General features: G+C 56.1%; 112 protein-coding genes and 1 tRNA gene (1 of these 113 running past the window's edge). 90 read left to right on the top strand and 23 right to left on the bottom strand.

The annotated features are described in order from the left end of the window. On the top strand, positions 1-309 hold a 309-nt coding region (locus tag JN12_RS07080), incomplete at its 5' end, for an acyl-CoA dehydrogenase family protein (protein ID WP_281287719.1). Positions 310-395: 86 nt separating this feature from the next. Further along, positions 396-2,066: a class I adenylate-forming enzyme family protein gene (locus tag JN12_RS07085; RefSeq protein ID WP_145020333.1), complete on the top strand. Its 1,671-nt coding sequence runs from the start codon at positions 396-398 to the stop codon at positions 2,064-2,066. A gap of 111 nt (positions 2,067-2,177) precedes the next feature. On the opposite strand, the gene JN12_RS07090 is transcribed toward JN12_RS07085, so the two are convergent. The 3 genes from JN12_RS07090 to JN12_RS07100 form a co-directional block, all read right to left on the bottom strand. Beyond that, entirely contained in the window at positions 2,178-3,623 is a 1,446-nt protein-coding gene (locus JN12_RS07090; protein ID WP_145020336.1) for a sigma-54-dependent transcriptional regulator, read from the bottom strand. 108 nt (positions 3,624-3,731) lie between these two features. Further along, positions 3,732-3,995: a hypothetical protein gene (locus JN12_RS07095; RefSeq protein WP_145020339.1), complete on the bottom strand. Its 264-nt coding sequence runs from the start codon at positions 3,993-3,995 to the stop codon at positions 3,732-3,734. 14 nt (positions 3,996-4,009) lie between these two features. Continuing rightward, positions 4,010-4,948: a class 1 fructose-bisphosphatase gene (locus JN12_RS07100; protein ID WP_145020342.1), complete on the bottom strand. Its 939-nt coding sequence runs from the start codon at positions 4,946-4,948 to the stop codon at positions 4,010-4,012. A gap of 169 nt (positions 4,949-5,117) precedes the next feature. On the opposite strand from JN12_RS07100, the gene JN12_RS07105 reads away from it, so the two are divergent. The 4 genes from JN12_RS07105 to JN12_RS07120 all read left to right on the top strand — a co-directional run bounded on the left by JN12_RS07105 (position 5,118) and on the right by JN12_RS07120 (position 8,030). Continuing rightward, a complete protein-coding gene (locus JN12_RS07105; protein ID WP_145020345.1) occupies positions 5,118-5,537 on the top strand; it encodes a QcrA and Rieske domain-containing protein in 420 nt (139 codons plus the stop codon). Positions 5,538-5,561: 24 nt separating this feature from the next. After that, positions 5,562-6,665, top strand: coding sequence for a cytochrome b (locus JN12_RS07110; protein WP_145020349.1), 1,104 nt, complete (start codon positions 5,562-5,564; stop codon positions 6,663-6,665). Further along, positions 6,662-7,477 carry a multiheme c-type cytochrome gene (locus JN12_RS07115; RefSeq protein ID WP_145020353.1) on the top strand — a complete coding sequence of 272 codons (816 nt, stop codon included), beginning with the start codon at positions 6,662-6,664 and terminating at the stop codon, positions 7,475-7,477. Before JN12_RS07110 ends, JN12_RS07115 begins: the two co-directional genes overlap by 4 nt. A gap of 199 nt (positions 7,478-7,676) precedes the next feature. Next, a complete protein-coding gene (locus JN12_RS07120) occupies positions 7,677-8,030 on the top strand; it encodes a hypothetical protein (RefSeq protein WP_145020357.1) in 354 nt (117 codons plus the stop codon). Here JN12_RS07120 and rlmD read toward each other — a convergent pair. Further along, complete coding sequence (gene rlmD / locus JN12_RS07125; RefSeq protein WP_145020360.1) at positions 8,027-9,436, bottom strand: 23S rRNA (uracil(1939)-C(5))-methyltransferase RlmD; 1,410 nt, start codon at positions 9,434-9,436, stop codon at positions 8,027-8,029. The two genes, JN12_RS07120 and rlmD, sit on opposite strands and share 4 nt — an antisense overlap. Before the next feature lie 287 nt (positions 9,437-9,723). Here rlmD and gdhA point away from each other — a divergent pair, with 287 nt between their 5' ends. The 5 genes from gdhA (at position 9,724) to rlmB (ending at position 15,529) form a co-directional block, all read left to right on the top strand. Then, positions 9,724-11,073, top strand: a complete 1,350-nt coding sequence (gene gdhA, locus JN12_RS07130) for an NADP-specific glutamate dehydrogenase (protein ID WP_145020363.1) — start codon at positions 9,724-9,726, stop codon at positions 11,071-11,073. 108 nt (positions 11,074-11,181) lie between these two features. Then, positions 11,182-12,255 carry a flavodoxin-dependent (E)-4-hydroxy-3-methylbut-2-enyl-diphosphate synthase gene (gene ispG, locus JN12_RS07135; RefSeq protein ID WP_145020366.1) on the top strand — a complete coding sequence of 358 codons (1,074 nt, stop codon included), beginning with the start codon at positions 11,182-11,184 and terminating at the stop codon, positions 12,253-12,255. A gap of 39 nt (positions 12,256-12,294) precedes the next feature. Then, positions 12,295-14,019, top strand: a complete 1,725-nt coding sequence (locus JN12_RS07140) for a proline--tRNA ligase (protein ID WP_145020369.1) — start codon at positions 12,295-12,297, stop codon at positions 14,017-14,019. An 11-nt stretch (positions 14,020-14,030) separates the two neighbouring features. Continuing rightward, entirely contained in the window at positions 14,031-14,759 is a 729-nt protein-coding gene (gene pyrF / locus JN12_RS07145; RefSeq protein ID WP_145020372.1) for an orotidine-5'-phosphate decarboxylase, read from the top strand. Positions 14,760-14,767: 8 nt separating this feature from the next. Beyond that, positions 14,768-15,529 (top strand): 23S rRNA (guanosine(2251)-2'-O)-methyltransferase RlmB, encoded by a 762-nt coding sequence (gene rlmB, locus JN12_RS07150; RefSeq protein ID WP_145020375.1) that lies wholly within the window; start codon positions 14,768-14,770, stop codon positions 15,527-15,529. Positions 15,530-15,572: 43 nt separating this feature from the next. On the opposite strand, the gene JN12_RS07155 is transcribed toward rlmB, so the two are convergent. Next, positions 15,573-16,469, bottom strand: coding sequence for an SDR family oxidoreductase (locus JN12_RS07155; RefSeq protein WP_145020378.1), 897 nt, complete (start codon positions 16,467-16,469; stop codon positions 15,573-15,575). A gap of 134 nt (positions 16,470-16,603) precedes the next feature. Beyond that, a complete protein-coding gene (locus JN12_RS07160) occupies positions 16,604-16,792 on the bottom strand; it encodes a hypothetical protein (protein ID WP_145020381.1) in 189 nt (62 codons plus the stop codon). Between the two features lie 158 nt (positions 16,793-16,950). Between JN12_RS07160 and JN12_RS07165 the strand changes: the two genes are divergently transcribed. The 13 genes from JN12_RS07165 to glyA all read left to right on the top strand — a co-directional run bounded on the left by JN12_RS07165 (position 16,951) and on the right by glyA (position 28,408). Further along, entirely contained in the window at positions 16,951-18,801 is a 1,851-nt protein-coding gene (locus tag JN12_RS07165; protein WP_145020384.1) for an HD domain-containing phosphohydrolase, read from the top strand. Between the two features lie 104 nt (positions 18,802-18,905). After that, positions 18,906-19,277: a 6-carboxytetrahydropterin synthase QueD gene (queD, locus tag JN12_RS07170; protein WP_145020387.1), complete on the top strand. Its 372-nt coding sequence runs from the start codon at positions 18,906-18,908 to the stop codon at positions 19,275-19,277. A 52-nt stretch (positions 19,278-19,329) separates the two neighbouring features. Continuing rightward, positions 19,330-20,025, top strand: coding sequence for a 7-carboxy-7-deazaguanine synthase QueE (locus tag JN12_RS07175; protein WP_145020390.1), 696 nt, complete (start codon positions 19,330-19,332; stop codon positions 20,023-20,025). Positions 20,026-20,291: 266 nt separating this feature from the next. Further along, positions 20,292-20,837 (top strand): YceD family protein, encoded by a 546-nt coding sequence (locus JN12_RS07180; RefSeq protein WP_145020393.1) that lies wholly within the window; start codon positions 20,292-20,294, stop codon positions 20,835-20,837. Between the two features lie 2 nt (positions 20,838-20,839). Then, positions 20,840-21,022: a 50S ribosomal protein L32 gene (gene rpmF, locus JN12_RS07185; RefSeq protein ID WP_145020396.1), complete on the top strand. Its 183-nt coding sequence runs from the start codon at positions 20,840-20,842 to the stop codon at positions 21,020-21,022. A gap of 39 nt (positions 21,023-21,061) precedes the next feature. Next, positions 21,062-22,102, top strand: a complete 1,041-nt coding sequence (plsX, locus tag JN12_RS07190) for a phosphate acyltransferase PlsX (protein ID WP_145020399.1) — start codon at positions 21,062-21,064, stop codon at positions 22,100-22,102. A gap of 85 nt (positions 22,103-22,187) precedes the next feature. Next, positions 22,188-23,192: a beta-ketoacyl-ACP synthase III gene (locus JN12_RS07195; protein WP_145020402.1), complete on the top strand. Its 1,005-nt coding sequence runs from the start codon at positions 22,188-22,190 to the stop codon at positions 23,190-23,192. 32 nt (positions 23,193-23,224) lie between these two features. Further along, positions 23,225-24,154: an ACP S-malonyltransferase gene (gene fabD, locus JN12_RS07200; protein WP_145020404.1), complete on the top strand. Its 930-nt coding sequence runs from the start codon at positions 23,225-23,227 to the stop codon at positions 24,152-24,154. 3 nt (positions 24,155-24,157) lie between these two features. Next, positions 24,158-24,898, top strand: a complete 741-nt coding sequence (fabG, locus tag JN12_RS07205) for a 3-oxoacyl-[acyl-carrier-protein] reductase (protein ID WP_145020407.1) — start codon at positions 24,158-24,160, stop codon at positions 24,896-24,898. Between the two features lie 155 nt (positions 24,899-25,053). Next, positions 25,054-25,290, top strand: a complete 237-nt coding sequence (gene acpP / locus JN12_RS07210) for an acyl carrier protein (protein ID WP_145020410.1) — start codon at positions 25,054-25,056, stop codon at positions 25,288-25,290. Positions 25,291-25,365: 75 nt separating this feature from the next. After that, a complete protein-coding gene (gene fabF / locus JN12_RS07215; protein WP_145020413.1) occupies positions 25,366-26,598 on the top strand; it encodes a beta-ketoacyl-ACP synthase II in 1,233 nt (410 codons plus the stop codon). 13 nt (positions 26,599-26,611) lie between these two features. Continuing rightward, positions 26,612-27,061: a ribose 5-phosphate isomerase B gene (gene rpiB, locus JN12_RS07220; protein WP_145020417.1), complete on the top strand. Its 450-nt coding sequence runs from the start codon at positions 26,612-26,614 to the stop codon at positions 27,059-27,061. A gap of 99 nt (positions 27,062-27,160) precedes the next feature. Further along, complete coding sequence (gene glyA, locus JN12_RS07225) at positions 27,161-28,408, top strand: serine hydroxymethyltransferase (RefSeq protein WP_145020419.1); 1,248 nt, start codon at positions 27,161-27,163, stop codon at positions 28,406-28,408. A gap of 113 nt (positions 28,409-28,521) precedes the next feature. Here the strand turns inward: glyA and JN12_RS07230 are convergent, their stop codons facing one another. Next, on the bottom strand, positions 28,522-29,487 hold the full coding sequence (locus tag JN12_RS07230) for a chemotaxis protein (protein WP_145020422.1): 966 nt from the start codon (positions 29,485-29,487) through the stop codon (positions 28,522-28,524). 147 nt (positions 29,488-29,634) lie between these two features. On the opposite strand from JN12_RS07230, the gene JN12_RS07235 reads away from it, so the two are divergent. Continuing rightward, positions 29,635-31,119 (top strand): TolC family protein, encoded by a 1,485-nt coding sequence (locus JN12_RS07235; RefSeq protein ID WP_145020425.1) that lies wholly within the window; start codon positions 29,635-29,637, stop codon positions 31,117-31,119. A gap of 36 nt (positions 31,120-31,155) precedes the next feature. Here the strand turns inward: JN12_RS07235 and JN12_RS07240 are convergent, their stop codons facing one another. Then, complete coding sequence (locus JN12_RS07240) at positions 31,156-31,722, bottom strand: NnrU family protein (protein ID WP_170241868.1); 567 nt, start codon at positions 31,720-31,722, stop codon at positions 31,156-31,158. Between the two features lie 97 nt (positions 31,723-31,819). Between JN12_RS07240 and JN12_RS07245 the strand changes: the two genes are divergently transcribed. After that, entirely contained in the window at positions 31,820-32,641 is an 822-nt protein-coding gene (locus JN12_RS07245) for a cytidylate kinase family protein (RefSeq protein ID WP_145020431.1), read from the top strand. Between the two features lie 5 nt (positions 32,642-32,646). On the opposite strand, the gene JN12_RS07250 is transcribed toward JN12_RS07245, so the two are convergent. Continuing rightward, on the bottom strand, positions 32,647-33,507 hold the full coding sequence (locus tag JN12_RS07250) for a PHP domain-containing protein (RefSeq protein WP_145020434.1): 861 nt from the start codon (positions 33,505-33,507) through the stop codon (positions 32,647-32,649). A gap of 120 nt (positions 33,508-33,627) precedes the next feature. Between JN12_RS07250 and JN12_RS07255 the strand changes: the two genes are divergently transcribed. The 5 genes from JN12_RS07255 (at position 33,628) to JN12_RS07275 (ending at position 39,685) form a co-directional block, all read left to right on the top strand. After that, positions 33,628-34,284, top strand: coding sequence for an endonuclease III domain-containing protein (locus JN12_RS07255; protein ID WP_145020437.1), 657 nt, complete (start codon positions 33,628-33,630; stop codon positions 34,282-34,284). A gap of 94 nt (positions 34,285-34,378) precedes the next feature. Continuing rightward, the gene (locus JN12_RS07260) at positions 34,379-35,245 is read left to right on the top strand and encodes an NAD(P)-dependent oxidoreductase (protein WP_145020440.1); all 867 of its coding nucleotides are present in this window, start codon (positions 34,379-34,381) and stop codon (positions 35,243-35,245) included. Positions 35,246-35,353: 108 nt separating this feature from the next. Continuing rightward, the gene (gene ettA / locus JN12_RS07265) at positions 35,354-37,039 is read left to right on the top strand and encodes an energy-dependent translational throttle protein EttA (RefSeq protein WP_145020443.1); all 1,686 of its coding nucleotides are present in this window, start codon (positions 35,354-35,356) and stop codon (positions 37,037-37,039) included. Positions 37,040-37,193: 154 nt separating this feature from the next. After that, entirely contained in the window at positions 37,194-38,570 is a 1,377-nt protein-coding gene (locus JN12_RS07270) for a cohesin domain-containing protein (RefSeq protein WP_145020446.1), read from the top strand. Positions 38,571-38,737: 167 nt separating this feature from the next. Continuing rightward, on the top strand, positions 38,738-39,685 hold the full coding sequence (locus JN12_RS07275; protein ID WP_211360513.1) for a divergent polysaccharide deacetylase family protein: 948 nt from the start codon (positions 38,738-38,740) through the stop codon (positions 39,683-39,685). On the opposite strand, the gene JN12_RS07280 is transcribed toward JN12_RS07275, so the two are convergent. Beyond that, positions 39,678-41,072: a ParA family protein gene (locus tag JN12_RS07280; RefSeq protein ID WP_407925377.1), complete on the bottom strand. Its 1,395-nt coding sequence runs from the start codon at positions 41,070-41,072 to the stop codon at positions 39,678-39,680. The genes JN12_RS07275 and JN12_RS07280 overlap by 8 nt on opposite strands. 128 nt (positions 41,073-41,200) lie before the next feature. On the opposite strand from JN12_RS07280, the gene xseA reads away from it, so the two are divergent. The 8 genes from xseA to JN12_RS07320 all read left to right on the top strand — a co-directional run bounded on the left by xseA (position 41,201) and on the right by JN12_RS07320 (position 48,910). Further along, the gene (gene xseA, locus JN12_RS07285) at positions 41,201-42,541 is read left to right on the top strand and encodes an exodeoxyribonuclease VII large subunit (RefSeq protein WP_145020452.1); all 1,341 of its coding nucleotides are present in this window, start codon (positions 41,201-41,203) and stop codon (positions 42,539-42,541) included. Positions 42,542-42,599: 58 nt separating this feature from the next. Next, complete coding sequence (locus JN12_RS07290; protein ID WP_145020455.1) at positions 42,600-42,842, top strand: type II toxin-antitoxin system Phd/YefM family antitoxin; 243 nt, start codon at positions 42,600-42,602, stop codon at positions 42,840-42,842. Then, positions 42,839-43,285, top strand: a complete 447-nt coding sequence (locus JN12_RS07295) for a PIN domain-containing protein (RefSeq protein WP_145020458.1) — start codon at positions 42,839-42,841, stop codon at positions 43,283-43,285. Before JN12_RS07290 ends, JN12_RS07295 begins: the two co-directional genes overlap by 4 nt. A gap of 174 nt (positions 43,286-43,459) precedes the next feature. Beyond that, positions 43,460-43,687 (top strand): exodeoxyribonuclease VII small subunit, encoded by a 228-nt coding sequence (locus JN12_RS07300; protein WP_145020461.1) that lies wholly within the window; start codon positions 43,460-43,462, stop codon positions 43,685-43,687. A 16-nt stretch (positions 43,688-43,703) separates the two neighbouring features. Then, on the top strand, positions 43,704-44,597 hold the full coding sequence (locus tag JN12_RS07305) for a polyprenyl synthetase family protein (protein ID WP_145020464.1): 894 nt from the start codon (positions 43,704-43,706) through the stop codon (positions 44,595-44,597). 61 nt (positions 44,598-44,658) lie between these two features. Next, positions 44,659-46,536, top strand: coding sequence for a 1-deoxy-D-xylulose-5-phosphate synthase (gene dxs, locus JN12_RS07310; RefSeq protein ID WP_145020467.1), 1,878 nt, complete (start codon positions 44,659-44,661; stop codon positions 46,534-46,536). A gap of 48 nt (positions 46,537-46,584) precedes the next feature. Then, positions 46,585-47,856, top strand: coding sequence for a peptidase MA family metallohydrolase (locus JN12_RS07315; protein WP_145020470.1), 1,272 nt, complete (start codon positions 46,585-46,587; stop codon positions 47,854-47,856). Between the two features lie 13 nt (positions 47,857-47,869). Beyond that, the gene (locus JN12_RS07320; RefSeq protein ID WP_145020817.1) at positions 47,870-48,910 is read left to right on the top strand and encodes a KamA family radical SAM protein; all 1,041 of its coding nucleotides are present in this window, start codon (positions 47,870-47,872) and stop codon (positions 48,908-48,910) included. Between the two features lie 289 nt (positions 48,911-49,199). Here the strand turns inward: JN12_RS07320 and epmA are convergent, their stop codons facing one another. The 3 genes from epmA to infA form a co-directional block, all read right to left on the bottom strand. After that, entirely contained in the window at positions 49,200-50,135 is a 936-nt protein-coding gene (gene epmA / locus JN12_RS07325) for an EF-P lysine aminoacylase EpmA (RefSeq protein WP_145020473.1), read from the bottom strand. A 62-nt stretch (positions 50,136-50,197) separates the two neighbouring features. Further along, positions 50,198-50,761, bottom strand: coding sequence for an elongation factor P (gene efp / locus JN12_RS07330; protein WP_145020476.1), 564 nt, complete (start codon positions 50,759-50,761; stop codon positions 50,198-50,200). 88 nt (positions 50,762-50,849) lie between these two features. Beyond that, complete coding sequence (gene infA / locus JN12_RS07335; protein WP_145020479.1) at positions 50,850-51,068, bottom strand: translation initiation factor IF-1; 219 nt, start codon at positions 51,066-51,068, stop codon at positions 50,850-50,852. A gap of 235 nt (positions 51,069-51,303) precedes the next feature. On the opposite strand from infA, the gene rimP reads away from it, so the two are divergent. The 19 genes from rimP to JN12_RS07430 all read left to right on the top strand — a co-directional run bounded on the left by rimP (position 51,304) and on the right by JN12_RS07430 (position 69,928). Then, positions 51,304-51,783 carry a ribosome maturation factor RimP gene (rimP, locus tag JN12_RS07340; protein WP_145020482.1) on the top strand — a complete coding sequence of 160 codons (480 nt, stop codon included), beginning with the start codon at positions 51,304-51,306 and terminating at the stop codon, positions 51,781-51,783. 57 nt (positions 51,784-51,840) lie between these two features. Further along, positions 51,841-52,995 carry a transcription termination factor NusA gene (gene nusA / locus JN12_RS07345; RefSeq protein ID WP_145020485.1) on the top strand — a complete coding sequence of 385 codons (1,155 nt, stop codon included), beginning with the start codon at positions 51,841-51,843 and terminating at the stop codon, positions 52,993-52,995. Continuing rightward, the gene (locus tag JN12_RS07350; RefSeq protein WP_145020488.1) at positions 52,995-53,591 is read left to right on the top strand and encodes a DUF448 domain-containing protein; all 597 of its coding nucleotides are present in this window, start codon (positions 52,995-52,997) and stop codon (positions 53,589-53,591) included. Before nusA ends, JN12_RS07350 begins: the two co-directional genes overlap by 1 nt. A 2-nt stretch (positions 53,592-53,593) precedes the next feature. Next, positions 53,594-56,299, top strand: a complete 2,706-nt coding sequence (infB, locus tag JN12_RS07355) for a translation initiation factor IF-2 (RefSeq protein WP_145020491.1) — start codon at positions 53,594-53,596, stop codon at positions 56,297-56,299. Positions 56,300-56,386: 87 nt separating this feature from the next. Beyond that, a complete protein-coding gene (locus tag JN12_RS07360) occupies positions 56,387-56,746 on the top strand; it encodes a ribosome-binding factor A (RefSeq protein WP_145020493.1) in 360 nt (119 codons plus the stop codon). Beyond that, positions 56,736-57,692, top strand: a complete 957-nt coding sequence (locus tag JN12_RS07365) for a DHH family phosphoesterase (RefSeq protein ID WP_145020496.1) — start codon at positions 56,736-56,738, stop codon at positions 57,690-57,692. Before JN12_RS07360 ends, JN12_RS07365 begins: the two co-directional genes overlap by 11 nt. Then, positions 57,693-58,616, top strand: coding sequence for a tRNA pseudouridine(55) synthase TruB (truB, locus tag JN12_RS07370; protein WP_145020500.1), 924 nt, complete (start codon positions 57,693-57,695; stop codon positions 58,614-58,616). Between the two features lie 88 nt (positions 58,617-58,704). Beyond that, a complete protein-coding gene (rpsO, locus tag JN12_RS07375) occupies positions 58,705-58,971 on the top strand; it encodes a 30S ribosomal protein S15 (RefSeq protein ID WP_145020503.1) in 267 nt (88 codons plus the stop codon). A gap of 240 nt (positions 58,972-59,211) precedes the next feature. Next, positions 59,212-61,308, top strand: coding sequence for a polyribonucleotide nucleotidyltransferase (gene pnp, locus JN12_RS07380; protein ID WP_145020508.1), 2,097 nt, complete (start codon positions 59,212-59,214; stop codon positions 61,306-61,308). A gap of 119 nt (positions 61,309-61,427) precedes the next feature. Then, the gene (locus JN12_RS07385; protein WP_145020511.1) at positions 61,428-62,684 is read left to right on the top strand and encodes a M16 family metallopeptidase; all 1,257 of its coding nucleotides are present in this window, start codon (positions 61,428-61,430) and stop codon (positions 62,682-62,684) included. Positions 62,685-62,688: 4 nt separating this feature from the next. Further along, entirely contained in the window at positions 62,689-63,138 is a 450-nt protein-coding gene (gene dut / locus JN12_RS07390) for a dUTP diphosphatase (RefSeq protein WP_145020514.1), read from the top strand. 111 nt (positions 63,139-63,249) lie between these two features. Next, on the top strand, positions 63,250-64,359 hold the full coding sequence (locus tag JN12_RS07395) for an aminopeptidase (RefSeq protein ID WP_145020517.1): 1,110 nt from the start codon (positions 63,250-63,252) through the stop codon (positions 64,357-64,359). Next, positions 64,356-64,967 (top strand): L-threonylcarbamoyladenylate synthase, encoded by a 612-nt coding sequence (locus tag JN12_RS07400; protein ID WP_145020520.1) that lies wholly within the window; start codon positions 64,356-64,358, stop codon positions 64,965-64,967. The genes JN12_RS07395 and JN12_RS07400 overlap by 4 nt, the downstream gene beginning before the upstream one ends. Positions 64,968-64,974: 7 nt before the next feature. After that, on the top strand, positions 64,975-65,328 hold the full coding sequence (locus JN12_RS07405; RefSeq protein WP_145020523.1) for a hypothetical protein: 354 nt from the start codon (positions 64,975-64,977) through the stop codon (positions 65,326-65,328). A 17-nt stretch (positions 65,329-65,345) separates the two neighbouring features. Further along, entirely contained in the window at positions 65,346-66,902 is a 1,557-nt protein-coding gene (locus JN12_RS07410) for an NERD domain-containing protein (RefSeq protein ID WP_145020526.1), read from the top strand. 106 nt (positions 66,903-67,008) lie between these two features. Beyond that, the gene (locus tag JN12_RS07415; protein WP_145020529.1) at positions 67,009-67,179 is read left to right on the top strand and encodes a DNA gyrase inhibitor YacG; all 171 of its coding nucleotides are present in this window, start codon (positions 67,009-67,011) and stop codon (positions 67,177-67,179) included. 116 nt (positions 67,180-67,295) lie between these two features. Then, on the top strand, positions 67,296-68,699 hold the full coding sequence (gene gltX / locus JN12_RS07420; RefSeq protein ID WP_145020532.1) for a glutamate--tRNA ligase: 1,404 nt from the start codon (positions 67,296-67,298) through the stop codon (positions 68,697-68,699). A 66-nt stretch (positions 68,700-68,765) separates the two neighbouring features. Beyond that, a tRNA-Gly gene (locus JN12_RS07425) sits at positions 68,766-68,840 on the top strand. A 422-nt stretch (positions 68,841-69,262) separates the two neighbouring features. Then, positions 69,263-69,928 carry a Bax inhibitor-1/YccA family protein gene (locus tag JN12_RS07430; RefSeq protein ID WP_145020535.1) on the top strand — a complete coding sequence of 222 codons (666 nt, stop codon included), beginning with the start codon at positions 69,263-69,265 and terminating at the stop codon, positions 69,926-69,928. 92 nt (positions 69,929-70,020) lie between these two features. On the opposite strand, the gene JN12_RS07435 is transcribed toward JN12_RS07430, so the two are convergent. The 8 genes from JN12_RS07435 to JN12_RS07475 all read right to left on the bottom strand — a co-directional run bounded on the left by JN12_RS07435 (position 70,021) and on the right by JN12_RS07475 (position 77,165). Continuing rightward, positions 70,021-71,484 carry a Fic family protein gene (locus JN12_RS07435; RefSeq protein ID WP_145020538.1) on the bottom strand — a complete coding sequence of 488 codons (1,464 nt, stop codon included), beginning with the start codon at positions 71,482-71,484 and terminating at the stop codon, positions 70,021-70,023. 346 nt (positions 71,485-71,830) lie between these two features. Further along, entirely contained in the window at positions 71,831-72,187 is a 357-nt protein-coding gene (locus tag JN12_RS07440) for a helix-turn-helix domain-containing protein (protein WP_407925378.1), read from the bottom strand. A gap of 113 nt (positions 72,188-72,300) precedes the next feature. Further along, a complete protein-coding gene (locus JN12_RS07445; RefSeq protein WP_145020541.1) occupies positions 72,301-72,930 on the bottom strand; it encodes a hypothetical protein in 630 nt (209 codons plus the stop codon). Positions 72,931-73,131: 201 nt separating this feature from the next. Beyond that, a complete protein-coding gene (locus JN12_RS07450) occupies positions 73,132-73,446 on the bottom strand; it encodes a hypothetical protein (protein WP_145020544.1) in 315 nt (104 codons plus the stop codon). Positions 73,447-73,453: 7 nt separating this feature from the next. Then, positions 73,454-74,335 (bottom strand): ParM/StbA family protein, encoded by an 882-nt coding sequence (locus JN12_RS07455; protein ID WP_145020547.1) that lies wholly within the window; start codon positions 74,333-74,335, stop codon positions 73,454-73,456. A gap of 227 nt (positions 74,336-74,562) precedes the next feature. Then, the gene (locus JN12_RS07460) at positions 74,563-75,123 is read right to left on the bottom strand and encodes a sigma factor-like helix-turn-helix DNA-binding protein (RefSeq protein WP_145020550.1); all 561 of its coding nucleotides are present in this window, start codon (positions 75,121-75,123) and stop codon (positions 74,563-74,565) included. A 790-nt stretch (positions 75,124-75,913) separates the two neighbouring features. Beyond that, complete coding sequence (gene trfA / locus JN12_RS07470; RefSeq protein WP_342795409.1) at positions 75,914-76,741, bottom strand: plasmid replication initiator TrfA; 828 nt, start codon at positions 76,739-76,741, stop codon at positions 75,914-75,916. Positions 76,742-76,955: 214 nt separating this feature from the next. Then, positions 76,956-77,165: a helix-turn-helix transcriptional regulator gene (locus JN12_RS07475; protein WP_145020559.1), complete on the bottom strand. Its 210-nt coding sequence runs from the start codon at positions 77,163-77,165 to the stop codon at positions 76,956-76,958. Between the two features lie 331 nt (positions 77,166-77,496). Here JN12_RS07475 and JN12_RS07480 point away from each other — a divergent pair, with 331 nt between their 5' ends. From JN12_RS07480 to JN12_RS07575, 19 genes are all read left to right on the top strand, one after another. Beyond that, entirely contained in the window at positions 77,497-78,102 is a 606-nt protein-coding gene (locus tag JN12_RS07480; protein ID WP_145020562.1) for an OmpA family protein, read from the top strand. Next, positions 78,099-78,833 (top strand): DsbC family protein, encoded by a 735-nt coding sequence (locus JN12_RS07485; protein ID WP_145020565.1) that lies wholly within the window; start codon positions 78,099-78,101, stop codon positions 78,831-78,833. The genes JN12_RS07480 and JN12_RS07485 overlap by 4 nt, the downstream gene beginning before the upstream one ends. A gap of 71 nt (positions 78,834-78,904) precedes the next feature. After that, complete coding sequence (locus JN12_RS07490; RefSeq protein ID WP_145020568.1) at positions 78,905-79,213, top strand: hypothetical protein; 309 nt, start codon at positions 78,905-78,907, stop codon at positions 79,211-79,213. A 66-nt stretch (positions 79,214-79,279) separates the two neighbouring features. Beyond that, the gene (locus tag JN12_RS07495; protein WP_145020571.1) at positions 79,280-79,549 is read left to right on the top strand and encodes a type IV conjugative transfer system protein TraL; all 270 of its coding nucleotides are present in this window, start codon (positions 79,280-79,282) and stop codon (positions 79,547-79,549) included. A gap of 12 nt (positions 79,550-79,561) precedes the next feature. After that, on the top strand, positions 79,562-80,143 hold the full coding sequence (locus JN12_RS07500; protein WP_145020574.1) for a type IV conjugative transfer system protein TraE: 582 nt from the start codon (positions 79,562-79,564) through the stop codon (positions 80,141-80,143). Positions 80,144-80,153: 10 nt separating this feature from the next. Next, positions 80,154-81,113, top strand: a complete 960-nt coding sequence (locus JN12_RS07505) for a type-F conjugative transfer system secretin TraK (RefSeq protein ID WP_145020577.1) — start codon at positions 80,154-80,156, stop codon at positions 81,111-81,113. Further along, on the top strand, positions 81,103-82,389 hold the full coding sequence (locus JN12_RS07510; protein ID WP_145020580.1) for a TraB/VirB10 family protein: 1,287 nt from the start codon (positions 81,103-81,105) through the stop codon (positions 82,387-82,389). Before JN12_RS07505 ends, JN12_RS07510 begins: the two co-directional genes overlap by 11 nt. Beyond that, positions 82,386-82,952, top strand: a complete 567-nt coding sequence (gene traV, locus JN12_RS07515; protein ID WP_145020583.1) for a type IV conjugative transfer system lipoprotein TraV — start codon at positions 82,386-82,388, stop codon at positions 82,950-82,952. Before JN12_RS07510 ends, traV begins: the two co-directional genes overlap by 4 nt. 1 nt (position 82,953) lies before the next feature. Beyond that, positions 82,954-85,410 (top strand): TraC family protein, encoded by a 2,457-nt coding sequence (locus JN12_RS07520; protein ID WP_246125785.1) that lies wholly within the window; start codon positions 82,954-82,956, stop codon positions 85,408-85,410. Next, complete coding sequence (locus JN12_RS07525; protein WP_246125786.1) at positions 85,370-87,367, top strand: hypothetical protein; 1,998 nt, start codon at positions 85,370-85,372, stop codon at positions 87,365-87,367. The genes JN12_RS07520 and JN12_RS07525 overlap by 41 nt, the downstream gene beginning before the upstream one ends. A 16-nt stretch (positions 87,368-87,383) precedes the next feature. After that, complete coding sequence (gene traN, locus JN12_RS07530; RefSeq protein WP_145020591.1) at positions 87,384-91,967, top strand: conjugal transfer protein TraN; 4,584 nt, start codon at positions 87,384-87,386, stop codon at positions 91,965-91,967. Then, positions 91,967-92,623, top strand: coding sequence for a hypothetical protein (locus JN12_RS07535; RefSeq protein WP_145020593.1), 657 nt, complete (start codon positions 91,967-91,969; stop codon positions 92,621-92,623). Before traN ends, JN12_RS07535 begins: the two co-directional genes overlap by 1 nt. Further along, positions 92,620-94,590 (top strand): TrbC family F-type conjugative pilus assembly protein, encoded by a 1,971-nt coding sequence (locus JN12_RS21325; protein ID WP_456237311.1) that lies wholly within the window; start codon positions 92,620-92,622, stop codon positions 94,588-94,590. The genes JN12_RS07535 and JN12_RS21325 overlap by 4 nt, the downstream gene beginning before the upstream one ends. A 68-nt stretch (positions 94,591-94,658) precedes the next feature. Beyond that, positions 94,659-95,105, top strand: coding sequence for a hypothetical protein (locus tag JN12_RS07550; protein ID WP_145020599.1), 447 nt, complete (start codon positions 94,659-94,661; stop codon positions 95,103-95,105). Next, positions 95,050-95,568, top strand: a complete 519-nt coding sequence (locus JN12_RS07555; RefSeq protein WP_145020602.1) for a S26 family signal peptidase — start codon at positions 95,050-95,052, stop codon at positions 95,566-95,568. The genes JN12_RS07550 and JN12_RS07555 overlap by 56 nt, the downstream gene beginning before the upstream one ends. Positions 95,569-95,579: 11 nt before the next feature. Further along, entirely contained in the window at positions 95,580-95,828 is a 249-nt protein-coding gene (locus tag JN12_RS07560) for a hypothetical protein (RefSeq protein ID WP_145020605.1), read from the top strand. A 12-nt stretch (positions 95,829-95,840) separates the two neighbouring features. Then, complete coding sequence (locus JN12_RS07565) at positions 95,841-96,587, top strand: hypothetical protein (protein ID WP_145020608.1); 747 nt, start codon at positions 95,841-95,843, stop codon at positions 96,585-96,587. A 12-nt stretch (positions 96,588-96,599) separates the two neighbouring features. Beyond that, the gene (locus tag JN12_RS07570) at positions 96,600-100,034 is read left to right on the top strand and encodes a conjugal transfer protein TraG N-terminal domain-containing protein (RefSeq protein WP_145020611.1); all 3,435 of its coding nucleotides are present in this window, start codon (positions 96,600-96,602) and stop codon (positions 100,032-100,034) included. 17 nt (positions 100,035-100,051) lie between these two features. After that, on the top strand, positions 100,052-100,393 hold the full coding sequence (locus tag JN12_RS07575) for a hypothetical protein (RefSeq protein WP_145020614.1): 342 nt from the start codon (positions 100,052-100,054) through the stop codon (positions 100,391-100,393). A 2-nt stretch (positions 100,394-100,395) separates the two neighbouring features. On the opposite strand, the gene JN12_RS07580 is transcribed toward JN12_RS07575, so the two are convergent. After that, positions 100,396-100,668, bottom strand: a complete 273-nt coding sequence (locus JN12_RS07580; RefSeq protein WP_145020617.1) for a hypothetical protein — start codon at positions 100,666-100,668, stop codon at positions 100,396-100,398. Positions 100,669-100,918: 250 nt separating this feature from the next. Between JN12_RS07580 and JN12_RS07585 the strand changes: the two genes are divergently transcribed. From JN12_RS07585 to JN12_RS07630, 10 genes are all read left to right on the top strand, one after another. Continuing rightward, entirely contained in the window at positions 100,919-101,404 is a 486-nt protein-coding gene (locus tag JN12_RS07585) for a metal-dependent hydrolase (protein WP_145020620.1), read from the top strand. Between the two features lie 11 nt (positions 101,405-101,415). Continuing rightward, positions 101,416-102,069 (top strand): HD-GYP domain-containing protein, encoded by a 654-nt coding sequence (locus JN12_RS07590; protein ID WP_145020623.1) that lies wholly within the window; start codon positions 101,416-101,418, stop codon positions 102,067-102,069. Beyond that, a complete protein-coding gene (locus JN12_RS07595; protein WP_246125787.1) occupies positions 102,066-102,329 on the top strand; it encodes a hypothetical protein in 264 nt (87 codons plus the stop codon). Before JN12_RS07590 ends, JN12_RS07595 begins: the two co-directional genes overlap by 4 nt. A 332-nt stretch (positions 102,330-102,661) precedes the next feature. Further along, a complete protein-coding gene (locus JN12_RS07600; RefSeq protein ID WP_145020629.1) occupies positions 102,662-103,915 on the top strand; it encodes an ABC-three component system protein in 1,254 nt (417 codons plus the stop codon). Continuing rightward, positions 103,912-104,400, top strand: coding sequence for a three component ABC system middle component (locus JN12_RS07605; RefSeq protein WP_145020632.1), 489 nt, complete (start codon positions 103,912-103,914; stop codon positions 104,398-104,400). Before JN12_RS07600 ends, JN12_RS07605 begins: the two co-directional genes overlap by 4 nt. Beyond that, the gene (locus tag JN12_RS07610; RefSeq protein WP_145020635.1) at positions 104,400-106,409 is read left to right on the top strand and encodes a DUF3732 domain-containing protein; all 2,010 of its coding nucleotides are present in this window, start codon (positions 104,400-104,402) and stop codon (positions 106,407-106,409) included. The genes JN12_RS07605 and JN12_RS07610 overlap by 1 nt, the downstream gene beginning before the upstream one ends. Before the next feature lie 9 nt (positions 106,410-106,418). Beyond that, positions 106,419-107,948, top strand: a complete 1,530-nt coding sequence (locus tag JN12_RS07615) for a site-specific DNA-methyltransferase (protein ID WP_145020638.1) — start codon at positions 106,419-106,421, stop codon at positions 107,946-107,948. 2 nt (positions 107,949-107,950) lie between these two features. Beyond that, positions 107,951-110,644, top strand: a complete 2,694-nt coding sequence (locus JN12_RS07620; RefSeq protein ID WP_145020642.1) for a DEAD/DEAH box helicase — start codon at positions 107,951-107,953, stop codon at positions 110,642-110,644. Positions 110,645-110,749: 105 nt separating this feature from the next. After that, a complete protein-coding gene (locus JN12_RS07625; RefSeq protein ID WP_145020644.1) occupies positions 110,750-111,454 on the top strand; it encodes an ABC transporter ATP-binding protein in 705 nt (234 codons plus the stop codon). Position 111,455: 1 nt separating this feature from the next. Beyond that, complete coding sequence (locus JN12_RS07630) at positions 111,456-112,304, top strand: ABC transporter permease (RefSeq protein WP_145020647.1); 849 nt, start codon at positions 111,456-111,458, stop codon at positions 112,302-112,304. 94 nt (positions 112,305-112,398) lie between these two features. On the opposite strand, the gene JN12_RS07635 is transcribed toward JN12_RS07630, so the two are convergent. Further along, positions 112,399-112,677, bottom strand: a complete 279-nt coding sequence (locus JN12_RS07635) for an integration host factor subunit alpha (protein ID WP_145020823.1) — start codon at positions 112,675-112,677, stop codon at positions 112,399-112,401. Positions 112,678-113,114: 437 nt separating this feature from the next. On the opposite strand from JN12_RS07635, the gene JN12_RS07640 reads away from it, so the two are divergent. From JN12_RS07640 to JN12_RS07650, 3 genes are all read left to right on the top strand, one after another. After that, entirely contained in the window at positions 113,115-113,351 is a 237-nt protein-coding gene (locus tag JN12_RS07640; protein WP_145020650.1) for a helix-turn-helix domain-containing protein, read from the top strand. Further along, complete coding sequence (locus JN12_RS07645; protein WP_145020653.1) at positions 113,348-114,595, top strand: type II toxin-antitoxin system HipA family toxin; 1,248 nt, start codon at positions 113,348-113,350, stop codon at positions 114,593-114,595. The genes JN12_RS07640 and JN12_RS07645 overlap by 4 nt, the downstream gene beginning before the upstream one ends. Before the next feature lie 220 nt (positions 114,596-114,815). After that, positions 114,816-115,070: the 5' portion of a helix-turn-helix domain-containing protein gene (locus JN12_RS07650; protein ID WP_145020658.1), read on the top strand. It continues 90 nt past the right edge of the window; 255 of the gene's 345 nt are visible here — the first part of the coding sequence; the start codon lies at positions 114,816-114,818; its stop codon lies beyond the right edge, outside the window.

Genomic DNA, 115,070 nt, shown 5'->3' on the forward strand with positions numbered 1-115,070 from the left:
CCGATCCAGTTCATGATCGCCGACATGGCCACGGCAGTTGAGGCGTCGCGGCTGTTGACCAGAAAGGCGGCGGAACTGGTAGACGAACACGACAAAAAGGCGACCGTGTACGGCGGGATGGCCAAGACCCTGGCGAGCGACACGGCCATGCAGGTAACGACCGACGCGGTTCAGGTGCTGGGCGGGTCGGGGTACATGCGAGAGAACAGCGTGGAGCGGATGATGCGGGACGCCAAGCTGACGCAGATCTACACCGGGACCAACCAGATCACCCGCATGGTCACAGGGCGCGCTCTGCTGTTTCAGTAACGGGGAGAAAAGGGCAGGAGTTACATAGTCAATGGAGCCAGAGGTAAGTACCACGCAGTCCACAATCACGACAAAGGAGTAACGACATGTCAGAGAGCCGGCAATTTACGTACGATATTTCAATGTTCCAGGACACGTTTGAAAACGACTTTACCTATCTGAATGGCTTTCTGCGTAACACCCACCGATATGCGGACAGGACAGCCCTGACCTGTTATCTGCGGGAAAGAAAATGGACCTACCGGGAGCTTAATGAAGAGTGTAACCGCCTTGCCCATGCCCTCAAGAATGACGGCGTCGTTAAGACCGATGTTGTGATGTACCAGTTGTACAATTGCGCGGAATGGGTGTTTGTGTATCTGGCACCACAAAAACTGGGCGCCATACACTGCCCGATCAACTTCCGCCTGTCCTATGGTGAGACGGCCAGCATTATTGACGACAGTAAGCCAAAGGTCTTTTTTTACGACGCGGCAGATGCAGCCACGGCGGAACAGGCGCTGAACAGTGCTATGCATAAACCGAAAACGGTTGTCATGGTCAACACGTTCGGCACGTCGAAGCCATTCGCCGGCGCCGTGTCCTATGACGAGTACGTCCGAAACCAGCCGGTCACGGAACCGGGCATCCACCGTCCCACCCATATCTACGACGAGGTGACGCGTCTCTATACCTCCGGCACGACGGGGCGGCCCAAGGGGGTTCCGCTGAACAATATCAACGAAATCTTCAGCGCCCATGATGTCATCATGCACTTTCCGCTCTCTCCGCAGGACAAGACGATGAACATGACACCATGGTTCCACCGGGGAGGGCTGTACGCCGGTGGGCCGAATCCGACTCTCTATGTGGGCGGCGAGCTGGTTCCGCTACGTCATTTCGATGCGGCAACGGTCATGAACCTTGCCGAACAGCATGGCATTACCTTCCTCGTCGGGGCGCCGGTAACACTGGCGGCTCTTTGTGACGAGCAACTCAAGAAACAGCGCGACCTCAGCCGTTTGAAGGGGATCGTGACTATGGGAGCCCCTCTGGAACGTGCGGCATGCATCAAGTTCCAGGAAGTGCTTACCCCGAACATATTCAACGGTTATGGCAGTACCGAAGCGTTCTGGAATACGTTCCTTCGTCCGTACGACCTTCCCGACATGGCAGGGGCTGCGGGTCGCTCGTGCACCGATGACGACATGGCGGTAGTAAAGGTGTATCCGGACCGGTTGGCCGAGCCTGACGACTATGTGGAAAAAAACAACGAAGAAGTCGGCGAGGTTGTCGTACGAGCTGCCAGTAAATGTTCGTTTACCTACGTCAACAGACCCGATGATGCAAAGGCCAAATATTACAAAGGATGGCTCTACATTGGCGACCTGTGTACCTGGAACAAGGACGAATATTTGACCGTGGTCGGCAGAAAAGACGACATGTTCATATCGGGTGGCGAAAACATACACCCGGTTCAGGTTGAAGCTGTCCTGAACGAGCATCCCGTGGTGACCAACAGCCTGGTGATCGGCATGCCGGACCCGAAGTGGGGACAGGTGGTGGTTGCCTACGTCGTGAAATCCGGCGACTCGCTCACGGCAAAAGAGCTGGACGAATTCTGTGTACAGCATCCGATGCTGGCCAACTACAAGCGCCCCCGATACTACAGCTTCGTAGACAAGCTGCCCATGACGGCGACAGGAAAATTGCTGCACTACAAGGCCAGATTACAGGTACAGGAAGACTTGAAGGCCGGGTTGTTTGAAAAAGTGTGATAGTTGACTGTAATTATTACGGAAATTCGATGATAATGCTCCAGTGGGAAAGGCCTTTCAGGACAACTTCCTGAAAGGCCTTTCCCATTTCATCTCTGTGCCGGGTGGTTGCTAACTGCCGATATGATATTTCTCCAGCCGGTCGCGCAACGTATTGCGGCTGATGCCGAGGAGTTTGGCTGCCAGCACCTGGTTGTTGTTGGCCTTGGACATGGACATTTGAATCAGTGCCTTTTCCAGCCCCATGTTGACATTGTCATAGATGGACCCTTTGTTTTTCTGACAAAGACCATCAAAGATCGGCTCCAGCATGCAGGTGAATACCTGGTAGTAGTCGTCGCCGGCGGCATCCAGGTCGATCTCCTTGAAGCCTGCCCTGGCTTCCAGGAACGACTCGAAGTCGTCGGGTATCAGGAGATCGCCTTTGCATAGGACAACGGCGGAATTGATGACATTCTTCAGTTCGCGGATGTTTCCCTCCCAGGCATGGGTCGAAAGATTCTCCATTGCCTTGGGCGCGATCCCTTTGATCTGCTTGCTGTATTTACGCGAGAACCGCCGGATGAAGAGTTCAGTGAGTAGCGGAATGTCCTCGCTCCGATCGCGCAGTGGGGGGAGAAAGAAGGTGACCACCCTGAGCCGGTAGAAGAGATCGAGTCGGAAGGTCTTTTCCTTTACCGCCTGGAGGAGTGAACGGTTGGTGGCGGCAACGATCCTGACATCCACCTTGATGGTTTCGTTTCCGCCGACCCGTTCGAATTCCTGGTTTTCCAGGACCCGCAAGAGCTTTCCCTGGCTGGCCGGACTCATCTCACCTATCTCGTCGAGAAAGATGGTGCCGCCGTTACACTGTTCAAATTTGCCGATCCGCCGGGCATGGGCGTCGGTGAAGGACCCCTTTTCATGGCCGAAGAGTTCGCTTTCCAGGAGGTTCTCCGGCAGAGCGGCGCAGTTCACGGCGAGAAACGGCCGGTTCTTGCGCCTGGAGTTGTCGTAGATGGCCCTGGCCAGCAGTTCCTTGCCGGTCCCGCTCTCTCCCTGGATCAGGACCGTGGCGTCGGAGTCGGCGATCTTCCCGACCATTTTCCAGATCTCGATCATCTCCGGCGAGGAGCCGATCATGATGTCTTCATCCAGGTGCTCATCGGTCAGAAGCTCGCGGTCCCTGGTGAAGCGTACCTTCCTGTTGAGCAGGTTGCACTCGAGCGCCTTCTGGACGTTGTTTTTCAGTTTTTTCAGGTCCAGTGGCTTGGTCATGTAATCGTAGGCGCCGCGCTTCATCGCCTCGATGGCATTCTGGGTGGTCTTCTGGCCGGAGGTAATGATGATGGCCAGGGCCGAATCGACCTTTTTCGCTTCCAGGAGAAGGTCCAGGCCGGATTTCCGCGGCATGTTGATGTCGAATATCGCCACATTGGGCCGGTCCGAAACTATCCGCTGTAGAGCCGTCGTGCTGTCAGTCTCGATAGTGACGTCCATCTCTTCGCCGGCAAAAGAATTCTGGAGCATTTTCAGAATATCGAGGTCGTCGTCGACGATCAGCAGTTTAGGTTTCACGGATGGACTCCTGGTGACATTTTTCTCATGAATATCGACATGGGAAGCGGTAACTTTAGGCTGCAACGGATAAAAAAAATAACCGCCGGTAGCGGTTATTTTGAGATGTTATTCCTCGTCTTCCTCGCCGTACTCGTCAACGCCGTAGGCTTCGTCGTAGCCGAGATCATCGGCTCCTTCCACATCATCCAGTTCTTCGGCAAGGAACTGGTCGGGGCTTCTCTCCTCCTCATCGGCTATCGCCTCGAAGCGGGCAATGAGATCCCCTTTGGTGCAGTAACGACCATCCTTGTGACCACAGACATCCAGTTCGCAGAGATCGAAAAGCTGGATTTCACTGCAGAGCCTTTGTTGATTCTTTTTTTCCGTCATGACACCCTCTCAGGTTAGCCTTTCAGGAATTCAACTGCCTTGGCAACGTCTTCACTGCAACCGATGTAGATTGGTTCGCGCTGATCGAGGCTTTCCGGTTTGATGTCCAGAATCGACATGGTACCGTTGCTTGCCGCCCCGCCGGCGTTTTCCACGAGGTACGCCATGGTGTTCAGTTCGAACAGGAGCCGGAGTTTTCCTTTCGGAGCGTCCTTGAGGGCAGGGTAAAAGAAGATCCCTTTCCCTTTCAGGAGAATCTGGTTGATGTCCGGCACAAAGCCACCGGAGTAGCGAAGCTTGCTCCCCTTGGCTTCCAGATAGTTGACGAATTTTTCGTTTCCGGGCGTATATTTGTTGCGGAGACCACCGGGCGAATAGATGTCTCCGCTCGGTTTCATGGTGATGTTCTCCCGACTAAGGGTGAATTCCATGAGTTGGTTCATGGTGAATTCGTGGACACCGTTGCCGACCGAGTATACGAGCGAGACCCGCGGTCCGTAGAGGAGGTACATTGCCGCAACCTGCTTGCGGCCTTCCTGGAGGAGGTCGCAGCCGGCATAGATGGATACGATGGTGCCTACCGCCAGGTTCACATCCACCAGGGAGGAGCCGTCCAACGGGTCATAGGCGACTGAATAGAGTCCTTCGGCGCTTCCCTGTGCCTGGTAGATTTCGTCCATTTCTTCTGAGGCGATGTTGCAGACAACACCCGAATGGATCAGCCGTTTGCGTAAGATCCTATCGGACAGGACATCCAGCGCCAGCTGCTCCTCGCCGTACAGGTTGGAGGTACCCGCCACACCGAGATCGCCGGTGCGGACGGCATTTATCACGTACTTGCTGGCTTCGGCGATTTCGCAGATAAGATGTATCAGGTTGTCGCTGATATTTTGTTCGCGCAGGTGCCGGCGAAGGTCAATCTGGAATTTTGTCTTGCCTGCTTCTTTGTACATGTAGTGAAGCCTCCCAGGATCGGTATGGACGACATTAAAGTCGCGTAAGAGTAGCGAAAATGCCTGGGCAAGGCAAGCAAAAAGTACCATCAAGCCCCACCATTCTTGACTTTGTTCCCATTCATGATAAGCATGTGAAGATATTGGTCCCGGAGAATGGAGTGGGCTTATGGAATCGAATACCAGACGAACTTTTCTGCAGGGTTTCCTGGCACTGTTGACCGCCTTGGGCGCCAGTGGTGTGCTCTACCCGTTGGTCCGCTACCTTGCTCCCCGCTCTTCGGCGAACAACGGGAACCTGGTGCAAATCCCGCTGGACCGGCTCGCCGAGGGGGATGCCAAGTTTTTCGACTACGCCGGCAGGGCCGCTGTCCTGGTGAAGCTTTCGGGGGGGGCGGTGGTTGTTCGCTCGGCAGTCTGCACCCACCTGGGCTGTATCGTTCAATGGCAGAAGGAAAAGGGACAGTTTCTCTGCCCGTGCCATGCAGGTCTTTACGGGGTGGACGGCCGGGTGTTGAGTGGCCCGCCGCCAAAACCGCTCGAAGCCATACCGTTTACCATCGCGGATGGTGTGGCACGGGTGGGGTGACGGTATCTGCCGGAGGGATGATTTATGATGCTTTTGAAGCGTCTGTACAGGTGGCTTGATGTCCGGATCGGGATCGGTGAGGTCATTGAGCGCGAGTTGACCGGGTACCTGCTGCCCCGCAATATCAACTGCTGGTATTCGCTGGGGAGCGTCCTGTTGACCATTTTCGCGCTCCAGGTCGTGACCGGCATCCTGCTTTTGGTCTACTATGTGCCGTCGGCCGACAAGGCCTTTACCAGTGTTACTGCCATCATGAACGAGGTGCCCTTTGGCTGGCTGATCCGGATGGCACATGCGGTCGGCTCAAACCTGATGGTCGTCGTGCTGCTCTTCCATCTCCTGTCCGTGCTGTTCATGGGGAGTTACAAGCGGCCGCGGGAACTCAACTGGCTTTCCGGGTTCCTGCTCTTCAACCTGGTGTTGGGAATTTCCCTGACCGGGTACCTTCTCCCCTGGAGCCAGCTCTCGTTCTGGGCCACCACTGTCGCCACCAGCAGCATCGGTGCTATTCCGGTCATTGGCGGTTTTCTGATGGAGTTCGTCAGGGGGGGGGCGCTGGTCGGCCCGCCGACCCTTGGCCGCTTTTTCGTGCTCCATGTGGCGGTCATTCCTCTGGGCATTGGTGCCCTGGTTGGTGCCCACCTCTTTTTTCTGAAGCGGACCGGCGTTTCAACGCCCCCATTCGGAATCCCCGATACCACCAACTCGTGGCAGGGTGAGAGGTATCGGCATGAAGGCCACCCCGGAGGGATTCCATTTTTCCCCAACTACGTGCTGGCTGATGCAACCGCAACAGCCATCTACCTGGCCCTTTTCCTGGCGATCGTCTTCTTCAATCCGTACCTTTTTTTCCCGGCCGACGCCTTTGTGCCGGCCAACCCGCTCTTGACGCCGGCCCACATCAAACCGGAATGGTATTTCCTGCCCAACTATCAGACCCTGAAACTGTTTCCCAGCGAGTTCCTGGGGTTGGCCGTGCAGGGAGCGGCCATGACGTTTCTGGCCCTGCTTCCCTTTATCGACCGGGGCAGGGAGCGGCACCCACTGAAGCGACCGCTCTTTCTCTGTGGAGCGGTCGGTGGCATAATCGCGTATCTGGGGCTAATGATCTGGGGGCATTACTCATGATCTGTCGTATATTGTCGAGAGGCTTTTCTGCCATTGCCTTCGCCGGTATCGCCTTGATGCTGGTTGTTCAGTCCGCTGTCGCTGCCGAACCGGTAAACAAGCCCGTTTGCCTTTCCTGCCACGCCAGCCAGCAAGGGAAGGGCGGGCGACCGGTTGTGGCCTGGCAGAACAGCATTCATGCCCAGAATGGCATCTCCTGCAACCATTGTCACGGTGGGGACCCCAGCGACAGTGTCAATGCCATGAGCCCAGAACGCGGATTTCTCGGGGCACCCAAGGAAGCGGCAGTACCGGCTTTCTGCGGCCGATGCCATGTGGGCATCCGCGATGACTATCTGAACAGTGCCCATGGCCGGGCCCTGGGAAGGGGAGGGCCGACCTGCGTTACCTGTCACGGCAGCCATGATGTTCGGAAAGTTACCCTGGATCTGATCAATGAAAAGCGGTGCAGCAGTTGTCACCCGTACGCCCGGGCCGGGGCCATCAAGGAGGCAATGGCGACAAACGAAAGTCGGATCGTCCAGATGGAACGCGATCTGGCCCGCCTGCGGCAAAAGGGGGTCGACACCGCTGAACAGGAAAAGAAATTGTTCGCGCTGAAAAATCGCTATCACCGCCTGTTTCATAATGTGGATGTCAATCGGGTTGTTGGTGAAGAGGCTGCCATCGGCAAAGAGCTGGATGCGCAGCGCACCTTCCTGACTGACCGTCAAAACGAACAACATCAGCGTAAGGTATGGGGCGCCTTGGTAGTCGGATTGCTCCTCCTTGTTGCACTTGCCTGCCACTTGCTGAAGAAAACCTATGAGTGAGACGTGGTTCCTGCACAGTGTTGCGGAGTAGGGGGGTGTCTGTGCCTGCCCATGACATAGGCATTGCCGCCATGCTTCACGATATCGGAACAGAAGGAGGTTGGACCGCATCTGCTGCCCGACCACTGAAGCATGAATCACAGCTTGTTGCAGGCGCCACCTAACTACGCTAAAATTGTGCTAGAAAGGGGGTGTTAGTATGACAGGCTACGAACTGACCAAGGCTATCAGTGAGCTGAGAGACAGCGACCACTCCTTCATCAAATTCTGGCGCAAAGAAGAGGACTTCCTTGATTTCGATCTGCTGGACCGTTTTCTGGGCAACCTGAGGGACGATCAGGTGATTGACGGCTTCGAGCTGCTGAGCAGCGACGCGATGTGGGATCAGGTGCGGCGGGTGGCCGGCGAGGTCGTGACCCGCACCGTGAGGGACGGGAAAGATATCCTGCTGTGGACCGACGTGCAAGGTACGGTCACCAAGGAGCTTCCCTTCAATGAGGAGTCGTTGATCGCCATCTTCGATGCGGAGACTGACGACAGCTATGTCGACTAGGCTGGCGAGCGTTCCCGTTGCAGTAGCGCAACGTTCTCCACATGCCCGGTTTGGGGGAACATATCCACGGGCTGGACTTCCAGCGGCCGGTAGCCGTTTCTGGCGAGCCAGGCCAGGTCACGGGCCAGGGTGGCGGGTGAGCAGGACACGTAGATCACCCGTAAAGGCTTGAGTCTGGCCACTTCATTCAATACCTGTTCTTCGCACCCTTTGCGGGGCGGGTTCAGAATGAGCAAATCTATGTGTACGCCTTCTTCGCGGAGATCGGCCAGCAGTTCTCCCACGTCGCCAGCCTCAAAACTGCAATTGCGTATGCCATTCAGGCGGGCGTTCTCCCTGGCGTCCGCCACTGCTGCATCAACCACTTCCAAACCGAGCACTGACCCGGCTTCTTTGGCAACGGTCAGGGCTATGCCACCTATCCCGCAATAACAGTCAACCACGTTTTCCCTGCCGGTCAGTGCCCCCCATGATCGCACCTGCTGGTAGATCAGACTGGCACCGCCGCTGTTTACCTGGAAAAATGAACGTGGCGAGAGGTGGTAGCGTCTGCTGTCCAGCGTGGTGGTAAGGGTCTTGTCACCTGCAACCAGATGGCTCTGGTGCCCGAAGATGACGTTACCCGCAGATGCGTTCACATTTTGCCATATCGATCTGACCTCGGGTACGGCCTGCTGGACAAAGCGTCCCAGGTGGTGGATCTCGTTGAAATTCCTTTGCGAGGTAACAAATACCACCATGGCCCGCTCTTCCGCTTCTGCCACCCTGACCACCAGGTAGCGCAGCAGCCCCATCTCGCTCGCCGGGTTGTAGACCTGGACCTTCCCTTTGCTGATCCCTTCCTTGACGGCAGCGACAATACGGTTGATGAGCGGGTGATGCAGCGGGCAATCGGCCAGGTCGAGGACGTCGTGACTGTTCCGGCGGTAGATGCCAATGACGGGATTCGCGGCCTTGCCGCCCACGACCAGTTTGGCCGAGTTTCGATAAGCAAGTTGAGACGGCGAGGGGAGTATGTCCCGGATCACCACCTGGGCCAGCTCTCCATGCCGCCTGAGTTGATTGGCAACGAGCTTCTGTTTCCAGGCCAGTTGTGCCGGATACGCCTGGTGAAGTAATGAGCAGGCGTCGCATGCCGGCCAATGTTTGCACGGTATCTGGTTGATCCGGTCGGGCGAAGGGGCAAGAATCTTGGTGGCATGGCCAGTCACTGTCCGCATGCCGGCATGGTCGATGCGCGCCAGGAGACGTTCACCCGGCAACCCGCCCAATATCCTGATGCGCCGGTCTCCACACGCCCCAATGCCATATCCTTCATCGTCAAGAGAGGATAGCGCTATCTCGACGACCTCTCCTTTGCGTACTTCCGGTTTTTGCTGGGTATTCCCGCGCGGTTTAGCTTTCATGCCCTAAACCTTCGTGCATGATGCTGGAAAAGTCAATCGAATCTTGTTGAGTAAGGTGGTTACATTATGTGCAGTGGGCGTTGTATGTTATGTACTCAGCCATGTCTTTGCCAATTTGGTGAGCAGTTGCAACCCACTGAAAGTCTTGTTTTGATTATTATGTAGGCAGTATTGTGGCGAATGGTGCACGTTTTGCAGGCATATGGCCTTCCAAGTGGGCAGTTGTCGCTTGGCTGGTTATTTAATGAGCAGGCAAGGGCTACAATTTTAGACAGGAGGAGTATATCGTGACACCACTCATGGACGAAAAGATCGAGGCAATCTATCAGGAAGTGCTCCGTCGCAATCCGGGCGAGGTGGAGTTTCATCAGGCCGTAAGGGAAGTAATCGAGTCTCTCGGGATGGTGCTGGTAAAGCATCCTGAATACGCGGACCGGAAGATCATTCAGCGGATCTGTGAGCCGGAGCGCCAGATAATCTTCCGGGTGCCCTGGCAGGCCGACAATGGTGAAGTGCATATCAACCGGGGATTCAGGGTTGAGTTCAACAGCGCCCTTGGGCCTTACAAAGGGGGGCTGCGTTTTCACCCCTCGGTATATCTGGGGATCATCAAGTTCCTCGGTTTCGAGCAGATCTTCAAGAACTCCCTCACCGGCATGCCGATCGGCGGCGGCAAGGGCGGGTCAGACTTCGATCCGAAAGGCAAGTCCGACGACGAGATCATGCGTTTCTGCCAGAGCTTCATGACCGAGCTCTACCGTCACCTGGGCGAGTACACCGACGTGCCGGCCGGGGATATCGGGGTCGGCGGCCGCGAGATCGGCTACATGTTCGGTCAGTACAAGCGGATTACCAATCGTTACGAGGCCGGTGTCCTTACCGGGAAAGGGCTGCACTATGGCGGTTCGCTGGTACGGACCGAGGCGACCGGTTACGGCGCCACCTTCTTCGTGCACGAAATGCTCAAGGCCCGCAAAGATTCCTTTGCCGGCAAGACCTGTCTGGTATCCGGCTCCGGGAACGTGGCGATCTATACCATCGAAAAGATCCACCAACTGGGCGGCAAGTGCGTGGCCTGCTCCGACTCCAACGGGGTGATCTATCACGAAAAAGGGCTCGACCTGGAGTTGATCAAGCAGTTGAAAGAGGTCGAGCGGCGGCGGATTCAGGATTACGCGCAATTCCACAAGGATGCCAAGTACATTCCCAATGGCAACATCTGGGAGATCCCCTGCCAGGTTGCCATGCCTTCCGCCACCCAGAACGAGATCAACGGCAAGGATGCCGCTACCCTGGTGAAGAACGGCTGCATCGCGGTTGGCGAAGGTGCCAACATGCCGACGACACCGGAAGGGGTCAAGGTGTTCCTCGACGCCAAGCTTGCCTACGGCCCGGGCAAGGCTGCCAATGCCGGTGGTGTGGCCACGTCGGCCCTGGAAATGCAGCAGAACGCCAGCCGGGATGCCTGGTCCTTCGAGTTTACCGAGAAAAAACTGGAAGAGATCATGGTCGGTATCCACAAGAACTGCTTCGAGACTGCCGAAGAGTATGGCGCCCCCGGCAACTACGTGCTCGGGGCCAACATCGCCGGCTTTATCAAGGTGGCGGATGCCATGGTGGCCATGGGACTCGTCTGATCGCCGGTTTCACCGTATATCACTGAACAAAATAGCCCGGTTTTGTCCGGGCTGTTTTGTTTCCATAACCTTGACTTTGCCCTGCCAATCCGGCTACTATGCGCGCTTATGAAAAAGACAACCCGTCAAATCAGGATCGGTTCGGTGCCCGTCGGCGGCGGGGCACCCTGTTCGGTGCAGTCCATGTGCAACACCGACACCCGTGACGTTAGCGCCACCCTGGCACAGATCCAACGACTGGCCGCTGCCGGTTGCGAGATCGTCCGCTGCGCCGTACCGGATCAGTCGGCAGCCGAGGCCCTGGCTGCCGTCAAGGGGGCCAGCCCCATTCCGGTCATTGCCGACATCCACTTCGATTACAAGCTGGCCCTGACCGTGCTCAAGGGGGGAATCGATGGGCTCCGTCTCAACCCCGGCAACATCGGCGAGCGCTGGAAGGTGGAAGAGGTGGTCAACGCGGCCCGGGAACGGTTGGTGCCGATCCGGATCGGCGTCAATGCCGGTTCGCTGGAAAAGGAACTCCTGGAGCGGTACGGCCACCCGACGGCCGAGGCCATGGCGGAGTCGGCCATGGGGCACATCCGTATCCTTGAGGAGTTGGGGTATGACCAGATCAAGATCTCTCTCAAGGCCTCCGATGTCGTCAAGACCGTGGAGGCGTACCGGCTTCTTGCCGCCAGGGTCGATTATCCCCTCCATATCGGCATCACCGAGGCGGGAACGATCTTTTCCGGCACCATCAAGTCCTCCGTCGGTCTCGGCATCCTCCTGGCCGACGGGATCGGTGATACCCTGCGGGTGTCCCTGACCGGCGACCCCGAAGACGAGGTGCGGGTCGGATACGAGATCCTGAAGGCCCTGGGGCTTCGGCAACGGGGGATCAACTTTGTCTCCTGCCCCACCTGCGGACGATGCCAGATCGATCTGATCCGGGTTGCGCAAGAGGTCGAGAAGCGGCTGCAGAACCTGGAGGACACGTTCACCGTTGCGGTCATGGGGTGTGTGGTGAACGGCCCCGGCGAGGCCAGGGAGGCGGATTTCGGCATTGCCGGCGGTCGCGGCGAGGGGCTGTTGTTCCGCCACGGCGAGATCGTCCGCAAGGTGCCCGAGGCCGAGATGGCCGATGCCCTGGTTGAAGAGGTACTCAAGGCCGCAAAGGCAGTCGGTGGTTCCGAGCCCTGAGCCCCGTACCCCTAGCCAATAAAATATAGAGGTCTTTCAATGCGATACAGTCAATACTTCATCCCGACCGTCAAGGAAACCCCGGCCGATGCCGAGGTCATCTCCCACCAGCTGATGCTCAGGGCCGGCATGGTCCGGAAGCTTGCGGCCGGTATTTACAACTATCTTCCCCTTGGGCTTCGCTCTATCCGCAAGGTGGAACAGATCGTCCGCGAGGAGATGAACCGGGCCGGCGCCATCGAGCTGCTGATGCCGTCGGTCCAGCCTGCCGAGCTCTGGCAGGAGTCGGGCAGGTGGGCGTTCTACGGCAAGGAGCTGCTCCGTTTCAAGGATCGGAAGGACGGCGAGTTTTGTCTCGGACCGACCCACGAAGAGGTGGTGACCGACCTGGTTCGCCGCGAGGTCAAGAGCTACCGCCAGCTCCCCCTGAATCTCTATCAGATCCAGACCAAGTTCCGGGATGAGATCCGTCCGCGCTTCGGCCTGATGCGGGGTCGTGAGTTCATCATGAAGGATGCCTATTCGTTCGATGTGGACGAGCAGGCGGCCGATCTGTCGTATGACAAGATGTACCAGGCCTACCGGCGCATCTTCTCCCGTTGCGGCCTGAACTACCGTGCCGTTGAAGCGGATACCGGCACCATCGGTGGCTCCTACTCCCACGAATTCATGGTGTTGGCTGATTCCGGCGAGGATGCCATTGTCTCCTGCAGTGCCTGCGAGTACGCTGCCAACGTGGAGAAGGCGGAAGCGCGCCTTACTGCCGGACCGGCAGGGACCGGGCTGCAACCGCTTCAGAAGGTGGCAACGCCGAACATGAAGACCATTAGTGATGTGGCCGGTTTCCTCGGCCTGCCCGAGCAGGAGACCATCAAGACCCTGGTCTACACGGACGGTGAAGGTCAGGCGGCCATGGCCCTGGTCCGGGGCGATCATGAGCTGAATGAGATCAAGCTGAAGAACGCCCTTGGCTGGATCGAGATCCAGATGGCGAGCGAGGAGGATATCCTGCGCATTACCGGCTCGCCGGTCGGTTTCCTCGGGCCGATCGGTCTGAAGGTACAGGTGCCGGTACTGGCCGATCTGACCATCGAAGGGATGGTCAATACGGTCATCGGTGCCAACGAAAAGGATATGCACTTTACCGGCGTCACTCCCGGCCGCGATTTCAGTGTGACCCGCCATGCCGATATCCGCACCGTTACGGCCGGCGACCACTGCCCCCGCTGTGCGGACGGTTTGCTGGAGGTTTGGCGCGGGATCGAGGTGGGACACGTCTTCAAGCTGGGGGTAAAGTATTCCAAGGCGCTGAACGCCACCTATCTCGATGCGGACGGCAAGGAGCAGGTCATCTTCATGGGGTGCTACGGCATCGGCATCGGCCGGACCGTTGCGGCCTGCATCGAGCAGAATCACGATGCGAACGGCATCGTTTTCCCGATCCCCATTGCACCGTTCCACTGCATCGTCTCCTCGGTCAATCCCAAGGAGGATACGGTCAGGACTGCGGCCGAGGATATCTACAACAGACTCGCCGCTGTCGGGGTGGAAGTCCTGCTGGATGACCGGGATGAGAGGCCCGGTGTCAAGTTCAAGGATGCGGACCTGGTTGGCATCCCGCTACGGATTGTGGTGGGGAGCAAGAATCTGGTGGACGGCAAGGTGGAGCTGAAAGAACGGCGCAGCGGCACTGTTGAACTCCTTTCCATTGAGGATGCAGTGGCAAAGGTGCGGACGACCGTTGCTGCGGCATTGAATCCTTAGCGAGGTTGTGTGTGACCAGAGAACAGGCCAGAGAAAAGATCATCTTCGCCCTTGACGTCAACGAGTTCAGCGACGTTGAACGATGGGCCGCCCTCATAGCCGGCCGGGTCGGGATGTTCAAGGTCGGCAAGCAGCTCTTCACCTCCTGCGGCCCGGCGGCAGTCCGTCTGATCCAGAAGCACGGGGGAGAGGTGTTTCTCGACCTGAAATATCACGACATCCCCAATACCGTTGCCATGGCCTCTCTGGAGGCTGCCCGCATGGGGGTGAAGCTCCTCAATCTCCATGCCCTCGGCGGCTACGAGATGATGGCGAAGACCATGGAAACCCTTGATGGTGAGTTCAAGGGAGGAGAGCGGGCCAAGGTCCTGGCAGTGACGATCCTCACGTCGTCGACCGAGGAGACTCTGCGTGGCGTTGGCATCGAGCTGCCGGTACCGGAGATGGTGGTCCGCCTTGCCACTCTGGCCCAAAAGGCCGGCATTGACGGTGTCGTTGCATCTCCCCGGGAGGTTACGCTTATCCGCGAGGCGTGTGGCCCGGATTTCCTGATCGTCACCCCCGGCGTCAGGCCGGCCTTTGCCGCAGCGGACGATCAGAAACGGATCATGACGCCGGTTGAGGCGGTCAGGGCCGGCGCCGACTACCTGGTGATCGGTCGCCCCATCAGCGCAGCCCCTGATCCGGTTGTTGCGGCTGAGGCGATTCTGACCGAGATTGTAGAAGGTGCGGAGAGGTAGGTAGATAAATGGGCGAAGGACACAAGGACGAGATCGTTTACGGGATCAACCCGGTCAGGGAGGCCCTTCGCAGCAAGCGAAGGGCCTTTGAACTGTTTGTTGCCGAACAGGCCGGAGAGCAGCGGCTGGCCCGGATTGTCGCCCTGGCTGAAGAAGCGGGCGTGTCGGTACGCCGCCGCCAACGGCAGGACCTGACCCGTCTCTGCGGTTCCGAGCACCATCAGGGGGTAGTGCTGCGCACCGAGGCATTCCGGTATGCCGCCTTCGAGGAGATTCTGGCCACCTGCCGGGAGCATGCTGGCACGGGGCTTATCCTGCTGCTCGACGGTATTCAGGACCCGCACAACCTGGGGGCGCTGGTCAGGACCGCCGCTTGTGCCGGGGCGCAAGGAGTCATCATTCCCCGGGATCGGGCGGTAGGGGTCACTCCTGCTGCCGAAAAGGCGGCTGCCGGGGCAACCGCAACCGTACCGATAGCTCAGGTGACCAATGTCGTCCACGCCATCGACGAACTGAAAGAAGCCGGATTCTGGGTGTTCGGCGCGGCAGCAACGGCAGAGTCGTTGTTGTACGATCAGGATCTGACCGGCAACGTTGTTCTGGTCGTCGGCAGTGAAGGGGAGGGGATCAGGCCGCTGGTGCAGCAGCATTGTGATGTGCTGTATGCCATTCCGCTTCTGGGGGGGGTCGCTTCGCTGAATGCATCGGTTGCCGGTGGTATCAGCCTGTTCGAGGCTGTCCGCCAGCGGGTTTCAACTGCCCGCAGGTGACACTCTCAGTCCCGCGTGACTGAGGGACTCCGCCCATTTGTTCCTACGATTCTCCTTGCCCTCCCCCTGTTTCACTAAAGACCGATTTCAGCCCTTTGTCCAGAGTCGGATAACGGAGCGTTACCCCGAGTCGTTCCAGCATCTTCCTGTTGTCCATACGACGTGATTCGGTCATATAGGAAAACATGAGCGGAGTCATGACCCCCCTGGCCTCTACCAGCGAGACCTGCGGCGCGCGCTGGACCCCCATCATATCGGCAATGGCGTTGAAATATGCGGTCATGGTGCTCGATTCGCCATCGCTCACATTGAATATCTCTCCATGTTCTCCCCTGAGGAGGGCCGCAAGGCAGACCGTTGCCAGGTCATCGGCGTGGATTCTGTTGGTGAGAGGGGCTTCATGTTCATTGAGAAGGGGATGGCGGCCCAGGATTTTGTCCATGGGGATGCGGCCGGGACCATAGATGCCGGTGACCCGAAGTATGACGATCGCCACGCCGTGCTCGGCACCCCAGCGCAGGAAGGTCTGCTCGGCTGCCAGGCGCCTTTTTGCCCTGGCCGTTTGCGGGTTGGGTACGGTTTCTTCGGTAACCAGTGTCTTGCCACAGTCACCATAGACGCCACTGGTGCTAAGATAGACCAGTTTTAGAGGTTTTGAAGCTGCGGACAGAGCGGCACAGAAGTTTTCCGCCCGCGGATCGGTGATGCCGCCCCCGGGAGGGGGGACGCAATAGAGCGCCAGAGAACCTGACAGGTCGAGTTTGCGCAGAGACTCGGGTTCGTCCAGATTGCCCAACATCGCATGGATACCCTCGCGCGTCAGGCGTTCGGCATGGTCTGCCGAGCGAACCAGTCCGGTAGGCTCGATACCTTGCTGTTTGGCCATTCTGGCAGTTCTCAGGCCGATATCGCCGCAGCCGATCACGAACAGTTTCTGCATGCTCTTCCTCCACGTATGGTCATCTGATGCAGACGATTCTTACCCCACCCGAAAACATTTGTCCATTATCGAATGCAAAAGGCCCGATGCAGGAACACCGGGCCTTTTGGACAATGGATATAAAGCGTCATGAATCAGATTTTTTTGCCGCTATTCTTTTCGATCCCTTCCAATACCTGGGCAAATGGTGATGATTTCTTCGCACCGTTAGAAACGGGCTGAGTCGCTTTTTTTGCGTACTCCTCGCAAATCGCCCGGATGAATTGACGTTCCTCGAACGTAACCTCTTCGCTTCGATTGAATCCTGAGAAATAAGCACCCATACTGCACCTCCGTATGGGCTGTTTATCGGCGGCCAAAACGCAAACTGAAGAATAAATCTTTGTGGAATGCTGAATAAATGAAACAGCGGCTAAAGTGTGCGAAGACATTACCGATAGAGATAAAAACTTTCTAGCCGAAGAGGTAACGGTCCCCAGGCATGGCCATACCATTACACTTGCTCATAATCGAAGATTCCGAAGATGATGCCGAACTGCTGTTGCGGGAATTGCGCCGTGGCGGTTACGATGTCACGTTTTTGCGCGTCGACACTGCGTCAGACATGGAGCAAGCTCTTCGCTCCACATCGTGGGACCTGTTGATCGCTGACTATATGATGCCGCAATTCAGTGCACCACGGGCTCTTGAGTTGGTGAAATCCTTTGACATCGACCTGCCATTTATCATCGTTTCAGGTAAGGTCGGCGAGGATATTGCGGTTGACTCACTCAAGGCTGGTGCCCACGACTTCATCGTCAAAGGGAATCTTACACGGCTGATTCCGGCAATCGAGCGAGAACTGCGGGAGGCGGTTGTCCGCCGGGAGCGTAAGCTGGCTGATATCGCTCTGAAAAAGCTTTCCAGTGCCGTGGAACAGACGGCTGACACGGTTATGATAACCAATCAGGACGGCATAATCGAGTACGTGAATTCGGCCTTTGAGAACCTTGCCGGATACAGTGCGTTCGAGGCCTTGGGCAATACTCCCTCCTTCCTCAGGTCAGGCGCCCACAACGAGGCGTTCTATTCCTCGCTGTGGGGAACCATTCTTTCCGGGAAGGTGTTCAGGAACGAATTCATCAACAAGAAAAAAAATGGCGAGCTGTACTATCAGGAAGAGATCATTACACCGGTTCGGGACAGTAAGGGTTTGATTTCGCACTTTGTCTCCACCGGTAGGGATGTTACGCAAAGAAAGCGGCAGGAAGAAAAGATTACCAGGCAACTCCAGCGACTGGCGACGTTGCGAAGCATCGACCAAGCCATTACTGCCAATCTTGATCTTTCGATCACCCTGGACACTATCCTCGTTCAGGTTTCCGAACAGCTCCATACCGATGGTTCCGCCATTTTGCTCAGAAATCAGCAGACAGACAATTTCACCGTGACGGCATGCGTCGGTACTCATAATGTGCGGTTATGCTCGGAGGGATGTCCGGGTGAGATAGTTTCCCGCCAGGCAGTTGCTCGACGGGAAACGGTCGTTGTTCTGGATTTGGGGGAGATGGGTTCAGTCTGTCAGGGAGACTTCAAGAGCTGCTACGCCGTTCCCCTGATAGCCAAAGGGACCGTGACCGGCGTACTCATCGTGTTCAGCAAGTCAGCACTGCCTCATGATGAGGAATGGCTTGAGTTCCTGGAAACCCTTGCCGGACAGGCTGCAATAGCCATCGACAACTCCTCCATGTTTCACAATCTGGAGCGCTCCAATGCCGAACTGAGCCTCGCCTACGATACAACCCTGGAAGGTTGGTCAAAAGCTCTCGATCTTCGGGACCAGGAGACGGAAGGGCATGCCCAGCGCGTTACGGATCTGACCGTACGGTTGGCACAATGCCTTGCGGTGGACGATGAGGAATTGGTCCATATTCGTCGCGGAGCCCTTTTGCACGATATCGGCAAGATGGGTATTCCGGACAGTATTCTCCGCAAGCCTGGGCCCCTCGATATGGCGGAATGGGAGATCATGCGGAAGCATCCTGCCTATGCATATACCCTGTTGTCTTCCATATCGTATCTGGAGCACGCCCTCGATATTCCCTTTTGCCACCATGAAAAATGGGATGGTTCCGGTTATCCCCGCGGGTTAAGGGGAGACGAGATTCCGCTGGCTGCCCGGATATTCGCCGTGGTGGATGTCTGGGATGCTCTCCGCTCGGACCGGCCGTATCGCAAGGGATGGCCGATCGACAAGGTGCGGGAATACCTCTCGGCAGAGAGCGGTGTACAGTTTGATCCCCTAATCGTAGATGCCTTTCTCCTGATGGTGAAGGAGGAGGGTGGCAACTGACGTTGCCCTTACACTCCCGTTACAAACTCCCTTGTTCCGCTGGCTATAACCTGCTGTTCATGGTATGATGCGCCCCAGTCGATGATTTTGATCAGGGGGATAGCATGTTCCGACTGAAGATACTTACCTCGTTTGCCGCTGCCCATTGCCTTATTAATTATCAAGGAGACTGCGAGAACCTGCACGGGCATAACTGGCGTGTCGAGGTGACGGTTCGTGCCGGTGGGCTCGATGAAGCCGGACTCGGCATTGACTTCAAGATCCTCAAGGCGGAAACCAACCAGCTTCTGAAGACGCTGGACCATAAATATCTCAATGAACTGCCCCCCTTCAGCGGGCTTTCGCCGTCGTCGGAGAATATCTCACGTTTTCTCTTCAGGGAACTCTCGAGCAAGCTGAACACCGATAACATCAAGGTGGAAACTATCACGGTCTGGGAGTCCGACTTTGCCTGCGCAAGTTACAGCGAGGAATAGCGAAATCACTCTCCCCGTCGTAGAGCTCTTTTCCTCTATTCAGGGGGAAGGGATGCTGGTCGGTCTGCGCCAGGTTTTTCTCCGTCTATGGGGCTGCAATATTGCCTGTGCCTATTGCGACACTTGCCATGAGGAGCTTCCGGAACGTTGTCTGCTGGAAAACAGTCCGGGACGTCGCGATTTCGTCGATGTTGCCAACCCTGTTCCCTTCGAGCGTATTCTGACACATTTGGAGCGCTGGAACCGGGGGTGGCCCGACATTCACCACTCCCTCAGTCTGACCGGCGGCGAGCCGCTCATGCATCCGGAGACTCTCCGGGTAATCCTTCCCGATCTCATCACCTGTTTGCCCGTCTATCTGGAGACCAACGGTCTATTGCCCCAAGCCCTGGAGCTGGTAATTGACAATGTCTCCATGATCGGTATGGATATCAAGCTTCCTTCTGCCACTGGTTGTGAAATCCGGTGGGAAACACATCTCGATTTTTTGCGGATTGGCAGTCGTAAGGATATCTTTGTCAAGGTGGTGGTCACTGACACTACGGAAGAGTGGGAACTGCAGCGGGCCTGCACCATTGTTGCCCAGGTCCGGAAAGATATCCCCTTTATCATTCAGCCGGTTACCAGCAGTGGGGGCGTCGTTGCCGTTTCTCCTCTGAAACTGTTGGAGTTTCAGGAACTGGCCTCACAGACCCTTTCCGGCGTACGGGTTATCCCTCAAACACATAGATTTATGGGGCAGTTGTAGCCGCTACATGGTGGGTATTTAAACGTAAAATGGCCGATCTTCTGATCGGCCATTTTACGTTTGTAAGGCTTGAATCGTGGCTACTTCTTCCCGAAAGCGACCAGCAATCCGGACTGTGTCTTCTCACTGGGCACAGTTCATTATTCTTGCAAAATACCCGGTGATGGATAATACTGCGTCACCCTTGCTTTCAGGGGAATGTTTTCCTTGACAATCGGACTGTCATGACTATACTGCAAAACTTTGACATGGAGCCATAAACAGTCGTGAAAGTTCGTGTTGCCGACATAAGGGACGAGGGGCGGGATCTTGCTGCGGACGAGGCTGTTGCAGGGTATCAGGACCTGCTGGCCCTTCAGGATGGCGGAGAAGCCGAATTCCTGGCTCCCCTGGCGATTCGCCTGCATGTTGTCAGGGAGTATGACCATATCCGGGTCAAAGGCACGGTACAGACTGTTGTAAGGCTTAACTGCTCGCGCTGTCTCTCGGATTTTACCCGTGATATCGTGTCAGGTTTTACCATTTTTTATTCCCCGGCCGGGGACATTCCCATGGATGAGGAAGTGGAACTGGCAGAGGAGGATCTCGTATCGGTCACCTATGTTGGTGACGAGATCGATTTCACCCACGAGATTGCTGAGCAGGTCATCATGGAGCTCCCCTACAAGCCCCTTTGTCAGGCTGAATGCCAGGGGCTCTGCGCTACCTGCGGTGCCGATCTGAATACCAACCCGTGCACCTGCCCTCCGGCAGGCGCCGGTTTTGCCTTCAGCACTTTGAAAAATCTTACTGTTGCACGTAAAGGAGAGTAGCCATGGCAGTACCCAAGAAGAAAACCTCCAAGTCCCGTAAAAATCTCCGCAGAGCCCATGATTTCCTCACGCCGTCGGCGTCATCCGTATGCCCTCAGTGCAAATCGACCAAGCTTCCCCATCGTGCATGTCCGGCATGCGGCACCTACAAGGGGAAGGAAGTCATCAAGACTGAAGAACTATAAGCTCTATTCCCTGTGTTGTCCGTAACGTCGCCAGATTCTATGAGAATTGCCGTTGATGCCATGGGGGGCGACAATGCCCCTGCAATAGAGGTCGCGGGGGCCGTGGCGGCTGCCAGAGAGTTCTCCATCCCCATCATGCTGGTCGGGGACACGGAATCCTTGCGTGCAGAGCTTGCCAAGCACTCGGTTAAGGGGTTGGATATCACCATACATCACGCCAGTGAAGTGGTGGGTATGCACGACTCCGCTTCCGATGCCATTCGGAAGAAAAAGGACTCGTCCATTCGCGTCGCCTTTGAACAGGTGAAGCAGGGGAAGGCCGATGCGGTCGTGAGTGCCGGCAATTCAGGTGCAACCATGGCCGCAGGCATGTTTGTCCTGAAGCGCCTGAAGGGGATTGACCGGCCGGCAATTGCCCAGGTATTCCCCACCCTGCACGGCCATACCGTTGTTCTCGATGTGGGGGGCAACGTGGACTGCAAGCCGTTGCATCTGGTGCAGTTCGCCATCATGGGCGAGGTATATGCCCGCCATGTCCTCGGGATCAGCCGTCCCAGGGTCGGTCTTCTTTCCAACGGCGAAGAGGATAGCAAGGGAAACGAACTGACCAGGGAAACCAATGCCCTGTTGAAAAATATTGCCTTTGACTACTCGGGGTATGTCGAAGGGCGCGACATCTTTGCCGGTACGATAGAGGTCGTGGTGTGCGACGGCTTCGTCGGCAATATCGTGCTGAAACTCTCGGAAGGTCTGGCCGAAGCGGTTGGAACCATGCTGAAAGAAGAGATCAAGGCGAGTATTCTTTCAAAAATTGGCTACCTGCTTTCTAGATCTGCCTTCATGCGTTTCCGTAAGAAGGTCGACTATGCGGAATACGGCGGGGCGCCGCTCTTGGGGATCGATGGTGTCGGCATGATCTGTCACGGTGGATCCAACGTCAAAGCGATAAAGAACGCGATCCGTTTTGCCCATGAGTACTGCAGCAAAGGGGTTAATGAGCGGATGGCGGAAAAACTTCGGGAAAACCTGACCGGCTCCGTGCAGCAGCGGGAGACCGGAACGGAAATGGCGGCAAGCTAGGAAAGGTTTCCATCCGGAAACTGCGGATGAGAAGCCTTCGGTTTCCGATTCGGAGGTCTCGAATGGAAGCAAGAAAGGTTTCGTCATGCTCTGGGCAACGATCACGGGAACCGGTTCGGCGGTCCCGGAAAAGGTTCTGACCAACTTCGATCTTGAGAAAATTGTTGATACCAGCGACGAGTGGATCATCAGTCGTACCGGTATCAAGGAACGCCGCGTTGCCTCAGAGGGTGAATATACCTCCACCTTCGCTGTTCGTGCAGCAGAGCGGGCTCTGGCCATGGCCGGAGTTTCGCCGCAAGAGCTTGATCTGATCATCGTGGGCACGGTCACCCCCGATTATCCGTTTCCTTCAACTGCCTGCGTAGTGCAGAGCATTTTGGGAGCCAGCCGGGCAGCTGCCTTCGACCTCTCGGCAGCATGTTCCGGATTCGTGTACGGTCTCTCCGTTGCCGAAAAATTTATTCGTACCGGTGCGGCCAAAAAGGCGCTGGTGATCGGTGCCGAGGTGCTGACCCGCATCCTTGACTGGACCGACCGCAATACCTGCGTGCTGTTCGGCGATGGCGCCGGCGCCGTTGTGATTGAGGCAGGCGCGGACGGTGCCGGCATCATGAATTCCTATATGCGTAGCGATGGCAGCTATGGCGAACTCCTGTACCAGCCGGCTCCGGGGAGTCGTAACCCTGCTACGCACGAAGTGATTGACCAGCGCAAAGTGTTCATTACCATGCAGGGGAACGACGTTTTCAAGCTCGCAGTCCGGGCCATGGAGGAATCGGCCGTTCGCTCCCTGGAGCTGAACGGTCTGAAGCCGGAGGATGTTACGCTCTTTATTCCCCACCAGGCCAACAAGCGGATCATCGATGCCACGGCCAAGCGCCTTGCATTCCCTGAAGACAAGGTATACGTCAATGTCGATCGGTTCGGGAACACATCGTCCGCTTCCATACCGATCGCCCTGGACGAGGCGAACCGTGCAGGAAAGGTGAGAAAAGGGGATCTTCTCCTGTTGGACGCCTTTGGCGGCGGGCTCACCTGGGGGGCTGTGCCGGTCCGTTGGCAGATCGATACGCCTCTAACACCCTGATCCCCACTCTACGAACTAAGGAGTAGCTTGCCATGGCCAAACGTGCCCTGATATTTCCCGGGCAGGGATCCCAGTATGCCGGTATGGGGAAGGAGCTGGCGGAAAACTTTGCCGTTGCCCGCGATACCTTTGCCGAGGCTGACGATGCGCTCGGCTTCGCCCTCTCAAGGCTCTGTTTTGAAGGACCTGAAGAAGAACTGAAACTGACCACCAACACCCAGCCGGCCATTCTGACAGCAAGCATTGCGGTTCTGCGGGTTGTGCAGACGGAAACCGGTCTCAGCGGTGAGTATCTGGCAGGGCACTCCCTCGGCGAATATTCTGCCCTGGTTGCCGCCGGTGCCATGGCATTTGGTGACGCAGTCCGGACGGTGAGGGCACGGGGCGCCTTCATGCAGGAGGCCGTTCCGGTTGGCGTAGGTGCCATGGCTGCCATGCTCAGCATCGAGCCGGCCGTGCTGGCCGAGATCTGTGCCGAGGCTGCTCAAGGCGAAGTGGTGAGTCCGGCCAACTTCAATTCACCGGGGCAGATCGTCATTGCCGGCCATGCCACGGCAGTGAACCGGGCCATCGAGATCGCCAAGGGGCGTGGCTACAGAAAAGCGATGCTTCTGCCGGTTAGTGCGCCGTTCCATTCGCCGCTGATGGTGCCGGCCGGCGAACGTCTTGCCGGCGTCCTGGCCGGGGTTGATGTCACCGATATGTCAGCTCCGGTGATTTCCAATGTGGAGGGCAAACCGAACAGTGACAAGGGGCGGATAAAGGAGCTCCTGGTCCGTCAGGTTAGTGCGCCGGTACTGTGGGATGCCTCTGTGCAGGAGATGGTGGCGCTTGGCGTCACCAGTGTCGTGGAGATCGGACCCGGTAAGGTGCTCAGCGGACTGGTGAAGCGGATTACCAAGGATATTGCCACGACCAACGTGGAAGATGTTGCCGGTCTGAAGGCACTGCAGGGGGGGTAAGCGATGCTGGTACAAGGAAAAGTTGCGTTGGTGACCGGTGCGTCGCGCGGCATAGGCAGGGCCGTAGCTCTGAGGCTGGCGGCCGAAGGGGCGTCGGTAGTGGTCACCGCAACCTCGCAGGAAGCTGCCCAGAAAACGGCTGACGAGATCATCGCTGCCGGCGGCAAGGCCCTGGCGGTCAAGGTCGATGTGACCGTCGCCGACGAGGTCGCAGCACTCATGGCCCGCACTGTGGAGACGTTCGGTCGCCTGGATGTCCTGGTCAACAACGCCGGCATAACCCGCGACGGCCTGTTGATGCGGATGAAGGAGAGCGACTGGCAGGCGGTGATTGATACCAACCTGCGGGGGACCTTTCTCTGCACCCGCGAGGCATCCAAGCTCATGACCAAGGCACGGTTTGGCAGGATCATCAACATCAGTTCCGTTGTGGGGCTCATGGGGAACGCCGGCCAGGCGAATTACTGCGCCAGCAAGGCCGGTATCGACGGTCTGACCAGGGCTGTTGCCAAGGAACTCGCCCGGCGCAATGTTACGGTCAATTCCGTGGCCCCCGGCTTCATCGAAACCGACATGACCGAGGCCCTGCCGGAAAAGACCCGCGAAGCGCTTCACCAACAGATCCCCCTGGAACGACTGGGAAGCGTGGATGACGTCGCAAATGCCGTGCTGTTCTTCGCCTCGGATCTGTCCGGTTACATTACCGGTGAAGTGCTTTCGGTCAATGGCGGTATGTACATGTAGCAGTTTCCGATTTCTGGAAAGAACCGCTTCCGGACTGAAACGAGATTAGAAAAATATCTATTGCAAAATACCTGTTTCATGCTATGTAGCATGGGGCGATACAACCGCTTGAAACCTGTCATGGGTTACTACAACAAACAATGGAGGTGCGCAGCATGTCAGCATCAATAGAAAAACGGATCAAGGAAATCGTTGCCGAGCAACTCGGCGTTGACGAGGCTCAGGTTAACAACGAATCGTCGTTCATGGACGACCTCGGTGCAGATTCCCTCGATACGGTGGAACTGGTTATGGCCCTGGAAGAAGAATTCGACATCGAGATCTCCGATGAGAACGCCGAGAAGATTCAGACCGTTCAGGATGCCATCGACTATATCACCGAGCACACCTAGGCTGGAAAGGGGGAAGGATAGACTTCCCCTTTTTTTTAAGATCAATACGGATACGCTGTGAGAGGAGAGCATTAGATGAGAAGAGTCGTCGTGACCGGCGTTGGCGTTGTGTCGCCGCTGGGGACCGGCAATAAGGCGAACTGGGATGCCCTGGTGAACGGGCGTTCGGGAATCGGTCCGATCACCCGCTTTGATGCAAGTGATCTGCCGGTGCGGATTGCCGGTGAGGTCAAGGATTTCAATCCAGAGGCGTTTATTGACAAGAAAGAGATCAAGAAGATGGATCTCTTTATCCAGTACTCACTCGCTGCCGCTCACTTCGCCATGGAGGATTCCGGCCTGGTGATCGACGAGGCTAACGCCGAACGGGTTGGCGTCCTTGTTGGGGCCGGTCTGGGCGGATTGCCGACGATCGAGCGGTACCACTCGGCGATGCTCGAAGGTGGCTACCGGAAGATCTCGCCGTTCTTCATCCCCATGCTCATCATCAATCTGGCTCCTGGTCACATCTCCATCAAGTACGGTGCAAAAGGGCCCAACCTTTCCTCCGTTTCCGCCTGCGCCACCGGCACCCACTCCATTGGCGATGCCTACCACATGATCAAGCGTGGCGATGCCGATGCCATGATCGCCGGCGGCACCGAATCGACCGTGACTCCGCTGGGCATCGGTGGTTTTGCCGTTATGAAGGCTCTGTCGGACCGCAACGACGATCCGACGGCCGCTTCGCGTCCGTTTGAGAAGAACCGCGACGGGTTCGTCATGGGCGAAGGTGCCGGCATTGTGGTACTGGAGGAGTATGAATCGGCCAGGAAGCGCGGGGCACGCATCTACGCCGAAGTGGTCGGCTACGGCCTGACCGGTGACGCCTATCATCTGACTGCTCCGGCTCCGGGTGGAGAAGGGGCTGCCCGCTGCATCAAGATGGCCCTTGCCGGCGCAGGGGTCAACCCAGAGCAGGTTGACTACATCAATGCCCACGGGACTTCGACCCCGTACAACGATCTTTATGAGACCATGGCCATCAAAACTGTGTTCGGTAACCATGCCGGCAAGTTGGCGGTTTCGTCCACCAAGTCCATGACCGGTCACCTGCTGGGTGCTGCCGGCGGGATTGAGGCGGTCTATTCGGTTCTGTCCCTGGAGCATGGGGTGCTTCCTCCCACGATCAACTATCAGGAGCCCGATCCGGAGTGCGACCTGGATTATGTCCCCAATACCGCCCGGGAGAAGCAGATCACCTACGCCATGAGCAACAACTTCGGCTTTGGCGGGACCAATGCAAGCCTCCTGTTCAAGAAGATCTAGGGAGCGAGCAACGATGATTCTGCTGGGGAACGACCACGGAGGCCTAGCGCTCAAGGAGGCCATCAAGGCACTCCTCACTGAGCGGGGGATTCCTTTCGAAGACTGTGGCACGGATAGCAACAATTCCGTGGATTATCCGGATTTCGGCATCAAGGTGGCCCGCCGGGTCTCCAATAGCGACGGCGTTACCGGGATTCTTGTGTGCGGTACCGGCATCGGCATGTCCATTGTGGCCAACAAGTTCCCCCGGGTGCGTGCGGCCCTGGCTACCGATGTTTTCATGGCACGCATGGCCAAGGAGCACAACAACGCCAATATCCTTGTTCTTGGCGGTCGGGTGCTGACTCCCGAGCTTGCCCGCGAGATGGTTGTTGCCTGGCTGGATGCCGCTTTTGAAGGCGGCCGTCACCAGGGCCGTCTCGACAAGATTGCCGCCATTGAACAGGAACTCTGTACCTGTTGAGTAACCGGCCCTTAATCAGGGCAATAAGAGAGTAACGGACGGGACTTTGCAGTCCCGTTTGCTTTTTTACCACGCGTATACACAAGGAGAATGACCACCATGTCGATTCTTGAGACCTTTGATCCGGAAGTTGCCAACGCTATCAGGCAGGAGACTGAGCGTCAGGAGTACAACCTGGAGCTGATCGCCTCCGAGAACTTCGTTTCCGAAGCTGTCCTGGAGGCCCAGGGTTCCATATTTACCAACAAGTATGCCGAGGGGTATCCTGGCAAGCGTTACTACGGCGGCTGCCACAATGCGGACATCGTGGAGAATCTGGCCATTGAGCGGGCAAAGCAGCTGTTCGGTGCGGATCACGCCAACGTTCAGCCCCATTCAGGTTCGCAGGCCAATATGGCCGTCTACTTTGCCGCCCTGAAGCCCGGCGACACGGTCCTCGGCATGAACCTGTCCCACGGCGGGCATTTGACCCACGGCAGCCCGGTGAACTTTTCCGGCCGGTTCTTTACGATCGTTCCCTACGGCGTTAGTCCGGAGACGCAGCGGATCGATTACGAAGAGGTGGAACGACTGGCCCTTGAACACAAGCCGAAAATGATCGTGGTCGGTGCAAGCGCGTATCCCAGGATCATCGATTTCGCAGCCTTCCGGACCATTGCCGACAAGGTCGGGGCGGTCGTGATGGTGGATATGGCCCATATTGCCGGTCTGGTTGCCACTGGACTCCATCCGAACCCGGTTCCGTATGCGGAGTTCGTCACCACGACCACCCACAAGACCTTGCGCGGTCCGCGGGGCGGCATGATCCTCTGTCGTGAGGAGTTTGCCAAGACCCTCAACTCCCAGATCTTCCCCGGTATTCAGGGTGGCCCGTTGGTGCATGCCATTGCCGCCAAGGCGGTGGCCTTCAAAGAGGCCTTGACCCCTGAGTTCAAGAGCTATCAGGAGCAGATTGTAAAGAACGCTGCGGCACTCGCTCAGAGCCTCCAGGGCCGCGGCTTCAAGCTCGTCTCCGGCGGTACCGACAATCATCTCATGCTGCTGGACTTCAGCGGCACCGAACTGACCGGCAAGGTTGCCGAAGAGGCCCTGGACAAGGCTGGCATCACGGTCAACAAGAACACCGTGCCGTTCGAGACCCGCTCGCCGTTCGTCACGTCCGGCATCAGGATCGGTACGCCGGCAGCCACCAGCCATGGCCTGAAGGAAGCTGAGATGGCGCAGGTAGCCGATTTCATCGCCGACATTTTGGCTGATCCGGCCAACGAAGCGAAGCTTGCCGAGATAAAGGTAAAGGTGAATGCACTCATGTCCCGGTTTCCCCTTTATGCGGATCGCTTGAAATAGTTTGCCGTTGCGAACAGTGATCAAAAAGGGCGTCCCGATCGATTCGGGGCGCCCTTTTTTGTCTGAGATAAAAATCTGCTATGCGTCAACCGCAACCGGACTGCTGCGTTTTTTTATAAACTTGCTAGCTCGCTACCAAACAGGAGACGATCCGCAACCGAGACGAGATTGGGGAGGTCGGGTTTGGTGATGATCCCGTCAGCACCCAGTGAGTGCCACTTGCGGATGTTGTCTTCGCTGGCCAGCGAGGAAAAGATAACAACCGGCAGCTGGGAGAGGTCGGTGTTTTTCTTTACCCGCGAGGTAAGGTGCAGGCCATCCATTTTCGGCATTTCGACATCGGTAATGAGTAGGCTGACCTCATCGCTGAGGTTACAGCCGGTTGCCTTGCAGCGTTCCAGCTTTGCCGCGAGCAGGTCCCAGGCCTCCTCGCCATTTGACGCCTCTTCCACCTGGTAGCCGGCACCGCGTAACTTGCTGCACATGGTATTCCTGATAAAGGGCGAGTCGTCGGCCACCAGTATCCGCCGGGTTGTCCGGTCCTGGGATTCCTGTCCGGAGAGCAGTTTTTCATCGAGGGCAAAGAACAGTGAGGTGCCGGCCAGCTCGCCGATGATCTTTTCAAAGTCAAGAACGAGAATGATCCGGTCGGCCATCTTGACCAGACCGGTGATCTGGGTACAACTGACCATGGGACCGGGAGGCTCTACCTGTTCCCAGGATATCCTGTAGATGCGCGACACCGAATGGACAAGGACGCCGACCTTCATCCTGTTGAATTCCAGGACGATTACCCGATCCGGATCGATTCCGTCAGCAGACTTGTTGAGAAGTGTCGCCAGGTTGATCACGGCAATCACCTGGTCGCGGAGCTGAATCATCCCTTCGACTGCAGCATGGCTGTGAAAGCTTTTCCAGAGATGGGGAAGGCGGATGATTTCCCGTACCTTGGCTACGTTGACTCCATAATAGCAGGGGATCACCGTACCGGATGCATCGACCTCGTCCACCCGGAATTCAACGATCTCCAATTCATTGGTATCGCTCTCCAGCAAAACGGCATTAGCCGTGGGTTCCATGTATGCCCCCTTCATGATATAAGTTAGTGGGTTTAAATGATTAAGTTATCGGTGACCTTGATAAAGAGCTTGAGTTCTTTTTCATTTTGACTACCATACGACCAATTGTCAGCCTGCTGACAATTGTGCTGAAAAAGGAGAAAATTCATGCGCTTGCCCATGCTGGCATTAACCATCGTCTTTGCGGGAAGCACGGCATTTGCCCAGGATGGCACCGTTTCGCTCACCCTTAAAGAGGCTCTCAGGCAGGCCGTGGAAAAGAATCTCGACGTCAGGGCCGAGCTTTACAACCCGGCCCAGGCAGAGGCAGACCTGCGCAAGAACCGGGCGATCTATGAAACCCATCTGACGCTGGGCACCAGCTACCAGGATTCGACAACCGTGGCAATCAGCAGGGTCTCCGGCAACAAGGTGAAAACATTTAAGATAGCTCCCGGAGCCTATCGCCTCTTGCCCACCGGTGGCACCGTCAGTCTCGCCTACGATAACCTCTATACCGACACCAACTCCAGCTTTGCCACCTTCAACAATTATTGGCAGTCGGATGTCACCCTTTCCCTGAGCCAGCCGCTGCTGAAGAACTTTGGCCGTGATACTACCGAATTGAACATCCGTGTGGCCGAGTTGAGCAAGGACGGTTCACTGAAGCGCTTTAAGGGCAAACTTCTCAGCACCGTCGCCCAAGTCGAGAGTGAATACTACAAGCTGGGCAGTCTGCGTGATGACCTCGCATCGAAGAGGGTTTCTCTTGATCTGGCGAAGCGCGTTCTGTCCGAGACTGAAGCCAGGGTAAAGGCTGGTGTTCTTCCGGCAATGGAAATATTGAACGCCCAGTTCGGCGTTGCCTCCCGAGAAAAGGATGTGATTGACGCCGAAAAAGTGGTGAGGGATCAGGTTGATCTGCTCCGCGTCCTGCTCCATATGGAAGGGGCCGGCGATATCGTGACGACCGATACGCCGAGCCGTACCGAATTTTCCATGAACGAAGACGATGCCATTCGCCGTGCCCTGGCTCAACGCCCGGAACTGGAGGAGCTGCAGAGCCAGCTGGCCACCAGTGAGGTTCAGACGCGTGTCGCCAAGGCGCGCACCCTCCCGGACCTGAATCTGAATGCCAGCGTTGCCATGACAGGCCTCGCCGAAAGGTATGTGCGAACTGTCGAACAGGTAGGTTCCACAGATTATCCGGTCTGGAACATCGGGTTGCAGCTGGACTATCCGCTGGGAAACCAGTCGGCAGAGAATGACTACATCAAGAGTCGTCTCAAGACGGAACAGACCAGGGTTCAGATCTCCAGTCTGCTGGAAGCCATTATGGCTGAAACCAGAACCTCCCTGAGGGCGGTACAGACTACCTATAAGCAGCTTGAAGTGACTGATCGGGGAAGGGCTTATGCCGAGGAGCGGCTCAAGGCCTATCTCAAGAAGAATGAGGTGGGTTTGGCCACGACCAAGGATGTCCTTGACGTGGAGAACGACCTTGCCACGGCCAGAAGCAACCAGATCAAGGCCCAGGTCGCCTATGTAACTGCCATCAGTCAGTTGCTGAAAGCAACCGGCGACCTTTTGGAGCGGGAAGGGATAACCGTTTCCGCCGCACCTGCCGATGCGTTGTACCGGGATACGAGGTAGCGATGGGGGGCGTTCCCGTGAAGCGCATTGGTGCCATCATCGTCGGGTCGGCACGAACATCGGCACTCTCTCCTTATATTGGCGATACTCTTCTCCCAGTTCTGTCAGTAGCCGTTTTTCCTCCAGCCAGGCACCGATAACGAAATACGCGGTTGATAGAATCGTCAGTGCCAGCCAGCGGCCGGTCATCACCGGGTTCAGAGCGAGAAAGGCGATGGCCAGGGTATACTGGGGATGGCGCACCCAGCCGTAACAGCCGCTCAGGATGAGCTTTGTCGGCTCATTGCGGATCTGTGTCCGTCTGACCCCCAGAAATTCCATAATATTCAACTGGACTGCGCAACGGCAGAGAAGTACCGCAACGCCGATCTGGAGCAGGTAGCAGAGCGGTCCCCAGACCCCGGGTATGAAGTAGAGCACCGGCGGGTGTGGCCAGGCGAGCATCACCCAGAAGAAAAGCAGCAGTGACAGGATGTTGTAGCCGAGTCGATACCAGGTACCGAACTGGCCCAGTATACCGATGATGCGGTTTTTTGTGCCGGGAACTGCCAGGACGGAGTGTACGACGGCAAAGAGCAGGAAGCGGAGGATGAATTGATACATTAAATACCTCATTTATGATTTGCTGCCGGCTAGAGTCTTGTATACATGGTCGGCTCGTGCTACAATCCGTCGAATTTCAGAGGAGGTGCGGCTTACGATGGCAATCATTACGATCTCGCGGGAAATGGGAACCGGTGCATACCAGATCGCCAGGGAAGTGGCGAAAAAGCTGAAATATACCCTGGTTGACGGGCCGAAGATTGCCGAAATGGCTCCCCAATACGGCATCACCGACGAAATTCTCGAACGTTTCGACGAAAAACTGCCGGCCTACAGGACGGCGGAAGACCGGCAGCAGGCAGCATACCTTAACATAATCGAACTGATCATGCTGGATTTTGCCCGTGCCGGGAACGTGATTCTCTACGGTCGTGGCGGTCAGGATCTGCTCCTCGGCATGACCAACGTGCTTCGCCTCCGTCTTGTCGCACCGTTCGAGGAGCGGGTGGAGCGTTTTGCCGAACGGGAATGGATCGACCCCGATCTTGCCCGTGAGCTTATCAGAAAGAGCGACATCCAGCGTGGCGGATTTATCCGTTATTACTTCGACCGTGACTGGCAGGACCCGCTCGGGTATGACCTGACGATCAACAGCAGTGTTTTGGGGAAAGGTACCACCGTCGACATGATCGTGGCCGCGGCCCGCGACCCTCGCCTGAAAGAGCGTGAGGATGAGTCCCTGAAACAGCTTGATAACATGATCCTCAGGAAAAAGGTGGAAACCGAACTGCTCATGTCGGGTGATATCGAAAGCCTCCCCCTGAAACTCGCTGTAAAAAAAGGTGTGGTGAGTCTGATCGGCCATGTCTACTCTGAAGATGAGAGACAAAAAGCCGTTGCCATCGTTGAAAATGTCGCAGGGGTCAATAAGGTCGTGGACAGCATGCAGGTAGTGTCCTACAAGCGGTACAAGGAGTAGGGCGCTCAGCGTTTTTCCTGCTGCCCGTTGAGACGAACCAGCAGTTCAGTCCCGCACTTGGCCGGAATAGGGACGCCGCGGATGGTGCCAAGCGGGCTGTCGTCACCGAACCCATGGAAATCGGAGCCGCCGGTTGCCAAGAGCCCCAGATCCATGGCCAGACGCTCCAGGATCAGGGCATCGTTGGCTGTTCCCATGGTGTTGTGGGCTTCAATCCCATCCAGTCCCAGCGTTTTCAATTCACCGACCACGCGCCGGATGGTTGTCCGATCGTCACTGACGCTTTGGGGGTGTGCCAGTATCGCGACTCCACCGAGGCGATGGATCTCGGCAATGGCATCGGCTACGGGAAAATATTCCTTCGGCACGTTGCACGGTTCCAGATACCTCTTGAACGCTTCTTCCATCTCTTTTGCGTAGCCGGCTTCCATGAGCACCCTGGCAATGTGGGGCCGTCCCAAGGCGCCTTCGGCAAGAGCCCGCACTTCCTCCACGGAAATTTTGGCACGATTCTCACCCGTTAGTTTTGCGTTGATCCGCTCCACAATCCGTTCGCCGCGGGTGTCCCGCCGTTCCTGAAACGATCCGAGCAGCTTTGACAACCGGGCATCCGTGGCGTCGATGCCGTATCCCAGGAGGTGGACGTCGTGGTATTGAAGGTATTCCACCGACAATTCCATGGCAGCGATGACCGTGACCCCGATCGCAGCGCCAAAGGCAATGGCTGCGGGCACACCGGTTATTGAGTCGTGATCGGCCAGTGCCAGCAGGGTTACCCCCTCGGCGGCGGCTTTTCTCACCACCTCTTCGGGGGAGAAAAGTCCGTCGGAGCAGGTCGAGTGGACATGCAGGTCTATTTTTGTCATACAATTTACTCCTGAAGTGAACCCTGGATCAGTGAGGTTACGGTAACGAGGCAGTCATTTTCGTGGATCGGGTTATAGTATGACATCGGCGGTCAAGATGCAAACGGGAAGGGGAGGAATATGACCGATTCAGAGATACATGAAGCAATCCTTATCCTCCGGGAAGAGGTCAAACAGTGGCAGACGCCCGCAGTCACCATTGTTTCCCAGCGTGAAGGCGATCCGTTCAAGGTGCTCATCTCGTGCATCCTGTCGCTTCGGACCCAGGACCGGACCACCGGTCCCGCATCGCAACGTCTGTTCGCCCGTGCCGGATCGCCGGCTGCCATGGCGGCTCTGTCCGAGGAAGAGATTGTGGAGGCCATATATCCGGTAGGATTTTACCGGAACAAGGCAAAACAGATCCGGGAACTCTGTGGGCGGCTTATTACCGACTACGGAGGGAAGGTACCCGATGAAGTCGACGAGCTGCTCAAGCTGAAAGGGGTGGGGAGAAAAACCGCCAACCTGGTGGTGACGCTCGGGTTCGACAAGCCGGGCATCTGTGTCGATACCCATGTCCACCGGATCTGCAATCGCTGGGGGTACGTACGGACGAAGAGCCCCGAGGAGACCGAGTTCGCCTTGCGGGAGCGACTGCCCGCTGAATACTGGCTCAGTATCAATGACCTGCTGGTGACCTTTGGTCAGAACCACTGCCATCCGGTCTCCCCACGCTGCTCAACCTGCCGGCTGGCCTACCTGTGCGAGCGAATCGGGGTCGTCAAACACCGATGATTATCAGTTGCAAACAGTGTTCTTTCAAGTATAGTATTGGCACCTGTGTGCAGATGCTTGGCAGAATGAATTTTTATGCTCTGGGAGGAACAACATGCTGAAAAAAGTCGGGTTTTTAGGGCTCGGTACGGTTGGCCGGTACATGGCCTCCAATCTTACCAAGGGTAACTACGCATTGACCGTCTACGATTCGGATTCCTCGGTTGTCTCCGAATTGGTCAAGCTAGGCGCCTCTGAAGCCGGCACTCCCAGAGAAGTGGCCAAGGGCAAGGACGTGGTTCTCTACATCCGACCCGAGAAGGAGCGGCTACGTCCTGATATCTATGGCGATGACGGCCTCTTTGCCGGCATCGACCCGGGAACGATTCTGGTTGACATGGGGACCCACTCCCTTGAAAGCACCATTGAAATGGCTGAGGAAGCCGCACACCATCGGGTGTTCTTTCTGGATGCCCCGGTTTGGGGTACTAAAGAACATGCGGTGAACGGCCTGCTCACCATCCTTGCCGGCGGCGATCCTGCGCTGGTTGGCCGTTGCCGGGAGCTCTTCTCCTTCTTTGGCCTCAATATTATCCATGTCGGTGGCGTGGGTGACGCTACACGGATGAAGTTCATTGTCAACCTGGTGCAGGCGGAGTTGATCCAGGCCCTGTCCGAGGCATTGGTCTTCGGGGAAAAGATGGGCTTCAACGCCGACAAGATCCTGGAGGTCCTCGACTCCGGTGGAGTGGCATCGCCGCTCTTCCACTCCAAGGGGCGAACCATGGCCCGGGGAGATTTCACCCGTAACCTGGCCCTCAAGTATGTCCATGATCAGCTGGAACTGGTGATGGACGCTGCCCAGAAGTTGGAGCTCGATCTTCCCGGCGTTGCCTGTGCCCGTCGTCTCTATGAGCAGGCGGACAAGGATGGCCGCGGTGAGGAGGATTTCTCGGCCGTCATCAAGGTGCTGCGCAAATAAGGTCGGACACAACCAGTTGAGAAAGGCAGTCAGAGCGCTGGCTGCCTTTTTTTTGCCAATACTTTGCGGTCACGAGACCGACTACATTTGGAAGGAGCAGCGTAAGACATGAGTACCGAACCGAACAAGATCATTTACACCATGATGCGGGTCTCCAAGTTATATGACAAGAAACCGGTCATCAAGGACATTTCCCTTTCCTATTTCTACGGTGCCAAGATCGGGGTGCTGGGTCTCAACGGCTCAGGGAAGAGCTCGCTGTTGCGCATCATGGCCGGGGTGGACAAGGAGTTCAATGGCCAGGCCGTTCTCTCGCCCGGCTACACGGTTGGCTATCTGGAGCAGGAGCCGCGGCTGGACGAGGCCAAGACCGTGCGGCAGGTTGTGGAGGAGGGGGTTCAGCAGGTTGTTGATCTGGTGAACGAGTTCAACGACATCAATGCGAAGTTTAGCGAGCCGATGTCGGACGACGAGATGACCAAGCTCTGCGACCGGCAGGCCGAAGTACAGGAAAAGCTCGACCACCTGGACGCCTGGGACCTGGACTCCCGCCTGGAGATGGCCATGGACGCCCTGCGCTGCCCTGACGGCGACACGCCGGTCACGGTCCTTTCCGGCGGCGAGAAGCGCCGGGTGGCGCTCTGCCGGCTCTTGCTCCAGAAGCCGGATATCCTCCTCCTGGATGAGCCGACCAACCACCTGGACGCCGAGACCATCGCCTGGTTGGAGCACCACCTGCACACCTATCCCGGCACGGTCATAGCCGTCACCCACGACCGCTACTTCCTGGACAATGTGGCGGGATGGATTCTAGAACTGGACCGGGGCGAGGGAATCCCCTGGAAGGGGAACTATTCCTCGTGGCTGGAGCAGAAGCAGGCACGGCTGGCCACGCAGGAGAAGCAGGAGAGTGACCGGCAGAAGACGCTGCAGCGGGAACTGGAATGGATCAGGATGTCGCCCAAGGGGCGTCATGCCAAGTCCCAGGCCAGGATCACCGCTTATGAACAGTTGGTGGCCCAGGAGGGCGAAAAGCAGGCCCGCGACCTGGAGATCTATATTCCGGCAGGCCCACGGCTGGGCGATATCGTCATTGAAGCCGACAACGTCGCCAAGGCCTATGGCGACCGGCTCCTGTTCGAGAATCTCCAGTTCAGGCTGCCCCGCGGCGGTATCGTCGGCGTAATCGGCCCCAACGGCGCCGGCAAGACAACCCTGTTCCGGATGATAACCGGCCAGGAAACGGCGGATTCCGGCACGTTCAGGATCGGCGAAACGGTGAAGCTCGCCTGTGTCGATCAGAGCCGGGATGCGCTGGACCCTAACCGCACGCTCTGGGAGGAGATCTCCGGCGGTGCCGATGTAGTGCAGTTGGGCAGGCTTTCGGTCAACTCCCGGGCTTATGTGTCCCGTTTCAACTTCTCCGGCTCGGATCAGCAGAAAAAGGTCGGGATGCTCTCCGGCGGCGAGCGCAACCGGGTTCACCTGGCCAAGATGTTGAAAGAGGGGGGCAACGTCATCCTGCTGGACGAACCGACCAACGATCTGGACGTGAACACCATGCGGGCACTGGAAGAGGCGCTGGAGAACTTCGGCGGCTGCGCCGTGGTCATCTCCCACGACCGGTGGTTCCTGGACCGGATCGCCACCCATATCCTCGCCTTCGAGGGAGAGAGCCGGGTCGTCTGGTTCGAGGGGAACTACTCGGAATACGAAGAGGATCGCAAGAAACGTCTCGGGGCCGAGGCGGACCGTCCCCACCGCATCAAGTACCGGCAATTGACAAGAGTGTAATCAACAGGCGGCTTCGGCCGCTTTTTCAGCGTCTGTGGGTGCGCTGCTGCAGGCGCTGTCACCGATGCTTGACGTGAGAGAAAAGCTTGCTACTGTATCCTGGTAATGAGCACGGAGGCAGATAGGTGCGGTGATCGAAAGGAGATGCCATTTAATGATGCGTGCCAGAAAATTTGTCTCAGCCCTGCTGGTCAGAGGAGTCCTTTTGTTGCTGGCGTTATCTGTCGGGCTTCCCGGGTGGAGCGTTGTGGCCGAGGCTGCCAGTATTACCGCTTCCCCGACAGGAGACGGAGTTTATGCGATCCAGGGGATTGGGTTCTCCGGAGTTTCAGGGCTTGATGTAACCGTAACCTATGATTCCTCGACGTTGGGCAATCCTCGGGTGGTGCAGGGGACGTTGCTGGCCAATGCTCTCTTCGCGGCCAACCCCAATGTGCCGGGAGTGATCAGGATCGGTGCGCTGAGCACGAGCGGTTTTTCCGGAACGGGCGTCATTGCGGCGATCACGTTTGACAAGAAAGCTGGTGCAGCCGGATCGCTTACCGGCCTTACCGCTTCACTGATCAACAGTTCGGGAGCACCTCTTGCCGTCACTACCAGTTACAGTAACGCCCCGGCAACGTATGCTTCCCAGACTGTCCAAACCGACACAACGGCACCTGGCACACCGACTCCGACCACCCCGTCAATACCCATAACGACGGGAGCCGGCGGTAGCGGGGCTACAGGGATCGCAGGCACATCGACAGGCGGTTCGGTGTATCTGGGCACGGTGTCAATGCCCGGCGACGCTGCCACGAGCCAGCCGGAGAAAAAGGCTGAGTATAAGGCTGAGACGCAGAAGGCTGATCAGCAACCGCTCCCGAACCAAGAGGCAGTGGATGAACAGGCTCGCGATAGGGGCAAGGCTGAGCCGGAGGAAAAGAAAGCGCCGGTCGAAAAGAAAGACATCGTCTACCCGTCCGTGAGCGAGAAGATCAGGACCTCTTCTGAGAAGCTGACCATGGAGAAACTGCTCGCCCTGTTCGAGCTCTCCACGGAGCTCCCCTACAGCCAGGCACCCGGTGTCGTTCTGAGTGACGGCAAAACCAGCGTACGTCTCACCGTTCGTCTTGGTGAGTCCGGTAAGGAGACCCCCAGCTTCGCTCTGAAGCACGCCAAACTGCTCTCCCTTCAACAGGGCGAGGGCGGGGAGTGGCTTATTGAGGCGCTTCCTGCGTTGAATACGAACGAAGCCGCATTGACGGTATCCCTGGAAGCGTCGAGCATCAGGATTCCCCTGACCGTGGCCCAGCCGCTTAACGCCCGGAGTCTTGGCGATCTCAAAGTGCTCTCGGAGAGAACCTTTCCTCTCTTTCTCACTGAGCGGGGCACCAAGGAGGCACCCCGCTACGATCTGAATGGTGATGGGAAACGTGACTACCTGGATGACTATATTTTTGCGGCAAATTACCTGGCCGGTGGGGGACGGGCTCCGTTACCGGACAGACTGCCGGCACCGGCTGCTCCGGCAGTGCCCAAGAAGCCATGAGCTGCTGCTGACCCCATATTCCCTGCCAGCAGCGCCTATCCTCGTGAATACCCAACGGCCGACCCTGTAAACGAGTCGGCCGTTGGGTATTTCAGCCTCATGAAAACGTTTCCCGGCACGGCTGAATATGCTATACATTGCCGACAATCTTGAGTGGGAGCAATCGGTTGGCAAAGAAAACGAACAAAAAGGTCAACAGGAAGCAACAGGGCGGTCCGAAGCGGCCTTTGGCCGTTTTGCTGGCCATAGTGCTGTTGATTGTTGCCGTGTTTCTGGGGCTTGAATGGCTCAAGACGGCGCGTCTGCCGCTGGTGGAGGAAAAGACGGCAACGGTCGGACGCGGGCAGATCCCGCCCCGGCCGGAGCACAAGGAGTACGAACAGCGTCCCTACACCTCGGTCCCGGCTCCTGCAGCACCTCTGCCGAAGAAGACCGGGCGGAGGCCGTCAGGCCCCGGCAGCGTGGCCATTATCATCGATGACATGGGAGCCGGCATGCAGGAGGCACGTGACCTGCTTGCCATTGGCCTGCCCATAACCTTCTCGGTAATTCCCGGTCTGCCGAAGGATCGCGCCGTGGCCGAACTGGCCCATCAACAGGGCGGCAGGGTGATGATCCATATGCCGATGGAGCCCCAGGGATATCCGGAGCGCCGCCTCGAAAAAAATGGTCTCCTCCTTTCCCAGAGCGAAGCCGAGATTACTGAGCGGCTGCGGACATATCTGCAGGCCGTTCCCCACGCGGTCGGGGCCAACAACCATATGGGGTCACGTTTCACCGAGGATGGGGAGAAGATGGGGCTGGTCCTGAACATATTGAAGGAAAAGGGGCTGTTCTTCATCGACAGCCGGACCAGTCCCAAGTCAGTGGGGTTGCAACTGGCACATCAACTGGGAATGGAGGCCGGGACCCGGAATGTGTTTCTGGATAATGTGCAGGAGGTGGGGGCGATCAAGGTTCAGCTGGAAGAGGCGGCGCGCATCGCCCGCAGGAAAGGCGGGGCCATTGCCATCGGCCACCCGCATCCCACAACGATCCGTGCCTTGCGGGAGATGATGCCCGAACTGCGGGACGCAGGTATCAAATTTGTCTATGTCTCGGAGCTGGTCAGGTGAGCTGGGCCGCCACCTGTCCCTTGAGCCGTGTAAAGGCCCGGTAGTTGTCGTCCTGAAGGATCTTTTCCGGGGCTGAACTCTTAACCGGGTGGACCAGTAGGAAGCCGTCCCGGAACGAGCCGTCATAACCACCCATGGTGTCTTTCATGAGGGTGTAAAGCGGCGGTTTTCGGTCCTCGTTGAAAAAGCCCCCCAGGTAATCCTTGAGCGGGTATTCGCGCTGCAGCAACTGCACCCCTCCCTGATCGAACCGGCTGACGATCACGCTCGGTCCGCTGCCGTTGTGCATCGGTCTGAAGGCAAAGGACGATTCCCTTGCTGACTCCTTCAGGAGCAGCAGGGACGGATCATCATCGGCCAGGGTCTCCCCCAGGTTGTAAATGGTGTTCGTCAGGAAGCGGAGAAAGCAGTTCTCTTCAACGAAGCCGTTGGCAGCACCATCGGAGGTTTCATAGTAGAACCCCGCCGTTACGCCGGCCTCATGGTTGAACGGCGTGCGACAGAAGAGGCATTCCTGGCTGATGCCGTTCAGCCGGGCATAGAAGGACTCTTTCTTGCGTTCGTCTTCGGCCGTGAGCCACTGATGGAACAGGAGGGCACGGGGTTCACTGGTTGCCCGGTACTCTTCCAGAAAGGTTCTGGCCAACTGGAAGAACTGGCCGTAGACGTCCGTTCCCCGGCCATGGGTGAGAATGGGATAGATCTTGCCGTCCGGATTGGTGTTCAGGCTCTCGACCTTGGGGCTTTTGGAGATGAAGTTTTCCTGGCAGCGGTAGCCGCGGTTGATGGCGAAAGCCTTCAGCAGACTCTTCTGGTCGGCGAACAGGCCATCGAACTTAATCCGCTCGTCGATCAGGCAGGGGATCAGGGAGAGGCTCTTGCGGTCCATGCCCCGTTTGTCGAACAGGGCGAAGATGTTCTTGCAGTTTTCCAGGCTCGGCATATCCTTTACCGGGATCAGGACCCGGTCAGCGGCATACAGGGCGTTCTGGGTCAGGGTGTCCAGGTCGGGACGGGTGTCGATGATCAGGATGCCGGGAATCCCCGATTTCGCCAGGAGCCGGGCCAGGACCATCGGCCCTTTGACGGCGTCCTTCAGGTCGCCCAGATCCGGTGACGAGGGGATAAAGTTAACGCCGTACTGGCCGGTGTGCAGGAGGTCCCGGCCAGGGGTTTCCAGCAGGAGGTCGGCGACCGACCCGTTACTCTTCTGCCCCTTGATGCCGAACATCCGGTCAATGGTAAAGTGGTTGTCGAAGGAGAAGAGGGAGACCGGCAGCTCTTCGTCCAGGGCCTTCAGAAAGATGGCCAGATTGGTGGCCAGGGTGGTCTTGCCGACGCCACCCTTTTCCGATGAAATTGTAATGACATATGGGTAATTGTTCATGCGGCGGATAATACAATGAACCTGTTGGCCCGGTCAACCGGTTTGACACCCTCCTGCCCCTGTGATAGAGAGAAGGCGTCGATTTAGGGCGATCACAAGGATCGCCCCTACACGCCGGATCAGAATATATGGACCTTTTCAGCGAAAAACGGATTCTGACGGTCAGCCAGCTGACAGCCCTGGTACGCGGGGTGCTGGAGGAAAACTTCCAGCAGGTCTGGGTGGAAGGGGAGATCTCCAACCTGGCCCAGCCGTCCTCCGGACACTGCTATTTCACCCTGAAGGATGGCACTGCCCAGATCCGCTGCGTTATGTTCCGGGGGGCGGCGCGCATGCTCCGTTTCCGGCCGCAGGACGGCATGGGGCTGATCGCCCGGGGACGCCTTTCGGTGTATGACCAGCGCGGTGACTACCAACTGCTGGTCGAATACCTGGAACCCAAGGGGGTCGGTGCCCTGCAGCTGGCCTTTCAGCAGCTGAAGGAACGGCTCGCCCGGGAAGGGCTCTTTGACGAACGGCACAAAAAGCCGCTTCCTCTGCTCCCGCAACGGATAGGGATCGTCACTTCTCCCACCGGTGCGGCCATTCACGATATCCTGCATGTCCTTAACCGCCGCTTTGCCAACCTGGAGATCCTGCTGTACCCGGTGAAGGTGCAGGGCGAAGGGGCAGGGGGGGAGATAGCGGCTGCCATCCGGGAATTCAACCGCCATGGCCAGGTGGATGTCCTGATCGTCGGACGTGGTGGCGGCTCCCTGGAGGACCTCTGGGCGTTCAACGAAGAGGTGGTTGCCAGGTCGATTCACGCCTCGAAGATCCCGGTGATTTCCGCTGTCGGTCACGAGGTGGATGTGACCATTGCCGACCTGGTGGCCGACCTGCGGGCACCTACGCCATCGGCGGCGGCAGAACTGGTGGTGGGGAGCAAGGTGGAGCTTGAGGAGCGGCTGATACTGCTGGAGCACCGCTTGCAACAGGCCATGCGGCACTGTTTTGCCGATCTCCGCGGTCGCCTGACCGCATCGACCCGGGCGCTCAGGGACCCGACCACCCTGCTCGGGCATGCGGCCCAACGGGTGGACGACCTGGCCGAGCGCCTTGCCCAGGCCACGCGCTGGGGAGTGGCGGCGCGCAAAGAACGGCTGGAGCGGCGGATCGGCCAGCTGCGCATGGCGTCGCCGCTGCTCAAAGTGGAGCGGGGGCGGGAGCTGTTGATCTCGTGCCAGGCCAGGAATGCGGCGGCGCTGTGTCGCCAGCTTGACCGGAACCGGGAGCGGCTGGCCATAGCCGGCTCCGCCCTGCATGCCCTTTCGCCGCTCCTCACCCTGGGCAGGGGGTATGCGGTGGTGCAGAAGTATCCGGAGCTGGCGGTGGTGAAAGACGCCGGACAGCTCGCGGCCGGGGACCGCCTGAACGTCATCCTTCAGAAAGGTGAAGTGGACTGCCTGGTCGAGAAGGTGAAAGAGTAACTTGACACCACCTTGGCTCAATAGTAAGGTAGTGGTCAGTACTACATGTGGGGGCTTTATGCTAACAGTACGGGCAGTTGACGCCAACCGTCATTTCTCCAATGTCCTGAAGCAGGTATCCCAAGGTGAAGAGTTCCTCGTCGTCTCAAGGGGAAAGCCGGTAGCCACCATTTCGCCGGTTAGAACGGCAGATGGTTCGAGACTGGCGGCAAGGAAGATGTTATTCGAGCGTCTGCGCAGCCAGGAGACAACGGGGGCCAGAACCTGGACCCGTGACGAGCTGTACGAGCGTACTCCGTGAGGGTCACGTTTGATACCAATATTCTTGCCTACGCCGAAGGGGTGGGTGATGCCGCCCGCAGGGACAGCACCATGGAGCTACTTGGCCGGTTGCCCGCTGAAAGTGTCCTGCTTCCAGCGCAGGTACTGGGCGAACTCTACCGGGTGTTGACCGGCAAGGCGCAGCATTCGCCGGATACGACCCGTTCCATTGTTCTCCAATGGGCCGACAGCTTCGAAGTTGTCGATTCGACCTGGACAGCATTTCAAGCGGCCTTTGATCTGACAGTTGATCATGGTCTTCAGATCTGGGATGCGCTGATCCTTGCAGTTACCGCTGAAAACCGATGTCGGATGCTACTCACCGAAGACCTCCAGCACGGTTTTACCTGGCGTGGGGTAACAGTTGTGAATCCCTATCGAATTCCCTCCCATCCACTGCTTACTCCGCTTCTTCTCCGATAACCCACCATTGGTGAACTTACTAAAGTCTGCGATTACCCATGCAGGCAATCCTTGACTGACGGGACCCTTCCTGTATAATACCGTCTCTTTTGATGCGCCATCCCTTCCGGCAGCCATGACATGGCAGGTGGCAGGGTGCGCGATTCCTGCAGGAACAGCGGGTGAAACAACTCTATGGCAACGGAAAAGTTCGAATCGGCGCTCAAGAAACTCGAAGAGGTGGTGCGGCGTCTGGAGGGTGGCGACCTGTCTCTGGACGATTCCCTCAAGGCGTTTGAAGAGGGGATGAAGCAGGTGACCTTTTGCACCAGGAAGCTGAACGAGGCGGAGAAGCGTGTCGAACTGCTGCTGAAGAACAAGGACGGGGCTTTTGTAAAGGAACCGTTCCGGGTTGACGATTGAATTAAGGGGAATCGTGATGGACTTGAAGCTCTACTTGAAAGAACAGTGTCAACTGGTCGACAAGGCACTGGACAGTTATCTGCCCAAAGAGGACGATCTGCCGTTCTCGCTGCACAAGGCCATGCGCTACTCGGTCTTTGCCGGCGGCAAACGGGTGCGGCCGATTCTCATGCTTGCCGCCTGTGAGGCGGTGGGAGGTGAGATCAGCCAGGCCATGCCTGCTGCCTGCGCCATGGAGATGATTCACACCTACTCCCTGATCCACGACGATCTCCCTGCCATGGACGACGACGACTTCCGGCGGGGCAATCCGACCAACCACAAGGTCTTTGGTGAGGCAATCGCCATCCTGGCCGGTGACGCCCTGCTGACTCAGGCGTTCATCCTCCTCAGCGCGCCGGAACTGCCTGGTTTCGTATCGCCCGAGCGGCTCCTGGCAGTCACCAGGGAGATTGCCACCTGCGCCGGCTCCTTCGGTATGGTCGGTGGGCAGGTGGTGGATATGGAGAGCGAAGGGAAGGCCGATATCGACCTGCCGACGGTACAGTATATCCATACCCACAAGACCGGTGCCCTGATCAAGGCTTCGGTAAAGGCCGGTGCCATTCTCGGTAATGCCGACTCAAGCCAGCTGGCAGCCATTACCCGTTATGGCGAGGCAGCAGGACTGGCTTTCCAGATCGCCGACGACATCCTCGACATCGAAGGTACCACCGAGGAGATCGGCAAGGATGCGGGGAGTGACCAGGCACGGGGCAAGGCGACCTATCCGGCAGTGGTCGGGCTGGCAGACGCCAAACGAAGAGCCGTGGAGTTGATGGAGATCGCTCTGGCCGCGCTCGATCCGCTGGGGGCCAAGGCCGAACCGCTCAGGGAGATCGCCAAGTACATCGTCAGCCGCAAATCGTAACAAATCAGTGAGGAGTGAGGGGGGAGGCGTGAGGCGGTCTTAGCGCTTCGCCCGAATAATCATGGGAACCATACTTGACACCATAAACTCGCCTGCCGACCTCAAGCCGCTCGGCCCTGCCGAACTGCAACGGCTTGCCGGTGAACTGCGCCAGGTGATCATTGAGACCTGCGCCAAGAACGGCGGTCATCTTGCACCGAGCCTGGGGGTGGTGGAGCTGACCATTGCCCTGCATCGGGTATTCAAGTCTCCCGAGGACAAGCTGGTCTGGGACGTGGGGCACCAGGCCTATGCCCACAAGCTGATCTGCGGACGCCGGGAGCAGTTTGCCACCCTCAGGACCCTGGATGGTATCAGCGGCTTTCCGAAGCGGGCCGAGTCGCCCCATGACGCCTTTGATGTCGGCCACTCCTCCACCTCCATCTCCGCCGCCACCGGCATGGCCGTGGGGCGCGATCTGCGGGGAGGGAAGAACAAGGTGGTGGCGATCATCGGCGATGGCTCCATGACCGGCGGCATAGCCTTTGAGGGGTTGAACCATGCCGGCCACCTGAACAAGGACCTCGTTGTCATCCTGAACGACAACGAGATGTCCATTGCCGAGAATGTCGGCGCCCTCTCCAACTTCCTCAGCCGGACCATTACCAGTGAATTCGTGCACCGGATGAAGAAGGATGTGGAAGGTTTCCTGGTGAGCCTGGACGGTATCGGGCGGAGCGCTCTGCAGGTGGCCAAGCGGGCCGAGGAGTCTCTCAAAGGACTTTTTACCCCTGGCATGCTCTTCGAGGCGTTTGGCTTCGAGTATATCGGCCCCATTGACGGCCACAACCTCCCCCTGCTTGAGGAGACCCTGGAAAAGGTGCGCCGCTTCGACGATGCGGTCCTGGTGCATGTTATCACGAAGAAGGGGAAGGGGTACGCCCCGGCAGAACAGAATCCGTCCCTGTTTCACGGTGTCGGTCCGTTCGACATCGAGACCGGCAAGGTGCTGAAAGGAAAGGGGGGCGCTGCCTCCTATACGGCGGTCTTCGGCAGCACCATCGTCAAGCTGGCCGGCGACGACGACCGGATTGTCGCCATTACCGCGGCCATGCCGGACGGCACCGGCCTCACCGCGTTTGCCAAGGAGTTTCCCGATCGTTTCTTCGATGTGGGGATCGCCGAACAGCACGGGGTCACCTTTGCGGCCGGACTGGCGGCCTCGGGGCTGCGGCCGGTCTTCGCCGTCTATTCCTCGTTTCTCCAGCGAGCATACGACCAAGTCTTTCACGACGTCTGCCTCCAGAACCTGCCGGTGGTCTTTGCCCTGGACCGGGCCGGTGTGGTAGGGAGCGATGGGCCGACCCACCATGGACTGTTCGACCTCTCCTACCTGCGCCACCTCCCCAACCTGGTGGTTATGGCGCCCAAGGACGAGAACGAGTTCCAGCACATGCTGGCCAGTGCCATCGATTTCAGCTGTCCGGTGGCGGTCCGCTATCCCAGGGGCAATGGCGTAGGGGTGCCGATGGACCAGGTTCTGAAGCCGCTTGTGCTCGGTAAAGGGGAACTGGTGCGGGACGGCGAGGCGGCTGCGATCATCGCCTACGGCTCCACGGTCTATCCCTCCCTGGCCGCGGCAGAAGAGCTTGCCGCTGAGGGGCGTTCCATCGCTGTCGTTAACGCCCGCTTTGTCAAGCCGCTTGACCGCGAACTGATCCTCGGCCTGGCAACGAAGCATTGCCGGCTCTTTACGGTGGAGGAGAATGTGCTTCAGGGTGGTTTCGGCAGTGCGGTTCTCGAACTCCTCCAGGAGGAAGGGATCACCGGTGTGACCGTGGTCTGTCTGGGTTATCCCGACCGTTTCGTTGAGCAGGGCGAGCAGCCCCAGCTGCATGCCCGTTACGGGCTGGATGCAGCCGGTATTGCTTCTTCCGTCCGCGCGCATCTCGGTGGGTGACGCCAGAGTTCCTTTTCAAGCGTTTTCCCCCTGTGCTATAGTGCCTGCATGATTCTTCATCGATTCCCCCTGGTCTGCTCAGCACTGCTGTTACTGGCAGCAGCGCTGTTGCTCGTCCCTGCCGCCTCCGCAAACGATCCCTTTTCGTTCAACAACTACGCAATCGAGCTGCAGAACCGCGGTGAGCACGAAAAGGCCCTGGAGCAGCTGCAGCGGGCCTTTTCCCTCTATCCGTACGATCAGACCCTGCGCCGGAACCTGGCCGAGGCGTATACCTTCGTCGGGGAACGTCATCTGGCGGCAAGCCGCTTCGATGAGGCCATTGCCAGCTTCGACCAGGCCAGGGAGCTTTTCCCCGAGGTCCCCCGGTACTATGTGCTGAAGGGGATCGCCTTCTATTACGGCAAGTATTACGATGCAGCCCTCAACGAACTGCAGCGGGCCCGGGGGCTCGGCGGCGACACCCCGGAAATTTTGTTCTTCACCGGCCGGGTGCAGTACGACACCGGCAACCTGCAGGCGGCCATCGAGTCGTGGGAAAAGGCCCTTGTTCTCAAGCCCGACATGAAGGCCACCCGGGAACTGCTGGACAAGGCGAAGCGGGAGCAGTCGGTGGAAGGTGGGATGGACAGGGGGTACAGTTCCCGCTTCGTGGTCTCCTATGATGCCGGCTCCACGACCACCCTGGCCAGGGAGATCCTGGATACCCTGGAGGAGGCCTACAACCGGGTGGGGAGCGACCTTTCCCAGTTTCCCACGGCCCGCATTCCGGTCATCCTCTATACCAAAAAGGACTACCGGTTGGTGACCGCCGGTCCCGACTGGTCCGGCGGACTCTATGACGGGAAGATCCGCCTGCCGGTCGGCGGCGCGACCGAGCTCACCCCCCAGCTGAAAGGGGTGCTGTTCCACGAATACACCCATGTCGTGGTTCAGGAGTTGACCAGGGGAAACGTTCCCACCTGGCTGAACGAGGGGGTGGCGGAACTGCAGGGCCGGCGCCTCTTCAACCCTCCCATGGCCGATCTGGGCAAGGCCGCCAGATCCGGGCAGCCCCTGCCGGCAAATTTTCTGGACAAGGCGTTCATCGGTCTGAACAGTCACCAGGCGGGGCTGGCCTACCAGGAGAGCTATGCCCTGGCCAATTTCATGGTCCAGTCCTATGGCTGGCACAAGGTGCGGGAGATCCTTCAACTGCTGGGTGCCGGCGAAAAGATCGAGGCTGCCGTGGGCAGGGCGCTGGCCGATTTCGGCCTGGACTATCAAGGGTTGATCCGCGAGTGGCAGGCCTATATGGGACGGGAGTTCGGCGGACGGTGAGGCAACGAAGGTGATGGCGCAAAAGGGGTGGACGAAGAGCCTGGCAGGGAGCATTACCGAGCCGGCGGAGTTGGCCGAACGGTTCGGCATCGATCCGGAGCCGCTGCAGGCGGTAGCGGCGCGCTACCCGCTGCGCATTACCCCGTACTACCTGGGGCTGGTGCGGGAAGTGGGAGACCCGATCTGGCGTCAGTGTGTCCCTGACCCGGTGGAACTCGATGATGCCGGCCTGGCTGCCGATCCACTGGCGGAAGAGGCGTTGAGTCCGGTTCCCGGCCTGATCCACCGCTATCCCGACCGGGTTGTCTGGCTCGTTTCCAACGCCTGTGCCGTGTATTGCCGATTCTGCATGCGCAAGCGGCAGGTGGGGTGTGGTGAGGCCAGGGTCTGCGCCCGGACGGACGATGCCCTCCACTACCTGCGGGGGCATCCGGAGATCCGCGACGTCATCCTCTCCGGCGGCGATCCGCTCCTGCTAACCGATGACCGACTTGCCGATCTGCTGGCCCGTATCCGACAGGTTCCCCATATTGAGATCGTCCGGATCGGCACCCGGATTCCGGTCACCCTGCCGGAGCGGATCACTGCCGGTTTCTGCCGGCTGCTCCAGCGCTTCCACCCCGTCTACCTGAACCTGCACTTCAATCATCCGCTTGAGCTGACCGACCAGGCTGCTGCCGCCTGTGGCCGTCTCGCCGACGCCGGGGTGCCGCTGGGGAATCAGACCGTGCTCCTGAAAGGGGTGAACGACGACCCGGCGACCATGACCGGGCTCATGCAGCGGCTGCTTGCCAGCCGGGTTCGTCCGTACTACCTGCACCACCCCGACCTCGTGGCCGGTACCGCCCATTTCCGGCCATCGGTGCGCACCGGCATGGCGCTTATGGAGAAGCTGCGCGGTCACACCTCGGGCCTGGCCAACCCCTACTACGTCATTGATCTGCCCGGCGGCAAGGGAAAGGTGCCGATCCTCCCCGAGTACGGCCGGTGGGAGGGCGACACCCTTCTCCTGCGCACCTACCAGGGGGAGACGGTTTCCTACCGGGATATCTAGCAACTTGTCTCCGATCTCCGATACAGAATTTGATCTGGTTAGAAAATTGCCTTCACGGTTTCAGTGCCCCGTTAGGGGCGTTCGCCTGTAGCCGGGGGATTTATCCCCCGGATGAGTCGCCGATATATCCCTACGTCACGTACGTGACGTAGGGCATGTTGCCAAGATGACCGGGGAATAAATTCCCCGTCTACAGGCATTCTATCCCTACGGGATGAAGGCTATAACCTGACACTGCTGCCTAATATGGCTTCCGAACTATCAGAAGGGAAGAGCTGTACGGATAGGCCTAAAGCTCTTCAGGGGTAAAGGCGACGACCTCGTCGATGGTGGCGGCGTCCAGCAACACCATTACCAGACGGTCGATGCCCAGGGCAATGCCGGCAGCAGTCGGCATTGCGGCGAGTTCGTTCAGGAAAGGCTCGGGGAGCGGATAGGCTGTGCGCTTGCGGTCGGCCCGGTCAGCGGCTGCGCATGCGAAGCGGTGCCGTTGCTCCACTGGATCGGTCAGTTCGGAAAAGGCGTTGGCCAGTTCCAGGCCGCCAACGTAGAGCTCGAACCGTTCCGCCACCGTTGGGTCGGAAGCGCTCAGTCGCGCCAGGGCCGAGTGCTGGGCCGGATAGTCGTGGAGAAAGGTGGGACGCCGGCTGCCAAGGCGCGGCTCGATGGCTTCGACCATGAGCAGGTCAAAGGTGTCATTGGCCAGGGCCTCTTCCATGGAGCTGGCGGTGTAGCGGTGAAACGCCTCGCGGACCGTGAGCCGCTCCCATTCAGTTGTCAGGTCGATCACGGTGTCCCGGTAGCGTATGGTCATACCGTTTCCGGCCGCAACGGCGACACTCCTCACCAACTCCTCGCATTCCCGCATCAGATCTAGATAATCGACCTCGGCCCGGTACCACTCCAGCATGGTGAACTCGGGGAGGTGACGCCCCCCCCGTTCATCGGCGCGCCAGCAGCGGCAGATCTGGAAGATTCGCTCATAGCCGGCTGCCAAAAGCCGCTTCATGCAGAGTTCGGGAGAGGTGTGGAGAAACCCCTGACCAGCGGGAATGGCATCGATGTGGGGTTCAGGGGCTGGTGCGGGAATGAGTAGAGGGGTATCCACTTCCAGATACCCCTCGTTGGTGAAGAACGTTCTGATGGCCTGCAGGATGACGGCCCGTGTCCGAAGGTTGCTTTTGCGCCGGGTGAGATTCCAGTTTGGTGATGGTTCAGCGTTCACTGTTCGATGTTCGATGTTCGATGTTGAAGCCAAAACTCTGGAACCTCGAACCTCGAACAGTCTTATCCCTTTACCCGTGTGGAGTATTCCCCGGTGCGGGTGTCGATGACGATCAGTTCGCCTTCCTCGATGAACGGCGGTACCCGGAGGGTGTAGCCGGTCTCCACGGTGGCTGGCTTGGAATCGCTGCCGGACGTGTCCCCCTTGGCCCACGGATCGGTCTGCACGACCCGCAGGTTGACGAAGTTGGGGACATCGACGCCGATGGCCTTCTCGCTGAAGAGGAGGACATCGACCGGCAGGTTATCGATCAGGTAGTTCTTGGCATCGCCGACGGCATCCTCGCTCATGTGGTACTGCTCGAAATTCTGGTTGTCCATGAAGACGAAATGGTCTTCCTCTTTGTAGAGGAACTGCATCTTACGGTCTTCCAGACTGGCCGGTTCGAATGTTTCACCTGAACGGTAGGTCCGGTCAAGGATGGTGCCGTTGATCATATTGCGCATCTTGGTGCGATAGAGGGCCTGGCCTTTGCCCGGTTTGGTGAAATCGAATGCGATCACTATGTAGGGAGCGCCGTCAAGGGTAAGCTTCAGCCCCTTCTTGAGGTCAGCAACAGTGTACATACCTTTTAAATCTCCTTGATAAAATAAAGGCAGCCGGCTGTGCCGGCACCTGGATGTCTAGGGACGTATGTGGATGAAGGGGAGGGAACTATTTGACGCGGTAGGTAATCCGGCCACGGGTCAGGTCATACGGTGATAGTTCCACGGTCACCTTGTCGCCGGGAAGGATCTTGATGAAGTACTTCCGCATCTTGCCCGAGATATGGGCGAGTACAATGTGGTCGTTTTCGAGCTTGACCCTGAACATGGCGTTCGGCAGTGGTTCGACGACCGTCCCTTCTACTTCTATTGCCTCTTCCTTACTCATATACGGTAACTCCTTGTTTGACTCGTATCATTTAACCACCGTAATCTAGCGGCTATTCCCGAAAAAAGCAAGTCAGTTTTGCGTTTACCGCCCATTAGCCCATTGTTGATGGTGCTGCGGGGGTGAATAAATAGCTTGCAATTTCCCAATCCGCATGTTAATTGACTTAACGCACAACCTACCGTTCACTAAAAGTGAGCTCTTACAGCTCGCTTTTTTTTATGTCAAAAGGTCAATGGCACAGACAGATGTAGTACAGAATATTGAGAAGCTGGTTCAGCCCCTGTTGAGCGCTTTCGGCGTGGAGCTGGTGGATCTTGAGTACAAACGGGAGGGGCGGCAGATGATGCTCCGTCTCTACCTCGACAAGCCGGGTGGGATCACCCTGGACGACTGTGCGGAGGTGAGCCGCGAGTTCTCCACCATCCTGGATGTGGAGGATTGCATTCCGGGCGAGTACACCCTGGAAGTCTCTTCGCCTGGGCTCAATCGGCCGCTGAAGAAGCAGAGCGATTTCGAGCGTGCCATCGGCCGGCTGGTGAAGGTCAAGACCTTTGCCCAGGTGGCAGACGAGCATGGCAACCAGAGAAAGACCTTTCTGGGCACGCTGCAAGGGCTTGAGGGAGACGCTGTCGTGGTCCTACTGACAGAAGGACAGCGGGCCGTCATACCGTTCAATCAGGTGGCCAAGGCAAACCTGGAATTCGAGTTTTAGAACTAGTTCTTAGTTGACTTCGGGTCATAGCATTGCCTGAACCAAGGAGAATGTACCGTGGAAACAACCTTAAACCTTAAGCACATCATCGACCAGCTCATGAAAGAGAAGGGTATCGATCGGGAGATCGTTGTCGAAGCCCTCGAACAGGCTGTTTTGTCGGCAGCGAACAAGAAATACCGCAACACACGGGACCTTGAAGCCCATTTCAACGAGGAGCTGGGCGAAGTTGAAATCTTTGAATTCGTTACTGTCGTTGACGAGGTAGAGGACTCCTACAAGGAAATCACTCTGGATGAGGCCCGCGAGGAAGACCCGGACGTAGAGGTCGGGGACTCCATCGGCATGAAACTCCCTTCCAGCGAATTTTCCCGCATTTCCGCCCAGACCGCCAAGCAGGTCATCATTCAGCGGGTGCGTGAGGCTGAACGGGAAACCATCTTCAATGAATACAAGGACCGGGTTGGTGAGTTGATCACCGGTATTGTCCGGCGCTATGAAAAGGGTGATCTGATCATTGATCTGGGCAGGGCCGAGGCGGTTCTCTCCACCAAGGAGCTGGCGCCCCGGGAGATCTATCGCCAGGGGGACCGGGTAAAGGCCCTTATCACCGAGATCCGGATGACCACAAAGGGGCCCCAGATCCTTCTCTCCCGTACCAGCCCGATGATGCTTGCCAAACTCTTTGAGGCCGAGGTGCCCGAGATCGCCGAGGGGATTGTCGAAATCGTCAACGTGGTCCGCGAACCCGGGAGCAGGGCAAAAATCGCCGTCTATTCCAATGATCATGACGTTGACCCGGTCGGCGCCTGCGTCGGCATGCGGGGCAGCAGGGTACAGAATGTGGTCTCCGAGCTCCGGGGCGAGAAGATAGATATCATCCCCTGGTCCGAGGATGTTGCCCGTTTCGCTTGCAACGCCCTCCAGCCGGCAGCCGTTTCCAAGGTGCTGGTCGATGACGATAACCGTTCCATGGAGATCATCGTTCCTGATGATCAACTGTCCCTGGCCATTGGCAAGCGCGGCCAGAACGTACGGCTGGCAGCGAAACTGACCGGCTGGCGGATCGATATCAAGAACGAAACCCGTCAGGCCGAGGCGGAACTGCTTCAGTTCTCCTCCTATGATGGGGCGGAAGAAGAGGCGAGCGAGGAAGAGGCATCTGCGGCCGAAGCTCCGACCGAGCCGCAGGAGCAGGCGACAGGAGAGTAATGGCCAAGGACGCGCCTCAGCGGAGTTGTCTCGGCTGCAGGTCGGTCAGGGAGAAAACGGAGCTGCTCCGTTTTGTTCTTGCACCGGACCGCACGCTTGTCCCCGACCTCAAGGCAAAGCTTCCCGGACGTGGCGCCTATACCTGTCTGAAGGCCGACTGTCTGCGCAAGTCTTTGGTGAGAAAACAGTTTCAGCGGGCATTCAAAGGCGAGGTCACTACGGTCCCTCCCGATGATATGATCCGTTTGGTGGCTGACAGGATGGTAGAGCATATGGAAAACTACTTGGCGCTGGCAAACAAGGCCGGCAAGGTGGTTTCCGGAACCGATACGGTCCTGGATGCACTCCGCCGCAAGAACGCCGGGCTGGTTGTTCTGGCGGAAGACACCGCTCCGGAGAGTGCCCGTCGGGTGCGAGACCTGGCGGAGCGGGTTGGTACACCATGCCACACCCTGGCAAACAAGGATCGACTTGGAGCGCTTCTGGGCAAGGAGTTCAGGAGTGTCGTTGCTGTTCTGCACGGATCGTTCGTAGCCGTGCTGTTACATGAAATTACCCGTTACAGGAACTTCTTCGACGAGGGAGGAGCGTTATAATCATGGGAAAAATCCGCGTCTATGAATTGGCCCAGAAGATGGGCATTGAGAACAAAGAGCTGATGGCCAAACTGCAGGCGATTGGGGTCGACGTGAAATCACATTCGGCAACCCTCGACGAAGCGGATGTCAACAAACTCCTGGCTCCCCCACCTCAGACTGCCACGACAACTGTCCAGGACGTGCAGAAGGAGGAGGTGCGGGTCAGCACCTCGGTTATCCGCCGGCGGCCCAAGACGGTGGAAAAGCAGGTGGACGTCGAAGTGGTACCTCCACCGGAGCCCACCCCCGAACCGACACCGGTTCCGGTAGCTGTCGAACCGGCAGAAGCTCCTGCTCCCGAGAAGAAGGTTATGGAGAAACCGACGGGGGGTGAAGCTGCCGCCCTCGAACAACCGGCTCCAGCGCCCACGCCTGCTTCTGTTCCTACTCCTGAAAAGGTTGTCGTGAAGGAGGAAAAATCTCCGACTCCTCCACCGGAACCGCAACGCCCCACAGCCAACCGGGCCGTCATTCTGGGTCGTGTGGAACTCCCCGGACTCACCACCCCCGCAAGGCAGTCTGCATCGCCACAGCCAGGCCGTACCGAACGTCCGGCGTCCATGCTCTCCAAGGGCCGTCCCCAGGCCGAGCGCGGCAGGGACGCTGCTCCTGCGCCACGCGGACAAGACCGTCCGACCGGTGGTGCACCACGCGTGGTGACCCCGGCTCCTGCTGAAGCCCCTCCCGGAGCGGCTGATCGCAAAGGTGGGAAGAAGGGGCCCCCGACCGATGCTGCCAAAAGTAAAAAGGGTGGCACACCGGACAAGAGAAAAGAGGGTATCCGTCGGGCCGAGCTCGAGGAGAAGCGTGAACGGGTGTTCGAGCCGGGCTTCAAGGCCGGCAAAGGGAAGAAAAAGTACCAGAAAGAGCGGGTTTCCGAGGGCAAAAAGACCGAGATCACCACGCCCAAGGCGATCAAGCGGATCATTAAGATTTCCGAGACCATCAGTGTCGGTGAACTGGCCAAACGGATGGGGATCAAGGCAACCGACCTGATCCGGGCCCTCATGAAGATGGGAATGATGGCTACCATCAACCATCCGCTGGACTTTGACACGGCGACTCTGCTGGCCACCGATTTCGGCTACGAGATCGAAAACGTGGCCGTCGATCTGGACGAGATCCTGGAGTCTGTGCCGGATGCACCGGAATCCCTGGTGAAGCGCTCACCGGTCGTGACCATCATGGGTCACGTCGACCACGGCAAGACCTCGCTTCTGGACGCCATCCGCGAAGCCAACGTCATTGCCGGCGAAGCGGGCGGCATCACCCAGCACATCGGTGCCTATGACGTCGAACTGAACGGCCGGAAGATCACCTTCCTGGATACCCCCGGTCACGAGGCGTTCACCGCCATGCGTGCCCGCGGCGCCAAGGTCACCGATATCGTCATCCTGGTTGTCGCTGCCGACGACGGGGTCATGCCCCAGACCCGTGAGGCGATCAACCACTCCAAGGCGGCCGGGGTACCGATCATCGTTGCCATCAACAAGATCGACAAGCCCGATGCCAAGCCCGAGCGGGTGAAGCAGGAGCTGACCGAACATGGCCTGGTGTCCGAAGAGTGGGGCGGCGATACCACCATGGTGGAGGTATCGGCCAAGAAGCGGCTCAACCTGGAAAGCCTTTTGGAGATGGTTCTCCTGCAGGCCGACGTCATGGAACTGAAGGCCAACCCCGACAAGCCGGCCAAGGGGACGATCGTCGAAGCCAAGCTGGACAAGGGGCGCGGCCCGGTTGCCACGGTACTGGTGCAGGAAGGTACCCTCAAGATGGGCGACTACTGCGTAGTCGGCGTCCAGTCCGGTCGGGTCAGGGCGATGCAGAACGACCGCGGCGAGAAGGTTCTTGAGGCTGGCCCGTCCATGCCGGTCGAGGTGATCGGTCTTTCTGGCGTGCCCGATGCCGGCGATGTCTTCGTTGCCATGAAGGACGAAAAGCAGGCCAAGGAGATCGCCACCCTGCGCCAGATCAAGCAGCGTGAGGTGGAACTGGCCAAACACACCAAACTTTCCCTTGAGGATCTGTACAAGAGGATACAGAGCGGCGAGGTCAAGGATCTTAACGTCATTGTCAAGGGTGACGTGCAGGGATCAGTGGAAGCGGTTGGCGAGTCGCTGCGCAAGCTTTCCACCGATGCGGTCCGTCTCAATGTTATCCATTCGGCGGTTGGTGCGGTTACCGAGACCGACGTGAACCTCGCGGCCGCATCCAATGCCATCATCATCGGGTTCAACGTCCGTCCCGAGGTCAAGGCCCAGAACCTGGCCGAAAAGGAAGGGGTGGATATCCGCCTGTACAGCATCATCTACGATGCTGTTGAGGATGTGAAGAAGGCAATGGAAGGCCTCCTGGAACCGATCTTCAAGGAGAAATATCTGGGTCGGGCCGAGATCCGTGAGGTCTTTTCGGTTCCCAAAGTGGGGAACGTGGCCGGCTGTTACGTCCAGGACGGCAAAGTGGTCCGCAATGCTCAGGTGCGGCTGCTGCGTGACAACGTGGTGATCTACACCGGCAAGATGTCCAGCCTGCGCCGCTTCAAGGACGACGTGAAAGATGTGGCCACCGGCTACGAGTGCGGTATCGGTCTGGAGAACTACAACGACCTCAAGATCGGCGACATCATCGAGGCCTTCGAGATGGAGAAGGTCGCGGCCACGCTGTAACAACAGGATCGAGGATAAAGTATCGAGGACCGGGGATAATTGCTTGTCCTCGCTCCTCTTACCTCGTACCTCGTGCCTGAGGTTTTTATGTACAAACGTTCAGAAAAAGTAGGCGAAGCGATCCATGAAGAGGTTTCCCGCCTGTTGGTCAAAGGGATCAAGGACCCGCGGGTCGGTTTCGTGACCATCACCGGCGTCAAGGTGACCGATGACCTGCACCTGGCCACCATCTATTTCACCGTGGTCGGCAGCGACGAAGAGCGGAAGGCGACAGAGGCCGGCCTCAACAGTGCCAAGGGTTTCATCCGCAAGGAACTGGGCAAGACGATGCGGATGCGCTATACCCCGGACATTCTGTTCCGTTACGACGAGACGATAGCGTACGGGTCACGGATCGAAGGTCTGCTGAAGCAGATCCACGATGAGGCCGATCACGATGCTGAATGAGATTATCCGGGCCATCAGGTCGCACCATCATTTTCTGATCACGACCCATGAAGGCCCCGACGGGGATGCGGTCGGCTCCAGTCTGGCCCTGGCCAGCTATCTTCGTCTCCTGGGCAAGGATGTGACGGTCTACTCCTGTGATTCGTTTCCCGAGCTGTACCGTTTTCTGCCCGGGTTCGACAGTGCGGTTACCGAACTGCCGGACAAGGCGTTCGATGTCTGTTTCGTGCTGGATGTGGGGGAGTTCAAACGGGCTGGCCGCGAAATTGGCAGATCGCAGCGGTTGGGCAGGGTCATCAATATCGACCACCACAAGGGGTGTGATCGCTTTGGCGCCATCAACCTGATCGACCCCCAGGCCAGTGCCACCGGTGCGCTCATTTACCGGATCATCAAGGCGGCCGGAGATGCTGTCGATTATGAGACCGCGCTCTCCATCTATACGGCGGTCATCACCGATACCGGCTCGTTCCGCTACTCTAATGCCGATCCCGAAGCCTTTGCCATTGCCGGCGAGATGATCGCCACCGGCATCAATGCGTGGGACATTTCGGAAAAACTCTACGAAAGCCAGCCGAGGCAGCGTCTCGAACTCCTGGCCCAGGCACTTTCCACGCTGACCATCTCTCCCTGCGGCGCCTATGCGTCGGTCACGGTCACCCTGGAGATGTATGCCAGGACCGGTGGCTGTCCGGAACTGACCGACGGTTTCGTCAACTATCCCCGCTCCATCCAGGGGGTGGAAGTGTCGGTATTTTTCCGCGAGCTTGAGCCCGACAAGTACAAGGTCGGTTTCAGGTCCAAAGGCAAGGTTGATGTCTCCGAACTGGCTGCCGCGTTCGGTGGCGGCGGACATCACAACGCCGCCGGCTGTACGGTGGCAGGGGCCTACGCCGACGTCACCTCACGGGTCTTTGACCACCTCTCCAGGGCACTCAAGCTCTAAATGAATGGTTTCCTGATCATCGACAAGCCTGAAGGACTCACCTCCCATGGCGTGGTTCAGCGGGTACGCCGTCTCTGCCGTCAGCCCAAGGCCGGACACACCGGCACTCTCGACCCGTTTGCCACCGGTGTGCTCCCGGTGGCTCTCGGCACGGCGACCAGGCTCATCCCGTACCTGGACGAAGGTGTCAAGGAATATCAAGCCGTGATGCGTCTCGGTGAGGAGACCGATACCGGCGACCGCACCGGCATCGTCGTCCGGCATGGCGACTGGCAGGAGATAACCGCTGAGGCGGTGTTTGAACTAGTCAGCCGGTTTACCGGTGTTATCCGCCAGGTGCCGCCCATGCACTCGGCCCTGAAGCGTGACGGGGTGCCTCTCTACCGGCTGGCCCGTAAAGGGGTCACGGTGGACCGGCCGGCCCGGTCGATAACGGTATATCACCTGTCCATCGACAGTATCGCGTTCCCGCTGGTCACCTTTACGGTCAGCTGTTCGCGGGGAACCTACGTCCGGACTCTTGCAGCGGATATGGGGGAGCGTCTCGGCTGTTTTGCCCATCTGGTTGAACTGAGGCGGACCGCCAGCGGCCCATTTGCCATTGGCCGGGCCATTACGCTGGAGATGCTTGAGCAGGCCGTCCTGGGTACCGGGACTGAGGTGCCGCTCATCACGCCCGGTGCGGCGTTGAGCCATCTTCCCGAACTGGAACTTGCCGAACGGGGCGCGCAGTACGTCAGGCACGGTCGCACCCCGGACCCGGCCGACATTCTGACCGTTTCACGGCAGTCACTCAATCCCGGCGAAACGGTCCGTCTCTCCCACGGCGGCGAACTACTCGCTGTCGGGCGCTGCGGAGGCGACGGTCAGAACCTCCTAACCCTGCAACTATTGCGGGTTTTGCCGACCTTTCCCTTTACATGACCCGGCCAATGTGCTAATAACAAACGTTACGCCAAGTGGACGCTAACCATGCAACCATAATCAACTATACAGAAAGGGGGTGTACCAAGTGCTGGCTACAGACAAAAAGCAGGAGATCATCAAAACCTTCAAACTCCACGAGAGCGACACCGGTTCGCCGGAGGTCCAGATCGCGATTCTGACCGAAAGGATCACGTACCTCACGGAGCACTTCAAGATTCACAAGAAGGACCACCACAGCCGGCGCGGCCTGTTGAAGATCGTCGGGCAGCGGCGCAGATTGCTGGACTACGTCAAGAAGAAGGACGTGGAGCGGTACAAGGTAATCATCGAGAAGCTCGGTATCAGAAGGTAAAAAGAGGCAGTATACCTCTGACCGGATGGGGAGGTATATTGCCTTTTCTTTATTACTTGTGATGCATTACAACAACCGGTTGGGGGCGTGGATAAAACGGCTTAAGTCCGTGACTGGTAACTGGTGACTCGTGACTGGAAAAAGCAACGTCTTTACCAGTTACGAGTAACGAGTCACCGCTTTTGGGCCTTTTTCTCGACGGCCCCAACACCACAGAAACGGTGAGGAGACCGATTAATTATGTTCAACACCCAGACAGTAGAACTGGAATTCAGCGGCAGAAAGCTGTCCATAGAAACCGGCAAGATGGCCAAGCAGGCCAATGGCGCCGTGGTTGTGCGCTGCGGTGACACCACCGTGCTGGTAACCGCCGTGGCCAGCAAATCTGCAAAAGAGGGGCAGGATTTCTTCCCCCTGACCGTCAACTATCAGGAAAAGGCCTATGCCGGCGGCAAGATTCCCGGCGGCTTTTTCAAGCGGGAAGCGCGACCGTCCGACAACGAGACCCTGACCTGCCGGCTCATCGACCGGCCGATCCGCCCCCTGTTCCCGGAAAACTTTCTCAACGATACCCAGATCATGGCAACCGTGGTCTCTGCGGACCGGGACAACGATCCCGGCATCCTGTCCATGATCGGCGCTTCCGCTGCCCTGCATGTCTCCGATATCCCGTTCTTCGGCCCGATAGCCGGGGTACAGGTCGGCCGGGTGAACGGCCAGTTCGTGGCCAACCCGACTGCCGATGAACTGGCCCTCAGCGACATCGACATTGTCGTTGCCGCCAGCAAGGATACGGTGTGCATGGTGGAGGGGGGCGCTGCCGAGGTCTCCGAGGATGTCATGCTGGAGGCTGTTTTCTTCGGCCATGCAGCGGTACAGCCGATCCTGGTCGCTCAGGAAGAACTGCGCGCCAAGGCCGGCGTAGCCAAGCGCGATGTGCCCCCTGTCGTGGTCGATGAGGCTTTGAAGGCGAAGGTCAAGGAACTGGCCTACGCTCAGATGAAGGAAGCGGTACGTATCAAGTCCAAAGGGGACCGCCACAACCGGATCGACGTCATTGCGGCCGAGACTATTGCGGCCCTGAGCGGTGAGTTCGAGGGACGCAACAAGGAGATCAAGGGATTCCTGGGCGACTTCGAATACGAACTGGTCCGCGAGCACATCCTGAAGGACGGCGAGCGGATCGACGGCCGCGATACCCGGACCATCCGCCCGATCATCACCGAAGTGAACCTGCTTCCCCGCGCCCATGGTTCGGCCCTCTTCACCAGGGGCGAGACCCAGGCCCTGGTTGCTGCCACCCTCGGCACCTCCATCGACGAGCAACGGATTGATTCCCTGTACGGCGAATCCAAAAAGCGGTTCCTGCTGCACTACAACTTCCCGCCGTACTCAGTGGGCGAAACCAGCTTCCGCCTCGCCCCGGGCCGGCGCGAGATCGGCCACGGCGCCCTTGCCGAACGGGCACTGGTACGCGTTCTTCCGAAGCATGAGGACTTCCCCTACACGATCCGGGTTGTGTCCGACACCCTGGAGAGCAACGGTTCCTCGTCCATGGCCACGGTTTGCGGCGGCTCCCTCTCCCTGATGGATGCCGGCGTGCCGATCAAGGCTCCCGTAGCCGGCATTGCCATGGGACTCATCAAGGAAGGGAATGACGTGGCGATCCTGTCCGACATCCTCGGTGACGAGGACCACCTGGGCGACATGGACTTCAAGGTGGCCGGGACTGCCGAAGGTGTGACCGCCCTGCAGATGGACATCAAGATCACCGGTGTCACCCGGGAGATCATGCAGACCGCCCTGGGCCAGGCCCGCGAGGGACGGTTGCATATCCTGGGGAAGATGGCAGAGTCTCTGGCCACACCCCGCAACGATCTGTCCGCCTACGCACCGCGCATCACCACCATCTGGATCAAGTCCGACAAGATCCGCGACGTCATCGGTTCCGGCGGCAAGACGATTCGGAGCATCACCGAGGCGACCGGGGTCAGCATCGATATCGAGGACAGCGGCAAGATCAATATCGCCAGCCACGACAAGGACGCCTGTGACCGGGCCATCAAGATGATTCGCGACCTCACGGCCGAGGCCGAAGAGGGCAAGCTCTACATGGGCACCGTCAAGAAGATCATGGAGTTCGGCGCGTTCGTGGAAATCTTTCCCGGTACCGACGGTCTGGTTCATATCTCCGAACTTGACACCACCAGGGTGAAAAACGTTACCGATGTCCTGAACGAAGGGGATAAGGTGCTGGTGAAGTGTATCGGGATCGACAAACAGGGGAAAATCAAGCTCTCCCGGAAGGAAGCCCTGGGCGCGACGCTCCCCGAATAACCTGAATACCGGCGGGCTCGCCTGCCGGTTATTGTTTGGAAAAAAGGGGCGGCCTGCGGACCGCCCCTTTTCCTTGTGCCAGCAGTTGCGAATCGAACGAGGGCAGGTATATTTCATTCATGATCTCCAAAACAGTTCTCAATAACGGTATCCGGGTCATTAACCAGTACATCCCCCACGCCCATTCGGTATCCATCGGAATCTGGGTGGCGAGTGGCTCCAGGCACGAATCGCCGTCCCGGAACGGTATCGCCCATGTCATCGAACATCTTCTGTTCAAAGGGACCAAAACCCGCTCGTCCCTGGATATTGCCCGTGAGATCGATTCGGTCGGCGGCGTCCTGAACGCCTTTACCGGCAGGGAGTTCGTCTGTTACTACACCAAGGTTCTGGAAGAATACCTTCCCGGTGCAGTGGGGCTCTTGGCGGACATCTTTCTCAACTCGGTCTTTGACGAAGATGAGATCGACAAGGAGCGGAAGGTGATCCTGCAGGAGATCCGGATGCTGGAGGATAGTCCGGACGACTTCATCCACGACCTGTTCCACCAGAACGTCTGGAAGGGGCACCCACTGGGGATGCCGATCATCGGCACCGTAGAGACAGTTGAGAGCCTGACCCGCGACGACATCGTTGCCTATCAGCGCGAGACCTATCGGGCCGGCGATATCATCATCGCTTCGGCCGGGAAAGTCACTCATGATCGACTCCTTGAACTCCTGAACAGTGTTTTTGACGCCGTTCCCAGCGGCGGCGGTACCGACAACGGCACGCCTCCACCTTACGAGAAGCGGCTGGAGCGTGTGCAGCGTGACCTGGAGCAGGTCCTGATCTGCCTCGGGACGAAAGCGCTGCCCCAAAACCATCCCAAGCGTTTCGAGGCGCTTATCCTCAACACGATCCTGGGCGGCAGCATGAGTTCCCGACTCTTCCAGGAGGTCCGGGAAAAAGAGGGGCTGGCCTACTCCATCTACTCCTACCTCGCCTCCCATTCCGACGCCGGGACCCTGGTGGTCTCGTCCGGCACCTCGAAAGACAAGGTTTCCCAGGTGCTGGACATTCTGTTGCGCGAGATGCGCCGGATCAAGAACGAGCCGGTAGGTGCGGACGAACTGGATGCTGCCCGGGCACTGCTCAAGGGGAATATTCTCCTCTCCCTGGAAAGCAACGACAACGTGATGTCCAAGTTGGCCAAAAACGAGATTTATTTCGGCGCCTACCAACCGCTGGAGAATATCATCAAGGGGCTCCAGCAGGTGACGGTTCAGAGCCTGCTGGAACTCTGTCAGGAGATCCTGGACGACCGCTACCTGACGCTCCAACTGATGGGCGATCTGGAAGGTATTCCAACCGATCCCGCTGAGTTGACGCTCTAACCCTATGCAGCACATTCCCGTTCGCATAAAGCGCCTGCGTCCGTCCGGCGCGCACCCCTTACCCCGCTACATGACCGACTCGGCGGCCGGTATGGATCTCTGTGCCGACCTGACGGACGAGATCCGCCTGGAGCCGGGGATGCGGATACTGGTCCCAACCGGCATCGCCATTGCCGTTCCCGAAGGATACGAGGCCCAGATCCGGCCCCGGAGCGGTCTGGCCATCAAGCATGGTGTCACGCTGGTGAACGCGCCCGGCACCATTGACGCCGACTACCGGGGCGAGATCGGCGTGATCGTGATCAATCACGGCAGCGAGCCGTTCGTGATCAGGAATGGCGAGCGGATTGCCCAGATGATCGTGGCGCCCGTGGTGCGGGCAGTGCTGGTGGAGGTCGACGAACTGGACGATACCGTCCGTGGGACTGGCGGGTTCGGTCATACGGGACGGTAGAAACCGGTGACTGGTTACTCGTGACTCGTGACTGGTAAAGGCGGGAGCGGGATCAGGGCCGGTTTGGGGTAACGATTCACGGGTAACCAGTAACGAGTCACGGGGGTAAGCGTGAAGGATCCGAGAATCAGACAGTGGGCGGAGGTGCTGGTCAACTACTCGACCCGGGTGAAAAAGGGGGATGTGGTACTCATCAGCGCCTCGGGAGCGGAGGCCCTTCCGCTTGTGAAGGAGCTCTATATCCTCTGCCTCGAAAAAGGGGCCCGCTATGTCGAGTACGAATTCAGCTTTCCCGAGCTTTCCCGGCACTTCTTCAACAGCGCCAGGAAGGAGCAGCTCAACTACTTTCCCGAGCACAAATTGGATTTCATGAAGAAGGTGGATGTCTTCATTGCCATCTCGGCGGCTGACAACACCATGACCCTTGCCCAGGCCGATCAGGCTGCCATGATCACCTACGCCAGGGTTACCCGTCCGATCAGTGACTGGCGCGTCAAGAACACGCGCTGGGTCATTACCCGTTATCCGACCTTTGGCGCGGCCCAGGATGCCAAGATGAGCCTGGAGGAGTACGAGGACTATGTCTTTGCCGCCTGCTGCATCGACTGGCAGACCGAATCGAAGAAGCAGGAAAAGCTGAAGCGCTATATGGACCGGGCCGACCGGGTCCGGATCAGGGCGACGGACACCGATCTATCCTTCAGCATCAAGGGGTTGCCGGGCATCAAGTGCGACGGCCGCTTCAATATCCCCGACGGCGAAGTCTTCACGGCGCCGGTGCGGGAATCGGCGGAGGGGTACATCACCTACAACTGTCCGACCCTCTACCAGGGGAAGGAGTTCAATAATATCCGCCTGGAGTTCAGCAAGGGGAGGATCGTCAAGGCCACGGCCCAGGGGATGGACGAGGCGCTGAACAAGATCCTCGACACCGATGCTGGGGCCCGTTATGTCGGCGAGTTCGCCATTGGCGTCAACCCCGGGATCCGCAGCCCCATGCGTAACATCCTCTTTGACGAGAAGATCTTCGGCTCGATCCACTTCACCCCGGGGCAGTGCTACGACGAGTGCAACAACGGCAACAAGTCGGCGGTCCACTGGGATATGGTGAAGCTCCTGGAAGGTGACGGCGAGATCTGGTTCGACGACGTGCTGATCCAGAAGGACGGACGCTTTGTCCCCAAGGACCTGCAACCGCTCAACCCGGTTGACGCGCCATGATGATCAGCATCCACCCCGAAGATCCCCAGCCACGCCTTATCTCCCAAGTGGTTGATATCCTTATGGGTGACGGAGTGATCGCCTATCCGACCGATACCACCTACGGCATCGGCTGCAGTATCTTCAGTAAAAAGGGGATCGAGAAGATCTATACGATCAAGCAGCGGGAGAAGAAAAAACCGTTTTCCTTCATCTGCGCTGATCTTTCCGAGGTAACCCGCTACGCCAAGGTGAGTAACTTTGCCTTCCGGATCATGAAGCGGTTGTTGCCCGGTCCTTACACCTTCGTGCTGGACGCCACGAGTATTGTCCCCAATCTGCTGGTAACCAAGCAGAAGACCGTTGGTATCCGGATCCCGGACAACCCGGTCTGTCTTGCCCTGGTGAAGGCGCTGGGGAACCCCATTGTCACCACGAGCGCCAACCGTTCGGGCGAAGAGCCGATCGGCGATCCCTATATCGTCGAAAGCGAGATGGGAAAGCAGCTCGACTGCATCCTCGACGGCGGCCTGTTGCCGCCCGACGTCAGCTCCGTGGTCAGCCTGATCGGTGATTACCCGGAGGTGCTGCGCCAGGGGATCGGTGACGTGAGCTGGGTGGAGGGGTAGGGGGGGAATGCGCCGGTCAACGGTAAAACGCGGGCTCAACTTCCTGATTGCCGCCGTGGCGCTGATCACGGTCGGATCGTATTATCACACTTGGGTTGCCCGACTGTTGTTCCTGTCGCCCCGGGCTTCGGCCCAATTCGTCTCGCTGGCCTTTTTCTGGGGCGGAATGTTCGGTGCGATCGGTATCCTGATCACGATCTTCGGCTTCCTTCGCCCGGCTGGCAGAGAGCCGCGCAGCAGCCTGTTGCGGCCCCTGCTGCTGTTTCTCGGCATGGTTGTTCTGTTCTTTTACCTGTTTTACTCAACCCTCAGTTCCGACGAGCCGCCCCCCCTCAGGCCCGGGGAAACGTTGCTGATCTGAGGCACGATGCGACGCCTATGAAAGAAATAAACCGTATCCGCATACTGTCCGCTTTCCGCCTGTTGCTGGTCATAGGGATGGCTGCCGTCATCGCCACCCTTATCAATGCGGACATCTTCGCTGATTTCAAGCAACAGCGTCTGCTCCGCATTCACACTGCCGACCTGAAAACCCTTGCCGAGCAGATGACCATTAAGCTTTCCTACTTCATGGAGCGGGGTGACCAGCTCCTGGTCCAGCAGATCATCGATGCCGACTTTGGACTATTCGGCTATGTGGTAACCGACTGCAAGGCTACGTCCATGGCCTGTCCGGAGCAACAGATACTGTTCGTTTCCGGGCCGCGTTCCGGCTGGTACCGACAACCAACGAAGAGCGACCTTGCCCGTGAATCGTTTACGGTGTTGCGTCACCTTCCCGATCCAGGGACGGGCGGGGGGGGAGAAATCATCGGTCGCCTCTACGTCCTGAAAAACATTCCGCTCAGCTTTGCAGAAGATTACCGGCTTTGGCTGTCGGCCCCGTCGCGCAAGGTAGGAGTGCACTCCTACTATCTGCGGACAATGGGAGCCTTTTTGTCCGGAGGGACACTTGTCTGGTTGCTAGTCGAATTGCTCTTCAGGAACATCCGCCAGCGAAGGATCGCCCTGCGCCAGCGTGAGGCGGAGATCATCTCCCGGGCAGATGGCTACCTGCGCCAGCTCAAGGAGCGAAACCAGCAATTGGAAGATACTGAACGGCAGATGCGCGAGCAGTCCGAGCTCTCGGTACGCCGGATCAGGGTGCTGGAGCAGCGGGTTCGGGACGACGAGGAGTATTCCCGGCTGGCTGAGGAGATCATTGCCGAACTGGAGGACAAGGCGGCCCGGCAGTCGCTCAAGTACACCGATGAGCTGGAGCGGACCCGTCAGGAGATCGAGCAGTTGGAGCAACGGGTTGTCCGGTTCGAAGCAGCCCCCAAGCAGGCGAAGGAGGAGTCCTACAAGGCGCTCGTTGACGTGGTGTCGCCCCAGTTCTCCAACAGCTTTGAACAGCTGATCCATGAGGCCATCAGCGCCAGTTCCCACTTTGCCCGGGACGAATGGCGGCTGTTGCGCAACTTCGACGTGGCTGTGGGGCGCAATTTCCGCCAGTTCACCGATTTCATCCTGGTGAGCCGCAACTGTGTCGTGATCCTGGAGGCGAAATACTATCTGGGCAGGATCGTTTCGGATGGGGACATCCTGAACGATGTCTGGTACAGCCGCTCCGGGAGCGACCGGAAGAAGATCGACTGCCTCTGGGGCGAGAACCCGTATCACCAGCTCAACGAATACTGCATGAGCCTGATGAAACTCATCAAACAGCGCAGCCCTTGGGAGCTCCCGGTCTACGGGGTGATCGTCTTCCCCGACGAGGCGGACACGACCGGGCTGGGCGAGCATCTGGGCAGGTTTTACCGCATAGCCCGCCTCTTGCAGATGGTGCCGCTTCTGGAAAGGCTCCAGGCCGAGGCCAGGCGCCACCAGGGCGGAACGAAACGGCCGTCAACCCTGCAGGTCGAGCATATGCTGAAGGGGCGAAAGGTCCCCTGAAAGGCTCACGGGGATTGACTTTCCTGTCCTCATGGCGTTAATATTCACACCGTTCTGGCTCCCCGGACATTATGACTGGGGATTTTTTCTTTCAAAAAAGGTGATTATGCTCCGCTGTCCCACGTGCCGCAACGAGACGACCTGGCAGGATAACCCGTTTCGCCCCTTCTGTTCGGAGCGGTGCAAAATGGTCGATCTGGGGCGCTGGGCCAAGGAGGAGTACCGCATCCCGGACAGACCGGCCCCGGAAGCGGATGATCCCGAAGAAGGTCCATAGACCTGTCATCCGGATGGAAACGCAAAGCCGTAGAGACACTGAGATGGTCAGGTATTGTGACTTGGCGTCGTTTTTGTCTTTGCAATAACAGTTACTTTTTGTCACAAGGAGTTCCGATGTCTGATGTCCGTCTCCGTTTCGCCCCGAGCCCTACCGGCTACCTTCATGTAGGAGGTGCCCGTACCGCCCTGTTCAACTGGCTTCTCGCCCGCAAGATCAAAGGAACCTTCATCCTGCGGATCGAAGACACCGATGTGGCCCGTTCCACCCAGGAGTCGGTGGACGCCATTCTGGACGCGATGAAATGGCTCGGCCTGGACTGGGACGAGGGACCCTTCTACCAGTCGGAACGGTTCCCGCTCTACAAGGAGCATGTGGACAGGCTCCTGGCCGAGGGGAAGGCATACCGCTGCTACTGCACCACCGAGGATCTGGAGGCAAGGCGGGAGAAGGCGCTGGCCGAAGGGCGAAAGCCCAAGTACGACGGCACCTGCCGGGAGCTTGGTCACGAAATTACCGGTAAACCGTATGTGGTGCGCTACCGGGCGCCCCAGGACGGCGTCACGGCGTTCAATGACCTGATCAAGGGCCAGATCTCTTTCAATAACGACGAACTGGACGATCTGATCATCCAGCGAACCGATGGTACGCCCACCTACAATTTCGTCGTGGTCATCGATGACGCCACCATGGGGGTTACCAAGGTGATCCGGGGAGACGACCATGTCAACAACACCCCCCGCCAGATCCTGCTCTATCAGGCGCTCGGCTATCCGGTGCCGGAGTTTGCCCATGTGCCGATGATCCTCGGGGCCGACAAGACCCGTCTCTCCAAGCGGCACGGCGCCACCAGCGTCATGGCCTACAAGGACATGGGCTTTCTCCCCGAGGCGCTGGTCAACTACCTGGTGCGGCTGGGGTGGAGCCACGGCGACCAGGAGATCTTCACCCGCGAGGAGCTGATCGAGAAGTTTGCCATTGAGCAGGTGGGGCGCTCCGCCGGGGTCTTCAACCCGGACAAGCTGCTCTGGCTCAATGCCCATTACATCAAGACCGGCGATCCGCAGCGGTTGGCCGACCTGTTGGTACCATTCCTGAAGGAGCGTGGCGTTGATCCGGAAGGGGGGCCGGCTCTGCCGGCAGTGGTGAAGACCTTGCAGGAGCGGGCCAAGACCATGCTGGAGATGGCCGACGGTGCCATCTTCTATTATTGCGATGATTTTGCCTACGATGCGTCGGCTGTGGAGAAACACGCGACCCCGGCGGCTCTGGTGCTACTCTCGTCCTTGGTCGAGCGACTGGAGAAGCTGCCCGAGTACGGGCACGCAGCGTTGGAGGCCCTGTTCAAGGGATTCTGCGATGAGCAGGGGGTAAAGTTCGGCCAGATCGGCCCAGTGGTGCGGATCGCCCTGAGTGGCGGCACGGTCTCGCCGGGAATTTACGAAGTCATCGAGGTGCTGGGTCGTGATCGGGCACTTGCTCGTTTCCGCCGGGCCATTGCCGAGCTGGGACCGCAGTAATGGTCCTTCCGGAAGCAAAAAAAAGTTGACAAAAGCGTGGTCGGTAGGCTACAAAACCAAATGCATGCGGGAATAACTCAGTGGTAGAGTGTCAGCTTCCCAAGCTGAAGGTCGCGGGTTCGAATCCCGTTTCCCGCTCCAATAAAAACAAGGACTTAGCCGACATGGTTAAGTCCTTTTTTCTTGCTTTGGTGGCTTTTGTTTCCGTTTTTGTTTCCGTTTGGCAGAAAAAACACCTAGAAAAAATGTGCGTCAACCTGAATATTTTTGAAACCCGAATCCCACAGAAAGTCTGTCCCATGCGGATTGCTCCGGTAGGAATCTATTTCCCCTGACCGGAAGAAATCCTGAAGTCCGGACTCGAAATATTACGCGATGGACCTCGCAATTCAGCTGCTTGTCACCGTTGTATCCGTTTTTGTATCCGTTTTACTGAAAAGATGATAAAAAACAGGCTGATAGCGTGGATGTTTTGTGGTCGGAAACGATATGGAATGAATAGAAGGCAAACAATCCAGCTAAACTGCCCGAAAATCGGGTCAGAATTTTCCAGGAGGTAAGAAATGAGCATCCCAGCACATTCACGGTCTTATGAAATGGCAAGGGACAATACAATTGGCGCAGTTTACGGGTGGATGGCTGCCGGTCTCTGTTTGACAGCGCTCGTTTCGGTGGCAGTCGTCAGTTCACCGGCGCTTTTCACCATGCTCTTCAGCAACAGGGCGGTGTTCTTTGGACTCTTCATTGTTGAACTGGGGTTGGTCTTTGCGATCAGCGGATTCGCGCTCCGCATGGGAGCGACCATCGCCGCTCCCCTCTTTCTGCTCTATTCGGCACTCAACGGCGTGACGCTCTCAGGGATATTCCTCATTTATACCGGTCAGTCCATATCCTCCGCGTTCTTCACCACGGCCGGGACCTTCGCCGTGATGAGCGTCTACGGCCTTACCACCAGGCGCGACCTGACTTCTCTCGGCTCGTTCTGCTTCATGGGGCTGGTGGGAATCGTCATCGCCTCGATCGTCAACATCTTCCTGCACTCCAACATGCTCCAGTTCGTCGTCAGCGGCATTGGCCTGATCGTCTTCATTGGCCTCACTGCCTACGACACCCAAAAGCTTAAGGGGGCCAGAGGCGGGGCAGCGGTTGCCGGCGCCCTGGCGCTTTACCTCGATTTCGTCAACATGTTCCTTTTTATCCTGCAACTGTTCGGGAGCAGAAGGGACTGACTATCGGCGTATGTCCAACGAGGAATCTGTAAGAAGGGGGAGCCTTTTGGCTTCCCCTTTTTTGAAGGCGAGACCGTCCAATAAATTCCTTACTAACTCGCCGCGGGCATCCGCAGTTTTACGGTATCCTCTGGTTTAGCAAAAGCGTTGCATGCCCTCACAACCTCGATAGCTCGGTCCAAGTCCGAGACATCAATCCTGTACAGAAACTCCTGCACGTATTCGAGCTGCTTGATGAACGGTATGGGATCCGCTTCGTTCGTCATGCGTTTCAACCCGGAAAGGTATTCGTTCCTGAATACTGATGGGATAATGATCCTTGTCTCTCCCTTGGCAATGAGCTCAGCGTTCATCATTGCCCGCGCAACACGTCCGTTGCCGTCATCAAAGGGATGAATGTCGGAGACGATGAACATGATCGCCAACGCCCGGGCAAACGGCTCACGAAGGCCGCGGTAGAACTCGAACCCCTGGCGGAGCGTACCGATGACGAGCTCTGGCTCCACGAACCGTGTCAGTCCAGCAATGTTTGGCTTCAGCTTGAACTGCCCGGGTCGTTTGTCCGGGCGGCCTTCCAGGATTATGGCGTGCCGTCGGGTCAGGATCTCCAGAAATTGATCGAAATCTCCAGGGATCGTCATCATCTCGTCGATACTCCCCACGATCCTGTAGGTGCCGAGGATGTCATGCCCATCCTCCGGTCGATCCACCGGTACGGTCCCTGACTCAACGATCTCCCGCGCCTCTTCGACCTCGAACTCTGTCCCCTCGATGAAGTTTGAGAAGTATGCATCAAAGAAGCCGGCGTTGTAGAAGATCTGCCGGTCTCCGACCGGCATCGGCCGCTCCCGGAATACCTGATCCGCCAAAGCCGCCCGGAGTAGCGCGAAACGCTCTGCGGCTCGAGGATCGTACCCCTCTCCGACGCTGTGCGCCCTCGAAAGCGGTGAGACAAGGTGTGCCTCACGCGTCCCGAGGATGGCGCCGATCAACTCGTCAAGTTTCTTTGCCTCGGCCTCCATTCCGAGCGCCTTTGCGACTTCGCGGGCCTGGTCGCGAAGCCTGTTCAATGCCACCTCGCCACCGCTTTTCAGGATCCCGACAAGCCTTTCTTCCAGTTCTTTACGCGGCAGCACCTTTGATTCGCCACCTTTTTCTTTCGTTGGCGACAGGTTTTCCAGGTACGCTCTTTCCCGGCAAGCGGCAAAAAGGCCCAGCATAGGCGAGTCCCACTTTGACAGATGTCCAGGACCGGCGAGGACGACGATCTCGACTCCGGGGAGCTTGATGATGCGCGGCTTCTCCCCGGTGACGTAGAGCCGCCCCCCAGGGGAGATCTTGTTTTCCAGGGCCGAGCGGTGGCTGACAACAGCTCCTGGGAGCAGAAGCGAAACGATTTGCCAGACGTTCTGTCGAACCAGGCGCTCCGGGTCGTCTTGCATGTTACTTGTGTACAGCCGCGGGCCGATTTTTCGGACCTTGCCGGCCTTTGCCGCCCTGGAGATCTCGGCACTATGTTGTGTGTCAGACAAGAACAGCAGGGGAAATTTTTTCATAAGAGCCACCCCTCAGCAGCAGATCATCCAACTTTATTTGATAACAAGCGGTATTTTACAAATTTTATCACTTAACGTCAAAATATTTTTTTAAAGTAAAAAATAACCTTATAAAAATGGTTGCCGCTTATTCGCTGGGCACGAACTCGCGGCGAACAGGGATCATGACTCAATCCTCTTCTGCGAGGTAAAGGGACTGAAAAGCAGGTAGGTCCAGACATACTGGGTGCGCTCAGGGAAAAGGCACGCAGGGTGAAGTGGGGAAGCGTCAGTAGGGCCGAACAGGATTCACGGCCGGACTGCTGGAGCAGGCGCTAAAGAAGGGCGTATTTCTCTTCAGGGAGGATCAATCCTTGCTGCAGGGAGAGTAAAGATCGACTCCTGTCGGCGGCTTCCTGCGCGGGGCTCGTTTCCGGTGGGGGAGTGATTCATCTTGTAGCCGACGCCCTAGAGCATCCTCCTTGGCTATTAACGACAAATCTTCAATCAAGAGTAAAACACGAAGTACATTGACGTATATCCCAATTGAAACAGATGGATCACCGTTCTCGACCTTGTAGAGCGTCGGACGCGAAATATCAGCCCTGGCACAAACCGTTTCCATGGAAAAGCGGCGACGAAGCCGCGCATCCTTGAGACGTTGTCCCAGAGCCTCCATTTCTTTCGCCGAAGCTGGATAGATTGTAACGGTTCTCTTAGTCATAACGGTGATTATTATTTACATAAAATGGCAAAATTGTAAAATATAATTATCGTTAAAGCGTGTCGCAAAATAGCAAAGCATTCACGGGGCTACACTGGTCCCCTCAGGGAGCTTTATATCCGGCACCCTGCTTCCAACCGCACCAGCATCAGTCCAAAGTTGTGACTCACCTTGAGATTCCTGATCGCGTCTTCCATGCTTAACCCATATCCCCGCACGGTGCGGTTCTCAACCTTTTCGGCGCGGTAGCAGAGCTCCTCTTCATCCCAGATGACGTTGGCTTCCAGCTTGTTCGATGGACATTGTGGCGGGTGGACATAGTCAGGGTATTCCTTGAGCTTGCGCATCTTCACATAACAGCCTGGAAAGTCCCGCCGCACGGCATCCAGCACCGGACCATCGGCGTTTTCTCTGATGGCATGTCCAGCGTCCCAAATGTCGAACTCCCAGCCGGCGCACCATTTGGCAAAGGAGAGCGACCGTCTGGAGAGGTAGGTAGCCAGAACAGGAGGTACGGAATCCTTTGCCGGTCGGCCCCGTTTCCCCTGGTTGATTACCCGATGTTTTACGAGAACGGCGTGGGCGTAATCTGCCTTCTTGGAACCGATGATTCTGGTGATTTCAACAACGGAAAACCCCTCTCGGTAAGCTGTGCAGATTCGATCCTCGACCAGATCGAAGAGTTGCTGATGCCCGGATAGAACATGGAAGCGATAAGCAATGATGGCTGTCTTTGACGGCATGGTGCGAGTCCTTCTAAAGTCTGTTATAGATCACATTTATTTCATAAATGTATATAGAGAAATTCCCGGCCGATTCACTTCCGATTTGGTCCACTTTCGGATGCTTTTCCGGGTATATTTGGGTTAGCTCTTTTGGGGACAAATATGGAGCCATCGTTTTTTTCATATCGGTTACCATCAGTCATTCGATTTCTCCCGGGACTACTTCAGAATTTTTTCCATAACATCACAGCAAGAGTCTTTTGCCTGGTTGGAGGCAGGTGAGGGGAAATCGTTCCGTGCCTTGGGAGCTGAATCCTTAAGTTGTTCAACCGGATTAACTTTATGAGTCGGCTGCAAAGATGACGAATTGTCCCGGCACATGAGGTCGATCACCTGTACCCCCATCTCCGATGCGAGGAAATACTTGAGCGCCTCTTGTGTGAATGCAGCCTGCTTCCGGCTTTTGCGCAACAGCGAGAATGCTTCGACAATGACAGGATCATACGTATTCAGCTTTATGGTGAATTGGGGCATATCCAGCTCACTTTCCACTGGCAAGCGATAGGAAGCCCCTGGCGTTGGCAAATTCAGGCTCGGGAAGGATAACGACCTCGATGTTCTTGGCCGGGAATTCATCCTTGAGCAGGGCGGCGCCACCACCGAACAGCAGCACCCGCTCAAAATCGGCATGCATTCCTACGTGTGCCTGCAATTCCCCCTGGACATCCCTGATGATATGCTCAATGTAGGCAACTCCAGCTTCGTGGATCTCTTTAGTGACATCATGCCGCTCGAAGCCGTACTGGAGATAACCCTTCTCGATCAGGAACGCTATCTCGACCGGCGTGAAGGTTCCTGATGGAGCAAGGCTCTTGATGCGTGGGAGAAGGAAACTCGTTGCCATCTGATGGACCCCGCGTTTGTTGAGGGTCTTGCCGTGGATGATCTGTTTCCGTTGGGGGGAGAACAATGTGAAGATGATGGTGTTGAATCCGATATCGATGCCGAGCACGTTCCCTGTCGGGCGTTCATCCAACTTGTCCAGGTAGTCCCTGAGACCGCCCAGACCCTGGGGGAATATGGCGACTTCCTTGATCGCACCACCGGTCAACGACTTTGCCAGCGCCGGGACCGCTCCGCCAGGTCTGTGCTGCTCTTGCCAGAAGGAATAAGGGAGGCCGACGGCAAGCAGTAAGTCGCCTTCGGTCGCCGCCACCTTTTGGCAATGTTCGACGAAGACCGGGTAATACCGTACCAGTTCTTCCATCGTTTTCAGGTAAGAAGAACCGGAAGACAACAACGCTTCTTCCCCTATCAGCAGATTCTCCCCGTTGTAGCTGAAGGCGGAAATTATCCTTCCCTGCCGTTCGCTGTAAATCCACTTTGCCGATGAAAATCCGAGATCACAAACCAGCACGTCCATGATTGTCTCCTCTTTTGGTTCAGATGATGGGTGACTCAATCCCCCTGCATATATAATCACGATGGGGGGAAGGTGATTGGACAACAAATTGGTGCATTTTTTGGTAAAAAGACACCAAGGCCCCGATCATGGCGACAATTATGGACTTGAAACAGTACCCAATAATGGATACTTGAATCCCGGATACCAAAATGGAACCATTCACGGCACCATAGATGGCAAAGTTGCTATCGAAGTCGGCTGGGGTCGATGGTCCCCTTCATGACAAGTGCTTTCAGCCTCCTATGTGCCCTGCCGATAATGTCACGGACGTTGGCGACTGAACACCCGAGACGCTCGGCAATCTCGTAATTGGAAAGCCTGCCTTCATCCGAAATCCCCAGGGACATGTGGAGGATTTGCTGTTCCTTCTCGGTGAGGAAATGACAGACCGCGTGATAGATTGCCTCTATGTCGGGCTTCTTTCTCCGTCTCTTCGTGCGCTGCTTCATGGAGATAGAATCGAGATCAACCGAACAGAGGTGTGAAGGCACAGAGTTCGATCCATTCGAGCTGTCGTCTGGATTCGGAGTAAACAGGCTTATCTGCCTGCGGAAGATTTTCCAGAAGGCCGCTTCAAAGGAGATTTCCTTTGTTTTGACGCGCAGGGTGGCAATCATCGCCGCCTCGAAAGCTTCCTGCATGTAGTCGCACTCTTCGTATGGCGAAAAGTTGCGATACTTGACAATGTTCCCCTTGATGACCGCTTCATTCTTTCTGACCCATTCAACCGCTGCTAAATAGTCCATATTCTCTCCTTGAAAATAAAAAAAGCCGGCCTCGGAGACGTACTCCGATGACCGGCTTTGCCATGGCTCTAGGTTCAGAGCCTGGCCGTGCCAGGACGAAATCTGGTATAGGGGTTCAGTGGACTAAAGCCGGGTAATGAACTGCCTTCTGTCCGGTTTTAGACGCACTGGTCCCTCCTGCATGTTTTTGTGCAGTAAAGCCCGAGTTTTTTGATCTACGAGGGAGACTTACTTCAGCTTCACGCCAAGGTATGAAGCAATGCGGATAATGTCCTCTGGTGAAGCGCTCTTTCTCAGATGGTCTTCAACTTTTCTCCGGATTCTGGCTGTGTCCCATTCGGGGCGAATCTGGATTCCGCATATGTGGATCGAACCGTCCAAGGCTAATGAAACAGCCCGATCCCAGCACGCCTGCTCTATAACATTGATGTCTGGAATGCCGTCGACGAGAGCATACGTACCTTCTGTACATGTGATTGTCTGTCGTGTTCGCCGTAGATACGAAATAACGGTTTTCATTGCTTCATTCGGGAACAGGCACTTCATCTTTCTTCCTAACAATCATTCGAACGCTCCTTTATTGGTTAAAAAAAGGTTAGATAATGGTTAGAGGGTTGTGGAAAACTACGTAACATCCTGAATGCCTTTGCTTTCCTAGAATATGGCTGTAGGTCTAAGGTCAATGTTCCGGTAAGTCAAAGGTCAATAACTGCGTCGGTCAAAAGTCAGTAGCAGTAGGTCAAAAGTCAATACCGGGTCGGTCATAGGTCAATGTCCGGTCGGTCATAGGTCAATACTTCCTCTTGACCAGCACCAGATCCTCCTTGAACTCCCACGTTTCCAGGAAACCGATCTTGCCGAGCAGGTCGAGAGCCTTCTTCAACTCGACTTTGAAATGTTTCGTGGACATTTCCGATCCGCAAAGCTGCACCAGGGTGGCAAGCTTCACTGGGTACGGCTGACGGTGGCTGGCCCAGTAGCCAAAGAGCTTCGAGGCAATGCCATCGGGCAGGGACTTTCTGAGTTCCCAGTTCATTCTCGTCAGGAACTCCTCATCGAACAGAAGCCGCATCTCCTCGCCGACCCAAACCTGCCATCGCGGCAGATTCTCGTTCTGCTCGTTTCGGGACCTGAACTTGAGAATCAGCGAGACACTGATGAAGCATCCCAGGCGCTTCGATTGGATCCGTATTGCCGTTGCCTGCATGCGGCTGAAGGAGATGCGGAGCCTCTCGTAGCTTTGTCCCTTGATCGGCCAACCAATAGTCTTGACAAAGGAGTAAGGGGTGAACTCGACACACTCCCCAAGCGGGAGCTTCTTTATCAGATGCATGAGGTGTAGCCAGACCAACTCATCGTCCTGACGCAATTCCTCGCCGCGGTAGATGACTTGCCCGTCGCCGATCAAGGCAATTTCGATATCCTTCATGAACATCCGCGGCTGCTTACGGTTGCGGCAATTGAACAGGGCTGATCTCAGGATTTCATTCGGCATCGCTCGCTGTCCTTCCGGCCAGTCAGGGAGGTATTTCGGCCTGGAGGCTAGGCTTGCCAGTATCTGCTCAAATGATTCGCTGATATCGGATGCGTTGGAATTGAAACGGAGGGAACCGGCTATTTGAGGACGGGGTTTATCATGCAACCGACACCTCCTTTGATGACGAAAGAGGGTGCCCGGTATTCATTTGATCTTCGAGATACTTTCTGAATAACTGGCGTACAAGAGCGCGGCGTATGAAATCCTTCATTCGCTCGAATCTGGCATCCGGAACCGGCAAATTCTTGTACTTGAACGTCATCTCCATAAGTGCATCCATCGACCGTGCGGTACTTCAGTTGCCAGTTGCGCTGGCTGGGTCAATCATTTTTGCTTCCTCCTTTTTCCCCTCCAGCCAGGACTCGACATCTTCGCGCCGCCAACGTTTGCAGCCCAAAAGTACCACCGGCTTAGGGAAGTCTTTGTGTCTCCGCATTCTCCAGAGTGTCGCCCTCGATATCTTCATGAATTCCATAAGATCATCCTGTCTCAGCAAATCGTTCATCGTCTTGCCTCCGTTCGAAATGTTTCCTGCTATTTAAATAATCACGAGGGGGGGAAGGCAAAAAGTTCAATAAATGCTGTAATGGCGTGACAATTGCCTGAAATTGAAAGCAATTATTTTTATAACCGTATATTTCCTCTCCACACCTCCTCAATCCGCAGTTAACACTCCTCAAGTCTAATGCATTGAAAATACCGATAGTTAGCAAGGCACTGCTCACGTCGATTCAACATGCGGCCACCATTGCTCAGGCAAGTTTTTGCGGCTGTTCGCCCAAGTCACCTTCCCCCCCTCGTGATTATCTATGTGAACGAATCATCTCGGAGGTCACATGCTGGGAAAACTTTCCTTTGCCGGACTCGCACTGCTCATTCCAATGGCGGGCAATGCCGCAGAAATTCATCAAAGGCCTTTCAGTTATGGCCAGGAGGTCGCCCGAGCCCAGGAAAACGATGCTTTCGTTGTTTGTTCGAATTGCCCCGACGATCAGCTCTCGATACTCCCTGCCTCACCTAAACTGGCTTTGCGTTTGAGCTCTGGTGAAGCCCCGCCGGTTCAGACGGTTGCCAAACAATCAGAGGCAAAGCCTGAATCGAACCTAGAGAAGGGATGTGTCTCATGTCTTTTGGGTGCGATTCACTTCCCATTCGACAGTGCGGAGATAACGGAAAAGGAGCGATCACGGCTTGATGAACTCATCCGGAGTATCCCGGGTAGTGGCGCTGTCAAACTGAGTGGCTACACCTGTGATCTTGGCACCTCTTCCCACAACATGGGTCTGTCGCTCAGAAGGGCAAGAGGGGTCGCTTCGTACCTGAAAGGGAAAGGGATATCCGTGGGGAAGGTGGAAGGCCTGGGCAAGTGCTGTCCGGTGTCCGATGACAGGCATCTCAACCGAAGGGTCGAGATAACCACACAGCAAAAGGAGGAGAAGTGAGAATTCTGAAGAGAAAGAAACCCAAGATCGGAGGGCTGATATTGGTCGTAATCATAACGGCGGGTTTTGCCGCCGCTAAAGAAGACTTCAAGACCGAGACGGACAATCTCAAGAAGAACTTTCCGAACCTGAGAGTGGACAGCGTCAAAGAGTCACCGATCAAGGGGCTTTACGAAATCGTTGCCGGGAACCAGGTTTTCTACTTCAGCCCGGACGGGTACCTCATGTTCGGTGAGCTTTGGTCAAAAGATGGCAAAAACCTGACCGCGGAGATGCGGGAAAAGGTTCTCTCCGAAAAAGTGAAGAGCATCCCCCTGGACAAGGCCCTCAAAATCGGCTCCGGCCCCCGGCAGGTCATCGAGTTCACCGACCCCGACTGTCCCTATTGCCGAAAGGTAGACGAATTCCTGGCAAAACGGACAGACGTAACCCGTTACGTATTCTTTTTCCCTCTCAGGCAGATCCATCCCGATGCTGAAAAGAAGGCGCGCTACATCCTGTCGCAGAAAGACAGGGAAAAGGCTCTTCGTGAAGTGGTGAGCGGAGCCTTGGATGGCAAGCCTGCGCCGGAGTCTGTTCACCAGGACGCAGTGCTGGAAGAGATGGAACAGGTTGCCAAGAGTGTCGGAGTCCGCGGCACCCCGGCGCTCTGGATCGACGGCACGGCCGTCAATGGAGCAGACATTCCCCGCATCACGGCGCTGCTTGATGGGAAGGAGGTGAAACAATGAAGGCGCATAGCTAGTTGCAGGAAATTTTGAACATCGACCGCAACCATTCAATCAAGGAGGAGCACTACGTAATGAAGAGTCTACAGATGAAGAAATTCTCCCTCATGGCCGCAGTCGCCGCCATGTTCACCTTCTTCGCAACCCAGGCCATGGCGATTACCGCACCGGTGGCCGGTTCATTCGGTTACGAGGCGTACAACTTCCTGGTAACCACCCTGTTGAAGGGTCCGTTCGGCGCTATTTCCGCCATTCTCCTGTTTCTGGTGACGATCATCCTGTTCGTCCAACAGAAGATCGTGCCGGCGGTCGTTTGTCTGACTGCGGCGATCGTGCTCATCAACACCGCAAACATGATTGTGGCCCTTGGCGCAGTCTACTGATGCTGACTTTGGGGGGGATGCTTATCCCCCCCATCGCAACTATCCGTCTCTCCTGGAGCATATCGCATGAATGAAGTCCGCTTTCCCCAATACCTGAACAAGCCTTTCCAGGTTCTCTTCTTCGAGCCGGACGACATGGCCTTCATGGTTGTTGGATACATACTCGCGCAAAAGTTCGGCGGTATCTTCTGGTCGGTGATGATTCTGCTTCCGTGGGGTTATGGCCGCCTGAAGCACAACTATCCGAGAGGCTTGCTGCGCCACACGCTCTATTTTGTCGGGGTTGCGCCGCTTAAGCGCTATCCGCACTTTTTCCAGAACAAGTTCATCGACTGATTGGAGGCAGCAGTGGAACTAAAGTTGTTTACCAGCAAGGCCGCAAATACCTTCGCGGAAAACCGAATGTTGAAATTCACCATACTGGTCCTTATGGCGGCAGTACTCATTCTTTCAGTCTGTGTCGTAACAGCAATGAATAAAGAACGGGTGATCTTGGTCCCGCCGGTCATCAATTCAAAAGTGATGATTACCGGCGAACACGCAAATGAAGATTATCTGCGCGAATTCACCCGCTACATCGTGAGTCTTGCGCTCACCTACAATCCCGCCAATGCCAGGAGCCAGTTCAGCGAACTCCTTGCCGTCTATGACCCGGCAGGCTTTCCGAACGCCCGGAAGGAATTGTACGAACTGGCCGACAAAATCGAGAATACCAGGGCCTCCAGCGCCTTTCACATACAGTCCATGACTAACAATTCGGAAAAGAATCAGGTCGAGGTGCTGGGGGCAAAAATGACCTATATCGGCGAGATGAAGGCCGACATTGTCCAGGCCTCCTACATCATCGAATACCGGTTCGACAACGGAAAATTCATTCTCACCCGGCTCTACGAAAAAACTGCCGGAGCAAACAACCCAAATTCAAAGTAAAGGGGGCGTGATGTACAGGGCTCTGATAGTTGCAGCTTTGATGCTGCCTGCAATTGCCAATGCCGCGGAGCGTGGCGCAACGCCAGCCGATCCCGGTGATGCGAAAAGGAGGCTTGCTGCCGTGACCGATGTGAAGGGGGACGAGGGGGGCCCGGAAGGCGAGTGGCCGACGGTCATCCCTCCCGAGGTTGCAACGAAAATCCGCCTGTCCAGTTCCGACCTGAACCGGATCTCCTGCTCTTCCGAGATCAAGGACGCCCTCACCTCCACGGAAAAGGGGGTCGTCATCAAGATCACCGGCAAGGATGCCTTTATCAAATTCAAGGTGACGAAACGTGGCGACAAGTTGGTCTACTCCACAACCCCGACGGAACTCTACGTTGTCTGTGGCGATGAAACCTACTCCATGGTCGCCGTGCCGCAACGGGTTCCCTCCCAGACCATCAGGCTTTCCTCCGGAAAAGAGCGAAAGATCAAGGACAACGCTGCGCTCTACTCGGGACTTCCCTTCGAGAAGATGATGCTGAAGGCGATTCAGGATGTCTATACGGAGCAGATCCCCGAATCCTACACCGTTTCTAAACCGGATACGCGCATCGATGCTTTCAAGGAAGTCCGGATGGTGCTGAAACGGGTCGTGGATGTGGAAGGAGAAGGGCTTCGGATCAAGGAATACCTGGTGTCTCTGAAAGACGGCACCAAGGAATTCAGGATGAACGAGAAGATGTTTATTCGGACCGGGTTGGCGGAAAACCCGGTGGCGATCTCGCTTGAGCGCCACATCCTGCGTCCCGGTGACACGATCAGGGCCTTTGTCGTGGAGCAACGGGGCGAGCGGCAAGGCTTCTCCGGCAAGCTGGAGTCCGATCTCCCGGTTTTGGAAAACCCTAAACAGGATAGAAAAGCCTCTCCCGAAAAAGGCGTGCAGAAAGCCCCGACTGAAAGGCAGGAGGGCGATGATGAAAAATAAGTTCAAGGCCTTCTGGAGCAGGCTGAATTCCAAGCAGCGCCGCAATTTCGTGACGGTAACGGTTGGCTGTGTGCTCATCGGATTCAGTCTGGGGGGCTATCTCGCCACGAGGGGAAAGGCGACTGCGCCTCTGGATACTAAAAAGTCGATGGATCTGGCGCTGGAGCCGAAACTGCTGGAGAAAACCCAGTTTCTCGAGACCCAGAAAGAAATGGCCAGGAAAGACGAGGAAAACCGCCAGCTCAAACAGCAGATGGAAGCGATAAAGAACGGCGCAGGCGGCGCTGGAAGCGTACCTTCGCCTGTCGCTTCTGCAACGCCACAACCTGGCCAGCCACCTGTTCCCGGCCAACCCGTCCCTGTTGCACAGGGAAGCGGATCGCAGGCGATTCCTGGGGCCGTTGCAGCCGGACGGAAAGGCGCGAAGGGATCAGGAGCTTTCACCTCGCCTCCGCCCCCGAGTCTCTCGAAGGGAACTCTCCTTCTGCCGCCACCACCTCCCTTGCCGGCAGGTGATCAGGCAGGTCAGTCCGCGATGCCTCCTGAAACGGAGATAGGCGATATTTCACTCGTATCGAGCAGCGGCCAATCAAAAACCCCGCCTGCCGAGGATAAAAAAAAAGAGACGACAGCCATGTATTTACCCCCTTCTTTCATGGAGGCGATTCTGCTCAGTGGCTTGGACGCCCCTACTTCATCGGACGCCAAAGGTAATCCGGTTCCGGCGCTGCTGAAGGTAAAAACTCCGGCCTTTCTCCCCAACTCCGTCCGTGCCGACCTGAAGGGTTGTTACGTGATTGCAGATGGCAGAGGGAATCTCGCCACGGAGCGCGCAGAGCTTTTGCTGGTCTCCCTGTCGTGTCTCGACAGGAAAGGAAGAGCGGTCATCGACCAGAAGGTGAAGGGGTTCGTGGTGGACCAGGACTCGAAAATCGGACTCCGGGGACGTGTGGTTGCCAAGATGGGGAGCATGATCGCCCGGTCCATGATTGCTGGTTTCTTCGGTGGCGTGGGAGATGTCATCAGATCTTCGGCGACCACCACCGCCATCAGCCCATTGGGAACTACCCAGACGATCGGAGCCGCCGACCTGGCCAAGGCAGGGGTAGGTAACGGTCTGGCCAACGGGTTCAAGGACATCGAGAAGTTCTATATGGAACTGGCCCACCAGACCATGCCGGTTATTGAAGTTTCCGCGGCAAAGCCCGTAACGCTGGTGATCAGTGAAGGGGTGAATCTGGAAATAAAGAAGCTTCGCAAGGGAGGCGTTAAGTGAAGAAAGCGCTCTATTTAATCATAGCAACAGCTCTTATGTGCGGTTGTTCCATGATCAATCCGTATCAAAGCGAATTCAGCTGTCCTGACACCTTCAAGGGGAAATGTGCCTCGGTCCGTGAGGTTTACCTTGAGGATGCAGCCAGAAGCCAACAGAACAGTGCGGAACAGAACAAGGCGGAAAAGCCGGTAGCAAAACCCGGCTGCACAACTACGTACAGCGGCATGGAAGACGAAGGCATGGTTACCACCTGTACCGATGCCGTCCCGGCAAACACTGGTGCCATGTCTGCCGGAAGCGCAACGGCAGCTCTTCCGGTCGCCGGGAACCCGGAAGATAGGAGCTACAACCAGTACCGTTCCGCGCTGTTCGACAAGTTCAGCGGTCTCCTCAAGGAACCGAAGACGCCGATAGTCGCTCCTCCCAAAGTCATGCGCGTTTTGCTCCTGCCGTACACCGGTCAGGAGAATGAGTTCTACATGCTCCGCTATGTCTATTTCTTCGTGGACAAGCCGCGCTGGATCCTGGGGGATTCCGTCACAGCCGATGGGGAGGATGAATAGCGTGGGTTTGCTTGCGAAGATATTCGGTGGCGCTGAGGCCGGGCCGGCGATTGACGACATCGTGTCAATGGCGGAACGGGACAAGCTGGGTATGTTCTTCCCCTGGATCGCCTATGACGAACAGGAGAATTGCTACTTCAATGCGGACGACACGATTGGAATGATGTGGGAGTGTTCACCGCTCTGTTTTGCCGGGGAGACGACGATTACCACCTTGCAGGCGCTGTTCCGGCTGAGCGTTCCGGAGAGGACAGTCATCCAGTTCATCCTTTATGCCGACCCCCATGTAAGGCCAATCCTCGACGACTTCAAGGCGATGAAATCCCGGGATATGAACCTGGTGCGGGAGGTTAACGACAACCTCGCCCGTTTCTACGAAGGGGGGGCTGAAGGGCTGACTAGTCTCAACGGCATCCCGGTCCGAAATTTCCGGGCCTTCTTCACGATCAAGTTCCCGGTGGCTGACGTGGAAAAACTCAACCTGGGAGAGATCCGGGGAACGATCCAGGAAACTCTGCAGGGGGCGGGCCTCCATCCCGAAAATGTCGATCCGTCATATCTTCTCGACTGGATGCGCCGAGTGTTCAACGAAGAAGTGTCGCTAAACAACGATGCCTACGATGAATCGAAAGAGATCCGCAGGCAGGTGCTCTTCTCTACCCCCGTGGAAACCAAGTTCTCCCGGATTGAAATCGGAAAGAAATATTTCCGCTGCATCACCCCTCGCGTCTACCCGAAAACAGGGACCATCATCCAGACCAACAAGCTCTTCGGCGGCATCATGGGGCAGCTTACCGACGGGGACCAGATCAGGACGCCATTTCTCTACAGTATCAATGTCCTGATGAAGAACCAGAAGTCGAAACTCCACACCAAGTGCAACGTCATCCTTCAGCAGAAAGGGGTCGGCTCCTTCGCCCCGTCTCTTGCCCGGAAACAGGAAGAGCACATGTGGGCTGCCGACGAACTGGAACGGGGAACGCTCTTCCTCAAGGTGATCCCGACGCTATGGGTCTTTGGCAGCGATGAACGGCTGGTGAACGAATCCGTAACCCGGTCGAAGCGGGTCTGGGAGGGACAGAATTTTGTGATGCAGGAGGATAAGGGAATACTCATGCCGCTGTTCCTGCTGTCGCTGCCGTTCGGCTTTTACGACGTGAAAGGGAATCTGGAAACCCTGGACCGGGACCATGTAATGCCGGTTGACTCCATCGCCGTGACCCTCCCGATCCAGGGAGACTTCGCCGGTCTCGGCAGACCCGCCATGCTCTTTACCGCCCGCAAGGGGCAGCTTTTCGGGCTCGATATCTATCACAAGAAGGGTGTCAACAACCATAACGCCCTCATCTGCGGTACCTCGGGGGGTGGCAAGAGCTTTTTCCTCAACTATCTTCTCTTCAACTACTACGCCATGAACGCCAAGATCAGGGTGATCGATATCGGGGGAAGCTACAAGAAGATGACCACCCTCTGCGGAGCCCGTTACCTCGACTTCTCGGAAGAATCCCAGGTCTGTCTAAACCCGTTCACCCACATTGTCGATGTGGAACACGACATCCCCACCATCGCGCCGATCGTGGCGCAGATGATCTTTTCTTCCGGCAACAACAGTCCCAGCGAAACTGAGATGACCTTGATTACTCAAGCGGTCCGGTGGGCATGGGACCAGGAAGGGCCGTCCGCCTGCATCGACACGGTGTACGAATACCTGGCCAACTTCGACAGCTATTCGTCCGCAGGAGGCGAAATCAGGGAGGCAGCCACGCGACTGGCCTTCAACCTGGCCGACTTTCGCAGCAGCGGCGCCTTCGGGAGGTTCTTCAACGGCAGGAGCAACTTCGACATCTCCAACGACGATTTCGTGGTCCTTGAGCTCGAACACCTTTTGCCGAAGAAGGCACTTTTCAAGGTTGTCACCCTTCAGGTGATCAATGCGGTCACCATGGACCTGTACCTTTCCGACCGTTCCGACCGGCGCCTTGTCTGCTTCGACGAGGCATGGCAGTTCCTCGGTGAGAGTTCAACCCTCAAACAGGTCATCGAGGAGGGATACAGGAGGGCGAGAAAGTACCACGGCTCCTTCACTATCTGCCTGCAGTCGGTCCTCGATACCCTCCGGTTCGGGGCGGTCGGCAACGTAATCCGGGAAAATTCCGCCTTCAAGTTCTACCTGGAATCGACGGCCTTCGAGGAAGCGAAGAACCAGGGGGTGCTGGACTACGACGACTTCACCATGAAGATCCTGAAGTCGACCAAGAGTCTGAAGCCGAAATACTCCGAAATTTTCATGGACACGCCGCTGGGGATCGGAGTCGGCAGGCTCACCGTCGATCCTTTTTCGTACTATGCTTTCACTTCCGACGGCGAGGAGATCGCGGAAATCGACATGATGGTGCATGCGGGGATGAGTTATGAGGATGCCATTCGTGAGATGGTCAGAAAATATCGCAGCAATTAGCCTCATTCTTGCCGTGATGACCGGCAGCGCCTTTGCCGGAACCTATGACGACGGTAAGACGGCCGGATCAGCGGCGGCGCAATCGGCGCTCTCTCAATTCGGGAGCCGGGATCTGGCGAACCAGAACATTTCCCAGCCGATGACGAGCCCGACCACTCTGATGCGGACGGTAGACGGCTCGCAAAGCTTCCAGGCAAATCTCACTGCGCCGGCATCGGCCAAATTTCTGGAACTCTTCATCCAGCCTGCCGGGACCGGCGATCTGCAAAAGGTGATGATCAGTCAGGACCTCAATACCGATGGAACTTTCGATTATGTCTATAACCTGCCGCGGCCCGTTTCCGGAGTCTGCGGCAACGGCTACATAGCCTGTGATCCGGCGACATGGAACCACTGCCAGTATTTCAAATGGGTTGCCGGTCCTGACGGGAAAATTGCGGACGTTGCCGCGTCGATTACCGATCTCGGCGGCTGTTACTGCATTAACAGCAGTTGCGGCAGCAATCTCGTCTGGTCCAACAGCTCCGTAATCCTCCAGGACCTCGGCGGCGGTATCGTCAACGCCATCCACAACGGCAATACGGCGTTTACCATCACCAACGTGAGTTACGACCTCACGACCATCGACTACTACGGCCGGGCTACGGGGAACGCAACGACCGCCACCGGCTCGGTCGCTTCCCTTGTCTCATCACCTACGGTCAGCACCCTCACCGGCTACTACAACAACTGGGGAGGGCTTACCAGTGCTCGAGACAATGCCGCCATCGCACAGGCCACCGATCCCCAAAGCCTCTACTACTTGATCTCGAATTCCGGGGCTGCCACCCAGGCAAGCGGAAAAATGAGCGCCTGCACCATGACACGAAACAGTTCGGTGCAGACTACCACCCGGACGGTTAACGATTCCGGGAACAGCCAGGCGTGCACCGATCACCTGATCTTTATCCAGGTCCATAAGGTCAGCGATTCCGAGTATCAGATGCAGTACATAGATACCGGCCCTGGTGGATTAGTAACGGCTCACGCCAACTGCGGCGACAATCCGGGCGGCAATGGCTGGCATACCATAAAGGACGTCGTTCTCTCTCCTCCCGACCCGAACAAGCTGGAAAAGATGATGCAGGCGAATTTGACCCTCTCCAACATCCAAGGCCCAGGCTGTTCCTCCGGCTCCGGCTCGGTGGATGGGATAGTCAATGGTTTCGACACCTCAATCCAGACCAGCACGGTATGTCCGGCTTCCGGCGCCCAGTTCCCGACGTTTAACTGGAGTTACTACTTTCAGCTCAAGACGGATCAGTACACAGAAGGGGTGGATGACCAGTGCAGCACTCTGGAAAACGACTCTTCCTGCCGGCTGCAAAGCGAGACGGTTGATGGGGTGCAGACTTTATCGAATTTCAACTCCACCGGCCTTACTCCTCTTCCGAGCTGCCGAAAGTTCACTGGCCAGGTCGGGACCAATACTATCTGTCGTGACTGGTGGCAGAAGAAACGTACCTATGTCTGCGGCAGCCAGGCCTATGATTTCTCCGCGATCGGGACCAGGTTCGGTACCGTCGTTACTTCTGCCACCGATAACACCAGCAGCCTCGACTTCCAGGACAGGATGCTCACGGCCGGTGGTTGGACCTCCGCAAGCGGGAGCATAGCACTCCCGGGACGAGACCCGTCAGCAACCTGCGAGCAGGCATGCAAGACCAGAATCCCGAAGAACGACACCCAGGTGACGGTTTCAGGAGACGTGACGACGATGCGGAATCCAGCTACCTCCTATGACTTCTTCTACAGGGTGTGCGACCAAGACAACCACTGTCCTGCCGGCCAAGGAGAAGAGATCGTCAAGGACTGCCAGTGCATCAACGAGTTTGCCGAGGCTGCGACGATCATCCAGACGCTCCGGGTGGCGGGGAAAGACACCATCTGCAGCACCGGCAACAAAAAACCGTTGTAGGTCGAGGTACGACAGCATGATTTTCCGACTCCTTTACGCCGTCATCTATTCGCTCCTGATTGTCGCGTTGACCGGCATCCCACAGACGGCCCTCGCCGTCGTCAGTTGCCAGGACGCAATCAATCCGAATACTTCGATCCGTTACATTGACTCCCTTGCAGCCATCTTCGGGTACAACGGTAAAACCTATGCCATTGCCAAGTCAGCGACCGGTGACACTTCCGATGCGGCAACTTTTTTCGATTTTTCGGCCAACATCACCCGCGCCTATTCCATGACCGGCGATAATACCGGGTCTCTGAAAAACCTCCTCTCCCTCGGCCAATACGGTGCGGCCATGCCGGTGAGGATCGACAGCGCCGACACCCAGAAATTCATCCTTTCCATATACGGCAAGTACCTGGGGAGCACCTACATCGACGCCTGGAAGGAGTTTGGCGCCGCTGGATTTACCTCCATCGACGGGTCCGCTCTTTCCTATACCAATTGGGCGTCTGCTGCCTATGCCGGCCCGGACCCGCAGGCAGTCATCATGGGTGCTGATGGAAAATGGACAAGCGGGCAGGACGGGGTAAGAACCACGCAGATTGTGCAATTCGACGAGGTTCTTGATTGTGCCGTATTGATGCCATCTCCCTCTGATCCGCCTCAGCCGGGGACCGGATCAGGGAGCGGCTCGACCACGACACAGACTCCAACTCCCGACCTGACAAAACCGGTCTGCGGCCAAGACCTCAACGGTAACGGGTATGCGGGCGACCCGGGTGAAACCGCCAACTGTCTCCAGACCGCCCAGGGTTTGCTCTGTCCCGTGGGTGCAGTCAACTGCGTGGAAAGCTATTCCGCTCCTGTCTGCCCTGCGGGCTCGACACTGAACACGTCGCGGGACATGTGCCAGGCCGACGCCACCGTGACGTGCGACGCAGGCTACACTTACGACGCCTCCATAGACAAATGCGTGGAGCCGGTCACCTGTCCGGACGGCGGCACCTTCAATCCGGTCACTGACCAGTGCGAAAAACTGGTGCTGAACGAGTGTCCCAGCGGCTACACCTATGACAGCACGCTTGATGTCTGCCGTAAGAGCGCGGACTGTGCCGGCGGTACGCTGAACCCGACGAAGGACCGCTGCGAGATTCCTCCCACATGGAACTGTCCGACCGGTTTTTCCTATAATTCGACCAGCGGGAAATGCGAGGCAAGCCCGTATTGTCCTTTCGGAACAACGTACAACACCACCCGCGACCGGTGCGAAGCGCCTCTTGGCAGCTGCCCTGCCGGCTACACCTACAATACCGTTCTCGATAAATGCACGGCTGCCGTGAACTGCCCGGCAGGGGGAAGTCTCAACGGGACCACGGACAAATGCGAGATAACCAGCTCTATATCGTGCCCCACCGGGACAACCTATAACGCGACCACCGGCAAATGCGAGTCTACCCCCACATGCGGCTCGCCGGGAACGTACAGCACGGCCTATGATCTCTGCCTCACGCCTTCGCCAGGGGCTATCTGTCCGACCGGCTATACGTACAATGCCACCTATGGCACCTGCATCTCCAGTCCCTCCTGTGTCGGCGGAACTTACAGCAACGTCAACAATCGGTGCGAGGCCACCCCATCGTACAGCTGTCCCGATGCCAGCTACACCTACAATTCCAGTGTCGGACGCTGTGAAAAGGCGCCTGTCTGCAGCCAGGGAACCTACAATACGACCTACAACGTCTGTCTCCAGAGCATAATCCATACCTGTCCCTCGGGCTACAGCTACAATTCTACGACCGGCCGCTGCGAGATGACGCCAACCTGTCCCTCCGGGACAACGTTCAACAGCATTACGAACCGGTGCGAAGCGTCGACGACGTCAATCACCGGTTATACCCAGCCGATTACGGGAAAGACGGAGATTATCAAGTACAAGGCCAGAGGGGACACGAGCACTGGAATCACGCAATACTCCACATCACCGCCGGCTCTCGACAGTCTGAGTTTCGACTTCATCCTGCAGAACGGCCAAGTAGTGCTCAAACAGGAGTGCGCTTGGGGGGGATCTGGCAATTGCGGCTGTCCCAGTCCTCACTGGAACGGGTGGTGTCGAGCGGGTACGGATTTAACTCAAACCACGAGTGGGAATACGTTGACCGTTACGGCCACCATCTATGACTGGGCTTATGACTGGAATTCGCCCTATTGCGCGGCTGGCTACACGTTGGCTGATGACGGCAATGGGGGTTATTACTGTGCCGGATGCCCAGTGACAAGCAGCTACTACGATTATGACCTGGGGCAGATGGTTACCTATACCTATTACAACTGCAGCGACACGGTCTATTACCCGACGTACAAGGTCTACACGACAGGAGCTGCGGCAAGCGCCGCTCTTTCCGAGTTTGTCTCATGCCCTGCCGGTTATACGTTAACGGGTCCGCCCAGTACATCCACATGCACGACGATCGTGAGCCAATGGGGCGTCCAGACGGGAATTACCGACTGCACGCAGGCAGGCCTTTATTCCTGCACTGCCCCAGTAAACGCCTGCAACTCCGGTTTCACGCTGTCGGGGAGCGTCTGCTACCAGAACCCCACCTGCCCGAATGGCAGTTTCGATTACGGCGCTCATGTCTGTTATGCCTCCTATACGCCTACTTGCCCGACCGGGACAACCTATGATAGCAGCATCGGCTCCTGCACCCTGACTCCGACTTGCAGCAACGGCCTTCTCGACGGCAACCGTGACGTCTGCTACCAGAGCGCCAACGCCGGTTGCGCCAGCGGCTATACCCTGTCCGGCGCCATCTGCACGGCAACCGCTTACTGCGCCAGTGGAGGGACCCTGGACGGCTCGATAGATTTCTGCAAGGCCACGGCGACCTGGAACTGCCCCTCCGGTTATTCCTACAGCGCCACGTATGGCCAGTGCTACCAGACCGCTAACTGCGGCGCCGGTTCGTTGAACGGCTCCCTCGATGTCTGCCAACAGTCTTACTCCCGGACCTGTCCGTCCGGATATACATTGAACGGGACCACCTGTCAGGCCACTCCAACGTGCGCCACCGGTGGAAGCTACAACGCTGCCCTCGACCTCTGCGATGGCGGCTCGAACGTCTGCAGCTCCCCGCTTGTTCTCGACCCCGCCGTGGACAAGTGCTACCAGACGGCAAGCTGTTCCGGTGGAACGCTAAATACCGCCACGGACAAATGCGAGGCGGCGGCCACCGCGAATTGCGGCACCTGGAGCTGGGACGGCAGCGCTCAAGTCTGCTATTCCCCGCCCGTCTGCAACCTGGGTGCATACGATGCCACGGCCAACGAATGCCGGGCGACAGTCACCAGAAATTGCGGCATCTACGGCTGGTCATCGACGCAAGGGAAATGCACCCAGCAGATCGTCTGCCCGAAGGACGGCGGATATGCGTTGAGCAACACGGTTGTCTATTCGCCCGCTCTCGACAAATGCGCCTCGGACGCCCAGCACACCTGTCCGGCCGGGACCACCTATAATGGCCTCCCAATTGAAAAATGCGAAGCAGTGCCGGTCTGCACCGGAGACGGCATCTACAATACAACGGTCCACAGTTGCTTCCTCGGAATGAACACCTGTCCCCTCGGCACCCAGTACAGCTGCATGAACAACCAGGGCACGATGCAGTGCTCGCCCAACCAGTGCTTCACTGCCGGGGCGAGCGGTACCGAGCAGATAACGACCATGGATGAGTCGATGATGCAGAACGACGGCCAGCGTGACCAGAACGGAAACTGCCTTGACCAGCTCTATGTCTTCAACGGCAAGGCTTCCCGCTGCCGTCCGCCCGGACTCACCGTGGGGTATCTCAATAATTGCTGTGACAGCGACAAGGTCGGCTCGGACGACATGGGGAGCAATATCTCCACGGTGGCTAACGGCATTCAGACCGCCTACGAAATAGGCCAGGTCGCCTACTATTCGAACCTGGTAACCAGTGGCGCAGCCACCCTGACTCCACTTGTAGGAACAACATCGGTAGGTATCGTGACTGCCACGGGGACCACGACGGTCAGCGGCGCCGTTGCCACCGGGGTATCCGCTGCTGCGGCGAGCGGGTCTACCGGGGTCGCAGCTATCGGGTCAGCCATGGAAGCCTATGTCGGCGCTCTCCTCAACCCGGCTACGATAGCCGTGGCTATCGTCGTCATGGTGGTGATGAAGGTCCTCTTCGGGAGCGGTTGCGATCAGGGGGATATCCAGACCGGAATGCAGGCCGCTTCCAAGGACTGCCACTATATCGGCGATTATTGCGAAAAGAAATGGCCCCTGGTCGGCTGTGTCCAGAAGGCGAAGAGTTACTGCTGTTTCAACACCAAGATGGCGCGGATCATCCACGAGCAGGGCCGCCCCCAGCTGGTTTCCTTCGGTACGGACGGTGGCTGGGGCGTACCGAGCGCTCCCAACTGCCGCGGCTTCACCCCTGATGAATTCCAGTACCTGGATTTCTCCCGGATCGACCTTTCGGAATACTTCGAGGACATTCAGAAAGACCTGAGTACGAAGATACAGGGGGCGCAGACGACGATCCAGAACAAGGTGCAGCAGCATTTCCAGGCGACGACGGGGGGTATTTGATGAAGGCGCTTTTCGTCGCGATGATGGTTGTTCTTGTTGCCTCTGCAGCCAATGCCAAAGAGTTGGGGACAGTCGGGGCGACATACGCAATTGCCGAGAAAGACGCACTTGTCGAGATCGAGCAGAAGGCGAAGAGCATCGACTGGAGCAAGGTGATAAAGAGGAAGCCGATTGAGGAATACAACGGCCCTGAGGATCGGATGAGCCTTCCCCGCGCCGCCAGGGACAGGAGCTTTCCGGTGGACATGACCTACACCCTGCAGATTGACATCCCGGACGGCAAGGGAGGGGTGCTCTATCCGAAAGGCTACACCTTCAACCCCCTCGATTACATCAACTTCAGCAAGACCCTGGTAGTCATCAGCGGGAGCGACTCGGAACAGGTGAAGTGGTTTGCCGCATCGGAATACAAGGGACGCGTCGATGTGATACTCCTCCTCACCGAGGGGCATTACGGCCGTCTGGGGAAGAAGCTCAATGTTCCCCTGTTCTATGCGGACTCACAGATCGTTGAGCGGCTGCACCTGGCGGCTGTGCCGTCAGTCGTCAAACAGGAAGGAAAGGAAATGGTGGTGAGAGAGATTGCCGTGCCTCGGGAAGCGCCAGGCAACTACAAAACCGGTGAACTGCCGACCAGCAGGAGAAACGTGGAATGAAGAAGAAAAAGCACGTCACAAGCGTCATTGTCATGCTGACAGCATCATGGCTGGCCACTGCTTCTGTTGTCCATGCAGGTTCGGCTTGCTCGGGTACGCCGATCAACCCGGTGACGGATATCTGTTGGCAGTGCATGTTCCCGGCTCAGATCGGCAGTGTTTCTTTCGGCATGGGTCAGGAGTCTGCGCCGGGTAACATCACCACGCCTGCCTGTGTCTGCCCGGACAGCAAGCAGGGGATCATTGCGGGACTCTCCGTCGCTTTCTGGGAACATGCGCGGATGATCGAAACAGTTAAGGACCCGTACTGTTTTCCGATCCTGGGCACCGGCATGACCAACCCGAAGCCCGGTTTTTCCTCCGGGACAGCCAGGGGCCCAGGTCATAACGATAACGAGTATTCGTTCCAGCAGGCTCACTACTACACCTTTCCGGCCTGGTCGATCCTGAAGCTCTTCATGGATTTCCCCTGCGCCGAGCAGGGTGGCTTCGATCTCGCCTACATGACCGAGGTGGACCCCATGTGGAATGACGACAGTCTCTCCTTCATCATCAATCCGGAGGCGCTGCTGTTCGGCAATCCCATTTCCCAGATTGCCTGCATAGCGGACAGTGTAGCGGCGACGGTCACCACCCCAATCGATCCCCTGTTCTGGTGCATGGGGTCGTGGGGGTCTTTCTACCCCCTTACCGGAAGCATGAATTCAAGCGAACCGTTGAGCGTCAATGCCGGCTTAGCGGCCCGGATGCTCTTCAAACTTGGGCGAGAGTCGCTACTGTTCGACACCGGCATCAACCAGTGCTCCTCCGGTGGGGTTATCACCCCGATTCTCGTGAAGAGCAACTATCGTCAAGCCGGTGCGCGGCACCGCCTGCAACCCCATCGGCCGTCCGTCACTGATCTGGGGCTCCGCCAAGAACCCGCCCTGGGGGGCCGGTACGAATTCGCCGGACAATTTTCTCTGGTCGATGACGAGAAGGAGGGTGTGTTGCGTAGGCTACGGGCTCAATTGATCGTTTATCTGCTGCTTGCGACCACCCAGCCGGCATTTGCCGCCGGGAAGTCCGGGTACATCGCCACTCCAGACGCCTGTTACGTGCCGGAAAAGGTGGAAGGTGAAGCTGTCCATCTGAAAAAGACCGGTGTTTGTGGAGGGCAGCCGGGCCGGGCGTTCGTCCAGACGGAACGGCAGACGTTGAAGGTCTTTGTGGAGGGGGAATTCTGGCAGGAGGTCAGAGTGGAAGAAATGAAGGTACCGGATGTGGCTGCTTCTTTGGCGCAGGCGGACCGGGTGGCGGGGACGGTGACGATCCCGAAAAACCGTTATGAGGATGAAATGAACGCAGTGGCCGGAACGCTCGATTCCTACTACCACTCGGATGAATTCCAGAGACGGGTCAAAAGTGAGACGGAAAGGATCAAGGCGCAGGTTTTCGGTGAGGACTTCGCCAGATTCTACCCCGATGACGTGACAAGTGAGCGCAAGGGGAAGCTCACCGGGTCGGAGAGGGTTTACGTCTTCATTTCTTCTTCCATGCCGCTGCAGACGGTGCGCAATTATGCCTCGTCCGTAGCGCGTCTGAGAGACCCCAGGATCGTGATGGTGATGAGGGGATTTGTTGGCGGCATGACCAGGATCCAGCCGACAATTCGCTTTGTGGCGGATGTTCTGAAAAAGCAGCCCTCATGTTCCCCGGCAGAAGGAGAATGCGCGATGCTCCCGGCAAACCTCGTCGTCGATCCGCTCCTCTATCGGCGCTACGCGATCGACAGGGTACCCGCCGTGGTCTTTGCCAGGGGGGTGAAGGCCGAGAATCCGGGCTTAAGCGAAGGTGATAGTAAAAATACAGAAGTTGCCGCTAGTTACACAGTTTATGGTGATGCATCACTTGAATACATCCTTCAGTCGATCGGACGGGAAAGCGGGTCATCATCGCTCAAGGAACTCCTTGTCTCCAGGGAGTAAATAAATATGTACGCATCTACGTATCCATGTTGCCGGACGCAGGGCAAAAAGCATAGAGAGGGGAAATCGTGGCAGAACATGAAAACGAAATTTCACAGACAGCGCTTTCTTCATTGGAGCAAACGACGACACCAGCAACAAAAGGAAAGCAGGGGATTCGGCTGCCCGGCATTGCCGCATGCCTGCTCATATCGGTTGTATCTTCAGCCGCCACTCTGTTCGTTTATGACCACTGGTTGGCACAGAAGATCGTTGCCGTGGACATGAAAGGGTACATTACGCTCCAGAGGTACAAATACAAGGACGGAAAAATCAACGACGAGGACCTGCGGAAGGCGTTCGACAAGTTGGAACTGGTGATGAATACCATCCCGAAAAACAGGGTGGTCATCATGGCGGATACGGCCATTCGCAATGCCGAAGTCTTCAAACTGGGACACGAGGAAGAATTGAAACAATATGAAGAACTACTCAGACGTTCTCTCCAGGGGAATCCGGCAACTCCGGAACAATAATTGGCGACTCTTTTTCATCATCCTTTCCGTGGTGGTGGCGGGAACCGTGATCCCACGTCGGATCGGCATCATACTCACCCCATCCCTTGCCCATCGGTTTTTTTGGGTGAGTAAAGATCCGGAACATGTCGGGCGGGGGGATTATGTCTATTTCGAGGATGCCGAGCTCGCCCGGAAGGTCGGTAAACCCGAACACCCGAATATCTTCAAGATCATCAGGTGCGATGAAGGGGATACCCTGACTGTGGATGCCGGTAAGCAATTTTTCTGCAACGGTGAGCTCCTGGGTGTTGCGAAGGATTATTCGCTCAAGGGTGAGAAGATGCAGTACTTCGCTTTCAAAGGGAAGATCCCCAAGGGCTTCATGTTCGTCATGGGCGAGCATAAGGACAGTTACGATTCCCGGTACTTCGGCCTCAAAGAGAAGAGCCGGGTCCGGGCCAAACTTTACCCTATCTATTGAGAGAAAACACCATGCCTATCGAGAAACTGAATCCGCTCCATTACATGCGGGCGGCAGACTACACGGGATTCTGGCAGAAGCTGTTTGCTACTGTTCTGTACGGCTTCTGGGGAAGATTCTTTTTCATCTCGCTCGTCCTTTTGGCTTTCTGGGTCGGGGTGAGACAGAGAAACCCGACGCTGGCCGCAATCTGCCTCTTCCTGGCGGCGGTAGTGGCCTATGGGGGCGGCGTAATGAACCTGATCAGGTCCCTGATCTGAAAGGAGGCGAAATTGTCACGAAGCGGCAGCAGCAATAACAGCCCGGATATGATGCCCATCCCCCAGGGGAATGAGATTCACCCACGGGGGCTCCTGGAGGCGATCTCCTACATCGACCAGAATTTTGCGAATGAGTTGGGAGGGTGCATGATAAACGCCCGGTTCCTGACGACGAAACAGCGGCTGGAGTTCATGGAGGTGGGCTTTCGCAGCGCCTTCGCCTCCGGCCTCGTCACGGCGCTCCTCACGCCGATCGCCATCGGGGTGATCGAGCAGTACATCCCGATGTTTGGCGATGCGAACCCGTCAATTTTCGACAAGTTCAGTGCCTTTCTTTTGGCTCTCGGCTTTTCTCTCGGATACGCGATCTTCATGGCGAAAACCGCCACCTGCTACATCGGCAAGTACACCAGGGCGATGATTGCGAACCTGATGGGTGGAATGGCGTTCGGGGCGATTCTGAAGGCATTGGTCGCCTTCATCGCATTCCACTTCATCTATTTCAAGATCCTATCCGACGATCATGTCGTCTGGGTAGTGTCCAAACTCTATCACGCGAGGCTGTCGGAGAAGACGGTCGCCGGCATCTTCAACTGGGTGCAGGGATTCAAGACCGTCTTTCTTACCTCGGCGTATTTTATCCTCGTGACGACCGCGATTTTTATCCTGATCCCGGTGATCACCATGATCTACGCCCATTTCCGGAACAAGAAACTCATTGCTGCGGGGTATGTAAATGTCGATGTGCATGACAAGTGAGTTGGAATCGCAATGAAAGTAAAGTCTCTCATATTCGCAGCCCTGCTTCTGATCATCCTCCTGCCGTCCGCTGCCCTGGCCGTTGACTTCGACTATTATGTGTACGGTGGGTTCGATGCGGTGGTCAACGCCTTCAACAAGCTGGCCCTGGTTTTCGGCGACAATGGTTACATGTCGTTTTACGCCTTTTCCATCGCCGCCGGGATCTTCTTCGGGTGCGTCACCGTAGCCGCCAGAATCCTCGGGGCTGGAAACGGCTCTCCGATGTCCTGGATTATTCCCGCCCTGGTAGGGATCGGCATCTACCTCTCCCTGGCCGTGCCCAAGGGGACCCTCCATATCTATGATCCCGTCTACAACAAGAACCAGGCCATTGGAGGCATACCGGCCGGGGTTGTGGCGGTTGCCGGTGTCCTGAACTCTGTTGAGCGGGGGCTGGTGGATATCGTCACTACGGCGGGTGATCCCATGAGTTATCAGAGCCAGGCTGGCGGCAAAGGTTTCCTGGGGCTCTACCAGCTCACGAGCCTTCCCCTGTCGGCAGTGAACAGCAACATCGACACCTCCATGCGGAACTACATCAAGGATTGCGTCGGTTATGAGATCATGCGCCCGGGGACGACGCTCACCGTCGATGCCCTCCGCAAAACTTCCACCGACTTCACGCCGCTTCTTGCCCAGGCGCAAAACCCCTCGATCTATACTGTCTACTACGACTCGACCACGCCGAACGGACAGTCCATGACCTGCACCGATGCCTGGACGAACATCAGCGCCCAGCTCACGCCGGACAACCTGAAGAACAACATCACGGCCGTCTGCTCGGCCCTTGGCTATGACCCCACTGATGCTGCATCCCTGACCCAGTGCAAGACGGTGTTGAATAACGTGAATACCGGCGCCGGGCTTGGCGCGGCATCTATTGAGGATTTCGTGAAGCAGGCGTACATCTCCCAGCGCCTTGATGAGATATTCCGGAGCGGCAACGCGACCGGCGCCACCAACTACCAGTTCCTGCTGAATGCGTCTGGGTCGATGAAGGCCGCCAATGAATGGCTACCGGTCCTGAGAGCGGTCCTTACAGCGGTAGCTGTTGGTCTGATCCCGTTTCTGGCGCTGTTCATCCCGACTCCCATCATCGGTAAGGCGGTCGGTGCCATCTTCGGGTTCTTCGTCTGGCTGACCGCCTGGGGTGTGGTCGATGCCATCATTCACCAGTTCGCCATCGATTATGCGAACAGCACCTATCAACTCGTGCGCCAGAACAATCTGGGAATGGACGCCTTCTACTTCTTCCCCGACCAGACCACGAAGATCCTTGGCATGTTCGGGACACTGAGGATGAGCGGCATGATGCTGGCGACGGTATTGACCGGAATGCTGGTCAAGTTCGGCGGTCACGCCATGGCGATGATGGCCGGCTCACTCTCAGGTCAGATCCAGTCTGCCGGAAGCCGGGCAGCGCATGAAGTGGAGGACCCTTCCGGCAGGGCTTCCTCGATCCAGCGCAATTCCTCGGCAATGCCGACCCAGGCATGGGGGAACGAGCACAGCTTCTGGGCCAGGGGAAATCAGTCCTACCTTGACATGACATCCAAGACGATGGCCTCCAATGACCTGATCGGCGGTTTCGGTATGGACGGGGCATCTCGAATGATGGCCGATGGGAGCGTCGGCAAGTCGATTGGCTTTGGCGGTAAGGGTGCCGCGATGCGTGAGGCTGGTCTGGACAGGTCGTACGGCCTCAGCATTTTTGATGGAAAAGCAGGGATGGCGCAGTCCGGGGCACTCCGCGACGTCATCGATAAGAGCTATGGTGGGGATCTGAACAAGCATGCGCAGATGAAAGTGGCGAATGACGCCGCGCTGGGGCGGGTTTTCGGGAATGCCGGCAACTATCAGGATTTCCTGGAGAAGAATCTCGACAAGAATGTTGGGCAGATCGATGGGGAAGTGAAAGCCTATGAGGGTGCCCAGGCGCTCGGCTTCCAGGGGAACTGGCGACAGTTCAACGCGTTTCGCTCCGAGATGCAGTCCCTCGGGGATTATACGAACGCCGCCGCGGTCAACCAGGTGGCATCGAAGTACGGGCTCAGCTCAGGTCAGGCGCTGCAGATGAAGGCGCAATTCCAGAATGCAAAGCAGTTTTCCGAATCCAGCGAGATGTCCGGCAAGCTTGGTGGACCGATCAACGCTGGCGCCGAAATGGGTAAGGTTGTCGCTGCGGAAAGCGCCGGTAAAGTCCAGGGGATTTATATGTCCGGAGGGTACGACCACTACCAGACCATGGCTTCCCATGACGTGTCGGGAAGGGGAGCCCGGTACGACCTGGTCAGGGGAGCGGCCGATCAGATGGTCGGCAAGATTGCGCCTCAACTGAAAAACGATTCAGAGATGTATCAGGACGGAAAGCTGACCGACAAGGGATTCGCGCAGATGCAGAAGGCGATGGAGGGTCAGAACATCACCTTCACAACGCCGGACGGCAGGCAGACGATGAACGTCGGGATGGACGGGAACGTTGTGAACTCGACCGAGCAAGGGGTTGTGGCTTCCGGAGACAAGGCCCGGGGCGAGGCCTTGAAGCAGGAACTGAAGGCTGGCGGCTTCGGCAAGAATGCCGTTGCGGAAGTCGACAGGATGATGAAGAGCGGCAAGGGCTTCTCGTATGAGTTTGCCAAGGACAGAAACGGAAATGTCGAATCGTTTTCGATCAGCCGCGGCGGTGATGTCAGCAGAAAGGATATGGCAACATTTCGCACCGGCAGAGATTCGGAAAGCGTAAATAGAAATGTTCAGACTGTCGATCAAGGGTTGCGTTCAACTATAGGTAATCAGACTTGGCGCGGCAATCGTGGGATTAGCGAGAATTTTCATCAGGACACGTATACCGATGCAAGCGGAACACATAGTCGTTATTCATGGACTGACAAAGCAGGACATAAGCACATTGCATCAGGTACTGATAATGGATTGATTCAAATGCAGGTTCAAAACGAAGGGAAAGTAGCCAATCTGACCGTAGACCCTGTTAGCGGACAGGTTCTCCTTGAAAATACATCTTCCGGCAAGAAGGACGTGCTCTTTGCCGATCGTACAGAGATCCAGCAGGGTACGCATGTTACAGGCGCAGCAAATATGGCTGCATCAAAGATTGTCAGTTTGACTGGGGTGGATCAGAAGACAGCGGAAGGTGTTATTGCTACTGTCCAGAGTATAGCGGGTGATGTTGTTCCTCTTTCTAGGGAGTTGGGCGGTGCAATAAAATCATCCCGTTCGGCGACCAATGAAGCAGAAGAGAAAGCTGCTCGAGAAGTTGCGCAGGCAGCGCGAGATAAAACTGAACAAGTGAAGCTCTCTACTCAGAAGACTGCGAGAGTGCTCCAAAACCAGAGTAGGAACTCCAATCTCCCAAAAAGCGGGGGACCTGCGCCGCTTCGGCGTTAAAGGAAGGATAATTGCCAATGCAAGATAATGAAAATGCTGCATTTGTTCCTGATTTCTTGATTCCAGTGGGAGATGGGTTCGTAGTGCCAGTGCGAGTTGAAGATGCCGGGGTGTTAAAAATGAAACAGGCATCGCCTAATTTTTCTCTGACCGAATATGGGGTTTCCATGTCAATCGGCCAGCTGACGATGCCTGTTTCTGTTGTCGCACTGAACCATCTTATCGAAAATGGTCAAAATGTGTACGTATACGCTGATACGGGTAAAGGTTATATGTGCGAATTTATTGGAGCGTTTCCTTTGGAACGGGATCAGTTATTGAAACTTCTGGGTTCATGGGAAGCTCTGTATTCTGTCTGAAATTACCTCTGATGATCTCCAAATCTTGAGCCATATCGGTAAGAATAGATGTATCGGTATCCGCCTTTATCATCATCAGCGATCTGCCGTTTTTCTCCCAATGCACGAGCAATTAAGGTGGGCAAGGAGCAAATTGCAAGGAAAAGGAAAAACGTTGAGGTCGCACCGAGCCCGATCATTTTGAGCATAAATATTATCAGGGCGACGTAACCGAATGATAGGAATAGGAGAGTTTTTTTGTTCTTAACTAAGAAATCGTGAAATTTTCTGGTCATGTTCCGACCCCCTCCTTTCTATGACTATCTGGTCCCTGTAGAACTGTATCTATATTTTGCGCACGCTCAGTTTTTTGTCAACAAAAAATGCACTGAAAAATGAGTTTAAATGCAATTATTTCATATAGTTCAATCACTCAGTCCTGGTAGGACAGAGAGGGCAGTTTGTTGCAGAAATTCTTTCCAATTGACCGAAGAAATATTCGAGGGTTGAGGGCTACAAGGTGAGAAATCTGGAGCATTGTCATAGATGCGGTGGCATTTCCATAAACTGACATCGGGCGCTGTCATCTACGCGGTGACTGGCGGGTACTTTCCAACTTGCATGGCGATGATCGGCTCGATTATCCCGGATCTGCTGGAAATGGGGATTGTCCGGCATCGGACCATAACGCACTGGCCACCGCCGTGGATCGTTCTTGCCCTCGTGTCCTACGGAGCATGCCTGCTTTCCCCAAACGTCTGGATGTATCTCTTTTCCTTTATCTGCATCGGAGCGCTTCTCCATCTGGGTGAGGACTATCTGAGCGTGACGGGAATTCCATTCCGGTCGCCGCACTGTTCCCGGAGGGGAGCCGGACTGTATGTCACCGGATCATTGGGGGAAGCCGTTCTGGTCATGTTTGTTACCGGGTTTTTCCTTCTGATCGCAAGGGATCGAGGGTTTTTTACTCCCGGTCATGCCATGGAGGAGATTGTGAAGGTGAAGTCTTTGACAGCTTTATTCTGGAGGTGACTGGAGTGCAGATGATCGACAAAAAGGCCCTTAACATAGCCTTGGAAAACAATTCGCTGATCCTGGTTCAGAAGTGCCTTCATGCCCGCAACCTCCATCTCTACCGGCATTCGGTATTGACCGCCGAGATAGCATGGGACATCGTGGTTGGCACCAACTGTGATTTCGGTTTCTCCTCTTCACAGGCGTACATGGCGGGGATGCTCCACGATGTGGGCAAGCTTTTTGTCCAGGACAGGATTCTCGATAAACGACATCCGTTGACGGAAAGAGAATGGGAGATCATGGAGAAACACCCGGCCTGGGGCCATGATTATGTTCGGGGAACGATATTCGAACCTTTCGGAGATGTGATCCTTCACCATCACAAACTCCCTGACGGTTCCGGATATCCGAAGGGCCTGGCGTCTGAAGTGCTGGATAACCGGGATCGGCTCATTGCAGCAGCAGACAAGATCGCTGCTTTCCTCGAGGACCGCCCGTATCGAAGGCGTGTCTCGAACCAGGATCTCATTTACCAGGAGGTGAGAGCGGTAGCGGAGCTTTATTTCGAGGGAGAGAAAGCGGAAGCCATTATTTCCACCGTTATGGGAGCCATAGCCATGGAACGCTGGACATCAACTGGCAAGGAACAATTCTCCGGGACTGGCAGGGGGCGTCCATGAAAGTCACCGAACGGATGCTGGTAGATATGTGCCGCAGGATCAACAACGAGCAGTTGAAACATTGGGATTCCGGGCTGAAAGTTGAGCGATGTGCCGAGGATTATGTCGTGCTTCGTCTTTTCAGGAAACCGCAGCAGGGGAGACCGGGGAGCCTTGGCCTTTTTCGCGGATCTCCCCGGGAGGTGAAGGCCTTCATTGAGGGGTTTGTAAATGCCGCTAAATTTGCCAATGCTGGCGCTGCCGTCGAAGCCGCAACTTGATCAAAATACTCTCAAACGATAATTGTTCGGACTTTCCCATGCTTGGGGGAATCCAATTGACATTGGAGGTGAAAAGGTGTATTAAACTGGCGTAATTTCATGGTTTTTGTGGAGGTTGACAAATGGGCACACTGCCCTTGATAAATATCGGTTGAACTGAAAGCCGCCTATGTCTGATTTATGCAGACGGGTGGCTTTTTTCGTTGGGCTGAAATGAATTGACCGTCGCTGAACATCTTCTACATGACATCAAGACCAAGTAAAGTCGAGTAGCGCTCATATAAATAAAGCTGTAATAAGGTCAAGGAGTTGTTGCAAATCTGACATTGCAGATGTCCCCACTTTGTTTTCCAGAGAATTTTCAAAATCAGCCAACCGGAGGTTCAAAGATTGATATGACTCTTAATCAACATTCTGCTCCGGGATCAAATGCTGGTTTCAGCTATCAATTTGAACGTGCATTGTTCTGGTTAGCACAAAGTCCAGCTGGCTTTGTCGTCGGTGTTGAGACCGATGACGATGTTGCTGTTCGAGGTACGGATGGTTCACAGCTTTTAGAGCAGGATAAACACTCTATTCGAGACAATGTTAAACCGTTCGGTGATCGTTCCAAAGACTTGTGGAATACATTAGCGATATGGATTGAGGCATTAAACACAGGAGAAGTTGCTGCCGAAACGGTACGTTTTTTAATGGTGACAAACAAAGTATTGCCGGATTGCATTGCTCGCAAAATAAGCCTTGCTGAAACCGAAGAACAAGTTACAGCCTGTATTGCTTTGTTGGAATTAGAAGCCAAAACACCACCGAATCACATTGCAGCATATATTCAACGCGTCCTTAACCCTGATTCGCGTGCAAATCTCAAAAAGCTCATTGAACGTTGCGAATTGGCTGATGCAATAGATGATTCTGCAGGAAAACTACTTCGCCAGAAAACTATCTCGCAACTACAATTACCTGATTGGTGCTCTGCAGATTCCGATTCGATCACCGATGAGCTTTTAGGATGGTTGCACAGAACTGCCTTGAATTCATGGCAGCAGAACATTCCTGCTTGGATTAAACGCGACAGTTTTGTTAACCAACTTCACGCTGTTATCGATCGTAGAAAACGACAGATTAAGCGAGAGCGGGCGGAAAATCTTATTCCAGTTACTGACGATAATATTGGTCAGCAAAAAGGTAGCCCTTTTGTGAAACAAATATATTTGGTCACTGATGACGACAGCGTTGTAGACAATGCGATCCGTGAGTTTATTCGCTGTAATATTGAAAAAATGCGCCTTTCAGCTGAAGGAAACATTACCGATGATGACTGGATTGCATTTGAAACTACCTTAAAGTCCAGGTGGGACAAAATTCGTTCGCGAATTATTCGAATGTCTCACGGGAATCCAGAAGAAGATGTCGGTTTTGAAATTTTTACTGATACTACGGAAGATCACCGTGAAAAACTGGCAGGAAGCGATACCGATCAGGTTTATCTAACCTCGGGTACCTACCACCGCTTGGCCAACATGATCCAAGTTGGTTGGCATCCCCGCTTCGAAGAACTTATGCGAGAAATTCAGGAGATGTCATGATCGACATCCTTTTTGAACAGAAGATTATACAGAATACCGGACTTGCAGCAGAAGCGATTTGGCAGGCAGTCCACGAAGCCTATGAGATGAAAGGTCGCACCGAAGGCGTTCCCTTTCCTTTGGTGTTTCTTGTCTTGCCGCTTACTTTCCACAAACGTACAGCTAATGCTTTGGCCTCGAAAACTCAACCAGGAGCTATTTACAAGGCTCTTGCAGATGATCGAGAAATTCCAGTCGGCCTCCAAGGTCGAATGCAGGCAATGTCAGAACGAACATTGCACGCGCTATCCATTGGCTTCTCGACTGGCTTGTTAAAATTGGATCAAGATCACCAGCGCCAGGTAATTCCTGGAAAGAAAACTCCGCCAGTCACACATGTCACGGAAGATGTAAAAATTATCTTAAAAGCCGCCAAGCGGGTCGGACAAACATTCGCTGAACTGACAGTTGTCCAACTTGCAAGCCATTTGGAGATCAAATTCTGATGAAAATAGCGATCCTGAAGATTATTCTATGGCCGAAAGACACCAGTCACCTCCCACGTGTGATTCATTTTGCTCCTGGAAAGATCAATATAATTACAGGGGAGAGCGCAGCAGGCAAATCCACATTAACCTCGATTATAGACTATTGCCTCGGTAGCGGAAAATGCTCAATTCCAGTCGGATTGATTCGCGAGGTTACTGGTTGGTTTGGCCTTCATCTTCAATTGGCCAATACTGAGATGATCGTTGCTCGACGTAATCCAGAAGACCAACAAACAACAGGTGATCTTTACTGGGCAGAAGGGATGGAGTTGTCTGTGCCGCTGACCGTTGAAAAGAACGCTCGCGTTGAAGATCTTAAAAATCGATTCAATCAAATCTCACATCTTCCTTCTCTCGACTTCTCTTCAGATGAGAATGTTGGCTTTGGCGGACGCCCAAGCTTTCGCGATATGGCAGCGTTCAATTTTCAGCCACAACACATCGTCGCCAATCCATACACTTTCTTCTATAAAGCAGACACAACAGAGCATCGGGAAAAATTGCGACTGATTTTCCCACTTGTTCTTGGTGCCATTGACGCAAGTACACTCGCCAAACAACGCGAGTTGAAAGACACTGAACGTGAGCACGAAAAACTTAGGCGTGAATTGGAAGCGCGTTTAGCTGCTGCACGTTCTTGGGAGGCGGAAATTGAAAGCTATTACCTGCAGGCGTTGACGTTCGGTCTGCTGCCAAATTCTCCCCCACACAAAGCAGGCTGGTCTTTGGATAAATACATTTTGGAGTTGAAAAAGGTCCCTGAGACTATACGAGCCATGGACATCCCAGATATTAAAGAGGGAACCAGTGAGGCTGGCGTTACAGAGTTGACCCTTTTAATAAATGAGGAGGACCGACTCTCTCAGGAAATCGGTTCGATACGACAGCGGCTGGGTAAACTTGACCAGCTTTCGTCTTCTGTTGACGACTATAGCACCACTCTTACAAGCCAAGAGGATAGGATGCAGGGAGTCGGCTGGTTTGAACAAAATCTGCAAAAAATGCATCAGTGTCCAGTTTGCTCTGCGGTTCACACTGAGGGCAATCCCCGTCTTGTAGAGTTGCAAACCTTGGCGCGGGAGTTGAAATCACTTACTGCGTCAGTTCATCAAGCTCCGGCTAAGCTTGATCAGGAACTTGCAGTGCTGCGACAGGAGCTTCGCGATCGTGAAGCGGCAATCTCCAAAGCCCGGCAGAAAAGAAAATTCCTTGAAGGACGTTCTACCGAGTTATCAGCCCAGCGACAACGTGTCAGACAAATTTATCTTTTTGTAGGCCGTGTAGAGCAGGCTTTGGAGAATGTTAGCGCCAGCCGTAATGTCGATGATATTCGCACAAAGGTACAATCTTTGGCAGATAACATTGCCAAACTTAGGCGGGATCTTGATCCTCGCATGCAACGAGAACGTTTGAGTGCTGCGGTTGATACTGTTTCTGCGAAAATTGCGGGATACGCTCAGCTCTTGCAGTTAGAGCATGCGAAAGAAAATGTTCGGCTTAACATTCGTGAACTTAGCCTTCAATTTAGCAGGCTTTCTGGCCGGACTGATTTTCTTTGGGAAGTTGGCAGCGGGCAGAACTGGGTTGGCTATCATGTCGCTGGTATGTTGGCATTACATGAACATTTCATCAGCTTGAATCTCAATCCTGTGCCACGCTTCCTTGTTATTGACCAACCTAGCCAAGTATATTTTCCTGAAGCATGGCCTTCTATGGAACAGTCTCCAGATGGCGAGGATAAAGTCGCTAGTTCAACTGACATTGCTGGTGTACGCCGCATTTTTAATACCCTGTCCAATTTCATCGATGTAATGGCAGGCCAGTTTCAAGTAATTGTAACTGAGCATGCCGGTTCCATCACCTGGGAAGGCATTCCACATGTTCATCTCGTTGGTAATTGGCGTGCAGGCCATGATGAGTTCCTTATTCCAACCGCTTGGCAGAACGTAGAACTCACAGAAAAATAAGGACAATCCATGCCTTTTCTTGATTGGGTAAACAAAACTCAGGCGGTGAACTCTACCGTTGATGTTCCGTATCATTTGTTGCAATTCCAATCTGCACATGGAGACGACAGTGCTGAAAACCTACTGATTCAGGGTGATAATCTTCTTGCACTGAAAGCTCTGTTGCCGTTCTACCGTGGAAGGGTAAAGTGCATTTATATCGACCCTCCCTACAACACTCAATCAGCCTTTACTCACTACGATGACAAACTGGAGCATTCCCAGTGGTTGACTATGATGTACCCACGACTCGTTCTATTGCGGGAACTGCTGTCGGAAGATGGTAGTATTTGGGTGTCGATTGATGATCGGGAAGCGCATTACCTGAAAGTATTGATGGATGAAATTTTTGGGCGGGGCTGTTTTGTTGCATCAAACGTTTGGCAAAAGCGGTATTCAAGGGAAAATCGCGAGTCGATTGGTGATGTTCACGAGTACATCGTTCTCTATGCAAAAAACCCTGATAAATTCAAAGCTGTTCGAAACCGCGTTCCACTTGATGAAGCCCAAGCTAAAATCTATCGTAACCCAGGCAACCCTAAAGAAACTGATCCAACAAAGAGGTGGCGCGGCCTGCCGATGACTGCTCAAGGCTATCGGCCTAATCAGATGTACACAATAACTGCTCCAAATGGAAAAACTCATATACCTCCAGAAGGTCGATGCTGGTCAACCTTGGAGTCTGAGTTTTTGAAGTTGAAAGACGCCGGGCGAATTTACTGGGGCAAAGATGGCAATGCTCAGCCAAGCGTTATTAGATACTTGTCTGAGGTAGAGGGATTAGTTCCCTGGACTTGGTGGCCACATGAAGAAGTCGGGCATACTGACGAATCCAAGAAAGAATGTAATGTCCTTTTTGGGGCGGATGTGAGTTTTGGCACCCCAAAACCCGAGCGGCTTATCCAACGCATACTCCATATAGCCACCAATCAAGGCGACCTCGTTCTTGACTCTTTCATTGGCTCAGGTACAACCTGTGCCGTAGCCCATAAAATGGGTCGGCGATGGATCGGTATCGAAATGGGAGAGCACGCTGTTACGCACTGCTTGCCGCGTCTGGAAAAGGTCATTGCCGGCGAGCAAGGGGGAGTTTCCAAGGCAGTAAGTTGGCAAGGGGGTGGCGGGTTCCGTTTTCATGCTCTCGGAGAGCCGGTGTTTGATGCCGACGGCGGCATACACCCGTCTGTGCGTTTTTCTGCATTGGCCGCCTACATCTGGCACTTTGAGACAGGCGAACCGGCGCGACAAACCTTTGATGCACCGATGCTCGGCAACCACGACGGCACGGCATATTATCTCCTCTACAATGGCATCCTCGGCGACCGCAGACCCCAGGGAGGTAACGTACTTACCTCTGCCGTTCTTGCGCACCTAGACGAGATATCGCCGCACCATGGTCCCCGAGTGATCTATGGAGAGACTACCAGGTTGGGGGAGACTCGATTGCGTGAGGCCAGCATCACATTCAAACAAATTCCTTACGATATCAAGGCGCGATAACCATGTTCAAACTTAAAGATTATCAAGGAGATGCACTCACCGCCCTCGACGGTTTTTTTAGAAAATTGCGCATGGCAGGCTTGGTCGAAGCATGGCAGGAATGCGTGCCGCTGCAAGAGAAACAAGGACAGACATGGCAGCCAGCCTACAACACTGAGGCGCTGGGGGATACTCCCGCAGTTTGCGTACGCATCCCGACCGGCGGTGGCAAAACATTTCTTGCTGCCCATGCTGTACCCCGGGTAGGCAAAACATTACAGGACACCGATGCTCCAGTAGCTTTATGGCTGGTACCATCCGAAGCCATACGCAGCCAGACATTGACCGCGCTTTCCACTCCGCGCAATCCCTGTCGCGAGGCTTTGACAAGTTACTTTGGTGAACGGGTACGAGTCTGCGCCCTGGATGATTTGGCTACTGTCGGGCCTCAGGAAGTAGGACAATCGGCCATCATTGTCATAGCAACGATTCAATCGTTCAATGTGAAAGAGAAGAGTCAGCGTACCGTTTACTCCTTTGACGAAAGCTTTTCCCGCCACTTTCAAGGACTGACTCCGCAGCAGGAGGCCCGTCTCGACAGGGTGAGCGAGGCGGATATTGCCGCACAACCTTACCTCACTGCAGCTGATATTGGTCGAGTAAAGGCCTCACTGGCGAACTGGCTGACACTCAATCGGCCTATTGTCGTGGTGGATGAGGCGCACAATAACCGAACGGATCAGGCATTCCGCACGTTAAAAAACCTGCATCCGGCCTGCGTAATAGAACTGACCGCAACCCCTGCAACTAACAGCAACGTGCTGTATCACGTCGGAGCGAGTGCCTTGCAGCGTGAAGACATGATCAAACTTCCCATTGTGCTGATGGAGCATCCGACCGGGTGGAAAGACGCCGTGCGCGACGCCACTCTGACCCGCGACCGCTTGGAGGCGCTGGCTGCCAAGGAATTGGATTACATTCGCCCGGTATTGCTGTTCCAGGCAGAACCGAAAAACGGTGAAGTTACAGTCGAGATGCTACTGGAACACTTGACCAGTGCTGACGGTGAAAAGCTGGACCGAAAACAGATTGCCGTAGCAACTGGCGACCAAAAGGAACTGGACGGTATTGTACTGGCAGACCCACATTGCCCAATCCGATATGTTGTCACTATTGAAGCTTTGAAGGAAGGCTGGGATTGTCCTTTCGCATATGTACTGTGCAGCCTTCAGGATGCCAAAAGTGCAAAAGACGTGGAGCAGTTACTGGGTCGGGTTTTGCGTATGCCCTATGCCAGACCTCGTCAACAGTCGGAACTCAATAAAGCCTACGCTCACATCGTGGCTCAAGGTTTTGCGCGTGTGGCAGACCAGCTTGCCGACCGCTTGGTGAACAATATGGGTTTTGAAGCCTATGAAGCGGCCCAAGCTATTGCTCCTGTACAGAATGTTCTTCCCTTACCGGATGGAGGAGAAAATCCCCGCCCACGCCCTGCCGAAGCAGTAATTTCTCTTCCCTCAGTTCCAACGCAACCGGTACCCGAGGAGTTGAGAGAATCCATTGAAATTCGACCTACTACCTCTGGCGCGACTGCTATTGTTCGAGGAGAACTGTCGGAAGCTGTAGAAGAATTCCTGCTAACGGCCTGTAATGCCAAGCAGCAGCAGGGAGTAAAGGACGCAATTGATACTGAACGTACTCGGCAGGCGGCTCTGTTGGCGCCTTCGGCGCAGGGAGTTCGTTTCGCACCACTTCCACAGCTTTGCCTGAATTGGGATGGTGAGCTACAGCCAGTTGAAAAACGGTTACTCTCCGAATTAGGCGACTTCGATCTCTTTTCTGAGCTGATCGGCTTGGCCGGGTTTTCCATTGTCGAACGCGGCGCGGCTTTCGAGATAGACCTTGATGGAGGTCGTGTGGTTTATGGGGAGGCAGACAGTGGGCAGTTGCACCTGAATGAAGTTGCTGCACACGCCACTGAAAACGACCTGGTACGCTGGCTGGACCGTGAATGCCGCCAGATTGACCTGGGGCAGGCCACACTCATCAAGTGGTTGCTGGCCTTGGTACGCCATCTCCAGGCGGATCGTGGTATTACCCTTACAGCTCTGGTGCGAGCAAAATATCCTCTGGCGGAAGCGATACGTCGGGAAATAGACCGTCGCAGGAAAACAGCCATTTCGGTTGGCTTTCAGAAGTCCTTGCCAGGTTTCCTGGCAGCTCCACGGCTTGAAGAGAGTTTCCGCTATGCCTTTACATTCCACCCGACACATTACCCAGCACGTCCGCCGTACTATTCTGGGCGCTATCGTTTCAAGAAGCATTATTACCCGGTGATTCACGATCTCCGTGAGAAACGTGCCGACGGAACGCCTGCAGAGGAATTTCTTTGTGCGAGGGCTATTGACGCCCACCCATTGGTGAAACATTGGATACGAAATGTGGAGAAGGAAGACCGTTTCTCCTTCTGGCTGCCGACTGTAAGCGATTACTTCTATCCGGATTTTGTCTGTGAGTTGACAGATGGCCGGATTTTGGTGGTTGAATATAAGGGAGAGCCGTACAAGACCAACGATGACTCAAGAGAGAAGGCGCAAATAGGCCATCACTGGCAGCAGTCCAGCGCTGGGCGCTGTCTTTTCTTGTTCGCAGTGCTTGAGGATGAGCAGGGGCGAAATGTGGGGCAGCAACTAGAACAGGCTATTCAGAAATGCTAAGGATGCCAGCAACTGAAGGAAATTGTATATTACATTGACCACAGGATTTATAACACACGGGAGTTGGTAATATGCCTCTCCAAAATCTTAATAAGAGTCCATTATATGATTGAATTGAAAAATGTTACTAAACGATACGAATCGCTTACGGCTGTTGATGATGTATCCTTCTCTGTCAAGTCAGGGGAGTCTTTTGCTTTGCTTGGACCCAATGGCGCCGGGAAGACGACAATCGTAAAGATGCTGCTCGACTTTACACGACCGACGTCCGGAAGCTTATCTTTAAACGGCATCCCAAGTACCTTGGCAGAATGCCGTCAATCAATCGGTTATCTTGCCGAAAATAATCATATTCCACCCTCACTTTCTGGGTGGCAATACCTTCTACGTTGTGCTGAGTTATTGAATATGAATCGGTCCGAGGCGACAGATCAATGCAGGCGCATTGTCGAGTTGATTGGAATGCAAGGCAGGGAGAATACAAAGGTCGGCACATATTCCAAGGGCATGGTTCAACGGTTCGGATTAGGCGCTGCACTCATGGGAAATCCAAAACTGTTAATTCTGGATGAGCCAACCTCTGGTTTAGACCCCATCGGTATCAGGGAAATACGCCAGCTCCTGGAGTCGCTTAAAGATCAAGGCATGACGATCTTCCTGAATTCCCATCTACTGTCAGAAGTTGAAAAAATCTGCGATACCGCGGCAATAATCAACCGTGGCAAGCTTTTGGTAAAAGATGCAATTTCCGCTATTGTCAAAGACGGGGAGACGCTGGAAGATGTGTTTGTTAGACTGGTGAAAGGTTAACATGGAAACTTCAAAATCACTTCCCCCCATTACAAGGATTACAAAATATACGCTTATTGACGAAGTGCAGCAGAGAAGTTTTGTGTTCATGTTTGTTATCTGCGCAATCTGCGTATTTCTCCTTCGTGGCTGTTTTCAAGGTAATTACATGGTGAACGGTCACGCTCTTGATGCCGCAACCATTGTCAGAACTTTATCGAAAGTGACCTTTCACGTGATAGGTGCTGGCGTGATGGTCATAGCGGCTTTACTTTCGATGCGAATGTTCCGACGCGACCGGAATGAGGGTATGCAATCGTGTATTTTGTCCAAACCGATAGCCCGGTGGCAGTATGTTATGGGAAAGATCATTGGCATATGGGCCTTATCGGTGCTTTTCATGTTCATCTTGCATAGCATCGTGTTCTTGATCACATCCATCAATCTGAAGGTTTTCATGCCGGAATACCTCATTGCCTCACTGCTCTGTTCGATCAATCTGCTATTTGTGGTTATTGCTGTGCTTTTTTTGTCGCTCCTGATGTCCGATATTGTTGCGTTTCTTTGTGTTCTGGGCGTTGGTGTCGTTGGCTTTGTAGCCGATGGCATAGCTGCTGCCAGCCACAGCCAGATAGCGCAGGCGATGCTGCAGCAATCGAGCGGCCATCCGCAGTCAGACATGACATGGTGGAAAGTCGTTTATTTTTTATGGCCGAAGCTCTTAGGAGTTCAACAGTTGGCATCTTCGTTGATTGAGAGCGAATCAAGCCATGGATTCGGCCCTATCTATCCACTCATCAATATCCTTGTTTATTGCCTTATTCTTGGTGCATTGCTTTTCAAGCGATTTAGGAATGAAGATATTATCTAGGTTTATGAGAGGATTGGGATTGGTTGTTAATAAGTCGTCTGATGGTTATTCCCTAGTTTCTCCAATAGGGGAATGAAAAGAGGGGCGACCTAATTTACTCATGATTGATCCGATTTTTCAATATAACACTCGGCTTGAAAGTCAAAACCTTCCGTGATGAAATGGTAATGGTTTCCCCAGTCTGAGGGTTTCTGCCGTTTCTGTCGGCCTTCTTTCGAACCACAAAATTCCCGAACCCGCTTATCTTCACATGCCCTTCAGTGGCTATGGCATCTTTGAGAATATCAAGAGTAAGCTCCACCAATTCGATGGCTTCTTTCTTTTGGCAAGAGAGCTTTTCTTGCACCAAGTCGGCTAAATCTGCTTTCGTCATCTTAGACCTTTCAACATGCTGATATGAATGCTGTAAATACCACAAAACGCGAATAATTTCCACGAGATTTATATAAAGGTCAGCCATAAGGGACGTTCAATCCGAGCCGGTAGGCAAGTTTCATATAGTTTCTGCCGAAGTCGCAACCAAACGTTCCATTGCTACCCATCCAGGACAAAAACCTATATTTCAACACAGTAAGTCTAATTTGTATGGACATACTATGCTGAATAATCCCATTCTCCGAGCGCTTGTCAGTTTGACTCCCGTGCAATCCTCGCTTCTTCCCAAGCCACCGTCAATTTATCTGCAATCGGCTATATTTCCAGTTTCATAGCGTTACCGATACTAAATATATACGATCATGTAGTTTATCCTGGTATTTTTACATTTACGCTGCTATAAATATACGAACGTAGATGCCGATGGAGGACAAAATGAAAATTGCAAGTGCGGTAGACATCGGGCGGGTCATCAAGCAGAAGCGGAAGGATGACGGTCTCACCCTGGAAGAAGCGGCTGCGGTCTGCGGGGTGAGCTACGCCTTTTTGTCGGCCCTGGAGAATGGCAAGGAGACGGTTCGTCTGAACAAGGTACTACAGGTTGTCAAATGCCTCGGAATTGAGTTAGACGCGAGCACCCGGACCTGGGCATCGACGGGAGATGAAGCATGACAGCCGGTATGCTTGTCAGGATAGGTGAAGATGTCGTGGGGAGGCTCTGGCTGGATGACAAGAAACGATTCTGCTTCCAGTATGATAGTCAGTGGCTGGAGCATTCGAAAATCCCTCTGTCGCTCTCATTGCCGCTGCGGCCAGACCCGTATCTTGACGACGAGTCACATCCTTTTTTCGCGAACCTCCTGCCTGAAGAAAAAATCCGGGCCGTAATCGCCCGGAATCTCGGCGTGTCCCTAAATAACGACTATGGGCTTCTTGAGCGGATCGGCGGCGATTGCGCCGGTGCGGTATCGCTTTTTCAGGAAAACGCAAAACCGCAACTGGAAGCCGGCAGATATCGCCAGCTTTCCTCTGATGAACTTGCCGCCATCATCAGGGAACTCCCACAGCGACCGCTTCTCGCCGGTGAGAAGGGGATAAGGCTCTCCCTGGCCGGGGCGCAGAAGAAACTGCCGGTCTTCTACGATGATGAGAACTTTCATCTCGGGTACGGCGCTTTCCCTTCCAATTACATCATCAAACCGGCAATCGAAGACCTTGACGGTACTGTTGAAAACGAGGCATTCTGCATGGCCCTGGCCCACGAGGTTGGCCTGGATGTGCCCCGAACATTGATCCACCAGCATGAGGAGACCAGGGTATTTGTCATCAAGCGGTATGATCGGGTCACAACAGCAGTTGGAACAAAAAGACTGCATCAGGAGGACTTCTGCCAGGCGCTCGGGATTCCGCCCGAGTACAAGTATGAGTCCGAGGGGGGACCGTCGCTGGCGGCGTGCTTCGACCTGGTGCGCCAGAGGAGCATCAGATCAGGGAAGGATGTATTGTCGTTATTGAACTGGGTGATATTCAATTATTTGATTGGCAACTCGGATGCTCACGGGAAAAACATCTCTCTGTTGCTGCTGCCGGAAGGACCGATGCTGGCCCCGTTCTACGATCTGCTTTCGACAAGGATCTACTCCCACTTCGGCCTTGCAGAGGGCCTGGCCATGAAGATTGGCGGCGAGAATGATCCTGGTGCAATCCACAAGAAGCATTGGGAACTGTTTGCAGGGGAGGTCGGCATCAAGCCGCGGTTGGTACTGACTCGTGTCTCCGACCTCGCGCAGAGGATTCAGGCTGCTCGCCTGCAGCTATTCAAGGGCACCTTTGCTCCCTACAAGTGTGATGCCTTGTACCGCCTCATGGAATTCATAGGGGAGCAGGCGGAGAAAACCCTGCGAAGGCTACTGTAAGAAGAAGGGAAGAAAGTGATGCACACGAACCGGGGTGCAGCGCACTAAAGGGTGTGGATCTCTTCCTGCATGAGATGATTGCAGGCCGGTCCAAGCCGATGAGGTGGTTCGTCGCCGACAAAAGGGTAATGCTAAGGAAGCAGCTAAGTGCTAAAAAGTGTTTAGTGTTTAGTTGACAGAAAATATACGTTTGTGGTATAAGATTACACGGAGGTTATTTATGGGTGAGTCGCTTGGAGACCGACTAAAGCGAATGCGGTCGTCTAAAGAACTTGGGTTACGAGCTACGGCCAGTGCTGCTGGGATTTCTGCCACATATCTATCAAGAGTAGAAAACAATCAGGAAACAAGCCCACCTAGTGAAGAGAAATTGAAAAAGCTAGCGGAAGTCTTAGGTGATAATTTCGATGAACTGATGCAACTTGCAGGTCGGGTACCAATGGATGTTGCAAATATGATCAAAGCCGATTCCGGA

Origin of the sequence: Geobacter argillaceus, from assembly GCF_007830735.1 — a bacterium.
In the GTDB taxonomy this organism is placed as follows: Bacteria; Desulfobacterota; Desulfuromonadia; order Geobacterales; family DSM-12255; genus Geomobilibacter; species Geomobilibacter argillaceus.

What these genes read in the sequence shown, in the direction of transcription:
- plsX (WP_145020399.1), top strand. Translation starts at nt 21,062, where the DNA reads ATGAGAATTGCCGTTGATGCCATGGGGGGCGACAATGCCCCTGCAATA.
- JN12_RS07590 (WP_145020623.1), top strand. Translation starts at nt 101,416, where the DNA reads ATGATCGACAAAAAGGCCCTTAACATAGCCTTGGAAAACAATTCGCTG.
- JN12_RS07525 (WP_246125786.1), top strand. Translation starts at nt 85,370, where the DNA reads ATGCCATTCGTGAGATGGTCAGAAAATATCGCAGCAATTAGCCTCATT.
- JN12_RS07615 (WP_145020638.1), top strand. Translation starts at nt 106,419, where the DNA reads ATGCCTTTTCTTGATTGGGTAAACAAAACTCAGGCGGTGAACTCTACC.
- JN12_RS07315 (WP_145020470.1), top strand. Translation starts at nt 46,585, where the DNA reads ATGATTCTTCATCGATTCCCCCTGGTCTGCTCAGCACTGCTGTTACTG.
- traN (WP_145020591.1), top strand. Translation starts at nt 87,384, where the DNA reads ATGATTTTCCGACTCCTTTACGCCGTCATCTATTCGCTCCTGATTGTC.
- JN12_RS07245 (WP_145020431.1), top strand. Translation starts at nt 31,820, where the DNA reads ATGGCAATCATTACGATCTCGCGGGAAATGGGAACCGGTGCATACCAG.
- JN12_RS07625 (WP_145020644.1), top strand. Translation starts at nt 110,750, where the DNA reads ATGATTGAATTGAAAAATGTTACTAAACGATACGAATCGCTTACGGCT.
- JN12_RS07175 (WP_145020390.1), top strand. Translation starts at nt 19,330, where the DNA reads ATGCTGGTCGGTCTGCGCCAGGTTTTTCTCCGTCTATGGGGCTGCAAT.
- xseA (WP_145020452.1), top strand. Translation starts at nt 41,201, where the DNA reads ATGGACCTTTTCAGCGAAAAACGGATTCTGACGGTCAGCCAGCTGACA.
- rlmD (WP_145020360.1), bottom strand. Translation starts at nt 9,436, where the DNA reads ATGAAAGCTAAACCGCGCGGGAATACCCAGCAAAAACCGGAAGTACGC.
- JN12_RS07305 (WP_145020464.1), top strand. Translation starts at nt 43,704, where the DNA reads ATGGACTTGAAGCTCTACTTGAAAGAACAGTGTCAACTGGTCGACAAG.
- JN12_RS07490 (WP_145020568.1), top strand. Translation starts at nt 78,905, where the DNA reads ATGAAGAGTCTACAGATGAAGAAATTCTCCCTCATGGCCGCAGTCGCC.
- JN12_RS07585 (WP_145020620.1), top strand. Translation starts at nt 100,919, where the DNA reads ATGCGGTGGCATTTCCATAAACTGACATCGGGCGCTGTCATCTACGCG.
- JN12_RS07085 (WP_145020333.1), top strand. Translation starts at nt 396, where the DNA reads ATGTCAGAGAGCCGGCAATTTACGTACGATATTTCAATGTTCCAGGAC.
- glyA (WP_145020419.1), top strand. Translation starts at nt 27,161, where the DNA reads ATGTCGATTCTTGAGACCTTTGATCCGGAAGTTGCCAACGCTATCAGG.
- efp (WP_145020476.1), bottom strand. Translation starts at nt 50,761, where the DNA reads ATGTACACTGTTGCTGACCTCAAGAAGGGGCTGAAGCTTACCCTTGAC.
- JN12_RS07230 (WP_145020422.1), bottom strand. Translation starts at nt 29,487, where the DNA reads ATGGAACCCACGGCTAATGCCGTTTTGCTGGAGAGCGATACCAATGAA.
- rimP (WP_145020482.1), top strand. Translation starts at nt 51,304, where the DNA reads ATGGCACAGACAGATGTAGTACAGAATATTGAGAAGCTGGTTCAGCCC.
- JN12_RS21325 (WP_456237311.1), top strand. Translation starts at nt 92,620, where the DNA reads ATGAAGAAGAAAAAGCACGTCACAAGCGTCATTGTCATGCTGACAGCA.
- JN12_RS07365 (WP_145020496.1), top strand. Translation starts at nt 56,736, where the DNA reads ATGCTGAATGAGATTATCCGGGCCATCAGGTCGCACCATCATTTTCTG.
- JN12_RS07300 (WP_145020461.1), top strand. Translation starts at nt 43,460, where the DNA reads ATGGCAACGGAAAAGTTCGAATCGGCGCTCAAGAAACTCGAAGAGGTG.
- JN12_RS07575 (WP_145020614.1), top strand. Translation starts at nt 100,052, where the DNA reads ATGCAAGATAATGAAAATGCTGCATTTGTTCCTGATTTCTTGATTCCA.
- JN12_RS07100 (WP_145020342.1), bottom strand. Translation starts at nt 4,948, where the DNA reads ATGTACAAAGAAGCAGGCAAGACAAAATTCCAGATTGACCTTCGCCGG.
- JN12_RS07620 (WP_145020642.1), top strand. Translation starts at nt 107,951, where the DNA reads ATGTTCAAACTTAAAGATTATCAAGGAGATGCACTCACCGCCCTCGAC.
- JN12_RS07605 (WP_145020632.1), top strand. Translation starts at nt 103,912, where the DNA reads ATGATCGACATCCTTTTTGAACAGAAGATTATACAGAATACCGGACTT.
- JN12_RS07400 (WP_145020520.1), top strand. Translation starts at nt 64,356, where the DNA reads ATGATGATCAGCATCCACCCCGAAGATCCCCAGCCACGCCTTATCTCC.
- ispG (WP_145020366.1), top strand. Translation starts at nt 11,182, where the DNA reads ATGAAAAAGACAACCCGTCAAATCAGGATCGGTTCGGTGCCCGTCGGC.
- gltX (WP_145020532.1), top strand. Translation starts at nt 67,296, where the DNA reads ATGTCTGATGTCCGTCTCCGTTTCGCCCCGAGCCCTACCGGCTACCTT.
- rpmF (WP_145020396.1), top strand. Translation starts at nt 20,840, where the DNA reads ATGGCAGTACCCAAGAAGAAAACCTCCAAGTCCCGTAAAAATCTCCGC.
- JN12_RS07290 (WP_145020455.1), top strand. Translation starts at nt 42,600, where the DNA reads ATGCTAACAGTACGGGCAGTTGACGCCAACCGTCATTTCTCCAATGTC.
- JN12_RS07320 (WP_145020817.1), top strand. Translation starts at nt 47,870, where the DNA reads ATGGCGCAAAAGGGGTGGACGAAGAGCCTGGCAGGGAGCATTACCGAG.
- JN12_RS07445 (WP_145020541.1), bottom strand. Translation starts at nt 72,930, where the DNA reads ATGCCGTCAAAGACAGCCATCATTGCTTATCGCTTCCATGTTCTATCC.
- dut (WP_145020514.1), top strand. Translation starts at nt 62,689, where the DNA reads ATGCAGCACATTCCCGTTCGCATAAAGCGCCTGCGTCCGTCCGGCGCG.
- JN12_RS07495 (WP_145020571.1), top strand. Translation starts at nt 79,280, where the DNA reads ATGAATGAAGTCCGCTTTCCCCAATACCTGAACAAGCCTTTCCAGGTT.
- JN12_RS07240 (WP_170241868.1), bottom strand. Translation starts at nt 31,722, where the DNA reads ATGTATCAATTCATCCTCCGCTTCCTGCTCTTTGCCGTCGTACACTCC.
- truB (WP_145020500.1), top strand. Translation starts at nt 57,693, where the DNA reads ATGAATGGTTTCCTGATCATCGACAAGCCTGAAGGACTCACCTCCCAT.
- dxs (WP_145020467.1), top strand. Translation starts at nt 44,659, where the DNA reads ATGGGAACCATACTTGACACCATAAACTCGCCTGCCGACCTCAAGCCG.
- JN12_RS07250 (WP_145020434.1), bottom strand. Translation starts at nt 33,507, where the DNA reads ATGACAAAAATAGACCTGCATGTCCACTCGACCTGCTCCGACGGACTT.
- acpP (WP_145020410.1), top strand. Translation starts at nt 25,054, where the DNA reads ATGTCAGCATCAATAGAAAAACGGATCAAGGAAATCGTTGCCGAGCAA.
- JN12_RS07105 (WP_145020345.1), top strand. Translation starts at nt 5,118, where the DNA reads ATGGAATCGAATACCAGACGAACTTTTCTGCAGGGTTTCCTGGCACTG.
- JN12_RS07595 (WP_246125787.1), top strand. Translation starts at nt 102,066, where the DNA reads ATGAAAGTCACCGAACGGATGCTGGTAGATATGTGCCGCAGGATCAAC.
- JN12_RS07110 (WP_145020349.1), top strand. Translation starts at nt 5,562, where the DNA reads ATGATGCTTTTGAAGCGTCTGTACAGGTGGCTTGATGTCCGGATCGGG.
- JN12_RS07350 (WP_145020488.1), top strand. Translation starts at nt 52,995, where the DNA reads ATGGCCAAGGACGCGCCTCAGCGGAGTTGTCTCGGCTGCAGGTCGGTC.
- JN12_RS07630 (WP_145020647.1), top strand. Translation starts at nt 111,456, where the DNA reads ATGGAAACTTCAAAATCACTTCCCCCCATTACAAGGATTACAAAATAT.
- JN12_RS07255 (WP_145020437.1), top strand. Translation starts at nt 33,628, where the DNA reads ATGACCGATTCAGAGATACATGAAGCAATCCTTATCCTCCGGGAAGAG.
- JN12_RS07480 (WP_145020562.1), top strand. Translation starts at nt 77,497, where the DNA reads ATGCTGGGAAAACTTTCCTTTGCCGGACTCGCACTGCTCATTCCAATG.
- JN12_RS07435 (WP_145020538.1), bottom strand. Translation starts at nt 71,484, where the DNA reads ATGAAAAAATTTCCCCTGCTGTTCTTGTCTGACACACAACATAGTGCC.
- JN12_RS07165 (WP_145020384.1), top strand. Translation starts at nt 16,951, where the DNA reads ATGGCCATACCATTACACTTGCTCATAATCGAAGATTCCGAAGATGAT.
- JN12_RS07570 (WP_145020611.1), top strand. Translation starts at nt 96,600, where the DNA reads ATGAAAGTAAAGTCTCTCATATTCGCAGCCCTGCTTCTGATCATCCTC.
- JN12_RS07505 (WP_145020577.1), top strand. Translation starts at nt 80,154, where the DNA reads ATGTACAGGGCTCTGATAGTTGCAGCTTTGATGCTGCCTGCAATTGCC.
- JN12_RS07155 (WP_145020378.1), bottom strand. Translation starts at nt 16,469, where the DNA reads ATGCAGAAACTGTTCGTGATCGGCTGCGGCGATATCGGCCTGAGAACT.
- JN12_RS07610 (WP_145020635.1), top strand. Translation starts at nt 104,400, where the DNA reads ATGAAAATAGCGATCCTGAAGATTATTCTATGGCCGAAAGACACCAGT.
- JN12_RS07410 (WP_145020526.1), top strand. Translation starts at nt 65,346, where the DNA reads ATGAAAGAAATAAACCGTATCCGCATACTGTCCGCTTTCCGCCTGTTG.
- JN12_RS07580 (WP_145020617.1), bottom strand. Translation starts at nt 100,668, where the DNA reads ATGACCAGAAAATTTCACGATTTCTTAGTTAAGAACAAAAAAACTCTC.
- fabF (WP_145020413.1), top strand. Translation starts at nt 25,366, where the DNA reads ATGAGAAGAGTCGTCGTGACCGGCGTTGGCGTTGTGTCGCCGCTGGGG.
- queD (WP_145020387.1), top strand. Translation starts at nt 18,906, where the DNA reads ATGTTCCGACTGAAGATACTTACCTCGTTTGCCGCTGCCCATTGCCTT.
- JN12_RS07560 (WP_145020605.1), top strand. Translation starts at nt 95,580, where the DNA reads ATGCCTATCGAGAAACTGAATCCGCTCCATTACATGCGGGCGGCAGAC.
- JN12_RS07640 (WP_145020650.1), top strand. Translation starts at nt 113,115, where the DNA reads ATGAAAATTGCAAGTGCGGTAGACATCGGGCGGGTCATCAAGCAGAAG.
- JN12_RS07235 (WP_145020425.1), top strand. Translation starts at nt 29,635, where the DNA reads ATGCGCTTGCCCATGCTGGCATTAACCATCGTCTTTGCGGGAAGCACG.
- JN12_RS07095 (WP_145020339.1), bottom strand. Translation starts at nt 3,995, where the DNA reads ATGACGGAAAAAAAGAATCAACAAAGGCTCTGCAGTGAAATCCAGCTT.
- JN12_RS07160 (WP_145020381.1), bottom strand. Translation starts at nt 16,792, where the DNA reads ATGGGTGCTTATTTCTCAGGATTCAATCGAAGCGAAGAGGTTACGTTC.
- JN12_RS07120 (WP_145020357.1), top strand. Translation starts at nt 7,677, where the DNA reads ATGACAGGCTACGAACTGACCAAGGCTATCAGTGAGCTGAGAGACAGC.
- JN12_RS07115 (WP_145020353.1), top strand. Translation starts at nt 6,662, where the DNA reads ATGATCTGTCGTATATTGTCGAGAGGCTTTTCTGCCATTGCCTTCGCC.
- infB (WP_145020491.1), top strand. Translation starts at nt 53,594, where the DNA reads ATGGGAAAAATCCGCGTCTATGAATTGGCCCAGAAGATGGGCATTGAG.
- JN12_RS07460 (WP_145020550.1), bottom strand. Translation starts at nt 75,123, where the DNA reads ATGGACTATTTAGCAGCGGTTGAATGGGTCAGAAAGAATGAAGCGGTC.
- JN12_RS07440 (WP_407925378.1), bottom strand. Translation starts at nt 72,187, where the DNA reads ATGACTAAGAGAACCGTTACAATCTATCCAGCTTCGGCGAAAGAAATG.
- JN12_RS07510 (WP_145020580.1), top strand. Translation starts at nt 81,103, where the DNA reads ATGAAAAATAAGTTCAAGGCCTTCTGGAGCAGGCTGAATTCCAAGCAG.
- pnp (WP_145020508.1), top strand. Translation starts at nt 59,212, where the DNA reads ATGTTCAACACCCAGACAGTAGAACTGGAATTCAGCGGCAGAAAGCTG.
- fabD (WP_145020404.1), top strand. Translation starts at nt 23,225, where the DNA reads ATGGCCAAACGTGCCCTGATATTTCCCGGGCAGGGATCCCAGTATGCC.
- JN12_RS07405 (WP_145020523.1), top strand. Translation starts at nt 64,975, where the DNA reads ATGCGCCGGTCAACGGTAAAACGCGGGCTCAACTTCCTGATTGCCGCC.
- infA (WP_145020479.1), bottom strand. Translation starts at nt 51,068, where the DNA reads ATGAGTAAGGAAGAGGCAATAGAAGTAGAAGGGACGGTCGTCGAACCA.
- JN12_RS07430 (WP_145020535.1), top strand. Translation starts at nt 69,263, where the DNA reads ATGAGCATCCCAGCACATTCACGGTCTTATGAAATGGCAAGGGACAAT.
- ettA (WP_145020443.1), top strand. Translation starts at nt 35,354, where the DNA reads ATGAGTACCGAACCGAACAAGATCATTTACACCATGATGCGGGTCTCC.
- JN12_RS07195 (WP_145020402.1), top strand. Translation starts at nt 22,188, where the DNA reads ATGCTCTGGGCAACGATCACGGGAACCGGTTCGGCGGTCCCGGAAAAG.
- JN12_RS07450 (WP_145020544.1), bottom strand. Translation starts at nt 73,446, where the DNA reads ATGCCCCAATTCACCATAAAGCTGAATACGTATGATCCTGTCATTGTC.
- JN12_RS07140 (WP_145020369.1), top strand. Translation starts at nt 12,295, where the DNA reads ATGCGATACAGTCAATACTTCATCCCGACCGTCAAGGAAACCCCGGCC.
- fabG (WP_145020407.1), top strand. Translation starts at nt 24,158, where the DNA reads ATGCTGGTACAAGGAAAAGTTGCGTTGGTGACCGGTGCGTCGCGCGGC.
- JN12_RS07385 (WP_145020511.1), top strand. Translation starts at nt 61,428, where the DNA reads ATGATCTCCAAAACAGTTCTCAATAACGGTATCCGGGTCATTAACCAG.
- JN12_RS07280 (WP_407925377.1), bottom strand. Translation starts at nt 41,072, where the DNA reads ATGAACAATTACCCATATGTCATTACAATTTCATCGGAAAAGGGTGGC.
- JN12_RS07555 (WP_145020602.1), top strand. Translation starts at nt 95,050, where the DNA reads ATGAAGAACTACTCAGACGTTCTCTCCAGGGGAATCCGGCAACTCCGG.
- JN12_RS07260 (WP_145020440.1), top strand. Translation starts at nt 34,379, where the DNA reads ATGCTGAAAAAAGTCGGGTTTTTAGGGCTCGGTACGGTTGGCCGGTAC.
- JN12_RS07270 (WP_145020446.1), top strand. Translation starts at nt 37,194, where the DNA reads ATGATGCGTGCCAGAAAATTTGTCTCAGCCCTGCTGGTCAGAGGAGTC.
- rpiB (WP_145020417.1), top strand. Translation starts at nt 26,612, where the DNA reads ATGATTCTGCTGGGGAACGACCACGGAGGCCTAGCGCTCAAGGAGGCC.
- JN12_RS07600 (WP_145020629.1), top strand. Translation starts at nt 102,662, where the DNA reads ATGTCCCCACTTTGTTTTCCAGAGAATTTTCAAAATCAGCCAACCGGA.
- JN12_RS07415 (WP_145020529.1), top strand. Translation starts at nt 67,009, where the DNA reads ATGCTCCGCTGTCCCACGTGCCGCAACGAGACGACCTGGCAGGATAAC.
- rlmB (WP_145020375.1), top strand. Translation starts at nt 14,768, where the DNA reads ATGGGCGAAGGACACAAGGACGAGATCGTTTACGGGATCAACCCGGTC.
- JN12_RS07360 (WP_145020493.1), top strand. Translation starts at nt 56,387, where the DNA reads ATGTACAAACGTTCAGAAAAAGTAGGCGAAGCGATCCATGAAGAGGTT.
- JN12_RS07635 (WP_145020823.1), bottom strand. Translation starts at nt 112,677, where the DNA reads ATGACGAAAGCAGATTTAGCCGACTTGGTGCAAGAAAAGCTCTCTTGC.
- JN12_RS07535 (WP_145020593.1), top strand. Translation starts at nt 91,967, where the DNA reads ATGAAGGCGCTTTTCGTCGCGATGATGGTTGTTCTTGTTGCCTCTGCA.
- JN12_RS07645 (WP_145020653.1), top strand. Translation starts at nt 113,348, where the DNA reads ATGACAGCCGGTATGCTTGTCAGGATAGGTGAAGATGTCGTGGGGAGG.
- JN12_RS07475 (WP_145020559.1), bottom strand. Translation starts at nt 77,165, where the DNA reads ATGAACGATTTGCTGAGACAGGATGATCTTATGGAATTCATGAAGATA.
- JN12_RS07455 (WP_145020547.1), bottom strand. Translation starts at nt 74,335, where the DNA reads ATGGACGTGCTGGTTTGTGATCTCGGATTTTCATCGGCAAAGTGGATT.